This is a genomic window from Haemophilus paraphrohaemolyticus (assembly GCF_002015045.1).
Lineage (GTDB): Bacteria > Pseudomonadota > Gammaproteobacteria > Enterobacterales > Pasteurellaceae > Haemophilus_A > Haemophilus_A paraphrohaemolyticus.
This window is the reverse complement of record NZ_MUXX01000019.1, coordinates 1-93,403: the sequence shown is the minus strand read 5'-3', so window position 1 is coordinate 93,403 and position 93,403 is coordinate 1. Positions and strand designations below refer to the sequence as shown.

General features: G+C 39.6%; 99 protein-coding genes, 2 tRNA genes, 1 other RNA gene, 1 pseudogene and 2 riboswitches. Of the genes and pseudogenes, 61 read left to right on the top strand and 42 right to left on the bottom strand.

What is annotated here, in order from left to right:
* The first annotated feature begins 269 nt into the window (after nt 1-269).
* The 3 genes from B0184_RS09445 (at nt 270) to B0184_RS09435 (ending at nt 2,583) form a co-directional block, all read left to right on the top strand.
* Nucleotides 270-1,130 (top strand): phage antirepressor N-terminal domain-containing protein, encoded by an 861-nt coding sequence (locus B0184_RS09445; RefSeq protein ID WP_078177680.1) that lies wholly within the window; start codon nt 270-272, stop codon nt 1,128-1,130.
* Nucleotides 1,131-1,375: 245 nt separating this feature from the next.
* The gene (locus B0184_RS09440; protein ID WP_078177679.1) at nt 1,376-1,666 is read left to right on the top strand and encodes a helix-turn-helix domain-containing protein; all 291 of its coding nucleotides are present in this window, start codon (nt 1,376-1,378) and stop codon (nt 1,664-1,666) included.
* The gene (locus B0184_RS09435) at nt 1,576-2,583 is read left to right on the top strand and encodes a tyrosine-type recombinase/integrase (RefSeq protein WP_005709268.1); all 1,008 of its coding nucleotides are present in this window, start codon (nt 1,576-1,578) and stop codon (nt 2,581-2,583) included. Before B0184_RS09440 ends, B0184_RS09435 begins: the two co-directional genes overlap by 91 nt.
* Before the next feature lie 74 nt (nt 2,584-2,657).
* Here the strand turns inward: B0184_RS09435 and B0184_RS09430 are convergent.
* Nucleotides 2,658-2,734 (bottom strand) — tRNA-Arg (locus tag B0184_RS09430).
* Between the two features lie 48 nt (nt 2,735-2,782).
* Nucleotides 2,783-2,859: transfer RNA gene (locus tag B0184_RS09425), tRNA-Pro, on the bottom strand.
* A gap of 175 nt (nt 2,860-3,034) precedes the next feature.
* Between B0184_RS09425 and folD the strand changes: the two genes are divergently transcribed.
* The 3 genes from folD (at nt 3,035) to lysS (ending at nt 7,129) form a co-directional block, all read left to right on the top strand.
* Nucleotides 3,035-3,895 (top strand): bifunctional methylenetetrahydrofolate dehydrogenase/methenyltetrahydrofolate cyclohydrolase FolD, encoded by an 861-nt coding sequence (gene folD / locus B0184_RS09420; RefSeq protein WP_005709315.1) that lies wholly within the window; start codon nt 3,035-3,037, stop codon nt 3,893-3,895.
* A gap of 121 nt (nt 3,896-4,016) precedes the next feature.
* Complete coding sequence (gene rng, locus B0184_RS09415) at nt 4,017-5,492, top strand: ribonuclease G (protein WP_005709329.1); 1,476 nt, start codon at nt 4,017-4,019, stop codon at nt 5,490-5,492.
* A gap of 134 nt (nt 5,493-5,626) precedes the next feature.
* Nucleotides 5,627-7,129 carry a lysine--tRNA ligase gene (lysS, locus tag B0184_RS09410; protein ID WP_005709326.1) on the top strand — a complete coding sequence of 501 codons (1,503 nt, stop codon included), beginning with the start codon at nt 5,627-5,629 and terminating at the stop codon, nt 7,127-7,129.
* A gap of 126 nt (nt 7,130-7,255) precedes the next feature.
* On the opposite strand, the gene iscX is transcribed toward lysS, so the two are convergent.
* From iscX to B0184_RS09365, 9 genes are all read right to left on the bottom strand, one after another.
* On the bottom strand, nt 7,256-7,450 hold the full coding sequence (iscX, locus tag B0184_RS09405; RefSeq protein ID WP_005709277.1) for a Fe-S cluster assembly protein IscX: 195 nt from the start codon (nt 7,448-7,450) through the stop codon (nt 7,256-7,258).
* Complete coding sequence (fdx, locus tag B0184_RS09400; protein ID WP_005706571.1) at nt 7,450-7,791, bottom strand: ISC system 2Fe-2S type ferredoxin; 342 nt, start codon at nt 7,789-7,791, stop codon at nt 7,450-7,452. Before fdx ends, iscX begins: the two co-directional genes overlap by 1 nt.
* 11 nt (nt 7,792-7,802) lie before the next feature.
* Nucleotides 7,803-9,656 (bottom strand): Fe-S protein assembly chaperone HscA, encoded by a 1,854-nt coding sequence (gene hscA / locus B0184_RS09395; RefSeq protein WP_005709342.1) that lies wholly within the window; start codon nt 9,654-9,656, stop codon nt 7,803-7,805.
* 35 nt (nt 9,657-9,691) lie between these two features.
* Nucleotides 9,692-10,324, bottom strand: coding sequence for a DUF2625 family protein (locus tag B0184_RS09390; protein WP_039851512.1), 633 nt, complete (start codon nt 10,322-10,324; stop codon nt 9,692-9,694).
* Nucleotides 10,325-10,402: 78 nt separating this feature from the next.
* On the bottom strand, nt 10,403-10,924 hold the full coding sequence (gene hscB / locus B0184_RS09385) for a Fe-S protein assembly co-chaperone HscB (protein ID WP_005709298.1): 522 nt from the start codon (nt 10,922-10,924) through the stop codon (nt 10,403-10,405).
* 11 nt (nt 10,925-10,935) lie between these two features.
* Complete coding sequence (gene iscA / locus B0184_RS09380) at nt 10,936-11,259, bottom strand: iron-sulfur cluster assembly protein IscA (RefSeq protein ID WP_005706573.1); 324 nt, start codon at nt 11,257-11,259, stop codon at nt 10,936-10,938.
* A 167-nt stretch (nt 11,260-11,426) separates the two neighbouring features.
* Complete coding sequence (iscU, locus tag B0184_RS09375) at nt 11,427-11,810, bottom strand: Fe-S cluster assembly scaffold IscU (RefSeq protein ID WP_005709337.1); 384 nt, start codon at nt 11,808-11,810, stop codon at nt 11,427-11,429.
* A gap of 55 nt (nt 11,811-11,865) precedes the next feature.
* On the bottom strand, nt 11,866-13,092 hold the full coding sequence (locus B0184_RS09370) for an IscS subfamily cysteine desulfurase (protein ID WP_005706550.1): 1,227 nt from the start codon (nt 13,090-13,092) through the stop codon (nt 11,866-11,868).
* 55 nt (nt 13,093-13,147) lie between these two features.
* The gene (locus B0184_RS09365; protein ID WP_005709261.1) at nt 13,148-13,600 is read right to left on the bottom strand and encodes an Rrf2 family transcriptional regulator; all 453 of its coding nucleotides are present in this window, start codon (nt 13,598-13,600) and stop codon (nt 13,148-13,150) included.
* Between the two features lie 339 nt (nt 13,601-13,939).
* Between B0184_RS09365 and B0184_RS09360 the strand changes: the two genes are divergently transcribed.
* Both B0184_RS09360 and B0184_RS09355 read left to right on the top strand, forming a co-directional pair.
* Nucleotides 13,940-15,388: an outer membrane protein transport protein gene (locus tag B0184_RS09360; RefSeq protein WP_005709333.1), complete on the top strand. Its 1,449-nt coding sequence runs from the start codon at nt 13,940-13,942 to the stop codon at nt 15,386-15,388.
* A gap of 71 nt (nt 15,389-15,459) precedes the next feature.
* A complete protein-coding gene (locus B0184_RS09355; protein WP_005709321.1) occupies nt 15,460-16,014 on the top strand; it encodes a methylated-DNA--[protein]-cysteine S-methyltransferase in 555 nt (184 codons plus the stop codon).
* A 293-nt stretch (nt 16,015-16,307) separates the two neighbouring features.
* Here the strand turns inward: B0184_RS09355 and B0184_RS09350 are convergent, their stop codons facing one another.
* Nucleotides 16,308-16,703 carry an H-NS family histone-like protein gene (locus tag B0184_RS09350; RefSeq protein WP_005709367.1) on the bottom strand — a complete coding sequence of 132 codons (396 nt, stop codon included), beginning with the start codon at nt 16,701-16,703 and terminating at the stop codon, nt 16,308-16,310.
* A 168-nt stretch (nt 16,704-16,871) separates the two neighbouring features.
* Nucleotides 16,872-17,055, top strand: a riboswitch (Lysine riboswitch).
* Between the two features lie 108 nt (nt 17,056-17,163).
* Between B0184_RS09350 and B0184_RS09345 the strand changes: the two genes are divergently transcribed.
* The 3 genes from B0184_RS09345 to ispC all read left to right on the top strand — a co-directional run bounded on the left by B0184_RS09345 (nt 17,164) and on the right by ispC (nt 20,424).
* A complete protein-coding gene (locus tag B0184_RS09345; protein WP_005709270.1) occupies nt 17,164-18,702 on the top strand; it encodes a Na+/H+ antiporter NhaC family protein in 1,539 nt (512 codons plus the stop codon).
* Between the two features lie 223 nt (nt 18,703-18,925).
* The gene (locus tag B0184_RS09340; RefSeq protein ID WP_005709347.1) at nt 18,926-19,186 is read left to right on the top strand and encodes a hypothetical protein; all 261 of its coding nucleotides are present in this window, start codon (nt 18,926-18,928) and stop codon (nt 19,184-19,186) included.
* Between the two features lie 47 nt (nt 19,187-19,233).
* Entirely contained in the window at nt 19,234-20,424 is a 1,191-nt protein-coding gene (ispC, locus tag B0184_RS09335; RefSeq protein WP_005709311.1) for a 1-deoxy-D-xylulose-5-phosphate reductoisomerase, read from the top strand.
* A 40-nt stretch (nt 20,425-20,464) separates the two neighbouring features.
* Here the strand turns inward: ispC and B0184_RS09330 are convergent, their stop codons facing one another.
* The 3 genes from B0184_RS09330 to rhlB are packed head-to-tail and all read right to left on the bottom strand — an operon-like array spanning nt 20,465 to nt 23,619.
* A complete protein-coding gene (locus B0184_RS09330; protein WP_005709254.1) occupies nt 20,465-21,955 on the bottom strand; it encodes a helicase HerA-like domain-containing protein in 1,491 nt (496 codons plus the stop codon).
* Nucleotides 21,956-21,973: 18 nt separating this feature from the next.
* Nucleotides 21,974-22,396, bottom strand: a complete 423-nt coding sequence (locus B0184_RS09325; protein ID WP_005709365.1) for a hypothetical protein — start codon at nt 22,394-22,396, stop codon at nt 21,974-21,976.
* Between the two features lie 2 nt (nt 22,397-22,398).
* Nucleotides 22,399-23,619, bottom strand: coding sequence for an ATP-dependent RNA helicase RhlB (gene rhlB, locus B0184_RS09320; protein WP_005709303.1), 1,221 nt, complete (start codon nt 23,617-23,619; stop codon nt 22,399-22,401).
* Nucleotides 23,620-23,718: 99 nt separating this feature from the next.
* Between rhlB and rnpB the strand changes: the two genes are divergently transcribed.
* The 7 genes from rnpB (at nt 23,719) to B0184_RS09285 (ending at nt 28,150) form a co-directional block, all read left to right on the top strand.
* An RNA gene (rnpB, locus tag B0184_RS09315) (RNase P RNA component class A) lies at nt 23,719-24,125 on the top strand.
* Between the two features lie 183 nt (nt 24,126-24,308).
* Nucleotides 24,309-24,935, top strand: coding sequence for a DUF1007 family protein (locus B0184_RS09310; protein ID WP_005709291.1), 627 nt, complete (start codon nt 24,309-24,311; stop codon nt 24,933-24,935).
* A complete protein-coding gene (locus B0184_RS09305; RefSeq protein WP_005709288.1) occupies nt 24,917-25,894 on the top strand; it encodes a nickel/cobalt transporter in 978 nt (325 codons plus the stop codon). Before B0184_RS09310 ends, B0184_RS09305 begins: the two co-directional genes overlap by 19 nt.
* Nucleotides 25,895-25,984: 90 nt before the next feature.
* Nucleotides 25,985-26,029: riboswitch (PreQ1 riboswitch) on the top strand.
* 3 nt (nt 26,030-26,032) lie between these two features.
* Complete coding sequence (gene queC / locus B0184_RS09300; RefSeq protein WP_005709284.1) at nt 26,033-26,707, top strand: 7-cyano-7-deazaguanine synthase QueC; 675 nt, start codon at nt 26,033-26,035, stop codon at nt 26,705-26,707.
* Nucleotides 26,700-27,155 (top strand): 6-carboxytetrahydropterin synthase QueD, encoded by a 456-nt coding sequence (queD, locus tag B0184_RS09295; protein WP_005709331.1) that lies wholly within the window; start codon nt 26,700-26,702, stop codon nt 27,153-27,155. The genes queC and queD overlap by 8 nt, the downstream gene beginning before the upstream one ends.
* A 1-nt stretch (nt 27,156) precedes the next feature.
* On the top strand, nt 27,157-27,786 hold the full coding sequence (locus B0184_RS09290; protein ID WP_039851532.1) for a 7-carboxy-7-deazaguanine synthase QueE: 630 nt from the start codon (nt 27,157-27,159) through the stop codon (nt 27,784-27,786).
* Between the two features lie 103 nt (nt 27,787-27,889).
* A complete protein-coding gene (locus tag B0184_RS09285) occupies nt 27,890-28,150 on the top strand; it encodes a hypothetical protein (RefSeq protein ID WP_005709346.1) in 261 nt (86 codons plus the stop codon).
* A gap of 63 nt (nt 28,151-28,213) precedes the next feature.
* On the opposite strand, the gene yacG is transcribed toward B0184_RS09285, so the two are convergent.
* The 6 genes from yacG to B0184_RS09255 form a co-directional block, all read right to left on the bottom strand.
* A complete protein-coding gene (yacG, locus tag B0184_RS09280; RefSeq protein WP_005709263.1) occupies nt 28,214-28,402 on the bottom strand; it encodes a DNA gyrase inhibitor YacG in 189 nt (62 codons plus the stop codon).
* A complete protein-coding gene (coaE, locus tag B0184_RS09275; RefSeq protein ID WP_005709362.1) occupies nt 28,390-29,016 on the bottom strand; it encodes a dephospho-CoA kinase in 627 nt (208 codons plus the stop codon). Before coaE ends, yacG begins: the two co-directional genes overlap by 13 nt.
* Nucleotides 29,017-29,036: 20 nt before the next feature.
* Complete coding sequence (locus tag B0184_RS09270) at nt 29,037-29,681, bottom strand: A24 family peptidase (protein ID WP_005709252.1); 645 nt, start codon at nt 29,679-29,681, stop codon at nt 29,037-29,039.
* Nucleotide 29,682: 1 nt separating this feature from the next.
* Complete coding sequence (locus tag B0184_RS09265; protein ID WP_005709246.1) at nt 29,683-30,879, bottom strand: type II secretion system F family protein; 1,197 nt, start codon at nt 30,877-30,879, stop codon at nt 29,683-29,685.
* The gene (locus B0184_RS09260) at nt 30,872-32,257 is read right to left on the bottom strand and encodes a GspE/PulE family protein (RefSeq protein ID WP_005709345.1); all 1,386 of its coding nucleotides are present in this window, start codon (nt 32,255-32,257) and stop codon (nt 30,872-30,874) included. Before B0184_RS09260 ends, B0184_RS09265 begins: the two co-directional genes overlap by 8 nt.
* 68 nt (nt 32,258-32,325) lie before the next feature.
* Nucleotides 32,326-32,793: a prepilin-type N-terminal cleavage/methylation domain-containing protein gene (locus B0184_RS09255; RefSeq protein WP_005709272.1), complete on the bottom strand. Its 468-nt coding sequence runs from the start codon at nt 32,791-32,793 to the stop codon at nt 32,326-32,328.
* Between the two features lie 191 nt (nt 32,794-32,984).
* On the opposite strand from B0184_RS09255, the gene radA reads away from it, so the two are divergent.
* Together radA and B0184_RS09245 are read left to right on the top strand one after the other, a co-directional pair.
* A complete protein-coding gene (radA, locus tag B0184_RS09250) occupies nt 32,985-34,364 on the top strand; it encodes a DNA repair protein RadA (protein WP_005709323.1) in 1,380 nt (459 codons plus the stop codon).
* A gap of 14 nt (nt 34,365-34,378) precedes the next feature.
* Nucleotides 34,379-35,272 (top strand): ATP-grasp domain-containing protein, encoded by an 894-nt coding sequence (locus B0184_RS09245; protein ID WP_039851533.1) that lies wholly within the window; start codon nt 34,379-34,381, stop codon nt 35,270-35,272.
* Between the two features lie 39 nt (nt 35,273-35,311).
* Here the strand turns inward: B0184_RS09245 and B0184_RS09240 are convergent, their stop codons facing one another.
* Nucleotides 35,312-36,391 (bottom strand): extracellular solute-binding protein, encoded by a 1,080-nt coding sequence (locus tag B0184_RS09240; protein WP_005709334.1) that lies wholly within the window; start codon nt 36,389-36,391, stop codon nt 35,312-35,314.
* A 232-nt stretch (nt 36,392-36,623) separates the two neighbouring features.
* Between B0184_RS09240 and grpE the strand changes: the two genes are divergently transcribed.
* Both grpE and B0184_RS09230 read left to right on the top strand, forming a co-directional pair.
* Nucleotides 36,624-37,235 carry a nucleotide exchange factor GrpE gene (grpE, locus tag B0184_RS09235; RefSeq protein ID WP_005709258.1) on the top strand — a complete coding sequence of 204 codons (612 nt, stop codon included), beginning with the start codon at nt 36,624-36,626 and terminating at the stop codon, nt 37,233-37,235.
* 247 nt (nt 37,236-37,482) lie between these two features.
* Entirely contained in the window at nt 37,483-38,307 is an 825-nt protein-coding gene (locus tag B0184_RS09230) for a 5'-nucleotidase, lipoprotein e(P4) family (protein WP_005709348.1), read from the top strand.
* A 74-nt stretch (nt 38,308-38,381) separates the two neighbouring features.
* Here the strand turns inward: B0184_RS09230 and B0184_RS09225 are convergent, their stop codons facing one another.
* Nucleotides 38,382-38,711: a DUF5339 domain-containing protein gene (locus B0184_RS09225; RefSeq protein WP_005709340.1), complete on the bottom strand. Its 330-nt coding sequence runs from the start codon at nt 38,709-38,711 to the stop codon at nt 38,382-38,384.
* A gap of 419 nt (nt 38,712-39,130) precedes the next feature.
* Between B0184_RS09225 and B0184_RS09220 the strand changes: the two genes are divergently transcribed.
* The 17 genes from B0184_RS09220 (at nt 39,131) to prfB (ending at nt 54,912) form a co-directional block, all read left to right on the top strand.
* A complete protein-coding gene (locus B0184_RS09220) occupies nt 39,131-40,684 on the top strand; it encodes a cytochrome ubiquinol oxidase subunit I (RefSeq protein ID WP_005709316.1) in 1,554 nt (517 codons plus the stop codon).
* A 10-nt stretch (nt 40,685-40,694) separates the two neighbouring features.
* A complete protein-coding gene (gene cydB, locus B0184_RS09215) occupies nt 40,695-41,831 on the top strand; it encodes a cytochrome d ubiquinol oxidase subunit II (protein WP_005709324.1) in 1,137 nt (378 codons plus the stop codon).
* 9 nt (nt 41,832-41,840) lie between these two features.
* Nucleotides 41,841-41,939 carry a cytochrome bd oxidase small subunit, CydX/CbdX family gene (locus B0184_RS09210; RefSeq protein WP_078177678.1) on the top strand — a complete coding sequence of 33 codons (99 nt, stop codon included), beginning with the start codon at nt 41,841-41,843 and terminating at the stop codon, nt 41,937-41,939.
* Between the two features lie 3 nt (nt 41,940-41,942).
* Nucleotides 41,943-42,224, top strand: a complete 282-nt coding sequence (locus B0184_RS09205; RefSeq protein WP_005709296.1) for a cyd operon YbgE family protein — start codon at nt 41,943-41,945, stop codon at nt 42,222-42,224.
* Between the two features lie 150 nt (nt 42,225-42,374).
* Complete coding sequence (gene ybgC / locus B0184_RS09200) at nt 42,375-42,767, top strand: tol-pal system-associated acyl-CoA thioesterase (RefSeq protein ID WP_005709312.1); 393 nt, start codon at nt 42,375-42,377, stop codon at nt 42,765-42,767.
* Between the two features lie 25 nt (nt 42,768-42,792).
* A complete protein-coding gene (tolQ, locus tag B0184_RS09195) occupies nt 42,793-43,476 on the top strand; it encodes a protein TolQ (RefSeq protein WP_005709287.1) in 684 nt (227 codons plus the stop codon).
* 108 nt (nt 43,477-43,584) lie between these two features.
* Nucleotides 43,585-44,022, top strand: coding sequence for a colicin uptake protein TolR (gene tolR / locus B0184_RS09190; protein ID WP_005709295.1), 438 nt, complete (start codon nt 43,585-43,587; stop codon nt 44,020-44,022).
* A gap of 16 nt (nt 44,023-44,038) precedes the next feature.
* Nucleotides 44,039-45,337 (top strand): cell envelope integrity protein TolA, encoded by a 1,299-nt coding sequence (gene tolA / locus B0184_RS09185; RefSeq protein WP_039851523.1) that lies wholly within the window; start codon nt 44,039-44,041, stop codon nt 45,335-45,337.
* An 18-nt stretch (nt 45,338-45,355) separates the two neighbouring features.
* Nucleotides 45,356-46,636, top strand: a complete 1,281-nt coding sequence (tolB, locus tag B0184_RS09180; protein ID WP_005709305.1) for a Tol-Pal system beta propeller repeat protein TolB — start codon at nt 45,356-45,358, stop codon at nt 46,634-46,636.
* Between the two features lie 20 nt (nt 46,637-46,656).
* On the top strand, nt 46,657-47,118 hold the full coding sequence (gene pal, locus B0184_RS09175; protein ID WP_005709282.1) for a peptidoglycan-associated lipoprotein Pal: 462 nt from the start codon (nt 46,657-46,659) through the stop codon (nt 47,116-47,118).
* Nucleotides 47,119-47,303: 185 nt separating this feature from the next.
* Complete coding sequence (locus B0184_RS09170; protein ID WP_005709285.1) at nt 47,304-48,698, top strand: basic amino acid/polyamine antiporter; 1,395 nt, start codon at nt 47,304-47,306, stop codon at nt 48,696-48,698.
* 14 nt (nt 48,699-48,712) lie between these two features.
* Nucleotides 48,713-49,510, top strand: coding sequence for a hypothetical protein (locus tag B0184_RS09165; protein ID WP_005709304.1), 798 nt, complete (start codon nt 48,713-48,715; stop codon nt 49,508-49,510).
* Nucleotides 49,497-50,630, top strand: a complete 1,134-nt coding sequence (gene argE / locus B0184_RS09160; protein WP_005709313.1) for an acetylornithine deacetylase — start codon at nt 49,497-49,499, stop codon at nt 50,628-50,630. Before B0184_RS09165 ends, argE begins: the two co-directional genes overlap by 14 nt.
* A 3-nt stretch (nt 50,631-50,633) precedes the next feature.
* Nucleotides 50,634-51,335, top strand: a complete 702-nt coding sequence (locus B0184_RS09155; RefSeq protein WP_005709366.1) for a thermonuclease family protein — start codon at nt 50,634-50,636, stop codon at nt 51,333-51,335.
* A gap of 11 nt (nt 51,336-51,346) precedes the next feature.
* Nucleotides 51,347-52,543 carry an aminotransferase class V-fold PLP-dependent enzyme gene (locus tag B0184_RS09150; RefSeq protein WP_005709360.1) on the top strand — a complete coding sequence of 399 codons (1,197 nt, stop codon included), beginning with the start codon at nt 51,347-51,349 and terminating at the stop codon, nt 52,541-52,543.
* Nucleotides 52,544-52,638: 95 nt separating this feature from the next.
* A complete protein-coding gene (pfkA, locus tag B0184_RS09145) occupies nt 52,639-53,613 on the top strand; it encodes a 6-phosphofructokinase (RefSeq protein ID WP_005709301.1) in 975 nt (324 codons plus the stop codon).
* Nucleotides 53,614-53,813: 200 nt separating this feature from the next.
* Nucleotides 53,814-54,912 (top strand): peptide chain release factor 2 gene (gene prfB, locus B0184_RS09140; protein ID WP_100208343.1). Its coding sequence is split into 2 segments (ribosomal slippage): nt 53,814-53,888 and nt 53,890-54,912, totalling 1,098 coding nucleotides; the frame shifts between segments, so codons are not numbered across the junction.
* Nucleotides 54,913-54,984: 72 nt separating this feature from the next.
* On the opposite strand, the gene B0184_RS09135 is transcribed toward prfB, so the two are convergent.
* Nucleotides 54,985-55,827 (bottom strand): CYTH domain-containing protein, encoded by an 843-nt coding sequence (locus B0184_RS09135; protein WP_005709264.1) that lies wholly within the window; start codon nt 55,825-55,827, stop codon nt 54,985-54,987.
* A gap of 57 nt (nt 55,828-55,884) precedes the next feature.
* Between B0184_RS09135 and B0184_RS09130 the strand changes: the two genes are divergently transcribed.
* The 3 genes from B0184_RS09130 to serS are packed head-to-tail and all read left to right on the top strand — an operon-like array spanning nt 55,885 to nt 59,136.
* On the top strand, nt 55,885-57,288 hold the full coding sequence (locus B0184_RS09130) for a YcjX family GTP-binding protein (RefSeq protein WP_005709250.1): 1,404 nt from the start codon (nt 55,885-55,887) through the stop codon (nt 57,286-57,288).
* 33 nt (nt 57,289-57,321) lie between these two features.
* A complete protein-coding gene (gene smpB / locus B0184_RS09125) occupies nt 57,322-57,804 on the top strand; it encodes an SsrA-binding protein SmpB (RefSeq protein ID WP_172461635.1) in 483 nt (160 codons plus the stop codon).
* 24 nt (nt 57,805-57,828) lie between these two features.
* Nucleotides 57,829-59,136: a serine--tRNA ligase gene (serS, locus tag B0184_RS09120; protein WP_005709330.1), complete on the top strand. Its 1,308-nt coding sequence runs from the start codon at nt 57,829-57,831 to the stop codon at nt 59,134-59,136.
* Nucleotides 59,137-59,266: 130 nt separating this feature from the next.
* Here serS and can read toward each other — a convergent pair whose 3' ends face one another.
* Both can and B0184_RS09110 read right to left on the bottom strand, forming a co-directional pair.
* Nucleotides 59,267-60,013 (bottom strand): carbonate dehydratase, encoded by a 747-nt coding sequence (gene can, locus B0184_RS09115; protein ID WP_005709271.1) that lies wholly within the window; start codon nt 60,011-60,013, stop codon nt 59,267-59,269.
* A 21-nt stretch (nt 60,014-60,034) separates the two neighbouring features.
* Nucleotides 60,035-60,610: a YceB family lipoprotein gene (locus B0184_RS09110; RefSeq protein WP_005709290.1), complete on the bottom strand. Its 576-nt coding sequence runs from the start codon at nt 60,608-60,610 to the stop codon at nt 60,035-60,037.
* Nucleotides 60,611-60,713: 103 nt separating this feature from the next.
* On the opposite strand from B0184_RS09110, the gene B0184_RS10795 reads away from it, so the two are divergent.
* The 9 genes from B0184_RS10795 to B0184_RS09070 all read left to right on the top strand — a co-directional run bounded on the left by B0184_RS10795 (nt 60,714) and on the right by B0184_RS09070 (nt 66,559).
* A complete protein-coding gene (locus tag B0184_RS10795; RefSeq protein WP_005709297.1) occupies nt 60,714-60,848 on the top strand; it encodes a hypothetical protein in 135 nt (44 codons plus the stop codon).
* Between the two features lie 78 nt (nt 60,849-60,926).
* A complete protein-coding gene (gene tgt, locus B0184_RS09105; RefSeq protein WP_005709339.1) occupies nt 60,927-62,066 on the top strand; it encodes a tRNA guanosine(34) transglycosylase Tgt in 1,140 nt (379 codons plus the stop codon).
* 98 nt (nt 62,067-62,164) lie between these two features.
* The gene (locus B0184_RS09100) at nt 62,165-62,677 is read left to right on the top strand and encodes a hemerythrin domain-containing protein (protein WP_005709353.1); all 513 of its coding nucleotides are present in this window, start codon (nt 62,165-62,167) and stop codon (nt 62,675-62,677) included.
* A gap of 11 nt (nt 62,678-62,688) precedes the next feature.
* Nucleotides 62,689-63,195, top strand: coding sequence for a hypothetical protein (locus B0184_RS09095; protein ID WP_005709344.1), 507 nt, complete (start codon nt 62,689-62,691; stop codon nt 63,193-63,195).
* Between the two features lie 49 nt (nt 63,196-63,244).
* Nucleotides 63,245-63,469, top strand: coding sequence for a sulfurtransferase TusA family protein (locus tag B0184_RS10890; RefSeq protein ID WP_078177677.1), 225 nt, complete (start codon nt 63,245-63,247; stop codon nt 63,467-63,469).
* A gap of 161 nt (nt 63,470-63,630) precedes the next feature.
* Nucleotides 63,631-64,290 carry an amino acid ABC transporter permease gene (locus B0184_RS09085; RefSeq protein ID WP_005709336.1) on the top strand — a complete coding sequence of 220 codons (660 nt, stop codon included), beginning with the start codon at nt 63,631-63,633 and terminating at the stop codon, nt 64,288-64,290.
* A complete protein-coding gene (locus B0184_RS09080; RefSeq protein ID WP_005709266.1) occupies nt 64,280-64,945 on the top strand; it encodes an amino acid ABC transporter permease in 666 nt (221 codons plus the stop codon). The genes B0184_RS09085 and B0184_RS09080 overlap by 11 nt, the downstream gene beginning before the upstream one ends.
* 2 nt (nt 64,946-64,947) lie before the next feature.
* Nucleotides 64,948-65,712, top strand: a complete 765-nt coding sequence (locus B0184_RS09075) for an amino acid ABC transporter ATP-binding protein (RefSeq protein WP_005709358.1) — start codon at nt 64,948-64,950, stop codon at nt 65,710-65,712.
* A complete protein-coding gene (locus tag B0184_RS09070; RefSeq protein ID WP_005709320.1) occupies nt 65,696-66,559 on the top strand; it encodes a cysteine ABC transporter substrate-binding protein in 864 nt (287 codons plus the stop codon). The genes B0184_RS09075 and B0184_RS09070 overlap by 17 nt, the downstream gene beginning before the upstream one ends.
* Nucleotides 66,560-66,611: 52 nt before the next feature.
* On the opposite strand, the gene kdsA is transcribed toward B0184_RS09070, so the two are convergent.
* The 5 genes from kdsA to rph form a co-directional block, all read right to left on the bottom strand.
* Nucleotides 66,612-67,466: a 3-deoxy-8-phosphooctulonate synthase gene (gene kdsA / locus B0184_RS09065; RefSeq protein WP_005709357.1), complete on the bottom strand. Its 855-nt coding sequence runs from the start codon at nt 67,464-67,466 to the stop codon at nt 66,612-66,614.
* Nucleotides 67,467-67,488: 22 nt separating this feature from the next.
* Complete coding sequence (locus B0184_RS09060) at nt 67,489-68,355, bottom strand: SirB1 family protein (protein WP_005709275.1); 867 nt, start codon at nt 68,353-68,355, stop codon at nt 67,489-67,491.
* Nucleotides 68,356-68,383: 28 nt separating this feature from the next.
* Nucleotides 68,384-69,247: a peptide chain release factor N(5)-glutamine methyltransferase gene (gene prmC / locus B0184_RS09055; protein WP_005709262.1), complete on the bottom strand. Its 864-nt coding sequence runs from the start codon at nt 69,245-69,247 to the stop codon at nt 68,384-68,386.
* A 112-nt stretch (nt 69,248-69,359) separates the two neighbouring features.
* Nucleotides 69,360-70,967: a DNA recombination protein RmuC gene (locus tag B0184_RS09050; RefSeq protein WP_005709309.1), complete on the bottom strand. Its 1,608-nt coding sequence runs from the start codon at nt 70,965-70,967 to the stop codon at nt 69,360-69,362.
* A gap of 90 nt (nt 70,968-71,057) precedes the next feature.
* Nucleotides 71,058-71,774, bottom strand: a complete 717-nt coding sequence (gene rph, locus B0184_RS09045) for a ribonuclease PH (protein ID WP_005709280.1) — start codon at nt 71,772-71,774, stop codon at nt 71,058-71,060.
* 82 nt (nt 71,775-71,856) lie between these two features.
* Here rph and B0184_RS09040 point away from each other — a divergent pair, with 82 nt between their 5' ends.
* From B0184_RS09040 to B0184_RS09030, 3 genes are all read left to right on the top strand, one after another.
* Nucleotides 71,857-72,720 (top strand): YicC/YloC family endoribonuclease, encoded by an 864-nt coding sequence (locus B0184_RS09040; protein ID WP_005709350.1) that lies wholly within the window; start codon nt 71,857-71,859, stop codon nt 72,718-72,720.
* A gap of 25 nt (nt 72,721-72,745) precedes the next feature.
* Nucleotides 72,746-73,630 (top strand): CAF17-like 4Fe-4S cluster assembly/insertion protein YgfZ, encoded by an 885-nt coding sequence (gene ygfZ, locus B0184_RS09035; RefSeq protein WP_005709274.1) that lies wholly within the window; start codon nt 72,746-72,748, stop codon nt 73,628-73,630.
* Between the two features lie 177 nt (nt 73,631-73,807).
* Complete coding sequence (locus B0184_RS09030) at nt 73,808-74,359, top strand: TIGR00645 family protein (RefSeq protein WP_005709273.1); 552 nt, start codon at nt 73,808-73,810, stop codon at nt 74,357-74,359.
* 22 nt (nt 74,360-74,381) lie between these two features.
* Here the strand turns inward: B0184_RS09030 and B0184_RS09025 are convergent, their stop codons facing one another.
* Nucleotides 74,382-75,269 (bottom strand): AraC family transcriptional regulator, encoded by an 888-nt coding sequence (locus B0184_RS09025; RefSeq protein WP_005709354.1) that lies wholly within the window; start codon nt 75,267-75,269, stop codon nt 74,382-74,384.
* Between the two features lie 126 nt (nt 75,270-75,395).
* Here B0184_RS09025 and B0184_RS09020 point away from each other — a divergent pair, with 126 nt between their 5' ends.
* The 3 genes from B0184_RS09020 (at nt 75,396) to fbp (ending at nt 78,698) form a co-directional block, all read left to right on the top strand.
* Nucleotides 75,396-75,737, top strand: a complete 342-nt coding sequence (locus B0184_RS09020) for a carboxymuconolactone decarboxylase family protein (RefSeq protein ID WP_005709289.1) — start codon at nt 75,396-75,398, stop codon at nt 75,735-75,737.
* A 295-nt stretch (nt 75,738-76,032) separates the two neighbouring features.
* Nucleotides 76,033-77,301, top strand: coding sequence for an NRAMP family divalent metal transporter (locus B0184_RS09015; RefSeq protein WP_005709364.1), 1,269 nt, complete (start codon nt 76,033-76,035; stop codon nt 77,299-77,301).
* 392 nt (nt 77,302-77,693) lie between these two features.
* On the top strand, nt 77,694-78,698 hold the full coding sequence (fbp, locus tag B0184_RS09005) for a class 1 fructose-bisphosphatase (protein WP_005709281.1): 1,005 nt from the start codon (nt 77,694-77,696) through the stop codon (nt 78,696-78,698).
* A 188-nt stretch (nt 78,699-78,886) separates the two neighbouring features.
* Here the strand turns inward: fbp and mtgA are convergent, their stop codons facing one another.
* From mtgA to B0184_RS08965, 8 genes are all read right to left on the bottom strand, one after another.
* Nucleotides 78,887-79,693 (bottom strand): monofunctional biosynthetic peptidoglycan transglycosylase, encoded by an 807-nt coding sequence (mtgA, locus tag B0184_RS09000; RefSeq protein ID WP_050855474.1) that lies wholly within the window; start codon nt 79,691-79,693, stop codon nt 78,887-78,889.
* Complete coding sequence (gene trpR / locus B0184_RS08995) at nt 79,680-79,988, bottom strand: trp operon repressor (protein WP_039851531.1); 309 nt, start codon at nt 79,986-79,988, stop codon at nt 79,680-79,682. Before trpR ends, mtgA begins: the two co-directional genes overlap by 14 nt.
* A 68-nt stretch (nt 79,989-80,056) precedes the next feature.
* A complete protein-coding gene (gene lolA / locus B0184_RS08990) occupies nt 80,057-80,683 on the bottom strand; it encodes an outer membrane lipoprotein periplasmic chaperone LolA (RefSeq protein WP_005709307.1) in 627 nt (208 codons plus the stop codon).
* Between the two features lie 79 nt (nt 80,684-80,762).
* A complete protein-coding gene (gene polA, locus B0184_RS08985) occupies nt 80,763-83,615 on the bottom strand; it encodes a DNA polymerase I (protein ID WP_005709355.1) in 2,853 nt (950 codons plus the stop codon).
* 136 nt (nt 83,616-83,751) lie between these two features.
* Nucleotides 83,752-84,561: a tryptophan synthase subunit alpha gene (trpA, locus tag B0184_RS08980; protein ID WP_005709265.1), complete on the bottom strand. Its 810-nt coding sequence runs from the start codon at nt 84,559-84,561 to the stop codon at nt 83,752-83,754.
* Complete coding sequence (gene trpB, locus B0184_RS08975; protein ID WP_005709341.1) at nt 84,561-85,754, bottom strand: tryptophan synthase subunit beta; 1,194 nt, start codon at nt 85,752-85,754, stop codon at nt 84,561-84,563. The genes trpA and trpB overlap by 1 nt, the downstream gene beginning before the upstream one ends.
* Nucleotides 85,755-85,771: 17 nt before the next feature.
* Nucleotides 85,772-86,209: a hypothetical protein gene (locus B0184_RS08970; protein ID WP_005709278.1), complete on the bottom strand. Its 438-nt coding sequence runs from the start codon at nt 86,207-86,209 to the stop codon at nt 85,772-85,774.
* Nucleotides 86,202-86,963, bottom strand: coding sequence for an SDR family oxidoreductase (locus B0184_RS08965; protein WP_005709318.1), 762 nt, complete (start codon nt 86,961-86,963; stop codon nt 86,202-86,204). Before B0184_RS08965 ends, B0184_RS08970 begins: the two co-directional genes overlap by 8 nt.
* Nucleotides 86,964-87,142: 179 nt before the next feature.
* Here B0184_RS08965 and purM point away from each other — a divergent pair, with 179 nt between their 5' ends.
* Nucleotides 87,143-88,177 (top strand): phosphoribosylformylglycinamidine cyclo-ligase, encoded by a 1,035-nt coding sequence (gene purM, locus B0184_RS08960; protein ID WP_005709293.1) that lies wholly within the window; start codon nt 87,143-87,145, stop codon nt 88,175-88,177.
* A 146-nt stretch (nt 88,178-88,323) separates the two neighbouring features.
* Complete coding sequence (purN, locus tag B0184_RS08955) at nt 88,324-88,977, top strand: phosphoribosylglycinamide formyltransferase (protein WP_005709256.1); 654 nt, start codon at nt 88,324-88,326, stop codon at nt 88,975-88,977.
* 163 nt (nt 88,978-89,140) lie between these two features.
* On the opposite strand, the gene sstT is transcribed toward purN, so the two are convergent.
* On the bottom strand, nt 89,141-90,358 hold the full coding sequence (gene sstT / locus B0184_RS08950; protein ID WP_005709283.1) for a serine/threonine transporter SstT: 1,218 nt from the start codon (nt 90,356-90,358) through the stop codon (nt 89,141-89,143).
* A 230-nt stretch (nt 90,359-90,588) separates the two neighbouring features.
* Between sstT and B0184_RS08945 the strand changes: the two genes are divergently transcribed.
* Both B0184_RS08945 and B0184_RS08940 read left to right on the top strand, forming a co-directional pair.
* The gene (locus B0184_RS08945; RefSeq protein WP_005709306.1) at nt 90,589-90,951 is read left to right on the top strand and encodes a diacylglycerol kinase; all 363 of its coding nucleotides are present in this window, start codon (nt 90,589-90,591) and stop codon (nt 90,949-90,951) included.
* Nucleotides 90,952-90,983: 32 nt separating this feature from the next.
* A pseudogene (locus B0184_RS08940) lies at nt 90,984-92,071 on the top strand (5'-nucleotidase C-terminal domain-containing protein); the annotation flags it as partial.
* A gap of 94 nt (nt 92,072-92,165) precedes the next feature.
* On the opposite strand, the gene B0184_RS08935 reads toward B0184_RS08940, so the two are convergent.
* The gene (locus B0184_RS08935) at nt 92,166-93,353 is read right to left on the bottom strand and encodes an aspartate aminotransferase family protein (protein WP_005709332.1); all 1,188 of its coding nucleotides are present in this window, start codon (nt 93,351-93,353) and stop codon (nt 92,166-92,168) included.
* Nucleotides 93,354-93,403: the final 50 nt, after the last annotated feature.

Below are 93,403 nucleotides of genomic sequence, written 5' to 3'. Positions count from 1 at the left end.
TCTAATTGACAACACCGCTCACATCGGATTATGATTACCGCACTATCTATTTCAGTCGGTTATTAAACGCTCCGATCAAAAAGCGGTTTTTTTGTACCTAAATTTTGCAAATTCTTATATTTAAGCATTTAGTAAAATCAATGATCGGGTCGAGAGAGCCTAATACAATACCTACGGGAAATAAGTTCCGCCGTCTGAAATCGGTAGTTGAAGCCCGATCAACCATACTAAAGTTGATCAATTACTAACTAAAATTTCAGGTACAAAAAATGTCAAATCAAATCTCTACTCAAACTATCTCATTCAATAATCAATCTCTCGTTACTTTTGAACAAGATGGCGTGCATTACACCGCAATGAAACCGATCTGCGAAAATATTGGGCTATCGTGGCACGCTCAATTTGAGAGAATGAATCGTGATGAAATACTTTCTCAATGTATTCTTATCATACGAATGGTTGCAGAAGACGGTAAAAATCGTGAAATGGTCTGCCTACCCATCGAATACTTAAATGGCTGGTTATTCGGCATTGACGTAAACCGTTGCAAACCCGAAATTCGTAAAACCTTAATCAAATACAAAAAAGAGTGCTACCAAGCATTGCACGACTACTGGTTTAAAGGAAAAGCCGAACGCACGATTAACCCAGAACAACAGCAAGCAATCCAAGAGGCAGTCGTAAAAGCTCATCACCGTACTGGAATGAGTTACGCAGAAATCTATCGCCAACTCAAAAGTCTGTTTAAAGTGGGCAAATACGACCAACTCAAACCCTCACAATTTGAAGATGCCATCAGCTTTCTAGCCACACTCGGCAACAGCTACTCCCCGATTGACCGAATGGATAATCTGGAGCTAACCGAACAAGAATGGCTCGACTGGCAGAACTTCTACTACGCCGTCACAAGATTTTCCGAAAGCGTAGAAACCCTAATGCACACATTACGCCCATTCCGTAGTCATCAGCAAAACAGCGTAGAATTTAACTTGGACGTGGTTCAGCGATATATTCGCACCACCAACCCAGCCGTCAGAAAAATCAACGACCGCATCAACCGTACCAATCGCCGACCGCTTGCAATCGGACACTACAACGAATCCGCAACCTCAGTCGCAGTATTTAAATAATCCTTAAATACTCAACCGACCTCACCTGAAATAACGTGAGGCGGTTTCCCACTCCTTAAATTTAAGGAATGCACCATGACTGAAAAATAACTCCGCCTACAAATCAAATGGTACTGGCACAACTTCTACCAAACAGGCAACATCGAATACTGGTACAAAGGCTACGCTGCCTTTAACCAACTCGCAAAAATGATTCTATAAACCCACGCCCTTAGTTTTAAGGGCGTTTTATTTGGAGAGAAAAAATGGAAACATTAACAATTTCTCAAGCTGCTGAATACTTAAATTGCCACTATCAAACAGTTTACAGGCATAGAAAAAATTGGGGATTTTTTAAAATGGCAGGATCAAAAGTATGGAGAGTAACCAAATCAGAGCTTGATCTTCACAAAGAAAAGGCAAATAATCCAGACCGATTAGCTTTGTCGGTCGAAGAGGTAAACTTATGTCGATCTACAAAAGAGACCAAATCTATTGGGTTGATTTCACAACGCCAAGCGGTAAAAGAGTTAGACGCTCTACTGGCACAGCGATAAAAAGAGAAGCCCAAGAATTCTATAATAAAATCCGAACAGAAATGTGGCGGTTAGATAAACTAGATGAGCAACCTGATTATTTATTTGAACAGGCATTATTAGACTACTTGAAACAATCTGCTGGTTTAGCCGATCAAGCAACCAAGAAAAGGCATGCTATTTATTGGCGTTCTATTTTTGCGGGTCGCGGACTTAGTACGATCACAGGGGCAGAAGCAGTAAATGCCTTACCTCAAGTTAGTCAAAGCACAGGTAAGCCGTTATCTAATGCGACTAAAAATAAATATATCAAATCACTCGCTCGAATTTTTAATCTAGCTTATCAGGCGGGATATATAGATAAAATGCCGCATTTCCCTAAGAAAAAAGAGCCGCCGATACGTGTTCGTTGGATAACCCAAGAACAAGCTAGACGGCTCATTTCGAATATCGGTACAGATTGGATGAAAGCCATCTGTTCTTTTGCTTTAATGACAGGAGCAAGAAGAACCGAAATTCTCACAATGACGTGGGATAAAATTGATTTTAAGCGGAAAATTGCCATTGTAAGTAACGATATTGCTAAATCAGAGAAGGCAAGATCGCTACTGTTAAATGACGAAGCTATCCAATTGTTACACAACCAGAAAGGGAAACATAGTAAATATGTTTTTGTTTCAGCCAAAGGAAATCCCGTCGATGATATTAACAGAAAAACCTTTGACCGAGCAACTAGACTAACAATGTTACAAGATTTCCACTTTCACGATCTCCGCCACACTTGGGCAAGTTGGCACGTACAAGCGGGAACGCCTCTGTTTACATTGAAAGAGCTAGGTGGTTGGGAAACGTTAGAAATGGTTAAGAAATACGCTCACTTAAATGCTGATCACTTAATGGCACACGCAGGTAGCGTAAAATTTACGACACAATTTTGACACAATCCCAAAACGTAACACAAAAAATCAACGTTACCTATAAGGCTAAGTGATTGATTTTAAAAGGTTTTAAATGGCACGCCCTAAAGGATTCGAACCTTTGACCCACGCCTTAGAAGGGCGTTGCTCTATCCAGCTGAGCTAAGGGCGCATTGTTAAGATAATTATTTTAAGAAAGGATTTCTGAAATAAAAAAGAATGGTCGGCGAGATAGGATTTGAACCTACGACCCACTGGTCCCAAACCAGTTGCGCTACCAAGCTGCGCTACTCGCCGATAAGTGCCGTTTATTATAGAGAGATGGTTTTTCTTGTCAAATAAAAATCACTATATTTCTACTAAATGATTGAGTTTTATCCGTTTATTAAAATTTACTTATCAAAAAGTCTTTTTTTTGAGAAAATGGAAAACATTTTCGTATCATCATTGCTATCTCATTTAAGGAGAGTTTATGACAGCCCGAATCATTTCAGGTACTGAATTATCTAAAAATATCAAAGCTAATATTGCGACCAAAATTGCAGGACATATTGCTCAAGGAAAGCGTGCACCAGGTTTAGCCGTGATCTTAGTGGGGGCTGATCCTGCTTCACAAGTTTATGTTGGCAGCAAACGCCGTAGTTGTGAAGAAATTGGCATCTTTTCTAAATCTTACGATCTACCTGAAACGACATCTGAATCTGAATTACTCTCTTTAATTGATGAACTTAATCACGATGAGGCTATTGATGGTATCTTAGTTCAGCTACCTTTACCAAAACAGATTGATTCCACCAAAGTTATTGAAGCAATTGCACCACATAAAGATGTAGATGGTTTTCATCCTTATAACGTAGGTCGTTTATGCCAACGTATTCCAACTTTACGCTCTTGCACTCCATATGGCGTGATGAAATTGCTTGAGACCACAGGTGTAAATTTATATGGCAAACATGCAGTGATCATAGGTGCTTCGAATATCGTAGGGCGCCCAATGGCATTAGAATTATTGCTAGGTGGTTGTACCGTTACTGTAACTCATCGCTTTACCCAAGATTTAGAAAGCCACGTTCGCCAAGCAGATATTTTAGTTGTTGCAGTGGGTAAATCTGAATTTATCCCAGGTAAATGGATAAAAGAAGGTGCGATTGTGATTGATGTAGGGATTAACCGTGGAGCAGACGGCAAATTAAAAGGTGATGTTGCTTTTGCAGCAGCTGCTGAACGAGCTGATTTCATTACTCCAGTGCCAGGTGGCGTTGGTCCAATGACGGTTGCGATGTTGATGCAAAATACTTTGCAAGCGTACGAAGAACATATAGTGAATTCGTAATTTTTGAGAGCCTAATATTGAATAGTATTAGGCTTTTTTATTTTCATCTCAAGTGGTTAATTTTTACAGCACTTTTACAAAGTGTTAAACTTACTACAATCAATTTTTAAGGAATAACAAAATGAGTGGTGCTGAATTATTGGTGAATGTGACCCCAAGTGAAACACGGGTAGCATTGGTTGAAAACGGGATTTTGAAAGAGCTTCATATTGAGCGTGAGGCAAAACGTGGGATTGTGGGCAATATTTACAAAGGGCGAGTTACCCGAGTGTTACCGGGGATGCAATCTGCTTTTGTGGATATTGGTTTAGAAAAAGCTGCGTTTTTGCACGCCTCTGATATTGTTTCGCACACCGAATGCGTAGATGAAAATGAGAAAAAACAATTTGTGGTGAAAAACATCAGCGAATTGGTGCGTGAAGGACAAGATATTGTTGTGCAAGTGGTGAAAGATCCGCTTGGCACAAAGGGGGCGCGCTTAACCACCGATATTACCCTGCCTTCTCGCTATTTGGTTTTTATGCCTGAAAATAGTTATGTAGGCGTTTCACAACGTATCGAAAGCGAAGCAGAACGCTGTCGTTTAAAAGCCCTTGTAGATCCCTATTGCGATGAGCTTGGCGGTTTTATTGTCCGCACTGCTGCAGAGGAAGTAAACGAAGAGTGCCTCGAGCAAGATGCGGCTTTTTTAAAACGTTTATGGCGAAAAGTATTAGAACGTAAAGGAAAATACCCGACCAAATCAATGCTTTACGGTGAACTAGCATTAGCACAACGTGTATTGCGTGATTTTGTCGGCACGCACATTTGCTCAGTTAAAATTGATTCTAAAATCACTTACGAGCAAGTCAAAGAGTTCTTATCAGAATTCATGCCAGAGCTTACCGACAGTGTTACTCTTTATAGCGGCACACAAACCTTATTTGATGCTTACGGTGTGGAAGAGGCGATTCAGCGTGCTTTAGATAAACGTGTAAACCTTAAATCGGGCGGTTATTTAATCATCGAGCAAACCGAAGCGATGACTACAATTGACATCAACACGGGCGCTTTTGTCGGTTCACGCAATTTAGCACACACCATTTTCAATACCAATATTGAAGCCACGCAAGCTATTGCACATCAACTGCAATTGCGAAATTTAGGTGGGATTATCATTATTGATTTTATTGATATGCAAGATGAAGAGCACCGCAAATTAGTACTTGAAGCACTTGAAATTGCTTTGAAAAATGATCGTGTCAAAACTAATGTGAATGGTTTTACCCAACTTGGCTTGGTAGAAATGACTCGCAAACGTACGCGCGAAAGCCTTGAACACATTCTCTGCTGCGACTGCTCCGCTTGTAAAGGTCGTGGCAAAATCAAAACGGTGGAAACTGTGTGCTATGAAATACTGCGTGAAGTAGTCCGTGTGCATCACTTATTTAACACCGAAAAAGTGCGAATTTATGCCTCTAAAGAAGTGGCGGAATATTTAATTAACGAAGAAAGCCACGCCTCCCTTGCCGAACTTGAAGCCTTTATTGGCAAAAAAGTCGAGGTAAAATTAGAACCTTATTACCACCAAGATCAGTTTGATGTGGTGGTGATGTAACTTTTCTCTTATTGCAAGCGGTTGAATTTTGCCAATCTTTTGCGAATTTCGATCGCTTGTTTCCTACCAAAAGCCTGCAAAATCCGCTATAATTCGAGCGTTTTTTTCCAAAATTTAACCCAAAAGGTAACAAAATGTCTGAAGTAGAAAATACAGAATTAGATCTGAATGGTGAAATGATCGCTCGCCGTGAAAAATTAGCCCAATTGCGTGAACGTGGTAATCCGTTCCCGAATACGTTCCGTCGCGAAGATAAGGCGGAGGATTTACACGCAAAATACAACGATGTAGATGGCGAAGAGTTAAAAGAAAAAGCGATTCCAGCGGTGGTGGCGGGGCGTGTAATGTTGCGCCGTGTAATGGGTAAGGCAACTTTTATTACCATTCAAGATGTGAGTGGTCAGATCCAACTTTATGTAGCACGCGATAACTTGCCTGAAGGTGAATACCAAAACACAGTAGGTTTATTGGATTTAGGCGATATCATCGGCGTAAAAGGTACACTGTTCAAAACTAAAACAGGTGAATTAACCGTGCGTGCCAGAGAATTACAGCTTTTAACCAAATCCCTTCGTCCACTGCCAAACAAACACAAAGGCTTAACTGACCAAGAAATTCGTTACCGCCAACGTTATTTAGATTTAATCGCGAACGAAGAGTCTCGTCGTGCGTTTATTATTCGTTCAAAAGTGGTTTCTGGCATTCGCCAATTCTTTTTAGATAAAGACTTTATCGAAGTGGAAACCCCAATGTTGCAAGTGATTCCAGGCGGTGCGGCAGCAAAACCATTTATCACGCACCACAACGCATTAGACGTGGATATGTATTTACGTATTGCCCCTGAGCTTTACTTAAAACGTCTTGTCGTAGGCGGCTTTGAGCGTGTGTTTGAGTTAAACCGTAACTTCCGTAACGAGGGCGTTTCAGTTCGTCATAACCCAGAATTCACAATGATTGAATACTACCAAGCTTATGCGGACTACCACGATTTAATGGACAACACCGAAGAATTATTACGCAAATTAGCGATTGATATTCTTGGCACAACTACCGTGCCTTACGGCGAATATACCTTCGATTTCGGCAAACCATTCGAGCGTATCACTATGCACGATGCGATTGTAAAATACGGCAACGGCATTAAACGCGAAGATTTAGACAATTTCGAAAAATCAGTGGAAATTGCGAAAGGCTTAGGCATTGAAATCCAAAAATCTTGGGGCTTAGGTTCTGTGGTAAATGCGATTTTTGAAGAAGTGGCAGAACATCAATTGATTCAACCAACCTTCTTAATGGCACACCCTGCGGAAATTTCACCGCTTGCACGCCGTAATGATGAGAACCCAGAAGTGACCGACCGCTTCGAATTATTCATCGGTGGACGCGAAATCGGTAACGGCTTCTCAGAGTTAAACGATGCGGAAGACCAAGCAGAACGTTTCCACGCACAAGTGGCTGCGAAAGAAGCAGGTGACGATGAAGCAATGTTCTTCGACGATGACTTCGTGGTAGCACTCGAACACGGCTTACCACCAACAGCGGGCGAAGGCTTAGGAATTGACCGCTTAGCGATGATTTTCGCCAATGCACCATCTATCCGTGATGTGATCTTATTCCCTGCAATGCGTCAGAAATAAGATAGGTTAAAAAGTGAAAAAGGCATAATCTGTTGGGATTATGCTTTTGGGGCCTATATGCCAAGGCCTTCTATTCCATATGCCATAAAAAATGCTTTTACCATTCAGTAAAAGCATTTTTCTTATCTACTCGTACTCTTCAATCCACTTTAACAAAATTGCTTCAAGGATTGATTCATTTGAGCCTTCAGGATCGTCATCAAACTCTTCTAATTCGCAGATCCATTGGTGCATATCAGTAAAACGCACGGTTACAGGGTTTAAATCAGGATCGCGATCGTACAACGCCCACGCAATATCTTGTATATCAGTCCATTTCATTAGTGTGCAGCCTCGTTTGCGTGGTTAAGGTTATATTTTGGAATTTCAACTACTAAGTCTTCATCACCAATCACACATTGGCAGCTTAGACGGCTTTCCATTTCTAAGCCCCAAGCTTTGTCCAACATATCTTCTTCTTGATCTGAACTTTCGTTTAAAGAATCGAACCCTTCACGAATCACAACGTGGCAAGTCGTGCAAGCACAAGAACCATCACACGCATGGTGAATTTCCACGCCCGCATTGTGTGCTACTTCTAATAAATTATCGCCTTCATTGGCTTCAACAACCATACCCTCTGGGCAAAATTCTTCATGGGGAAGAAAAACTACTTTTGGCATATTATCCTCTTTTAAATAATCTCATCAACGGCTTTACCCGCTAATGCTTTTTGAATTGATAAATTCATTCGTTTTGCTGCAAATGCTTGGGTAGCATGGTCAAGCTCTTTAATCCCTTGGGCAATCGCTGCTCTATCTGAACCTTGTTTTAAATCAATCAACTTTTGAATTTCCGCTTCAATGGTTTTAAATTCCTCAACGGAAAGTACTTCTGCCCCATCTTCTTGGAGAGCTGAAATCACAGTATCAATCACACGATCAGCTTCTACACGTTGCTCTGCAAGCTGGCGAGCTTCCATATCTTCTTTGGCATTTTCCATTGAAGACTTGATCATCTGGGTTACTTCTTCATCGGTTAAGCCATAAGATGGCTTGATCTGAATCGAAGCCTGCACTTTAGTGGATTTTTCCATTGCTGTTACACTCAACAAACCATCAGCATCGACTTGATAAGTCACGCGAATGGTTGCTGCCCCTGCCACCATCGGCGGAATGCCACGCAGAGTAAAACGGCCAAGTGAACGACAATCTTCCACCAATTCACGCTCACCTTGTAGAACGTGAACAGACATCGCGGTTTGGCCATCTTTCGCAGTGGTAAACTCTTGTGCACGTGCTACAGGAATGGTGGTGTTGCGTGGAATGATTTTCTCCACCAAACCGCCCATGGTTTCAATACCAAGCGAAAGTGGTACCACATCGAGTAATAACATATCCGCATCGGGCTTATTGCCGACCAGAATATCCGCCTGAATGGCTGCGCCAAGAGCAACCACTTTATCTGGGTCAATCGACGTTAATGGCGTTTTACCGAAGAACTCACCCACTTGTTCACGCACAAATGGTACACGGGTTGAACCGCCAACCATCACAACTTCTTGGATCTCTTCACCTTCCACGCCCGCATCTTTCAATGCTCGGCGGCAAGTCATTAACGAACGTTTAACAAGCGGTTTAATTAACTCGTTAAATTGCGAACGGCTGACCGTACCTGTCCAATTTGCAAATTTCACTTCAATTTCGACCGCTTGTGAAAGGGCAATTTTGGTTTGAGTGGCAAGAGTTAATAGTTCACGTTGTTCATTCGCATTTTGGGGTTGCACGCCTGCTTGTTCAGTAATCCAGTTTGCTAATAAGAGGTCGAAGTCATCGCCACCTAATGCGGTGTCACCACCTGTTGCCAATACTTCAAACACGCCTCGACTTAAACGCAAAATTGAAATATCGAATGTGCCGCCACCTAAATCGTAAACCGCAATAATGCCTTCTTGTCCACTATCTAAGCCATAAGCAATCGCTGCTGCAGTTGGCTCATTTAATAAACGCAATACATTCAAACCTGCTAAACGTGCCGCATCTTTAGTACTTTGACGTTGAGCATCATCAAAATAAGCAGGCACAGTAATGACCACGCCCGACAATTCGCCCGCTAGGCGTTGTTCAGCAAAGCGGTTTAAGTGTGCCAAAATATCTGCTGATACTTCCACAGGGCTTTTATTGCCTTGTTTAGTTTGGATTAACGGTAAGCCGTTATAGCTCGCCATAAATTGATAAGGTAAATCAGGGTAGCGTTTTTGCACATCGGCAAGCGAACGCCCAATTAAGCGTTTGGCTGAAATCACGGTGTTTTGCGGATCAACAGCTGCAAATGCAAAACCTTCTACACCCACGGTTTTCTCGTTTTCCGTGTAATGCACCACCGACGGCACTAACGCCCGCTCTTTTTCATCTAATAACACGGTTGCCGTGCCACTTCGCACAGTTGCAACCAATGAATTCGTTGTCCCAAGATCAATCCCCACCGCCAAGCGTGCTTGGTGCGGTGCAGCAGTTTGCCCTGGTTCAGCGATTTGAAGTAATGCCATTATTATCTCTTCTCTATTTCTTGTTTTAATTTATTTTAGGCTACTGAATAACCCATATTTTCAGGAGCAAACACACCTTGATAGTGGCGTTCCACAGGCACAGCGATTTTGCTTTCAAGCTCTAACACTTGATGACCTTGCAGTTCTTTAATATCATTTTGCCAATTATCCCAACGTAAATCTTGGTAGAAATCGTTTAAATCGCCTGATAATGCCCAGCCCAAAAATTCAGAATAGCCTAAGTTCAAAGGTTCCCACGTTTTCTTTTTCGGGTGATGATAATACACTTGCCCAATTTTATCGCCTAAACTGCCAGCGTTAATCGCAAAGTAACCACCAATTGCATCATCTGCTACTAATAAGTAACTGGGCTGCTCGCCCGATTGTTTGAAAGTTTTACCGAAGTTCCAATCAAATAAACCACGCGGTAATTTTTCGTTGCCTGAACCTAAAATGCGCAACCAACCGTGATCGATTAACACACCACCTGTTTCATACACAATCGCACCAAGCGGTGAACGGGTTGGTAGTTGCATTCCAACTAACGCAGCAGCTGCATCTTCAGAGTAGCTAGCTAAAATTTCGTAGTGATTTTTTGCTTGAGTAAACCAATCACGCAAAATCAACCACGCTGAATTTTTATCTAATAATTCTTCTAGGGTTTTCATCGGTAAAATATCTCTAAAAATCGACCGCTTGATGAGGTTAAGCGTAGGAGTGGAAATAAATCCCACCTCTACTCAAGATTACATTTCGAAAAACGTCTCTTCAACCTTCTCAATCTGAATAATCAGCTTTTTAAAATAACGCAAACGATCTGTTAATGCGTTTGCCTGCTGCCAATTTTTTTGATTTAGCGTTTCTTCTAATTCGATTAAAACTTTTTTCTGCTCGGCTTTGATCTGTTTTAGAAAGTGGGTTAAAGCCTCTTCATCTTTTTTATGTTCAATGCTTTCAAGGGTTTCATGCCATTCCATCTGTTGCATTAGGAATTCAACATCTCGCATACTTTTTTCTTCGAGGTTTTTCTCTACACCCGTTTCAATCTTAATAATCTCTTCGGCACGCAAAATCGGATCTTTCAGCACATTTAATGCTTGGTTTACATCAGCTGATTTTTCAATTGCAAGACGTTGCTCGGCTGTAGAACTGTTTGCGTAATTATCTGGATGAAGCTCTTTTTGTAGCTCTAAATAACGGGCAGAAAGTGCTGCTTGGTCAATTTGAAACTGCACGGGCAAACCAAAAAGTAAAAAAGCGTTAGTCATTTTCTTACTCCTTACACATTAAAACTCTCACCACAACCGCATTCATTTTTTACATTTGGGTTGCTGTATTTAAAGCCTTCATTTAAGCCTTCTTTCACAAAATCTAACTCCGTGCCATCAAGGTAAGTGAGGCTTTTTTCGTCCACAATCACTTTTACGCCGTGTTGCTCGAATATTTGATCGTCTTCATTTAATACATCAACGAATTCCAACACATACGCCAATCCTGAACAGCCCGAGGTTTTCACGCCTAAGCGTAAGCCAATGCCTTTTCCTCGGTTCTCAAGGAAAGTGCGCACGCGGTTTGCGGCAGTTTCTGTTAATGTAATTGCCATAATATATTCCTAATATCTTAAATGAAGAAAATCATATTTTACGAAACATTGTAGGGTATGTGAACGAAGTTCACGCACGAAGAGCCTGAATCAGCAAGCTGATATACCCTATAAAACAGAAGCGGTCGGAATTCGCAAAATTTTTGCAAAATCAACCGCTTGTTAAATTATTTAGCTTGTTTTTCTTTGTAATCTGCGATTGCTGCTTTGATTGCATCTTCTGCAAGAATTGAGCAGTGAACTTTCACAGGCGGTAATTCTAACTCTTCTGCGATGTCGCTATTTTTAATTGCACCCGCTTCTTCTAAAGATTTACCTTTTACCCATTCGGTAATCAGTGAGCTTGAAGCGATTGCAGAACCACAACCGTAGGCTTTAAAGCGTGCATCTTCGATAATGCCAGCATCGTTTACTTTGATTTGTAAGCGTAAGATATCACCACACGCAGGTGCACCCACCATACCAGTACCGATGTCTGATGCTTCTTTGTCGAATGTACCTACGTTACGTGGATTTTCGTAGTGGTCGATTACTTTTTCACTGTATGCCATTTTATTGTTCCTTCTATTTTATCTCCCTCTTTAATAAAGAAGGAAGTTAATCTTATTAGTGGTGATTCCACTCAATTTTGCTTAAATCTACACCTTCTTTGAACATTTCCCAAAGTGGAGAAAGATCTCGTAATTTCACAATCGCTTTTTTCACTAATTCGATAGTGTAGTCAATTTCTTCTTCTGTTGTCCAACGACCTAATGTGAAACGAATTGAGCTGTGAGCTAATTCATCATCACGACCGATAGCACGTAACACATAAGAAGGCTCTAAACTTGCAGAAGTACAAGCTGAACCAGATGAAACTGCAATGTCGCGTAATGCCATCATTAATGACTCACCTTCTACGAAGTTGAAACTAATATTTAAGTTTGAGCCTACACGTTTACCTGGTTCCATTGAGCCGTTTACATACACTTCTTCAATATCTTTGAAGCCGTTATATAGGCGGTCACGTAACTTAGTTAAGCGTGCCATTTCTTCGGTCATCTCTTCTTTTGCGATACGATACGCTTCACCCATACCCACGATTTGGTGAACCGGTAATGTACCTGAACGCATACCACGCTCGTGACCACCACCATGAATAATTGCTTCTAAACGCACGCGTGGTTTACGGCAAACATATAAGCCACCGATACCTTTTGGTCCGTATAATTTGTGGCTAGAGAATGACATTAAATCTACTTTTAATTCGTGAACATTTACTGGCACTTTACCCACAGATTGCGTCGCATCAACGTGGAAAATGATTTTGTTAGCACGGCAGATTTCACCGATTGCCGCGATGTCTTGAATCACACCCATTTCGTTATTAACGTGCATGACAGAAACCAAGATAGTATCTGGACGAATAGCTGCTTTGAATTTTTCTAAATCGAGCAAGCCATCTTCTTCTGGGTCTAAGTAAGTCACTTCAAAGCCTTCGCGCTCTAACTGACGGCAAGTATCTAATACCGCCTTGTGTTCGGTTTTCACTGTGATGATGTGTTTACCTTTAGTTTGGTAGAAGTGTGCTGCACCTTTGATTGCAAGGTTATCTGACTCGGTTGCACCTGAAGTGAACACGATTTCACGTGCATCAGCACCGATTAAGTCCGCAATTTGGTTACGTGCAACATCAACCGCTTCTTCTGCTTCCCAACCGAATTTGTGCGAACGTGAAGCAGGGTTACCAAAGATGCCATCTTTGGTCATATATTGCATCATTTTTTGGGCAACGCGTTCGTCCATTGGCGTAGTTGCCGCATAATCTAAGTAAATAGGTAATTTTACTGACATTGTTATGGTTACTCCTAACTCGCCTACAAGCGGTTATTTTTAATGAAATCTTTGTTTAATGGTGGTGATGATGTTCATGGCAATGCGATTCTTCGCAATCGTGGTCTGCATTTTCCTGAACAAGATCTTCAAGTGATACCGTATTAAGGAACATTCCGATTTGATCTTCTAGGCGTTCCCAAAGCGTGTGAGTTAAACATTGCGAATCTTTGCGACAGTTGCCGTTACCTTTACATTTGGTCACATCCACATTCTCATTTACTGCCGAAATAATCATACCCACCGTAATCTCTTTCGGATCTTTTTCTAATTTATAACCACCGCCAGGTCCTCGTACGCTATGTACAATCCCCTCACGGCGTAATTGTGCGAAAAGCTGCTCTAAATAAGAAAGTGAAATTGCTTGACGATCTGCAATATCCGCAAGACTGACAGGCTCTTTTTTACCGTGAATCGCAATATCTAAAATTGCGGTTACCGCATAACGCCCTCTTGACGTTAATCTCATAAATTCGCCCTCATTTAATTAAAAATCCAATCAAAGATTGGATATGCTTGAATTTTGATGGAGTTGACTATTTTAGTCAAGTATATTGAACTGATTTACACTTATCATTTTAAAAGGTTTCACCAAATGATAAGAAATTTCCCTACTATTATAGAGGTTTTGGAGGCGAATTTAAACTTAAAATGAAATAGAAAAGGAGGTAAAAGTTCCCTTGCAACTGGTCGGAACACTTGCTTGATTTCCCTTTTTGAGTTGCAATCAAACATTTCACTTCGTAGAATTCCCGCCAATTTTTTCCCTCTATAATATTTTTATTTCAAGATTTTAAAAGGACAATTAATGGCTAAATTTACTAAAACATTGCTTGCATCAGCATTAACACTTGCAGCAGGCGGTGCAAATGCGGCGGCATTCCAATTAGCAGAAGTTTCAACATCAGGCTTAGGTATGGCATATGCGGGTAACGCAGCCGTTGCTGACAATGCTTCTGTCGTCGCAACGAACCCGGCATTAATGATGAAATTCCAAGGGGCTGAAATGTCTGTGGGCGGCATTTTGGTTGATACCGATTTACACATTCAAGGCAAAACTAAATTAGGCAACTCTGCAAACCAAAACAATGTTGTTCCAACCAAAGTGATTCCAAATACTTATTTTGTTGCACCAATTAACGATAAATTCGCTGTAGGTTTAGGCTATAACGTCAATTTTGGTTTAAGTACAGAATATAGTAATAGCTACAATGCAGGCACATTAGGCGGTCAAACCGAACTTCAAGCACATAACTTTAATTTAAGCGGTGCTTATAACATTGGTAACGGTTTTAGCTTTGGTGCGGGTGTAAACGCAATTTATTCTAAAGCAGAAGTTCGCCGTACATTAGGTGATCAAGTAGCTGTCACTAAAGCAGGTGCTGTACGAGCTCGAGCAGGTGCAACTGCATTACAACACCTTCCAGCCGCATACCAATCATTATCCTTAACTACTTTAGCTGCTGCTCAACCTGCTAACAAGCAATTACAAGCGATTGCTGCACAATTTCCTGTTGGAACAACAGCCGCACAAGCAGCAAACAGCTTAAACGCTCTTGCAACATCGCTATCTTCATACACAAAAGAAACTGAACTTACCCGTATCACTGGTAATAAATGGTCATTCGGTTGGAATGCTGGTCTTGCTTACGAGCTAAATGAAAACAACCGTTGGGGTTTAGCTTACCATTCTGCGGTAGATGTGAAATTTAAAGGTAAATATCGCAATGAGCTTTCAACCAACTTAGGTTCTGTGATTGCGACAAATAGTGAAGAACGTGATGGGAAATTAACACTTAACCTCCCTGCTTACTGGGAACTTTCAGGTTACCATAAATTAACGGATCGTTTTGCCGTACAATATAGCTGGAAGCGTACTGAATGGTCACGTTTAAAAACCCTAGACGCATACAGCATGAATGGCAGTGCTCACTACATGCACAAAGATGAAGCATTCCGCGATACAAACCGTTATGCAGTAGGTGTATCTTATGATGCAACACAAGATTTAACATTACGTGCAGGTTTAGCTTACGACCGTAGTGCGAGCGTAAATCATCCATCAATTTCAATCCCAGATACTAACCGCATGTGGTATTCTGCAGGTGCAACCTATAAATTCACGCCGAATTTATCAACAGATGTTGGCTTCGCTTACTTACATGGCACCAAATTTGGCTTTGGTGAAGATGGAGCAACATTTAAAGTACGTGCAAGTGGTTACTTATACGGCTTAAATCTTAACTACAAATTCTAACCAGAATTTAGCATAGTATTTCAAAACAGGGGCGTGTAAACTGATTACACGCCTTTTCTCTTGGAATTTTTATGACAATTTTCTATCAATATTACCCCTCTCCCGTTGGCAATCTGCTCTTACTCGCGAAAGAAACGGGGCTAATTGCTATTGAGTTTAACGAAGAACAGCCTACCACTCAGCTTGAAAATTTCATTCCCGTTAGCAATACAAGCGGTGCAATTTATGAAATCTTTTGCAAAACACGCGAAATTTTAGACCGCTATTTTCAAGGCGAAAAAATCGATTTTCAGCATTTGGATTTTCTTGCTCCACAAGGCACAGCATTTCAGCAATCGGTTTGGCAAATTCTCCGACAAATTCCTTACGGTAAAATCACAAGCTACGGCGAAATTGCCCAGCAACTTGGTAAACCTAATGCCATGCGTGCGGTGGGGGGGGCAGTAGGGCGTAATCCCATTTCAATTCTTATTCCTTGCCACAGAGTTCTCGGCAAAAATCAAAGTCTGACAGGATTCGGCGGCGGGCTTCCGAATAAACGCTACTTATTGCAGCTAGAAGGAGTTGATTATAAAGATCATGGCGTGGAATATGTAAATCCCAAAACTAAACATTGGGAACGTTAAAAATATAATAGACAAAGAGGTTTGAAATCCATATTTGAAATATGAACCAAAAAATTATTGTCAAAATAAAATAATCAAGTGTATCGTAACAAAAGAATCTTCAACTATAGCGTCAATTAAATAATCATAATGGATTAACGAAAAAAACGTAAAATGATGTTTATAAAGGTTTTTTTAAATAAAAAGAGTTGCTAATATTATTGAAGAATAAATATTAGCAACTATTTTGTCTACTATGCTATTTACTTTGTAAACATACAAAAAAGCATGAGTTATTTCATGACTAAATCATATTAGATTTCAAAATTTGCTAAATTTTTACCAACTAACTCACGTGGTGTACGACCTTGACCTGTCCAAGTTTTTTCATTACCGTTTGCATCAATAAATCTATATTTAGCAGGACGAGGAGCAATTGGTTTACGTGCTTTTTTCTCGGTAGGCATTTTTCCTAAAAGTGAGGCTAATTCGTCTGCAGAAATACCATCATTTGCTAACATTTCTTCATATTTTTTTAATTGCTCTAAGAATTTAGTTTGTTCAGCTTCTTGGGCCTTAATCTCTTCGCGTTTTTCTTCAACAACAATTGTCAATTTTTCTAATAAACCTTCTAATTGTTCTAATGAAGTTTCACGAGCAAGAACACGTAAGCTACGGATGTTTGACAAAGTTCTTAATGTATTAGACATTATAATCTCCTATTTAAAAAATTATTTATTAAGTCAAATTAAGGCGTATATTACCCGAATATATTTTTAAGGTAAATAATCTAGATTTAAAATAAGTAAAAATGGTATTTAAAATGTTGAAAAATCTACTTGTTTAATGCCTTTGTTTCAGGTAATCTTAGTCAATCCTACAATTGTAGAGGTGCAAATACGATAAGTACTTTTTCTGAGTGGAAAACGATGAGGAAAAATGAAAGGCGTATTTGCCGAAATCAATCAAGCGTCATCTTGGTTGGTTGGGGTCGTTGCCGAAAGGGACGACACTGTCGCAGTTTCGATATTCCTTGTATCACTGCGGAGTGCTACTGTAAGTTAGGTGAGGATGCTTCCTTTTATCCTTCCTTTATTTGCCTTCCTGCGTAAATACATTCAGTAGATTCAATGACGTTATAAAAATATCTTTTAATAAATTAGAGGTTTTATGAATCTTGTTGATTATTCATCATCGCTTTGGTCAGTTGTACCAGCGTTAATTGCACTTCTGCTTGCGATTGCAACCAGACGTGTTTTAATTTCATTAAGTTTGGGTATTATTGTTGGTGCATTAATGTTAGCTGGCGGTAATGTGCTTGATGCTGTTTTATATTTAAAAAATAGCGTAGTTTCTTTACTTTATAAAGGTGGCGAAGAGGGCTTTAATAGTAACAATATCAATATTATTTTATTTTTAGTGCTATTAGGCATTTTAACTTCTTTATTAAGTGTTTCAGGGGCAAACCAAGCCTTTGCAAATTGGGCCCAAGAGAAGGTTAAAGGCAGACGTGGTGCAAAATTAATGGCGGCTTGCTTGGTTTTTGTTACTTTTATTGATGACTATTTCCACAGTCTTGCTGTAGGTGCGATTGCTCGTCCAGTGACTGATAAATTCAAAGTATCACGTGCAAAACTTGCTTATATTTTAGACTCAACGGCAGCACCAATGTGTGTGTTAATGCCAATTTCAAGTTGGGGGGCTTATATCATCACGCTTATCGCAGGATTATTAGCGACACACTCTATTGCGGGTTACACTCCATTAGGCGCGTTTGTAACGATGAGTGCGATGAACTTCTATGCGATTTTCTCAATTCTAATGGTGTTCTTCGTAGCCTATTTCTCTTTTGATATAGGTTCTATGGCACGTTTTGAACATAATGCAATGAGCCAAGAAGAGAAATCATCTGAGCAGCAAGGTTCTTCAGAAGCGGGCGTACGTGATTTGGTTCTTCCAATCTTAGCATTAATTATCGGTACGGTAACGATGATGCTAAAAACAGGTGGCGATGCACTTGCTGAAGCGGGCAATCCATTTACTATTTTAGGTGCATTTGAAAATACTACTGTTGGTATTTCATTAGTAACAGGTGGTGTGGCAAGTATTATCGTACTCACGCTTTGTCTATTAATGCGTCGCCATATTTCTGTAAGCGATTACACAAAAGCTTATGGGGCGGGTGTAAAAATGATGTCTGGTGCGATTTTAATTCTTTTCTTCGCGTGGACAATCAACGGTGTTGTAAGTGATATGCAAACGGGCAAATATCTCTCAAGTTTAGTGGCAGGTAACATTTCACCAGCGTTCTTGCCAGCGATTTTATTCGTGCTTGCTTCTGCAATGGCATTCTCAACAGGCACAAGTTGGGGTACGTTCGGTATTATGCTACCAATTGGTGCAGCGATGGCGATGCATTCTGAACCAAACTTAATTATCCCTTGCTTATCAGCTGTAATGGCAGGTGCTGTATGCGGTGACCACTGTTCGCCAGTGTCGGATACGACAATTCTTTCTTCAACAGGGGCGCAATGTAACCATATGGATCATGTACTTTCACAATTGCCTTATGCACTATTAGTCGCGGTAGCATCAGTAGTTGGTTACTTAGTTGTCGGTTTTACAGAATCAGGTTTACTTGGTTTTATTACGGCAGGTATCACGATGTTAGTGTTAATTATACTGTTTAAAGCAAAAAATGTAGAATAAGAAAATAACCCAGCTTAAGCTGGGTTTTTTATAGTGATTAGTTCGTATTTAATAGGATTTAGATAATCCATCAAATGTTTTGCAAAAAAAAGACATATTTATTCTTAAAACGGGTACAGTATACATTGTGCCTAAAATAGGTACAATGGAAAACCTACGATTGTTCATTTAAATAAAGGATATTATTCCTTAATTGCGAAATGAATACTAAAAGGAACATAAAATGAAAAAAATAATGTTATTTGGTACTATTTTGGCACTTTCTGCTTGTTCATTACCTCAACAACAAAGCTCTGTGCCAATGGATATGCAAGCTGTTCAAGCATATCAACAACGTATTAATACTAAAAATACTGTTGATAAAAACCACCCTGTACAGAAAGAATCGCTAAATCAAAGCGATACACGTAAAAGAGAAGTAAATTATTATCCTGCTGTTCCTGCGATTTACCCTTCGGTACATTATGGTCATTGGTATTACTAATCTTATCTGTGCTAAAATGCCCTGTCTTTTCTTGAAGGTCACTTACTATGAAAAAAATCGTTATTCTAGGATCGACAGGGTCCATTGGCAAAAGCACCCTTTCGGTCATTCAAAACAACTCGTCTGATTATCAAATTTTCGCTTTAGTAGGCGGAAAAAACGTGGAATTAATGGCAGCGCAATGCGTCTTATTCCAACCTCAATTCGTGGCATTAGATGATGAAAATGCAGCCACACAACTCAAAGTACACCTCTCAACACTTAACATCAAAACGGAAGTTTTAGCTGGGCAAAAAGCAATTTGCGAACTTGCTTCACACCCTGAAGTGGATATGGTGATGGCAGCAATTGTTGGTGCTGCAGGGCTTTTACCTACACTTTCTGCGGTTAAAGCCGGGAAACGTGTATTACTTGCTAATAAAGAATCGCTAGTCACTTGCGGGCAGATTTTTATTGATGAAGCGAAAAAGTCAGATGCAAAACTCTTGCCTGTTGATAGCGAACATAATGCTATTTTCCAGTCTTTGCCTGTGGAAGCGCAAAATAAGATCGGTTTTTGTCCGCTTGCAGAGCTTGGTGTGAGCAAAATTATCTTAACCGGCTCAGGTGGTCCGTTCCGTACTAAACTATTAAATGAATTTGATGCGATTACGCCTGCTCAAGCGGTGGCTCATCCAAATTGGTCGATGGGTAAAAAAATCTCAGTGGATAGTGCAACGATGATGAACAAAGGCTTGGAATATATTGAAGCACGTTGGTTGTTTAATGCAACTGCAGAAGAGATGGAAATTATTATTCATCCGCAATCCATAATCCATTCTATGGTCCGTTATATTGATGGCTCAGTAATTGCTCAAATGGGGAATCCAGATATGTGTACGCCAATTGCACATAGTATGGCATATCCAGATCGTATCAACGCGGGTGTACCGCCACTTGATTTCTTCAAGCTTAAAGAATTAACCTTTATTGAGCCTGATTTTGAACGTTATCCAAACCTTAAATTAGCAATTGATGCTTTTGCCGCAGGGCAATACGCAACTACTGCAATGAACGCCGCAAACGAAATTACTGTTGATGCGTTTTTAAATGAACAGATCCGCTTTACGGATATTGTGAATGTAAATAGAAGTGTTGTTGAAAATATTGCACCAATTGATATTCAAGAAATTGATGATGTCTTGCATATCGATAAATTGGCAAGAGAATTGGCAAAACAAACAATACTTCAAATTTAGGGCGTTATAAGGGGCTATAAAGCCCCTTTAACATAGATACCTATTTTTTAATAATTGCTCCAAGTAAACCACGCATAATTTGCTTTGTTACTTGATTGCGTAAATTTCGCCCAACTTGTTGAGCTACTTGGCTCACCACTTGTTCGGCAAGTGATTGGTCTTTTTTCTTTTTCGAACCAAAGATCGAGGCAAGCATTCCTCCTAAAAATCCTTCTTCCTCTTCAGCATTTGCAGTTTGCCCTCGATTTTGCACCGCTTGTGATTGAGCGTTTAATACTTCAAAGGCAGATTCATTATCGACATAAGCACTATAATGGCTGTAAAGATCATCCTGTTTCACTAAACGGCTACGCTCGGTTTCAGTTAATGGCGTGAGTTGGCTTTTCGGTGGGTAAACTAACGCAATTTCCACTGGTGTTGGCATTCCTTTTTCATCCAAGACGGAAATTAAGGCTTCGCCTACACCTAGCGAGGTAATCGCTTCGACTACATTTACAGCTTTATTCGCTCGGAAGGTTTCAGCCGCTGATTTCACTGCTTTTTGATCACGAGGCGTGAAGGCTCGCAAAGCGTGTTGTACACGATTGCCTAGTTGCCCTAACACTGAATCAGGTAAATCAAGTGGATTTTGGGTTACAAAATAAACGCCAACACCTTTTGAACGGATTAAACGTACCACTTGCTCAATTTTATCTACTAAAATTTTCGGTGCACCATCAAACAATAAATGCGCTTCGTCAAAGAAAAGGACAAATTTCGGTTTTTCTGGATCGCCTACTTCTGGCAGAATTTCGAAAAGTTCTGCCATAAACCAAAGTAAGAATGCACCATATAGGCGTGGAGAGTTAATTAATTTCTCTGAGTTTAAGACGTTAATCACACCTTTACCATCGCGAGTTTGTAGCCAATCTTCAAGATTTAATGCGGGCTCGCCAAAGAGTTTCTCTGCCCCTTCATTTTCCAGTGCAAGCAATGCACGTTGAATCGCTCCAACGCTTGCAGTTGAAACGTTACCATATTCCACTTGGAATGTTTTGGCGTTTTCGGCAACATATTTGAGCATTGCACGCAAATCTTTTAGGTCAATTAACAATAAACCTTGGTCGTCTGCCACGCGGAATACGAGGTTTAATAAGCCTTCTTGCGTATCGTTTAAGTTAAGTAAACGTGCAAGTAACATCGGTCCCATTTCTGAAATGGTGGTGCGAAGCGGAATGCCTGTTTCACCGAAGACATCCCAATAAGACACAGGGTAGCCACTCAAATAGCTTTCGCCCCCTAGTTGGAATTGTTCGATTCGTTCTGCAATTTTGCCTGAAAAACTGCCCGCTTGTGAAACTCCAGAAAGGTCGCCTTTCACATCGGCAAGGAAAACGGGCACGCCTTCATCACTGAATGCTTCAGCTAATTTACGTAATGTAACAGTTTTCCCTGTACCTGTTGCACCAGCAATTAAACCGTGGCGGTTTGCCATTTGGGCGACCAATGAAATAGTTTTCCCTGAATAGGTTTGTGCGATTGCAAGCGTCATAATGTGTTCTTTCTCCTTTTAAGATTTTACGCCTATTTCGTAGCCATTTTCCCAGTAAGTTCGATGAGCATTTGGCAATTTTCCTTGGCAATATTGGGTACGTTTTTGGAACATTTCTGTTTTTTGACTACGGAACGATTTTCCTACACGGAAACCGTCTAAATACCAGTCATCAAGATCGTTACACACAGTGGTATTAATACGTTGATGTCCGATTACGGCTGTTTTCGAAGCAGGAAATTTAGAAATCTTTGCTGTTTTAGCCGTTCCTTTGTTGAAATTTGCTTGGGCCTCGCCTGAATAACCTTTAACCACTTTAACGGGTTCTCGTTTAGGATCGTGATTAAAACCTTCGGTAAAGTCTTCCCATAGCACCTGAGTTTCTTGTGTACAAGCGGTTAAAAAAAATAGGCAGGGTAGTAAAAGAAGTAATTTTTTCATATTTAATATTTTTTTAATGAATAATGTCTGTTAAAGCGAGGACGACTCACTTTAGGTAAAGGTAATAAAGCATTAGCGTCATATTGGCTGACAGGAATTGCATGTCCGATATATTCCTCAATTGCAGGTAGATTCACCGCATAGTGTTCGCACGCAAAGCTAATTGAATGTCCGCTTTGCCCTGCTCTACCTGTTCGTCCGATTCTGTGCACGTAATCTTCGCGATCATCCGGCAAATCGTAATTGAACACATGCGTAACTTCAGGAATATGCAAGCCTCGTGCGGCAACATCGGTTGCCACTAAAATATCCAACTCGCCTTTAGTGAAACTGTCTAACAAGCTTAAGCGTTTTTTCTGTGGAATATCGCCAGTAAGCAAGCCCACTCGATGCCCATCTGCCTGTAAATATCGCCAAATTTCTTCACAACCGTGTTTGGTATTCGAGAAAATCATACAGCGCTCTGGCCACTCTTCCTCTAAAAGCGTGAGCAATAATGCCATTTTGTCTTCGTTTGAAGGGTAGAAAAGCTCTTCTTTGATTCGATGCCCTGTACGTTGAAGCGGTTCAATTTCGACATATTTTGCATTATTCATATCCTCATACGCCAACTCACGCACACGTGGAGAAAGCGTTGCTGAAAAAAGCATGGTAAGGCGTTCGGTTGGCTTTGGACATTTGCGCATCAAATAGCGAATATCTTTAATAAAACCAAGGTCAAACATTCGATCTGCTTCGTCTAACACAATCACCTGCACGTAATCAAGGTTGATAATGCCTTGCTTCACATAATCAATCACACGCCCTGTGGTGCCGACTAAAATATCAACGCCTTTTTCAATCTCTTGCACTTGTTTCTCATAGCCATCGCCACCATAGGCTAGCGCAAGTTTCAAGCGAGTCTGTTTAACTAGCAACTCAGCATCAGAAGCGATCTGTACCGCCAGCTCTCTGGTAGGGGCAAGAATCATTGCCCTCGGTTGATTTTTATGTGTTTGCAGATCGTGTGTGAGTAGATGATGGAAGGTCGCAATTAGAAAAGCCATCGTTTTGCCCGTGCCTGTTTGGGCTTGACCCGCAATATCATTATTGTTGAGAGTGATTGGGAGAGTTTGAGCTTGAATTGGTGTGCAAAATTCAAAGCCTTTACTATCAAGAGCAGAAAGTACTTTTTCGTGAATCGGGAAATCGCTAAAGCGTTGTTCGGTAAGATGTGTTGACATCAGAATTCCTTGTTTAATAGAGCCTAAAGTCTAGGCAAAAATTGGTGCGATTTTACCGCAACTTATTGCAAAATGCTATCAATACGCTATACTACGTACCGAGTTAGTTAGACAATCGCTGGTTTATTGAAGCCCTAAACTGTGTCGCACGGCTGTGCAATACAAAATAGTGGGACAAGTAAACGAGAGGAAAGTCCGAGCTACACAGGGCAGAGTGCCAGATAACGTCTGGGCGGCGCGAGCCGACGACCAGTGCAACAGAGAGCAGACCGCCATACTCTGTGTATATTTTTTAGAGATGGTAAGGGTGAAAGGGTGCGGTAAGAGCGCACCGCGTGGGTGGCAACACTTCACGGCAGGGTAAACTCCACTCGTAGCAAGACCAAATAGGAACTCAATGGATGGCCCGTCCAGAGTTCGGGTAGGTTGCTTGAGCATAACAGCGATGTTATGCCTAGAGGAATGATTGTCCACGACAGAACTCGGCTTATCGACCAACTCATTTTATTCCAGCGAATCGTTTTATATTTTATATAGACGATTCGCTTTTTTTCTATTTATACAATGTACACTGCATTTTAGATATTTTATGTAGAGGTCTATGTAGGGTCGTGTTGAACACGCCCCTACATATATTCTTCTAATAAAATGTACATTTAGCCTTTAAAAATTTTGTGCAAGTAAGAGTTATGAAATCCCTTTTTACGCTCCTTTTTTCGCTTTTCTCTCTCAATGTTCTCGCCCATCCACACGCTTTTGTCGATCTTAAAACCCAAGCCTTGACAGAAAACCAAACGCTAAAAGGGTTTCGTATGTCTTGGACGTTGGATGAAATCGCCTCCAGCACGTTAATTTATGAAATGCAATCAAGTGTAGATCCTGATAAAACCAAGCAAGATTTAACCCAAGAGATGATTGATACGGCAAAGAAAGATCATTACTTTAGCTATCTTTACAACCAAAAAAGCAATTTGATTCCGTTTACCGAAACGCCTTCGGATTACGGTTTTGTGGTGGAAAATAACCGCATTATTTTTTCGATGAATGTTTATTTAAGCGAACCGCAAAAGCTGAGCGCGGTGCCCATTACTCTGATGAGCTACGAGCCAACCTACTATATGGCGATGGAGTATAATTATCAAAGTGATGTCTCGATTGATGATAAAAAATGTGAAATCAAAGTGGTGCAACCGAAAGTGGACGATACTTTGAAACTTTATGCCTCAAGTTTGGACAAAGATCAGACACCAGAAGATCAATCACTTGGGCGTGCTTTTGCCCAAAAGGTAGAGATGAAATGCAAAAATCAAAATTAACCGCTGCCTCTTTGCTCGTGTTAGCCTTGTTGGTGGTCGCTGTTTATTGGGTTTATCCGCTCTTGCTGCATAAAGTGATGTTGTGGCAAAAAGCTTTTAACTTACAGCTTTCTAGTTCGCTTAATCAGCTTAATCAACAACATCAAGAAGCAGGCATTACCCTTATTTTAATCAGCTTTTTCTACGGCATCTTTCACGCTGTTGGTCCTGGACACGGTAAGTTTATCCTCACGAGCTACTTGGCTTTAGAACAGTCGAAACTCAAACAAGCGGTCAAAATTAGCTTGGTCTCTTCCATTGTGCAAGGTTTGGTGGCTATTTTGTTGGTGTCGATTATTGTTGTTGCCTTTACGCTTTCTCGCACATATTTCAATTTAACGCTTAAATGGGTAGAGCGGAGCAGCTTTATGTTGATGATTTTGCTAGGGTTTTATTGGATTTATCAAGCGTTGCAAGGTATTCGATTGCCTAAATTGCAGATTAGAAAAATCATCCCAATGCAAATGTCCCAAGAAAAAACACCGCTTGTTGCATATCACGTTCACGATGAACATTGCGGTTGTGGGCATAAACATCTGCCTTCATCAGTGCAAATGGATCAATCAACAGGTTGGAAAAGCCGACTTTTCTTGATTTTGAGCATTGGATCGCGCCCGTGTTCAGGGGCAATTTTAGTGTTGTTCCTTTCTTATACGCTCAATATTTACCTTTGGGGCGTATTGGCGACATTAATGATGGCGGTCGGTACAGGTATTACACTGACATTCTTTGCGTTGATTGTGGTCTTTGCCCGTCATAAAGCTGTGCAGTTAAAAGTGTGGTATTTGCCTGCTAAATTTAGCTTTCCGATAGCAAGTAGTTTGAAATTCTTGACTGCTTGCGTGCTGATTGGAATGGGCATTTTGTTATTACACGGCAGTTTCATTGAGGTTGTAACGGCCACAATTTTTAGGCGGTAATACATTTTTTATTCTACTTTTTTCAGCTATAATAGACCCTCACAAGCGGTAAGATTTTGCAAGAGATTGTCGAAATTTTACCGCTTACTTTTTCCTGTGGTTCGAGAACCTCCCACATAAAAAAACTAAGGATACAAAATGAACTTATCTGAACAACCCCAAAAAGCCCTCGTGATTTTCTCAGGCGGGCAAGACTCTACTACTTGTCTTTTCCAAGCGATTAAAGAATTTGGCAAGGAAAATGTTGAAGTGGTGACTTTCCAATATGGACAACGCCACGCGATTGAGCTTGAAAAAGCCGAATGGATCGCCAAAGACGTAGGCGTAAAACAGACATTAATTGATACTTCGGTGATCAAAGCCATTACCACTAACGCCTTAATGCAAGAGGGCGCAGAAATTCAGCAAGAGGGCAATAAGCCAAATACCTTTGTGGATGGTCGCAACGCACTATTTTTACTTTATGCGTGCATTTATGCCAAAGGACAGGATATTTCTACCATTTACACGGGCGTGTGTGAGACCGATTTCAGTGGTTATCCAGACTGTCGCGATGTGTTCGTGAAATCAATGAACGTGACGATGAATTTGGCGATGGATTATAACTTTAACATTCGCACGCCGTTGATGTACCTTACCAAAAAAGAGACGTGGAAATTAGCAGATGAGCTGGGTGTGTTTGACTATATTCGCGAACATACCCATACCTGCTATTTAGGCGTAGAAGGAGGCTGCCATACTTGCCCAAGCTGTGTGTTGCGTGAAAAAGGCTTGAATGAATACCTTGCAGAAAGAGAGAAAAAAGATGTTTAAAATCGCGAAAGAATTTAGTTTTGATATGGCTCATATGCTCGATGGTCATGATGGCAAATGTAAAAACCTGCATGGGCACACATACAAATTGCAAGTTGAAGTAGCAGGCGAGTTAGTCGCAGATGGGGCAAAACGTGGGATGGTGATGGATTATGCTGATCTGAAAGCTATCGTGAAAACACATATTTTAAACCCGATGGATCACGCGTTTATTTACGATCTTAACAGCCCAAAAGAGAGCAAAGTAGCGAATTTGTTGATCGATTTAGATTCAAAAGTGTATGGTATTCCAAGCCGTTCCACTGCGGAAGAGATGGCAAAATATATGTTTGATAAGCTTAGAAAAGTTGGCTTGCCTGTGACACTTATTCGCCTGTGGGAAACTCCAACGTCTTACTGTGAATATTCGCAAGCCCCACATTTACAAGCGGTAAAAAATGGCAAATAAAATGCAAAATACCATTTTTAGCACCATCAGTTACCCGATTGTTGAGATTTTTGAGAGCTTGCAAGGCGAAGGTTTTAACACGGGAATGCCGAGCATTTTTGTCCGTTTTGGAAAATGTAACCTTACTTGTCCGTGGTGCGATACCGATTATATGACGTTTGAAAGTTGGACGCTGGACCAGATTTTAGCCAAAGTGAAATCCTATTCAGCAAGGAATATTATCATCACAGGTGGAGAGCCAACTATTCAACCTAATCTAGACGTGTTATTGGATGCATTTAAACTAGAGGGCTATTTTTTAGCGATTGAAACTAATGGCTTGAAAGAAGTACCGAAACAGATTGATTATATTGCAACTAGCCCGAAACGGTTGTATCAAGAGAAATATCAACGCCGTTGTATTCCTTTTGCACATGAGGTACGTATTGTGGCGGATGAAGATGTGTTAGCATTTTGCGAGCAGATTGAGCAACAAATTCAAGCAGAGCATTATTATCTCTCGCCGTGCGAAATTGATGGCAAAATGAATTTGCTCGAAACAATTACCCAGTTAGGGCAACTTAATCAGCGTGAAAACGAGCCGAAATGGCAGCTGAGTTTGCAAACGCATAAGATTGTAGGGATTGAGTAAATCATTTTATAGAAAAACCACTGTTTTTATTGACAGTTTAAAATACCTTGTTATACTGTATTTAAATTCACTTATATTAAATCCAGTTAATGAGGTATTTTTTATGCAAGCAACTATTGATATCCGTATCGCCAACACGCAAAAAATGAAAGATCACAAATTCGACCGCTTACTTGAAATTGTGGAAGAAGAGCTGGCAAAAGAGTTTCCAAAAGCGATTATAAGAGCCAGAAAATCGGCATCAATGAGTGATGTTTCGGTTTTTGGCTTAGGTAAAGAAGGAAAGAAAGAGGTTTCTGAATTTTTAGAAACGCTTTTTAATGATGGCTCAGCGTTTGATGAATTAAATGATCAGTATTATTAAAAGCTTTTATATAAAAAGCGTTGCTAATATTATAAAAATAAATATTAGCAACAAATTTGTCTACTATGCTTGCATTTCTAAAATTTCAGAAAAAATTTCAGCTTCTACCGCTGGAATCCGTTTTTCTTCATTTGCCCATTCACCGAGATCGATTAAGTGGCAGCGATCGCTACAAAATGGGCGATATTTATTTTCTGTTTTCCATTCTACTTTCTTCTGACAAGTTGGACATTCTACGACTAATTCTGACATTGCTTTTCCTCTGCTTTTTTCAAATAAATTTTGTGAAGTCCATTTATTTGTTTTTTTATTTTTCCTAAATTTTTTTCAAGCGGCTGATTATTATCAATAATATCATCAGCATAACTTAATCTTTTTTCTCTTGAAACTTGTGATGCCATAATATTTTGAATTATCTCTAACTTATTATTATCACGTTTTATCGCTCTTTCTATTTGTGTTTCAGGCTGCACATCTACCACTAAAATACGATCACATAAATGGAGCAGATTATTTTCAATCAGTAATGGTACCATTAAAATCACATAAAGCTGCTGGCATTGTTCCACTTGAGCAAGCATTTCATTTCTAATGGCAGGATGAAGCAATTGATTCAGCCACGTTTTCTCATTAGGATGAGAGAAAATGATTTCGCGTAATTTAGCTCGATTTAATTCACCTTGTTCTGTGAGAACATCAGTACCAAAATGAGAGCACAATTCTGCTAATAATGGCGAGCCTTTTTCAACGACTTGACGGGCAATAATATCGGCATCAATCACAGGCACTCCAAGTGCTGAAAATAGACCACCAATGGTGCTTTTTCCACTTCCAATACCGCCCGTTAATCCAACAATATAAGGCATTCTTTATCCTCAATTTATGATTAGTTGAGGTAAATTATAATAAAAGTCGCCACACTAATAAACGGAATAAAAGGCAATTTTTGCCGTTTTTGCGAAGTCATGCATCGTTCTGTTAGGTAATATGTAATCCCTAATAAAGAAGCAATGAGTACAAGATGTAACATCTGCTCTAACGTAAAAAGAGGCGATAAAGCGATTAATAATAAACTGTCTCCCAGCCCAAAGCTTTCTTTCTTTAAAAGGAAAATAGAGAAAAAGTGAATAAAAATAAAGAAAATGACCGTAAAATAGAATGTCTCTAAATCTCCTTTATATAGTGTGAGTAAAAATAAAATAGTTAAATATCGAATATCAGTCAGGTAATAAAGTATATCTAATACAGTTAGAAAGCATAGGATAATAATTATTGCTGAGATAAGGTAATTTTGATTTAATAAAGTAACCAAAGGAAAAATAAAGAAAAAAAGAATTGATAACTTACTCTTTTTTATTTTTAATTTGGATTGTTTTTCAAAATCGCTATAATTTAGCTGAAAATTTACTAGAGAATAAAATTCGTCATAAGTTTGCCGATTGATTCGCTTGGCAAAAAGAGGTATTTCTCTTTTAAACCAGAAAGCGAATAATATGGCAGTTAAAAATTCCAAAAATTTTACTAAATCCATTTTATTCAACTAAAGATCCCATATCAAAAATTGGTAAATAAAGCCCAACAATAATTGTGCCAACAATCCCGCCCAATACCACCATTAGCACAGGCTCAAGCAATTGCGACAAAATATCTAGCTGATCATCTAATTTCTTTTTATAGATTTGGCTAACATATTCGCTCATTTCAGCTAATTTTCCGCTCTTTTCACCCACGGATAACATCTGAACCGTTTGGCTTTCAAATACCTCTGTATTTAAACATTCAGAAAAAGCGTAACCCTGTTTAATCAGCGTTAATACCGATAGACACTCTTTTTGTAAAATAGGATCGGCTTGTTTATTCGATAAAAAAGTTTCTAAAATAAGATCTAACCGAAGGCTAGCATTTAGCATTAAGGCTACATTTTGGGTAAAATAAATAATACGTGATTGGCTAAGAATAGCCTTAAATACGGGCATATTACTTAAAATAGAGTATTTTAGCTTTGTGATTATTGTTGTTTTTTTCGCTAAAAAAGAGAGTAAAACACTACTTAAAATAAGTAAAACTAGTAGAAATATATAATTATCCACTAATAAATTAGAGAGAAAAAAGAGTATTTCCGTAATAAATGGAAGAGTTTTATCTTTAGCACTATATAATTCTGCAAATTTAGGCACAATTAGCACTAACATTCCAATTGAAAGTGTTAACGCAATTGTTAAGACCATCACAGGATAAAACATGATCTTTTTTACTTTAGAAAATAATTTCTCACTTTCAGACCTAGATTGTGCAATATTTTCAAGCATCACACCTAATTTTCCACTCATTTCTCCCATTTTGATAAGCTGAATTTCTTGGCTATTTAAATAGCGATTTAAATTTTCTAATGATTTTGAAAAAGAATAACCTAACTCAACTGAACGTATTATTTCTTCAAGCCATAAATAGATTTTTATATTTTGTGTATTTTCTAAAATGATTGATAACGCTTGTTTTAAGGGAAGTCTTGCGTTAATTAGTAAAGCAAGTTGAGAAATAAGTTGAGTCACCTCTTCAGATTTTGGATTTTTAGGTAAAATAAAATTCCGACTAATTTTAATTTGCTGAAAGCCTTTTTTAATTAACCTTTGTTCTAATTCATCTTGATTTCGAGCTAATAATTTCCCTTTCTGTTTCTGCTGAAAACGATTAATAGCTTTCCAATGAAATTCATATACCTTAAACATAGCCTAATACCCTCTGGATTTCTGGTAAATTGGTTTTATTTTCTTGGCATTTTTGTATTGCACTTTCTGCCAAATTAGAAAAATCTAAACAAGCGGTTGATTTTTCAAATTCTTTACCATTTTTTGACAGTAATTGATACACACCAATTCGCCCTTTGTAGCCCTGATAACAATGCTCACAGCTATTGCCTTGGCAATGCGTGCAGATTTTCCTAACTAGGCGTTGAGCAATGACCAATTGCAAGCTATTTCTTAATTCAAATTCTTTAATTCCAAGTTGCAACAGGCGTTCTACTGCTGATGGAGCATCGTTAGTATGAAGTGTGGAAAGCACCAAATGCCCTGTTTGAGAGGCTCGCAATGCCATTTGTGCACTCTCTTCATCACGAATTTCACCAAACATAATAATGTCGGGATCTTGGCGTAAAAAAGTGCGTAATAATTGGCTAAAGTCTAATCCAATGCCACGATCTACTTGGGTTTGAATAATGCCATCAATTTCGATTTCAATTGGATCTTCTGCAGTTAAAATATGTTTTTCACTTTGATTCAAATAACTTAATGCACTATATAAAGTAATACTTTTACCGCTTCCTGTAGGGCCAGTTACTAAAATTAAACCTTGTGGTTGATTTAGCGCATTTAATAAAGTTTCTTTCTGTTGAGGATTAAATCCAAGCTCTAAAAAATCTAAATCAATAGGTTTATTCTTTTGTAAACGCAGTACTATTTTCTCACCAAAATTAGTTGGCAATGTGGAAACACGAAAATCTAAAGTATCAGAGATTTTTGTTTTAAAGTGAAATTGTCCATCTTGCGGTAAGCGAGTTTCGCTAATATCTAATTTAGAAAGAATTTTTAATCGAGAAATAATACGGCTAGCTAAATTTAGCGATAGCATTTTATAAATGTGTAAAACACCATCAATCCGCAAGCGGATCATAAGTCGATTTTTCTGAGGCTCTAAATGAATATCGGAAACATTTTTCTGTAAGCAGTAATTAAATAACTCATCTAATAGATGAATAACAGGATCATTATGATCTAAATCTACTTGCTGATTATTATCTGAATAAATAATCTCAGTGGCTTCATAAACAATATCTTTTTTAGGTGAAAGCTCATTTAATAGATATTTTAATTCTTCAGTAGAAATTAAAATGGGCTCAATCTCTTTATGGGCAATAAAGGAAAAAATCTCATAAGCGGTCAGATTATTTAAATCATCAATTGCAAGCCATAATTTCTCTTTATCCTCTTTAACGGGAATAGCCAAATAACGTAAAAGAATGGTTTTATCTTCACAATTTTTCTGCCATTGAGGTTCAGAGATTTCAAAAATATTTTGAGTGTTTAAATCGCAAACAGTATAGGTCATAGTTTTTTTGTTATAAGTGATTTATTAGCAAAAGAGCGGTCAAAATTGACCGCTTGGAATTGATGCTATTAGTTTGTTGAGCCTGTAGAACAGAAATTTGCAGGGAATAAACTCGTATCAGAACCTGTACAAGTTGTTTTCCAGCTAATCGTATTTGAGCTAAAGGTTGGCGTCATTGTGTAACCAAAGCCATCAATATTGCCTTTACCTGCTACCGTAATTACCCCGCTTGCGACAGAAACAGATTTCAAGTATTTAGTTTCGTCGCTTGAGGTTTTATTTGCCTGCACACCATTTGAGCCGCCTGAACAATTTGCCACATTGCCAGTGTTGTAAATACAAACTTCCACATCTGATTTATATGAAGCAGATGCTCGTAAAAGTTCAGAGAGTGCCGCTTTTTGTGTATAAGTGGTGTAGGAAGGGATCGCAATGGTCGCCAGAATGGCAATAATAGCAATAACAATCATCAATTCAATGAGAGTAAATGCCTTTGAAGGCTTAAGAAAAAGTGACTTTTTTATTAAAGATTTCATTTGTTAAATTTCCTTTTAAATCAATACGCGTGTTATTCACGCCCTTAAAGTTTGCGGATTTTTTCTGTTTTAGCGAGTACCAATGTTTAAATTTTCGAGCCTGCTCGAAAAAATAAAAATTTCAGTGTTTATTCATTCAGTATTTTTTGATAGTATTTCGTCAATTTTTCAGTTTAGGGTTGAGGTTTAATATGGCAAAAGCACCAAAAACAGCTTATGTGTGTAGCGATTGTGGCGCAGAATATTCCAAGTGGATGGGACAGTGTAAAGAGTGCTATGCGTGGAACACCATCAGCGAAATTCGTTTGGTTTCTGCCAAAGAAAGTAAAAAAAACGACCGCTTTAGTGGCTATGCGGGCGAAACTTCAGGCAAAGTACAAGCACTTTCTGAAATTAGTTTGCAAGAAGTACCTCGTTTTAGTAGCGGATTTAACGAACTCGATCGTGTGTTGGGGGGCGGTGTCGTGCCTGGTTCAGCCATTCTGATTGGTGGCCACCCTGGTGCGGGGAAAAGTACGTTGCTGCTACAAGTGATGTGCGGATTATCTAAAGAAATTCCTACACTATATGTCACAGGTGAGGAGTCGCTCCAACAAGTGGCAATGCGCGCGAACCGTTTAGGCTTGCCAACTGAACATCTCAAAATGCTTTCTGAAACCTCGGTTGAGCATATTTGTAATATTGCCGATCAAGAAAAGCCGAAAATTATGGTAATTGACTCTATTCAAGTGATGCACCTTTCCGATATCCAATCCTCGCCAGGTTCGGTCTCACAAGTACGTGAATGCGCCTCATTCCTCACTCGTTATGCGAAAACCCGTCAAGTGGCAATTATTATGGTTGGACACGTAACCAAAGATGGCACGCTTGCAGGTCCGAAAGTTTTAGAACACGCGATTGATGCTTCACTTTTGTTAGAGGGTGAATCAGACTCTCGCTACCGCACCTTGCGCAGCCAAAAAAACCGTTTTGGAGCGGTAAATGAATTGGGTGTATTTGCAATGACAGAACAAGGTCTTCGCGAAGTCAAAAATCCATCCGCGATCTTCTTGAGCCGTAGCGAAGAGCAAGTTTCAGGCAGTTCGGTGGTCGTACTTTGGGAAGGCACACGTCCGCTTTTGGTGGAAATTCAAGCCTTGGTCGATCACTCTATGCTCGCTAATCCTCGCCGTGTGGCTGTGGGTTTAGATCATAACCGTCTATCGTTACTGCTTGCTGTTTTACACCGCCACGGCGGTTTGCAAATGTCAGACCAAGATGTGTTTGTCAATGTAGTAGGTGGGGTAAAAGTGACTGAAACCAGTGCGGACTTAACCTTAATTCTCTCCTTAATTTCGAGCTTTAGAAATCGACCGCTTCCGCAAGATCTTGTGATATTTGGCGAAGTTGGATTAGCGGGCGAAATTCGCCCTGTTCCAAGCGGTCAAGAGCGTATTTCCGAAGCGGCAAAACACGGCTTCAAGCGTGCCATTGTGCCTTTTGGCAATATGCCTAAAAAATCAATTAAGGGAATGGAAGTTTTTGGTGTGAAAAAACTCAGTGATGCGTTAGATATTTTAGGCAATTTGTAATGGCGAATTCCTCTATTAAATGGTTAATGCTTTGCCGAGAACCACGTTTATATAGCTGCCAACGGATTAAAACTGCGTGCGAACAGCGTGGCATTTCCCTCGATATACTCGATCCCAATCGAATGCTGCTTAAACTTGCAAATGTTGAAGGAAAATCGACCGCTAGATTGTTCTATCAAACGCCTGAACAAGAATTAGAACTCGATAAATATCAAGCGGTACTTCCTCGGTTTGGCGCAACCAGCACAGAGATGGGCTGTTATGTGTTGCAGCATTTTGAAATTAAAAAAACGAAAGTGCTAAATAATGCCCACGCTTTTCGATTGGCTCGAAACAAATGGCAAAGTTTGCAATTGCTTGCCGCTTACGGCTTGCCTATTCCCTCAACAAGCTACATTGGCGAATTAGTTGAAAGCTCTTCACAATTGGTTTTGCATTCTCCTTCTGTCGTACTTAAGACATTAGTTGGTATGCAAGGTACTGGCGTGGAGTTATGTGAAGGAAAAGCCATAGCCTTAAATAAGCTAGAAACGTTAAAACAAGCAGGAGAAAAAGCGTTAGTACAAGATTTTATCGCAGAAACCCGAGGGCAGGATATTCGTGCTTTTGTGATTGGTAAGCAAGTCGTTGCAGGTATGCAGCGCACTGCAGGCAATGGCAATTTTCGTGCCAATTTGCACCAAGGTGGTAAAGCTGAAAGCATTGACCTAACAGAAGAAGAAAAGATGATTGCGATTCAAGCGACCAAAGCTATTGGACTAGATGTTGCAGGGGTTGATCTGATTCGCACAAACCAAGGCCCGATGATTTTAGAAGTGAATGCGAGCCCTGGTTTAGAAGGAATTGAAAAGATTTCAGGTAAAGATATTGCTGGAATGATGGTAGATTATGTTTTGCTCTGTATGTAAAAAAGAGCTGGTAAATCCAGCTCTTCTTACACATCTAAATTATTTAGACGCTTTTAACTCTTGGTAATATTTCTCGTAAAGTTCAATTGCATCACCCACATCATCTTGCCATTGTGATTCTTGTAACACTTTTTGTGTTGGATAAATCGCAGGGTCTTGCGTGATCTCTTTCGGTAATACTTCTAATGCTTTCATATTTGAAGTTGGATAACCGATTGCAAGGGTAAGTTGCTCAGAAACTTTAGCACTTAATAAGTAGTTGATTAACTTATGTGCGTTCTCTTTGTTTTTTGAGTTCGCTGGAATAGCTAAAGTATCAACCCAAAGTACCGGGCCCTCTTTTGGGAACACCATATCAATAGGTGCTTGTTCTTTCTTCGCAATACGCACAGAACCGTTCCATAATTGACCTACAGATACTTCACCTGAGATGAATGAGTTTGCAGGGTTGTCAGAGCTGAATGAAAGTACGTTTGGACGTAATTTTTTCAATTCTTCATAAGCCGCTTTGATCTCTTCAGGATCAGTTGTGTTCGGGTTTTTGCCTAATTTCAATAATGCAATATTGAACACTTCACGTGCATCATCTAATAATTGGATTTTGTTCGCAAATTCAGGTTTCCATAAATCCCCCCAAGAGGTGAATTGGTCGCCTTTGTAGTTGTTAGTATTAAATGCAATGCCTGGGGCACCTAAAAGTTGAGGTAATGAATATTTGTTACCTTTATCGTAAGGTTTGTCTAACCAGTCAGGGTTTAATTCTGCGATAACGGGTAATTTGCTGTGATCAAGCTCCGCTAACATTCCTTCTTTTGCCATTTTAGACACAAAGTAATTGGAAGGTGCGATTACATCATAACCGCCATCTTTACCTTGAAGTTTTAACTTCGCATACATTGTTTCGTTAGATTCAAGGCTAGATACCTCAACTTTAATACCAGTCTCTTTTTGAAATTGATCTAACAAACCTTCAGGTACATACTCAGTCCAAGTATATAAGTGAACAGTGCCAGCATCAGCTGGGGCAGCAGCCTCAGTTGTTTTTGCCTTTTCTTCATTACAAGCTGTTAATGCCAATGAAGCCACACCTGCAGCGAATAAACCTGCGAATTTTTTCATTTAGTTTTCTCCGTTAAGAAAAAAGATAAAAGCGGTCGGATTTCTCCGAAGTTTGACGAATCTTCCACACCAATCAATGGCAATGAAATCGAAAGGATTTTAAGCTACCCCCCACATTTTGCAAGCCTTTTTTGCCCTGAAGAAGGATTTATTTTCCTATTCTTCTTGAATTTCGCTAATTTGCTATTATATTAAATCCGATTTTATTTCACTGAATTTAAGAGGATTTTGTATGACTACTCAACAAGAAAAAGCACAAGAGCAAAGCACAGAACAAGAAAATGTAGAACTCCAACAACCTGAAGCGGTTGAAGAGCAAGTACAATCAGAAAATAGAGAAGAGCAACCTGTAGAAGCAGAATTAGCTGCAGCTTACGCTCGTATCAATGAATTAGAAATTTACGTTTCAGAAATTGATGCCCGTGAAAAAGATATTCAATTACGTGCCCAAGCAGAAATTCAAAATATTCGCCGTCGTGCTGAGCAAGATGTCGAAAAAGCTCATAAATTTGCATTAGAAAAATTTTCAAAAGAGCTACTAACTGTTGTTGATAATCTTGAACGTGGTTTAGCCGCATTAGATAATGCTGTTACTGATGAAACAACACAAGTGTTAGTTGATGGCGTAGAAATGACCCACAAAGAATTTATTTCGACCTTAGCTAAATTTGGAGTGGAAGCAGTTGGCGTTGTTGGAGAAGCATTTAATCCTGAGCTTCACCAAGCGATTTCAATGCAGCCAGCTGAAGGTATTGAGCCAAACCACATCTGCGCAGTGTTACAAAAAGGCTATACATTGCAAGGCCGTGTATTACGCCCAGCGATGGTAATGGTTGCGGCTTAATTTACCGAACTGAACTATTTTTAAAAATAAATGCTAGCAACAATTTTTTATTAGGTGTGTAGCTTTAGCGGTTTAACAACAATTTTTTCTAGCGTGTCTTTAAAAAATTTTTTAGCTAAAACACTATAAAATGTGATCTAAATCACAAATCTAAATATTTCTACTTGGAACATTTGCAAATTCCCGTAAAAATATGACCGCTCTCTATTTATTTAATTTGTCTATTTAATTTCAGAAGGAAAAAAATATGAAAATGACTTTAAAAGTAAGTGTATTAGCGACGTTATCTGCATTAGTCTTAACAGGTTGTGCACATAATCAAATGGATGCAAAAGCACACGCGGAAGCTCAATTGCAACAACAAGCAGTAATGGGCATTAACTGGATGCAAGATTCGGGCGAATATAAAGCGCTTGCCTACCAAGCTTATAACACGGCTAAAACTGCCTTTGATCACGCGAAAGTGACTAAAGGTAAGAAAAAAGCGGTGGTAGTAGATTTAGACGAAACGATGCTAGACAACAGCCCATACGCTGGTTGGCAAGTTCAAAATAATAAAGGTTTTGATGGTAAAGATTGGACACGCTGGGTTGATGCTCGACAATCTCGTGCAGTTCCTGGTGCGGTAGAATTTAACAACTATGTTAATTCACACAAAGGTAAAATGTTCTATGTAACTAACCGTAAAGATAGCTCCGAAAAAGCGGGTACAATTGACGATATGAAACGTTTAGGCTTTGAAGGTGTGGACGAGTCAGTATTTTACTTGAAAAAAGATAAATCAGCGAAAGCTGCTCGTTTTGCTGAAATTGAAAAACAAGGCTATGAAATCGTACTTTATGTCGGCGATAACTTAGATGACTTTGGTGATGCAGTATACGGTAAATTAAATGCAGAACGCAGTGCATTTGTAAAAGAAAACCAAGCAAAATTTGGTAAAACTTACATCGTATTACCTAACCCGAACTATGGTGGCTGGGAAGGCGGTTTAGCTAAAGATTACTTTAAAGGCGATGCACAAAGCAAAATTAAAGCTCGTTTAGATGCTATTCAAGCATGGAATGGTAAGTAATTTATAGGAATTTTATGGTACGGTAAAATCAAATACTAAAAATATGATTTTACCGTATTTTTTATATCTGAAATTTAATGTTTTTGCTTCAACGTATTTAATGCATTTAATCCTTTCTCACAACTTTTCTGCTGTAAGCTTTCTTCCATTGCGAGCAATTGTTTTTGGGTTTCTGTTAGCTTATTTTTTAAACGCTTTACTTGAGTGTGTGTACCTGGTTGTCTTTCTGCATCTTTAATAAGCGTATTTGCAACGTTAAACATATTTTCACATTGTGGAATAAGTTTAATAACCTCTGGTTTTTCAATAGTAAGAGACGAGGTTTTTACTTGGGCTTGTACGCTTGTGGAAAATAATGCACTGGTACAAATTGGAAAACAGAGAAGAAAATATTTTTTTAGCATAGTTTTACCTTTTTCTATTATAGCTAAAAGCTTTCAATCTAAATAAAAATGACTTAAATCGCTAAGAGATTAGCACGCTTAAATGAAAAAGTCAGCAAGAGCAGATGGCTAAAAATCAGATTTTTTTTGATCTTTCTCAAAAGAATAACTTAATTTTACCTCTTGAGAGGTAACATATTTTGATCTTTTTTCTTAATTTATTAAAAAATTTTGCTAAAAGTTGAATTATTTCAATACAAAGGTTAAGTTCCTGTTAATAGGGGCGGTTTTTTATTTTTTCAATAACAGGTAGAATAGTCGCCTGAAACTCTGATTACCTATGTGGGGTAGATCTTTGCTTTGGGTCAAAGTTTTGTGGGGCATTATTCGGTATCGAATAATTAATCGTATTTCATATTATCAAGATGAAGAGGTTTGAGATGTTAGACTTTGTTGAACTCTCGCGTTTGCAGTTTGCTTTAACTGCTCTCTATCACTTCTTATTTGTGCCGCTTACATTAGGTCTTTCTTTTGTGCTTGTAGTGATGGAAACACTTTATGTAACGACAGGAAAAGAAGTTTATAAAGATATGACTAAATTCTGGGGTAAGTTATTCGGTATTAACTTTGCTCTTGGGGTAACGACTGGTATTACCATGGAATTCCAGTTTGGTACAAACTGGTCATACTACTCTCACTATGTAGGCGATATCTTCGGTGCACCTTTAGCATTAGAAGGTTTAATGGCGTTCTTCTTAGAATCAACTTTCGTGGGTTTATTCTTCTTTGGTTGGGAGCGTCTGTCTAAGAAAAAACATTTATTAGCAACATACTGTGTGGCATTTGGTTCTAATTTCTCTGCAATGTGGATCTTAGTAGCGAACGGCTGGATGCAAAACCCAGTAGGTTCAGAATTTAACTTTGAAACAATGCGTATGGAAATGACCAGTTTTACTGATCTTCTTTTAAACCCAGTGACTCAAAGTAAATTCTTACATACTGTAACTGCAGGCTATACCTGTGGTGCGATCTTTGTATTAAGCATCAGTGCTTACTATATCTTAAAAGGTCGTGATTTAGGCTTTGCAAAACGTTCATTCTCAGTGGGGGCAAGTTTTGGTTTGTTCGCTATTTTATCTGTATTAATTATGGGTGATGAATCTGGTTATGAAATCGGTAAAGCACAACCTGTTAAATTAGCAGCCATGGAAGCTGAATGGGAAACTCACCCAGCACCTGCGGCATTTAATGCAATTGCAATTCCAAACTCTAAAGCTCGTCAAAACGACTTTGCAATTCAAATCCCATACCTTGGCGGTTTAGTGGCAACTCGTTCTTTAGATACTGAAATCAAAGGCTTAAATGATATTCGTAAAGAAAATATTGAGCGTGTACGTAACGGTGCTACAGCAGTTGTTTTATTAGAAAAACTTCGTTCTGGTAACTATACAGAAGAAGAAAAAGCAGCATTCCAAGCAGTTCAAAAAGATCTTGGCTTTGGTTTATTGTTAAAACAATACGTAGGCGATAATATTACAGCGGCAACAGAAGAACAAATTATTAAAGCAGCAGATGCAACTATTCCAAATGTAGGTCCTAACTTCTGGGCGTTCCGTATGATGGTTGGCTCTGGTATGCTAATGTCTTTAATCATTGGCTTAGCATTCTTCTTTAACTTCCGTGGTACAGTAGGTAAAAACAAATTGTTACTTAAAGTGGTATTATGGTCTATGCCATTACCATGGATTGCCATTGAAGCTGGTTGGTTCTTAGCTGAGTTCGCACGTCAGCCTTGGGCAGTTTATGAAGTGTTACCAACAGGTATTTCGGCTTCTCACTTAACTGTGGCTGAATTATGGACTGCAATTGGTTTATTATGTGGTTTATATACAATCTTCTTAGTAGTAGAAATGTATTTAATGTTCAAATATGGTCGTTTAGGTCCAAGTGCATTAAAAACAGGTAAATACTACTTTGAGCAATCTGCGAAATAAGGAGTAGACAATGTTAGATTATGAAGTTCTCCGCTTTATTTGGTGGATCTTAATTGCTGTATTGTTAATCGGTTTTGCAATTACCGATGGCTTTGATATGGGCGTATTAACGCTTTTACCTGTGGTGGGTAAAAGCAATACAGAACGTCGTGTGATGATCAACTCAATTGCACCTCACTGGGATGGTAACCAAGTTTGGTTATTAACAGGTGGTGGTGCGATCTTCGCAGCGTGGCCAACTGTATATGCAACCTCATTCTCAAGTTTTTTCTTGGCAATGATATTAGTGCTTGCAGCATTATTCTTCCGTCCAGTGGGCTTTGAGTACCGTGCGAAAATCGACTCACCAAAATGGCGTAATGCTTGGGATTGGGCATTATTCATCGGTGGTTTCGTGCCGTCACTTATTTTCGGTGTGGCGTTCGGTAACTTATTACAAGGCTTACCATTTGAGTTTAATAACATCAATCAAGTAACTTATACGGGTACATTCTTAGGCTTATTAAATCCATTCGCATTATTATGCGGCGTGGTGAGTTTATTTATGCTAACTACTCAAGGTGCGACTTGGTTGCAAATGAAAACCACGGCTGAATTACGCAACCGCGTACGTGGCGTATCACAATTAGCGGCAACCGTAACATTAGTTGCATTTGTATTAGCGGGTGTTTGGTTATACTTCAAAGAAGGTTTTGTGATCACAAGCCAATTAGATCACAACGCAGTTTCTGCATTAACCAACAAAACTGTAGCTGTTGAAACATCTGCTTGGTTTAAAAACTATGCTGAAATGCCTGTGCTTTGGATTGTACCTGCAATTGCAGTCATCGGTGCATTATTAACCATCGTTGCATCTAAAGCAAACCGCTCAGGTACTGCGTTCTTTGCATCATCTTTAATGCAAATTGGTGTTATCTTAACCGCAGCAGTTTCTATGTTCCCATTCATTATGCCTTCAATTTCTCATCCAGAAATGAGCTTAACTGTTTGGGATTCAACTGCAAGCCTTAACACCTTAACCGTTATGTTCTATGCAGCGTGTTTCTTTGTACCAATCGTATTGTGCTATACTATTTGGTCTTACATCAAAATGTTTGGTCGTCTTGATGCAAAATTCATTGAAGAAAACCACGCAACAGCATACTAAGGAGCAATTATGTTTTATTTAACTTGGTTTTTTGGTATGTTTCTCGCAATTTACTTTGCCGTATTTGTTACGACAAAGATTGAGAAAACAGGTAAATTTGACGAATAATCTATGATTCATTTGTTATATAACTTAACTTTAAAGGGCTTGCTAAAAGCCCTTTCTTTTCTTCTTGCAAGCGGTCTGTTTGCAATGATTTTATTAAAATCGACCACTTTCGGGCTCTATTTTGGCGGTAAAATTCCTTACTTTGCTTTATTGGCTTTTTATGGCATGGGGATTTTATGGATTCACGGTATCGGCTTTGAAATCCGTAGTAAAATTTGGCAATTGGTTTTCCTACCTTTAATCGGTTATGCAATTGTTATCCCTTCGCTTTGTATCCTTTTTTGAGTTAAATTATAAAAAGAAAGTGTACTTTTATTTTTAAATAAAAAATAAATTGCAAAAGCTATTGCGCTGGCATTTTTAACTGAATAAAATAGACAGCCGTGATCGTCTAAAAAGTGGACGTTTACGAAAGAGAATAAAATAGGATAGAATATGCATTTTCCTATTCGAGTTTATTATGAAGATACAGACGCGGGCGGTGTGGTTTATCATGCAAGCTATGTCTGTTTTTTTGAACGAGCAAGAACGGAATTTTTACGCAACAAAGGCTTTTCCCAACAATCATTGTTATCGGAAAATATTGCTTTTGTTGTGAAGAAGTTAGAAATAGACTACAAAACGCCTGCTCGTTTAGATGATTTTCTTTCTGTTGAAACAGAAATTAAAGAAATAAAGAAAGCGACGATTATTTTTGAACAGAAACTTTTGCGTGATCAAGTTTGTATAAGCTACGCAATAGTTAGTGTGGCAAGTGTCGATTTACTTAAAATGAAACCGATTGCAATACCGAAAAATATTCGTGATGCAATGGATTCATCTCACTAATTCATTATCATTATTGGAGTTTTCAATGCAAGAAACTAGCTTTGACTTAATTTCGTTATTTGCACAAGCAAGTATCGTTGTTAAGATCGTCATGCTTATTCTTATCACTTTCTCGGTATTATCTTGGGCAGTGATTATTCAACGTAGTCGTTATTTGACTAATGCAGCAAAAGGGTCACTCGCTTTTGAAAATAAATTTTGGTCAGGCGAAGATTTAAATCGTTTACACGAAGGATTAGAAAATCGTCGTGATAAATTAAGCGGTTCAGAACAAATTTTCTATGTTGGGTTCAAAGAGTTTACTCGTTTGCAACAAGTAAGCCCAGATGCACCCTCTGCAAATATTCAAGGCACGAGTCGTGCAATGAACCTCGCGCTAAACCGTGAAGTGGAAACGCTCGAAAGCTATATTCCTTTCTTAGGTACTGTTGGTTCTATTAGCCCATACATCGGTTTATTTGGTACTGTTTGGGGAATTATGCACTCATTTATGGGATTAAGTGCAGTGAAACAAGCAAGCCTCCAATCGGTAGCACCAGGTATTGCAGAAGCGTTGATTGCAACAGCTATCGGTTTGTTTGCGGCTATTCCTGCAGTAATGGCTTATAACCGTTTAAGCTTACGTGCGAATAAGTTAGAACAAAATTACGCAAACTTTATTGATGAGTTTACGACAATTTTACACCGTCAAGCATTTTCTAAAAAATAAATGAGAACAAGAGGTCATTTTTATTTAATTTTTTGCAAAAAGAGATACAAATCTGACCGCTTGTCGTGAAATGTTAGTGATAACCTGAATTTAGTAAAAGAGGAAAATATGTCTTACCGTCGCAAACGTAAGGACATTAAATCTGAAATTAACATTGTACCATTCTTGGACGTATTACTTGTGCTTTTGCTTATTTTTATGGCAACAGCGCCCATTATCAGCCAAAGTGTAGAAGTTAATTTACCAGAAGATAAGCATAGTCAATCAGTAACCAATGAAGATAAGACCCCCGTGATTTTACAAGTGGCGGGTGTGGGTTTATATAAATTAAAAGTTGGTGGCAACTTTGTTACTGGTAGTAATGGCGAAGAACTAAGCGATCAAGAAGTGATTTTGTTTGCTGGTGAAGAATTTAAAAAAGATGAAAACACGCTTTTTTTAGTTGCAGGTGATGCAACCGTGCCTTATGAAGAAGTGATCAAAGGTATTGTGTTATTAAAAGAAGCGGGTATTGAAAAAGCAGGCTTAATGACTCAAGGTCAATAATCATCAAGGATAACGTGTGAGATCTCAAAACGATAGACTTGAATTTGCAATAATTCTCTCCCTACTATTGCACGCCCTTTTAATTGGGTTGCTTCTACTAGGCTCTCTGTTTACCAATATCACATTACCTCCTGCTGCTGGCGGTAATGGTGGAGATGGTGAAGAGTTTGAAGCGGTGATGGTTGATACAGGGCAAGTGGCAGCAGAATATGGTCGATTACAATCAGATAGAAAAGGGAATGCTCAACCTAAACCTGTGGAAGAGACAAAACCTGTTGAAGATGTAAAAGAAGAGGCTGCTGAAGAAGTTGAACAAGCTAAAGCCGAACTTGCTGAAAAACAGGAGCGAGAAAAGGCTTTAGAAGAACAACGTCAGGCTCAATTGTTAGCTCAGCAAAAACAAGAAGAGGAAAAACGACAAGAGCAAATCAAGCAAGAACAGTTGAAAAAAGAGCAGCAGCGTCAAGAGCAGTTAAAACAAGAGCAGCTTGAGAAACAGAAAGAAGAAGCAACACGTAAAAAAGCAGCCGAAGCAGCTCGTCTAAAAGCGGAAGCTGAAGCAAAACGTTTAGAGGCAGCAGCAAAACAAGCTGAAGAAGAGCGTAAAGCGAAAGAAGCCCTTCAAAAAGCAGAGCAGAAGAAATTGGAAGAGCAGAAAAAAGCACAAGAAGCTAAGGAAAAAGCAGCTCAAGAAGCGAAACTAAAAGCCGAAAAAGAAGCTAAAGAAAAAGCCGCAGCAGAAGCGAAGGCAAAAGCTGAGAAAGATGCCAAAGAGAAGGCTGAAAAAGAAGCAAAAGCGGCAGCAGAGGCAAAAGCGAAAGCTGCTGCGGAAGCGAAGGCCAAAGCGGTAGCTGATGCTAAGGCTAAAGCAGATGCAGAAGCAAAAGCAGCCGCAGCAAGAGCCCAAAATAATAAGGCACTAGATGATTTCTTATCAGGTGGCGATATTGGTGGTGGCTCAGCCACGAAAGGTGGAAACAAAAATTCAGCTGGCCTTGCGGGTAATGGTAACGGTAAAGGACTGGGCGATGGACAAGGTACGGCAGACCGTGGTTATGAGCGTTTAATTAAACAAAAATTATCACGTGAGTATCAAGTGGATCCGAGTTTTAGTGGTCGTGAATGTCGTGTAAAAATCAACATTGAACGAGATGGACGCATTTCAAGTCACGAAGTGATTTCTGGCCCACCAGATATTTGTCGTGCTGCGGTGGCGGCTATTACTCGTGCACAAAGTGTACCAAGGGCAAAAGATGATCCGACTTATAATACTTATAAATCGCCAATCATCAAATTTGGATTAAAAGTTTTATAATAACCTAGAGGTTAAAAAATGAAGTTTAAATCGCATTTAGCGAGTATAATGGGTGTGTTCGCATTATTGTGTAGTGCTAATATTGCTAAAGCCGAGTCAGATGTAGTGATTTCGGTAGACGAAGGTGTGAGTATGGCTCAGCCAATTGCAGTTATTCCTTTTAAAGGTAGTGCTAACGAAGATGTAGGTCAAATTATTGCTGATGATTTACGTAACAGTGGTAAATTCTCTCCTATTGATAGAACTAAACTGCCGGCTCAACCAGGTTCTGCAAGTGAAGTAGTTTCACAACAATGGACTGATATTGGTGTAGATATGGTAGTGGTCGGACAAGTAACGCCAGCTGGCGGTGGTTATAATGTCGCATACCAATTAGTTGATACTTTAAGTTCACCTGCTGCTGTATTAGATCAAGGCGCATTTAATGTGCCAGCGGCACAAATGCGTCAAGGTGCTCACACTGTGAGTGATTTGGTCTTTGAAAAAATCACGCAAATTCGAGGTGCATTTAGAACAAAAATTGCATATGTAGTACAACGTGGTGTATCATCATATGAGTTACGAGTTTCTGATTATGATGGATTCAATGCTTTTACCGTAGTTAGAAGTAAAGAGCCGTTAATGTCGCCAGAGTGGGCGCCAGATGGCAGTAAATTAGCGTATGTGACTTTTGAAAATAAAAAAGCACAAGTTGTTGTTCATGATCTTCGCTCGGGTAGCCGTCGTGTTGTAGCTGCATTAAAAGGGCATAATGGTGCACCAGCGTTCTCACCAGATGGTTCAAAAATTGCTTTTGCGTCTAATCAAGATGGTGAATTGAATATTTATGTTGTTGGTGCTGGCGGTGGTACGCCAAGCAAATTAACTGCAAATGCAGGAAATAATACTGAACCAAGCTGGTCACCAGATGGTGGTTTCATTTACTTTACCTCAGACCGCTCAGGTTCACCACAAGTTTATCGAATGAGTGCATCAGGTGGTGGTGTAAGTAATGTAGGAGGCGGTGTTTCCTATGCAGCTAAGTCATCTGCTGATGGCAAGAATTTAATCATGATTGCTGGAGATAAAGTGGTAAAACGTGATCTCACTTCGGGTGGCACGGAAGTCTTAAGTTCAACGTTTTTAGATGAAAGCCCAAGTATTTCACCAAACGGCATTATGGTTATTTATAGCTCTACCAAAGGTACGAGTAAAGTGCTACAATTGGTGTCCGCAGACGGTCGTTTTAAAGCAAATCTGCCTGGTGCAGGAGGGCAATATAAGTTCCCTGCTTGGTCACCGTATTTAACTAAACAATAATCTTCTCTTAGGAGTATAAAATGAAAAAACTAGCTAAAGTTTTAATGGTAGCGGCGCCAGCTTTCGTATTAGCGGCATGTAGCTCATCTTCAGACAACGCAGCAGCAAATGCAAACACAAATGCAGGGGCTCAATACGGCGGTATGTCTGCACAAGATTTACAAACTCGTTACAACACTGTGTACTTCGGTTTCGATAAATACAATGTTGAAGGCGAATACCGTACATTATTAGATGCTCACGCAGAATTATTAAAAGCAACTAAAGCAAACGTAACTGTTGCAGGTCACGCTGATGAACGTGGTACTCCAGAGTACAACATCGCATTAGGCCAACGTCGTGCAAACGCAGTACAAAACTACTTAGCACAACAAGGTGCATCAAATGTTGCAACTGTATCTTACGGTGAAGAAAAACCAGCAGTTTTAGGTCATACTGAAGCTGACTACGCGAAAAACCGTCGTGCAGTATTAGAATACTAATTTCTACTTCTTTTATAGAAACTTAGTTTATTAAAAATGAAGCCCTGTTTATCAGGGCTTTATTTTTATCTGTAATTGGCTATCTTTTCACCCACAATCTGTCCTTTTAATTAGATGCTCTCCGCTTTTTATGATAAATTATGCAAATTTTTTGAATAATTAACGAAATAAATAAAGGACATTTTATGTCAAAAGACAAAATCGGATTGGTATCACTTACTGCACTAGTACTGAGTTCGATGATTGGTTCGGGTATCTTTAGCCTGCCACAAAATATGGCAGCGGTTGCAAGTGCAGAAGCTTTGCTCGCGGGTTGGGCAATCACAGGTTTTGGGATTATTTTCCTTGGGCTTTCTTTTTTCTTCCTCTCTCGATTGCGTCCTGATTTAGATGGTGGCATTTATACCTATGCACGAGAAGGTTTTGGCGATTTTATCGGTGGTCTTGCAGCTTGGGGCTATTGGCTTTGTACCTCTATTGGTAGCGTAAGTTATCTTGTTGTCGCATTCAGTGGGTTTGGGCTCTTTTTTGATAGCGAACAGTTTACTATTTTTGGCGATGGCACGTCGCTAGTTTCGATTTTATCTGCTTCTTTGGTGGTGTGGTTGATCCATATTTTGATCGCAAAGGGTATAAAAGAGGCTGCCTATGTGAATTTGATTGCAACGATCGTTAAAGTACTTCCGTTAATTATTTTTATTGTATTAGCCATAATCTTTTTCTCGTCTACTCAATTTATGCAAGATTTCCACGGCGAAAGTTTGCAAATGCCATTATTGGATCAAATCAAAAGCACGATGCTGATTACGCTTTGGGTTTTTGTTGGCGTGGAAGGTGCAACGGTTCTTTCCGCTCACGCGAAAAAGAAAAACGATGTGGGCATTGCGACAATCCTAGGCATTTTAATCGCCCTGATTCTTTATGTAGCGATTACTGCGCTTTCGCTAGGTATTTTGCCGCGTGAAGTGATTGCTGCTATGCCGAATCCTTCAATGACAGGCATTATGGAACATATGATCGGCACAAGCGGTAAAATTTTGATTACTTTTTGCTTAATTGTATCTGTACTTGCATCTTATATGAGCTGGACAATGTTTTCGGCAGAAGTGATGTATCAAGCTTCCCAAACGCAAGTGTTTCCCCGTTTTCTGAATAAAAAGAATGAGAACGATACACCTATTAGCTCACTCTGGTTTACTAACATCGTTATTCAAATTATCTTGGTACTCGTTTTTTTCACTAGCAAAGGGTATGATGTGCTTATTCAGTTGGCGACCACGATGATTTTAGTGCCTTATTTCTTAGTTGGTACTTATTTACTTCGACTCGCATTTAACATTGGTGCCGCTTGGTATATCAAACTGGCTGGCATTATTGCAACCCTTTATGGTTTCTGGTTGGTTTACGCAGCGGGAATAGAATACCTACTCTTTTCAGTAATTTTATATACACCTGGGGCAATCCTCTTTTTTTACACGCGTTACCAGAAATCGGGCAAATTTGATTTTTCACGTAATGAAACGGTCGCACTTGGCTGTACCTTTATTTTATCCATCGGCTCTATTTATGCCTTTTTGTAGTACGAGTTTGTAAGATGAAATATCTCACTTCAATCTTAAATTTCTTGGTTTCGCTTTCGCAAAACGTTCGCCACTATTTCAAAAGTGGCTCTTTTGCGATAGCGGTTTATCCTTATTTAATGCATCCTTGCTTTAAAAAAATGGCGATGATTTTAACCGTTATTTTCGGTGGGTTAATGGCTTATGCAGGTGTCTTTTATCTTTTCGGCGAACACGTTACCATTTTATTTAGTGGGCGTTCCATCACCGCTTATTTTCATCATTCAACACTAGAACTTTTTTTCCCCATTGGGAGCGTGATTGATGGTAAAGAAAGTACGCTTTCCAACTTACCGCATATTATGCGAATCCTATTTAGCTACCAAAGTTACATCGTTGTGCCGTTCTATTTAATTTGCCTTTATCCGATTTCACATAAACGTCTCTGGCTAGTTGAGCTCCTGCTCGCACTGCTTTTTGCTATCGGTACGGCATTAGTTTCTGAGATTACAAGCGGTCGATATTCAGAAGGTGGTTTGCAAAATTTCGGCTTAAGTCTCTCTATTATTATTGGTAACTTAATGCTACTTTTTATTGGGCTAGATTTAGACAAAACCCTTACACCACGCCTTAAAAAATCGAGTCTCTGGCTTGGTTTTATTGGATTGATTTGCGTAAGTATTACAATGGTTTATCCAACGTTACTTTCGCCAATATTAGAGCGTATCAGCCTTTATACAATAATGATTTGGGAAATAATTGCGGGTTTTGCCGTTATGAGAAATATCATAAGACATCGCCAACAAGAGGAAGATGAAGATGAAATTTATTGATCGCTATTCACAACTGATTGCCATCCCGACTATTTCGAGCCTTGAAGCATTTGAGGATCAATCGAACAAACCGCTGATTGAATTATTGGCAAACTGGCTCAATGATTTGGGCTTTCATAGCGAGATTTTAGCGGTTGAAAATAGCCGAGATAAATACAATTTATTGGCAACTTATGGCGAAGGCGAAGGCGGTTTATTGCTGGCGGGGCACACCGACACTGTCCCTTTTGATGACGGAAAATGGACGTTCAATCCGTTTAATCTTACCGAAAAAGAAGGAAGATTTTACGGTTTAGGCACGGCGGATATGAAAGGATTTTTTGCGTTCGTAGTCGATGTAGTCAGTCAGCTTGACTTAAGCCAAGTGAAAAAGCCAATTCGTATTCTTGCCACCGCTGACGAAGAAACCACGATGCTAGGAGCGAGCACTTTTGCACAGCACAGCCATATTCGCCCTGATTGTGCCATTATTGGCGAACCAACCTCGCTTAAACCAATTCGTGCACACAAAGGACATATGGGCGAAGCGATCCGCATTACGGGAAAAAGTGGACATTCAAGCGATCCAGAGCGTGGCATTAACGCGATCGAATTGATGCACGAAGCAACGGCTCACTTGATTACAATGCGTAATGAGCTGAAAACCAAATTCCGCAACGATTTCTTCAAAGTGCCTTATCCAACAATGAATTTTGGTAACATTCACGGGGGCGATGCGATTAACCGCATTTGTGCTTGCTGTGAGTTGCAATTGGATATGCGCCCGTTGCCAGGTTTAGCTGTGGAAGATTTACATCATTTAATGCTTGAACACCTTGCTCCAATGCTTGAAAAATATGGCGATTTAATTGAAATCCGCCAATTGCACAGTGGTATTCCAGGCTATGAGTGCGAACATTCCGCTCAAATCGTGCAAGTGGTTGAAAAACTGTTAGGCGAAAAATGCGAATCAGCAAACTACTGCACCGAAGCACCTTATATCCAACAACTTTGCCCAACTCTTGTACTTGGGCCTGGTTCGATTGAGCAAGCTCATCAACCTGATGAATTTTTAGAAACGAAGTTTATTGAGCCAACAAGGGAATTATTAACCAAGTTAATTCAGCATTTTTGTTTTTAAATTATGAAAAAACTTTCTTTTCTACTATCTTTGTTCTTTTTCTGGCAAATTTCACCGCTTGCACTGGCGAAAATAGAGCGAACCATTGACTGTAAAGTGGTTGGAATTAGCGATGGTGATACGCTTACGTGCTTGAAGGAGCGAACTCAAATAAAAGTTCGGTTACTGCATATTGATGCCCCTGAATCCTCTCAACCCTTTGGTAATAAAGCGAAGCAAGCTTTGTCTAACTTAGCATTTAAAAAGCAAGTTACCCTGCAAAGCACGGGGTATGATAAATATGGTCGAGTGCTTGCTGTGGTGTATGACCGAAATGTAAACATCAACCTTAAATTAGTTGAGCAAGGAATGGCGTGGGCGTATCGCCAAACTCAGCCGATTTATGAACAAACTCAAGAGCAAGCGAGAAGTCGCCGAATTGGATTATGGAATGATGCTCGCCCGATTGAGCCAACCGAATGGCGCAAAACTAAAGGTATTGGTTATCAGCGCTCAAATGATAGCAATGTTGTGCAAACCCACAAACCTGAATATTTTGGCGTGATGAGCGGTGTTGATTGCTCGCAAAAATTAACTTGCAAGGATTTCAGACATTACACAGAAGCGGAGCGCTATTTTCGCCAATGCAATGCCAAAAGATTAGACGGTGATGGCGACAACATTCCATGCAATAGCCTCTATAACAAAATGAGAAAACATCAATAAGGAAAATTCCGATGAGCCAAATTAACTGTCAATTTCGCCAACATTTTCCGTTTTTTAGCCAATCTCCTGATTGGGTGTATTTAGACAGTGCTGCGACGACATTAAAACCGCAAAGCTTGATTGACGCAACGCAGCATTTTTACAGTTCAGCTGGCTCGGTGCATCGCAGTCAATATGATTTGCCTCAAACTCAAAAATATGAACAAGCTCGTAGTTTAGTCTCTGAACGATTTAATGCGAAACGCGAAGAGGTCATTTGGACCAGTGGCACAACTCACAGTCTGAATTTAGTCGCTTATGGAATAGAAGAGCAAATCCAAGCGGGCGATGAGATTGTGATTTCTGTTGCCGAGCACCACGCCAATTTTATTCCGTGGCAGCAACTTGCCGAACGTAAACAGGCAAAATTGATTGTGTTGCCTTTGGATAAAGGTTATCAGATCGATCAGCAGGTTTTAACACAAGTCTTATCAGTAAAAACCAAAATTGTGGCATTTAATTTAGTCTCAAACGTAACAGGCGTTCGCCAACCAGCGGAACAGATTGTCTCCATTATTCGTGAACATTCTTCTGCTCAAATTGTGGTAGATATGGCACAAGCAGTCTGTTCTGAGCAAGTGGATGTAAAAAAAATCGGAGCAGATTTCTATGCCTTCTCTGCACATAAAATGTATGGGCCAAATGGCGTTGGCATTTTGATTGGGAAATTTGACCGCTTGCAAGCCTTAAAGCCGTTCTTTTATGGTGGAAAGATGTTACAGAATGTGACCAAAACCACACTTACGTTGGCAGAGCTGCCTTATCGTTTAGAAGCGGGTACGCCGAATATGGCAGGCATTATTGGTTTTGGCGAAGTGTTACAATGGCTAAAAGAATGGGATTTTGATGCATTAAATCAATCGCTCTATCAGCTTGCGGAAAATACTCGCAAGCGGTTAAAAAGCTATAAAAATTTGCATATTCTAGGCAGTCAAAATAGCCCGACAATGAGCTTTGTAATTGAAGGTATTCACCACGCTGATTTGGCGTCTTTCTTCACAGAGAGCAAAGTAGCAATTCGTAGTGGAGAGCATTGTGCGAAGCCTTATCTTCGCTACTTAAATCGAGTGGGAACGGTGCGGCTTTCGTTGGCTCATTACAATACTGATGCGGATGTGGAGCAATTTTTCACAGCCCTTGACAAGTCATTAGCAATTTTATTGGATTAGATCAAAAAATAACGATTTTATGGTAGAATTCGCCTGCAAAAAAGCGTAATCTTCCGCCCAATTGAATTTTTTTAATTTTTAAATAAGGTGTCAAAATGGCTAAAGAAATCAAACGTATTGCCGTATTAACAAGCGGTGGCGACGCACCAGGTATGAACGCTGCAATTCGTAGCGTGGTACGTGCAGCATTAAGCTATGGACTAGAAATTTATGGCGTTCGCGATGGTTATTATGGTTTATATCACGATAAATTAGTGAAATTAGAGCGTCACTCTGTATCAGATGTAATTAACCGCGGTGGTACATTCTTAGGTTCTGCACGTTTCCCTGAATTTAAAGATCCAGCGGTTCGTGCAAAATGTGTTGAAGTGCTGAAAAAATATGATATTGATGGCTTAGTAGTTATCGGCGGTGACGGTTCTTATATGGGAGCGAAACTGTTAACGGAAGAATTCGGCATTAACTGTATCGGCTTACCTGGTACCATTGATAACGACGTAGCGGGTACGGATTACACTATCGGTTACCAAACGGCACTTGAAACGGCATTAGAAGCAATCGACCGCTTACGTGATACTTCAAGCTCACACCAACGTATTTCTATCGTAGAAATTATGGGCCGTCACTGTGGCGATTTAACCATCAGTGCCGCATTAGCTGGCGGTTGTGAATATATTGTCGTACCCGAAAAAGGCTTAGATAAAGAATCGTTAATGCGTAACATCGAAAATGGCTTGAAAAAAGGCAAACGCCACGCCATCATTGCGATTACTGAGTTAATGACAGATGTGCACCAATTAGCTCGTGAAATTGAAGATCGCTTTGGTCACGAAACCCGTGCAACCGTATTAGGTCACACTCAACGTGGCGGCGTGCCTTGTGCCTTCGACCGTATTTTAGGCTCACGTATGGGGGTTTATGCGGTAGAATTATTACTTCAAGGCTTTGGTGGACGTTGTGTGGGTATTCAAAACGAAAAATTAGTTCACCACGACATCATCGATGCAATCAACAATATGCGTCGTCCATTCAAAGAAGAATTGTTTGAAACATCAAGAAAATTATTTTAATTTTTAAGCAATTTTCCAAAAGGTTGGCAAGGTGAAAATCAAGCCAGCCTTTTTGTTTTGCAAAATTTTTCAAAAAATAACCGCTTGAGATATAATTTACTAACTTTTTATTAATGTATTGCTCTTATGTAGAGGCGTGTTGCACACGCCCCTACAATTTCTTTCATAGAGAGCATTTATTCTCCATAAAAGGAAAAATAATGTTTGAATTAAATCCAATCAAAAACCAACTTGCCGATCTCGCTGAACGCACCAATGTGCTTCGGGGGTATCTTTGACTTTGATGCCAAAGTTGAACGCTTAGAAGAAGTGAATGCTGAATTAGAGCAACCTGAAATCTGGAACACGCCAGAAAAAGCTCAAGCTTTAGGTAAAGAGCGTTCTGCTCTTGAAATGGTGGTCAATACTATTAAAGTACTCGATCAAGGCATTGAAGATGTGGAAGGCTTAATCGAACTTGCTGTTGAAGCAGAAGATGAAGAAACTTTCAACGAAGCCCAAGCAGAAGCGGGCGAATTAGAAGCTAAACTTGCCAAACTTGAATTCCAACGTATGTTTAGCGGTCAGCATGATGCAGCAGATTGCTATGTGGATTTACAGGCTGGTTCGGGCGGTACGGAAGCACAAGACTGGACGGAAATGCTCCTACGTATGTATTTACGCTGGGCAGAAAGCAAAGGATTCAAGGCAGAGTTGATCGAGGTTTCAGACGGTGATGTGGCTGGCTTGAAATCGGCGACTATTCGCATTTCAGGCGAATACGCTTTTGGTTGGTTGCGTACCGAAACTGGGATTCATCGCTTGGTGCGTAAAAGCCCGTTTGATTCTAATAACCGCCGCCATACTTCGTTCGCAGCGGCGTTCGTCTATCCTGAAATTGATGATGATATTGATATCGAAATCAACCCTGCGGATTTACGTATCGATGTTTATCGTGCTTCAGGAGCGGGTGGTCAGCACGTGAATAAAACCGAATCTGCGGTGCGAATTACCCATATGCCATCGGGGATTGTGGTGCAATGTCAGAACGGTCGTTCACAACATCAAAATAAAGATCAGGCAATGAAACAGCTAAAAGCGAAATTGTTTGAGATGGAAATGATGAAGAAAAATGCCGAAAAACAAGCGATGGAAGAGAGTAAATCTGACATCGGTTGGGGCAGCCAAATTCGCTCATATGTGTTAGATGACAGCCGTATCAAAGACCTACGCACAGGTGTGGAAAACCGTAACACCCAAGCTGTGCTTGATGGAGATTTAGATAAGTTCATTGAAGCTAGTCTTAAGGCGGGGTTGTAAAAATAGGATAAATCGCTAAAAAAGTGTCTAAAGCCTTACAGTAAAAAGGCTTTAGGCATATATCTGAAAAAACTATAAGCAACTACCAATAGTATTATTTAGGATTTCAATATTTTTACATAGATATATTTTACTTTTTAAATACTTCTGTAATTCCTCCATTTTATATTGATTAACCCCATAAAATTCTCTCACAAAAATTTGATAAATTTCTTCATCTGGATAAAGACGTAAATAATCCGCTAATTGCTGTTCAAGTGTATAATTTTTTTCTTTTTTTACCGCTTGTAAAATTTCTTGTTTAAAACGCTCAGGATTGCCAACAATATAACCGCGTTGTGCTTTGCTTAAACTACTTAACCACATTCCATCTAATTTGGGCATTTGCTCAATAAGCTGAAAAATATCCGCTAATGCTCCTGTTTTTAATTCAAATTCAAGCTCACAAATTTTTTCTGAACCGAATGGATTTTTTACTTCGCCTTGGTCGAGCACCACTTCAATTTGTGATTGGTTTATCTCAATTAGCCATTGATGGCGTAGAAAATCGGTGCTGAACATTGGTTGAAGATTTGCTGAAATCTGTTCTGCTTGGTCAATTTGCAAATTAAAATGAGAAATCAACCGCTTAAAATCAGGCTTTTCATTCTCCAACGGCAGATTATATTCAGGGCGAATATGCAGGCCGCCAACAATCTCGCCTTTAGTTTTGAGCGTCATTTCATAATGCTGATTTTTCGATCGCACACGAAAGCCCATTTGATGCTCGGCAAAATATTGCTCTGGTGTGTCGAAATAGGTGTTGCCCAATGAGGTTTCGCTCTCGTCTAAAATATGTTGCTTGACAAGCCATTCGCTAATGGGGGCAATATTTTGCTCATCAAGCATAATCTTTAATTCAATCTCATTTTCCATTTTTTGTTCTGCCTATTTTTGATATGATCGGAAGATTATTTTATCAGAAAACCTATTATGTTTAATCGAATTAAAAATGAACTCCAAACCTTAGTTCAACGTGGCTTAGATAACCACTTACGCTTGGCAGTAACAGGGTTAAGCCGAAGCGGAAAAACGGCGTTTATTACTAGCCTTGTTGATCAACTTTTACATTATCAAACAGCAAACTTACCTCTGTTTCAGGCAGTAAAAGCGGAACAAATTGTCTCGGTCAAACGTATTGAACAAGGTAATTTAACCATTCCACGCTTTGAATATGATAAAAATCGTCAATGTTTAGAAGAAACGCCTGCACGTTGGTGCGATTCTACGCGTGGAATTAGTGAAATTCGCTTAGCTATTCGCTACAAACGCAAAGGGCTTTCTCGCCATTTGGCTGAAGAAAATACACTCTATCTGGATATTTTTGACTACCCAGGTGAATGGTTGCTAGATTTACCAATTTTAAATCAATCTTTTGAAGAATGGTGCGAAGCTCAGAAATTAGTACACACTGGAAAACGTGCTGAGTTAGCGAAAGAATGGTTACAAGCAGTCGAAAATTTAGATCTTTTTACAAAAGCCGATGAAAACCAACTTGCAAATTTAAGTGAAAAATACACCGCTTATTTATTAGAATGCAAAGCAAACGGAATGCAGTATATTCAACCTGGACGATTTGTACTGCCTGATCAAAATATGCAGGGTGCACCTGTTCTACAATTCTTTCCATTATTAAATTTAACGGAAATGGATTGGCAAAAATTAGAAAAAGCAGATAAACATAGCACCTATAAAATGTTGGAAAAACGCTATTACCATTACCAGCAAAAAATAGTAAAACCGTTTTATGATCATTATTTTTCTCGTTTTGATCGTCAAGTAATTTTAGCGGATTGCTTAACGCCCTTAAATCACGGTTATCATGAATTTATGGAGATGAAAATTGGCTTACAGCAACTGTTTAGGCATTTCCATTACGGCACGCGAAACCTGTTTTCACGCCTGTTTTCTGCCCATATCGATAAGCTGTTATTTCTTGCTACCAAAGCGGATCATATTACGCCCGAGCAAATTCCAAACTTGGAAAGCTTAATGCGACAATTGGTTTTAGAGGGTGGAAATCACACCGCTTTTGAGGGTATTAAAGAGCTAGGCTATTATGCGATTTCAAGCATCAAAGCAACAGATGTAGTCAATGTGACCAAAGATGGACAATCTTTCAAAGCGGTAAAAGGTGTGCGTTCCAATAATCCATCGCAAGTGTCGGTCACTTACCCAGGTAGCGTACCGAGCCGTTTGCCGAATGCAAGTTATTGGCAATATAATCAGTTCGATTTTGACCAATTCGAACCGAAACATATTGAATACGATGAGCCTATTCCACATTTACGGATGGATGCAGTGCTACAGTTTTTATTGGCTGATATGTTAGATTAGGGTAAAATCAGTTTTATTTTTAACAAGAATTAAATTATGGCAAAGAAACCCAAAGTGGCTTCGAATACCATCGCATTAAATAAACGTGCTCGTCACGAATATTTTATCGAAGAGGAAATCGAAGCTGGCTTAGAATTACAAGGCTGGGAAGTGAAATCCTTACGTGCAGGAAAGGCAAATATTGGCGATAGCTATGTGACTTTCCGCAATGGCGAAGCCTTTCTATTTGGGGCTACCATCACCCCATTAAACGTGGCGTCTACCCATATCGTGGCAGATCCAACACGCACCCGTAAATTGTTGCTCAACAAACGTGAACTAGACTCTCTCTTTGGTAAAGTAAACCGTGATGGGATGACCGTTGTAGCACTTTCTGTTTACTGGAAAGCAGCCTGGGCAAAAGTGAAAATTGGCGTGGCGAAAGGTAAAAAACTGCACGATAAACGTGAAGATATTAAAGATCGCGAGTGGCAAGTAGCGAAACAACGCATTATGAAAAACGCAGCTCGTAGCTAACATTTTAAACAAAAGGAACACATAATGATCGACCAAAACCTTCTGCGTACCAACTTAGATGAAGTGGCAAACGCATTAAAAATAAAACGTAATTTTATTTTAGACGTTGAACAAGTAAAAGCGTTAGAAGAACAACGTAAAGTATTGCAAGTGAAAACGGAAACTTTACAGGCAGAACGCAATGCTCGTTCTAAAAATATCGGTGCAGCAAAAGCGCGTGGCGAAGATATTTCTGTTTTATTGGCAGAAGTGGATAATATGGGTAATGAGCTTAATGAAGCGAAAAAAGCCCTTGATGAAGTGCAAGTGCAAATTAAAGAGTTGCTTTTAAACGTACCAAATTTACCTGCGGAAGAGGTGCCGTTAGGTAAAGATGATAGCGAAAACTTAGAAGTCGCTCGTTGGGGCGAACCACGTCAATTTGATTTTGAAATTAAAGATCACGTAACCCTAGGCGAAAACTTAGGCGGATTAGATTTTGGTGCTGGTGCAAAATTAACCGCAAGCCGTTTTGTGGTAATGAAAGGTAAATTAGCCCGCTTACACCGTGCGTTATCGCAATTTATGCTGGATTTACACACCGAACAACACGGTTATGTGGAAACAAACGTACCATTCTTAGTAAACCACGACAGCTTATTCGGCACAGGTCAATTGCCAAAATTTGGTGAAGATTTGTTCCACACTCAACCATTAACAGGTCAAGATCCTAACGAAGTTCAACGCTCATTTAGCTTAATTCCAACCGCTGAAGTACCAGTGACAAACTTAGTACGCGATGAAATTATTGAAGAAGAAAAACTTCCGTTAAAATTGACCGCTCACACCCCTTGTTTCCGTTCAGAAGCAGGCTCTTACGGTCGCGATACTCGTGGTTTAATCCGTATGCACCAATTCGAAAAAGTGGAAATGGTACAAATCGTTGCACCTGAAAAATCAATGGAAGCGTTAGAAGAATTAACGGGACATGCTGAAAAAGTATTACAACTTTTAGGCTTACCGTACCGCAAAGTATTACTCTGCACGGGCGATATGGGTTTCGGTTCTTGTAAAACTTACGATTTAGAAGTGTGGTTACCTGCTCAAGATACTTACCGTGAAATTTCTTCTTGCTCAAATATGTGGGATTTCCAAGCGCGCCGTATGGCAGCTCGTTGTAAAGCGAAAAACGACAAGAAAACCCGTTTGGTTCACACCTTAAACGGTTCTGGTTTAGCGGTTGGTCGTACCCTTGTTGCGGTGTTAGAAAACTACCAAAACGCCGACGGTTCAATTACCGTACCAGAAGTGTTGCGTCCATATATGGGTGGAACAGACGTGATTACGGCTTAATGTTGCTTTGAATAAACAAAAACGCAGAAATTATTGAAATTTCTGTGTTTTTTTGTCTACTATGCCCGCCTACTATTCCTTTAAAATAAAAGTAACTAGCAATCTTTCCTATAAATTATATAGAAAAATGTTACTCTGATACTGTTTTTTCTGCAATCTCTTCAAGTTGTTTCTCAATTTCTTGCTCAACTTCTTTTTTGTAATCTGTTTTCTCTGCAAGCTCATCCGCTTCTGCAATCAATTTGGCAATAGCATTACGGTAGGTAATTTCAAGCGTTTCACGGCTAGTAGCCATTACGCCTTGGTCGATTAAAAATCCATCATTCACGTCATATACCCAACCATGGATAGAAAGTTCTTTGCCTTTATCCCAAGCGGTTTGAATAATGGAACTGCAGCCTAAGTTGTAAACCTGTTCGGCAACATTTAACCGCGTCAGCATATTGGCTCGATGTTCGTGGGATAGCTTACCAAGCATATGTCCGTGCTTAAACCAAAGATCACGAATGTGTAGCAACCAGTTACTGATTAAGCCTAAATCTTGCACTGTGCCCATTGCGGCTTTGATGCCCCCGCAATTGGTATGTCCGCAAATAATAATGTGCTTGATGTTTAATACATCAACGGCATATTGCACTACAGAAAGGCAGTTAAGATCGGTGTGGATTACCATATTTGCCACATTACGATGGACAAATAGCTCTCCAGGCCCAAGCCCTGTTAATTTTTCAGCTGGCACACGACTATCTGAACAGCCAATCCAGAGATAAGTTGGATTTTGGTGTTCTGCAAGCTCTTTAAAATAATCAGATTGCTCATCCTTCATCTGCGTTGCCCAAGCGTGATTGTTGGCAAACAGTTGTTCAATTGTTTTCATTTTTTCTCCTTTTATTTATGGTTAGAAAAGGCTAGTTTCTAAACGTAACGTACCTTTTTCCACAATAATCGCTTTACCAAATTTTTTTACTAATGCCTCTTTGGTTTTAGTTTCATCTAACGTATAAACAGGCGAACGATTCAATAAATTCGTTAAACCATCAAAAAGCATAGGTAAGAAAAATTGTACGGTTTCTTGATATTTTTCTGGTGAAACTTCCCAACTAAGTAGACGGACATCTTTTAAGTAAACTGCCCCTTTTTCAGAGTCAAAATAAGGCGTAGTATCTAAATTTAGCTTAATTTTTGCTTCGTGCTTTTTGCCACGAGCAATCAACAAGCCATCCACGATACCTTGAATTTCGACTTTTTTCTCGTTGGTTTGACCAATTTGCGTGACTAAATCATGCAATTGGTAATCCAATTGCATTAAACCTGGTATCCCTACACTATCGGCAAGCGGAACTTTTTCAGCAAGACGCGTGTGTAAATAATCGTTAATCTCTTTCTCTGAAATGCTAAGCAAATTGGCGGAAGCCACTGCCACTACACCAATTGCAACTACGAAAAACGCCACGATTCTGTAAATAAATTTCATACTTTTTCCTTTCTATTGGCTGTTCAGAATAAAAACAGGTAAAATAGTCAGTTTTTAGAATGGCAGAAATATAGCAAGTTCTGCGAAATTAAGGAATTTTTAAATGAAAAAATTTGCGATTAGTGTGCTTTTAACTTGTTTATTGGCAGGCTGTAGCTTTTCTGGCGGTGCAAATGTCGGCGGTGGTTCAAACGGCGTAGGCTTTGGATTAGGGCTTGGCACTGGCATTCGTTTTTAAATTTGCATTTAGCAAAAGTGTGGCGGTTTTTGACCGCTTGAATAAAAATAATAGACTGTTTCTCTATTAAGGATTTTTATGCAGTATGAATTAAAAAAGACCAACGGTAATGCTCGTCGTGGTCGCTTAACTTTTTCTCGCCCGAAAGGGGAGTTCCACGTTGAAACCCCCGCATTTATGCCAGTTGGCACTTATGGCACAGTAAAAGGGATGACCCCTGAAGAAGTCGCTGCTACAGGTGCACAAATTTTGCTCGGCAATACTTTCCATTTATGGTTACGCCCTGGGCAAGAAATTATGAAAATGCACGGTGACCTACACGATTTTATGCAGTGGCACGGCCCGATTTTAACGGATTCGGGTGGCTTCCAAGTGTTCAGCCTCGGCAAATTACGCAAAATTAAAGAAGAGGGGGTCACCTTCCAAAATCCAATCAATGGTGAAAAAATCTTCCTTTCACCTGAAAAATCAATGGAAATTCAGTACGATTTAGGTTCTGATATTGTGATGATTTTCGACGAATGTACGCCATACCCAGCCACTTTTGATTATGCAAAAAAATCAATGGAAATGTCACTTCGTTGGGCAAAACGCAGCCGTGATCGCTTTGATGAATTAGAAAACCCGCGTGCGTTGTTTGGTATCGTACAGGGTGGTACTTATGAAGAGTTACGCAAAATTTCCGCTGAAGGTTTGGTCAATATCGGCTTTGATGGTTATGCAGTAGGTGGTTTAGCCGTGGGCGAACCGAAAGAAGAGATGCACCGCATTTTAGAATTTACCACACCATTATTGCCAGCAGACAAACCGCGCTACTTAATGGGCGTGGGTAAGCCAGAAGATTTGGTAGAAGGGGTTCGCCGTGGGATCGATATGTTCGATTGCGTAATGCCAACTCGTAATGCCCGCAACGGACACTTGTTTGTGAGCGATGGCGTGGTGAAAATTCGCAATGCGAAATACAAAAGCGACACTAGTCCGCTTGATCCAGAGTGTGATTGCTACACCTGCAAAAACTATACCAAAGCCTACCTTTATCACTTAGATAAATGCGGCGAAATTTTGGGCGCACGTTTGAACACCATTCACAACTTGCGTTACTATCAACGCCTGATGGCACACATTCGCCAAGCGATTGATGAAGATCGTTTTGATGATTTTGTGGTGGAATTTTATGCTAAAATCGGCAAAGAAGTACCGCCGATGCAAAAGGCTTAAGATTATCTTTCTCTCTCTGACAAAATGACCAAATGTCATTTTGTCTGTCTCTCTCCCACAAGGGGAGAGGGTAAATTTCTTTTACTTTGGGAATTAATATGCAACAACTCCAACCTCAACACTTTGCCACTTGGGCTGAGCCGATTGAAATGCTTTATGCTTGCCATAGCAAAGTAAAACGCTTTTGCAAACAATTGCAAATTTTACCCGCTTATTTAGCAGAACACGGTGTGAATCAAGCGGTTAAAAATGATGTGCAACAAATTTTAAACTACTTCAACATTTCCGCCCCATTGCATCATGATGACGAAGAAAAAGATTTCTTTCCTGCCTTGGTTGAAGTTTACCCACAAGCACAAGAAAACATTGATCAATTAGAAAGCCAACACGAAACTTTGCATCAAAGTTGGGCAGATTTAGCGGTTCAATTAACCGAATTATTGGAAAACCAACGTACGCAAATTGATGAAGCACTCATCAAGCGGTTTGTTTCTGGTTACGATTTGCATATTCCACTTGAAGAACCGCTGTTCGAATTAGGTAAACAATATATTGCTCAAGAAACATTAACGGAAATGGGAAAAATTATGGCTGAACGCCGTAAGGTTTAAGAGGTGAAATTATGAATTTATTAAAATATGCTACAGCATTCTTTTTAATGATATTAACGCCTTCTGTAATTTCTACACCAAAATCAGATGTACCAGTAAAAAAGGATTCAACAGCGTCCATTCAAAAATCAGTTGAGCAGACGAAAAGTAATCCAACATTAGATGATGTTATTAAAATTAATGTAAAAGAGCGTGAAACAATTATTGATGCAAGCGGGCAGGCTTTATCTCAATTTCCTTATGAGGTAATCAACAAAGGCTCAAAACCGATTAAAAGTATTCAATGGCTTAGTATCTATACACATAATCGTGAAGTGATTTATAGCCAAGATATGCAATTGGAATTAGATAGTCCACTTCCGCCAAATCAAATGATTCCTATCAATTTACAAATACCATTTGGTAAAATTGATGAGAAATTTAGACCTATTTTCTTAAATACAAAAGAAACAATTAAAATTTATAAAATTGCGCGTATTATTGAATATAGTGATAATAAAATCATTTCAGAGGAATAAATAAAATAGCCGCTTATTTTAATGTTAAGCGGTTATTTTTTATATAACAATGCAAACTTATTCATTAGATCTAACAGGCTATCGTTGCCCAATGCCTTTATTGATAGCAAAGCAAACATTTATAAATTGTAGTAGGCCTTCTCAATTTTGCCTATTACTAAACACAGAAAGTTACATTGATATTAAACAACTATGTAAAAATTTAGCAATAGATATTTTAGATGAAAGTCAGAATAATCAGCAGATTAGAATGTTACTAAAAGTAAATAGGTAGCTATTTTTTTTAGTAACAATTTTTGTCTATGATGGCTTTTTTATAATTTTTTAGCATAAAAAATAGTTTTCCATTCTTTCCTTTTCTTATCAATCTCCTCTAACATCTTTTTCATACAAACGATTACTTAACTATTTTTTAAACTATTACGGAAAATTACCATGAACTGGGAATATATTTTGCAAGCCTTGCCACGCTTCGTGGATGCGAGCATTATGACACTTCATCTCGCTTTTTGGGGTATCGTGTTATCGCTTCTTATCGGCTTGTTCTGTGCGGTAATTATGACTTATAAAGTCAATGCACTGAGTTGGCTAGTGAAAGGCTATATCGAGCTTTCACGTAACACGCCTTTGCTCATTCAAGTATTTTTTCTTTATTTTGGTTTATCTAAAATTGGGATCAAGTTAGATGGTTTTACGTGCGGCGTGATTGGCTTAGCATTTTTGGGTGGTAGTTATATGGCAGAAGCAATTCGAGGTGGATTGGAAGCTGTATCTAAAGGGCAAATTGAGTCAGCACTCAGCATTGGGCTTACACCTTTTCAAGCATTTCGCTATGTGATTTTCCCTCAAGCTTTTGCCATTGCTATACCTGCAATTGGGGCAAACATGCTCTTTTTAATGAAAGAGACCTCGGTCATCAGTGCCGTTGCTGTCGCTGAGATAATGTTTATGGCAAAAGAGATTATCGGGATGGACTATAAAACCAATGAAGCTTTATTTTTACTGGTCGCTTTCTATCTCATTATTCTGTTACCAATGTCGATTTTTATCCGTTATTTAGAACGTCGCACACGGAGAGCAAAATATGGGGCTTAGTTTATTGTGGCAAGGTAACAATCTTGAGCGATTATTGAACGGTTTAGCTATTACCGCAGAAATCGCTTTTATTTCGGTCTTTTTTGCCTGCATTTTTGGTGTGATTTTTGGTGTGGTAATGACTAGCAAAAACAAGCTCGTGCAAGCCATCAGCCATTTCTACTTAGAATTTATCCGCATCATTCCATTGCTTGCTTTATTGTTTATTACTTACTTCGGCTTAGCAAAATGGTTCGATGTGCACCTAAGTGGTATTACCGTTTGTATTATCGTTTTTATTTTCTGGGGCACGGCAGAAATGGGCGACTTGGTACGAGGTGCATTAACCTCAATTGAAAAGCATCAAGTGGAATCCGCTTATGCATTGGGGCTTACCAAGCTACAAACTTTCCGCTACATTTTGCTACCGCAAAGTATTAAACGCGTCACCCCTAGTGCAATTAACCTTTTCACTCGTATGGTGAAAACCAGCTCGCTGGCAATGTTGATTGGTGTTTTAGAAGTTATCAAAGTAGGACAACAAATTATTGAAACGTCGCTCTTTACTGATCCAACGGCGGCATTATGGATTTACGGCGTAATTTTCGGGCTTTATTTTGTGATTTGTTACCCGTTGTCGTTGGTATCGAAGTTTTTAGAGAATAAGTGGGAATAAAAATGGCACTTTTAGAAATCAAAGATCTAATCAAAAACTACGGCGAAGTCACCGCCCTTAAAGGTATCAATCTTTCTGTTGAAAAAGGCGAAGTGCTGGTTATCCTTGGCTCCTCTGGCTGTGGCAAAAGTACTTTTTTACGTTGTATTAACGGCTTAGAAGAGATTAAAAGCGGTCAAATTTTGCTAGAAAATTACGGAGAGCTTGGCAAAGATATTTCTTGGACGAAAGCCCGCCAACGCATTGGGATGGTATTCCAAAGTTACGAACTTTTTGCTCATTTATCAGTAATTGACAATATTTTGCTCGGTCCGCTTAAAGTGCAAAATCGTGATCGAGCTGAAGCAGAAAAACAAGCCGATGAGTTGCTTAAACGTGTTGGGTTATACGAACGTAAAAATGCCTTTCCGCGTGAATTATCGGGTGGTCAAAAACAGCGGATTGCCATTGTTCGTACCCTTTGTATGAATCCTGAAGTGATTTTATTTGATGAAGTGACCGCAGCCCTTGATCCTGAAATGGTGCGCGAAGTATTAGATGTCATTTTAGGATTGGCAAAAGAAGGATTAACAATGCTGATCGTCACTCACGAAATGAGTTTTGCTCGTCAAGTTGCGAACCGCATTATTTTTATGGACAAAGGGAAGATCATTGAAGAAGCCAAACCAGAAGATTTCTTTACCAATCCGAGCTCAGATCGGGCGAAAGCATTTCTTAATATTTTAAATTACGAACCGAGAGGAACAAACTATGAAGACAACATCTAAAACTTTCAAAAAAATCGGCGCATTCATCGCGGCTACAATTTTTGCCACAGGATTGACCGCTTGCAACGATAAAGATGAGCCAGTGGCACAAAAACCGACCTCAACCATTGAGCAGCTAAAACAAGCAGGCAAAGTACGTATTGGCGTATTTAGTGACAAACCGCCATTTGGTTATGTTGATGCCAATGGTAAAAGCCAAGGCTTTGATGTAGAAATTGCCAAAGCAATTACTAAAGATTTATTGGGAGATGAGAACAAAGTCGAATTTGTGCTCGTAGAAGCGGCAAACCGTGCGGAATACTTGGTTTCTAACAAAGTGGATATTATCCTTGCTAACTTTACCGTCACACCAGCACGAAAAGAGGTGGTTGATTTTGCTGATCCATACATGAAAGTGGCATTGGGTGTGGTGTCTAAAGATGGTAGCGTAATTACCGATGTAGAACAGCTTAAAGATAAAACCTTGTTATTAAACAAAGGCACAACGGCTGATGCGTATTTCACTAAAAACTATCCCAACATCAAAACCTTAAAATTCGAACAAAATACCGAAACTTTTGAGGCACTGCGTGATGGTAGAGGTGATGCACTTGCACACGATAACACCTTGCTCTTTGCTTGGGCAAAAGAAAACCCAAGTTTTACCGTGGGCATTAAAAATTTAGGTGATCAAGATACCATCGCCCCAGCTGTGAAAAAAGGCGACACTGAATTACTTAATTGGTTAAATGCAGAGATCCAAAAATTAGGTAAAGAAGGGGTGTTAAAACAAGCATACGATAAAACATTATTGCCTGTTTATGGTGATACGATTAGTGAGAAAGATGTGGTAGTTGAATATAAATAATTCCACAGAATATGAAAAAGGTTGTTAGTTTTAGCTAACAACCTTTTTTACATTAGTTAGAAGTATCAATCTCTTCAAACGATTTCACTAAATCATCAATCGCTTTCATTTGAGAAACGAAGGATTCTAATTTAGAAAGTGGAAGCGCAGATGGGCCATCACATTTTGCGTTGTTTGGATCAGGATGCGCTTCTAAGAAAAGCCCTGCTAAACCAATCGCCATACCAGAACGAGCTAATTCTGTTACTTGATCGCGGCGTCCGCCAGAAGCTGCACCAAATGGATCGCGACATTGCAATGAGTGCGTCACATCAAAAATGACTGGGCAGCCTTTTGATACTTTCTTCATAATGTTGAAGCCGAGCATATCTACAACTAAATTATCGTAACCGAAGTTAGTCCCGCGGTCGCAAAGAATCACTTTGTCATTGCCGCACTCTTCGATTTTTTCGACAATATTTCCCATTTGCCCCGGGCTTAAGAATTGTGGTTTTTTCACGTTAATTACTGCACCCGTGCGGGCCATCGCTTCAACTAAGTCAGTTTGGCGAGCTAAGAAAGCGGGTAACTGAATCACATCCACTACTTCCGCAACTGGTTGGCATTGGTAGATTTCGTGCACATCGGTGATGATATTCACACCAAAAGTCTCTTTTAATTCTTGGAAGATTTTTAAGCCCTCTTCCATACCAGGCCCACGGTAAGAGTGGATAGAAGAGCGGTTTGCTTTATCAAATGAGGCTTTAAATACGTAAGGTACGCCCAATTTCTGCGTGATTTCCACATATTTTTCACACACACGTATCGCCATATCGCGGCTTTCTAATACGTTCATTCCACCAAATAGGGTGAATGGTTTGTTGTTAGCAACTTCAACGTTGCCTACTTTTACGATTTTATCGGTCATCTTGATTCCTTAGTTAATAAAATTAGTGTAAAATCATCTCTTTGCTTTTTTGTTCCAGCTGTTTAATGTCCATTTTAATCATGCGTGCTGATGGATCATCTGGGCATTGGTCAATAAAGTAGCTCAAATCTTCATAAGCCGCTTGGAAACATTCCATTGTTGCAAAAATCATCCCACGATCGCGAATTTCATACGGATCATCAGGCGAAAAAATCAGGCGGAAGTTTATCATTTCTAGCACTTCTTGAAATTTTTTTTCTTTAGTTAATGCCATTTTAAACAGTGTTTCCACTCGTTCCAATAGCTCAAATGGCTCAGCACGACGAATAAGCATTGGTGTGACTAAAAGCCCCGCCATCGGCTCACCATCCAACCATTTTTCTAAATCATCCATGCTTAAAAACTTACCATCGGCTGGATTGATAAAAAGCGTTTCTTGACGACCATCATCGTGCGAGATTTCCGCCCGTAAAATAATTTGTGTTGGGAAGTTTACCGCAAACAGTGGAATGCCACATTTTGCCGCCAAATAAAGCAAAATGGCGGCAAAAGAAACCGGCATACCTTGCTTGGTTTGCAACACTTTATGTAGCAGCAAATTATCACTGTTGAAATAGTCGGTGTAGCGGTAAGAAAATTTCATTTGGCGGTAAATCACATCTAGTAGTTGATGTAATCTGTCGAGTTCATTATTAGCTGTAATGAGCGGTCGAACTTTCCGTACCAAAGCTGAAGCTCGTGCACTACGTTGGCGAGGAGTTACGTCTTCATCCACAATTCCGCCAATTCGGTCCATTTCTTCATATAAAAAGGTCTGCAGTTTTTCATCACTTATCGTGATTTTCGGTGACTCCAGCTCTTGTAAAATTTCGTTAATAATATCGTCCATTTTGTCCTTCTTTTTTACTCTTCTAGCTTTATTTCTCAGCCTTTGTAATGCGATCTAAATTGGCATAATCTTTGAAAGTTTCAACCGCTTGCCACTGATTTTGGTGGAAAACATGTTGCACATCGAGTGCTTGTTGCCAACCGTGTTCTAAGAATAACGCCCCATTCGGTTTCAAATAAAGCGGTGCATTTTCGATAATCTTTTGCAAATCGCTCAAACCGTGATTATCTGCTACCAATGCAGTTAAAGGCTCAAACCGCACATCACCAATCTGCAAATTTTCATCTTCCGCATCAATATAAGGTGGGTTACTTACAATCAAATCGAACTGCTGATTTACTAATGTGGAAAACCAATCACTTTGCTGAAAGCGGGCGTTTTCAATCTGCAACGTTTGGCGATTACTTTCCGCAAGTACTACCACTTCGGGCTTAAAATCGACACCTAATACTTGCACTTTCTGCTTTAATTCGGAAGCTAGTGCCAGTGCAATTGCCCCTGTGCCTGTGCCTAAATCTAAAATTTGCAAACTTTCTTGATTTTCCAACCGCTTGTTTGCCCAATCTAACGCTACTTCCACTAATCGTTCCGTATCTGGGCGGGGGATCAAAGTATCAGACGAAACTTTTAATGGCAACGACCAAAATTCTTTTTCGCCTAAAATATATGCCATCGGTTCGCCTTTCGTGCGGCGTTTTAGCATCTGATTTAGCTGATTTTGTTCAGTTTCATTCAGCTCTGTTTCTCCAAATGCAAAAATTGCAGAACGTGATCGTTTTGTCGCCGCTTGTAATAGCAAATTCGCATCTAATTTCGCATTCAGATAAGGATCTTGGCTTAATTTTTCGGTTAATAATTGGGTGGCATAAGTTAGCCAATCGGAATAGGTCATAAAAATTCACTCAATAAAGAATAGCGTTAGGATAGCACACTCACACTCAAATAAAAAACCTAGCACGAGGCTAGGTTATGTTTACTTCAATGTAATTTTTACGAGAATTTATTTATGTTGTCTCTTCTCTCTCCACCAACAATTCTAATCTCGCTATATCCAAATCATTTTGCAGAAATTCCACTTGCGGCACATTCTGACTAGCCTTGGTGGAAAGTTGTTGGAAACGCTCAACTTTACCGAGCAAACCTTGTCGTCCAACGAGTGAAGTAACCGTTTGATTGTACTGATTATTCACAGTGTTGAGTGTGTTACCAAGTTTACTCAAACGCTCTGCAATGGTGCATACTTGATTGTAAATATCACCCGCTTTTTCGCTGATCTCACGAGCTTCGCTGTTACCTCGTTCAATTCGCCAAAGGTTTGCGACTGTGCGTAAAATCGGCATAAGCGTGGTGTACGAAACTAAGATCACATTACGTTCATAACCAAAGTTAAAGAGCTGCGGATCATGCTTCATTGCCTCAATGTAAGCAGGCTCAATCGGCACGAACATCAGCACAAAATCAGGGCTTTTCACGCCTAAAAGTGAGCTATAATTTTTCTTAGAAAGCCCGTCAATATGTGCCCGCAACGAACGGCAATGCTCATCAAAGGCTTGCAATACTTCGGCTTGATTCTCGGCGCGAATGGCTTTGTCATACGCAACGAGCGAGACTTTGCTGTCGATAATTAAATGCTTGTTATCAGGCAGATGCAACACAAAGTCAGGAGCAAAACGCTTGCCCTCTTCATCGCGAAAATTTTCTTGAGCCACATAATGCTCATTTGCCAGTAAGCCCGCTGATTGCAACGCGCTTTCTAATTGCACCTCACCCCAGTTACCTGCGATTTTATTGTTGCCTTTCAAAGCAGTTGCCAAATTTTGTGCTTCTTCTGACATCGACACACCTATTTGTAACACTCGCTTGATCTCTGCTTCCAAGTTTGCTGTGCCTTTAAGCGACTCGCTATGTACTTCATTCACACGTTTTTGGAAGCCTTCGATTTGCTCTTTAAATGGTTTGAGTAATGCATCTAATGAGGATTGATTACTTTGAGCGAAAAGTTGACTTTTTTCTTCTAAAATTTGTTGAGCCAGATGTTGAAATTCCACATTTAGCTGCTGTTTTACCTGCACAAAATTGCTTTGTTGCTCTTCAAAATTTGCCTGTTTTTCATTAAGCGTTGTGCGTAATTCGGTCAGTTCATTTTGCGATTGGGTAAACTGTCCATTCAAACGCTGGTACTCTTGCTCTTTTTGGTTTAAACGTTGATGGCTAAAAGCTAGTTGCTCTTCCAAGCTTTCCGCTTTTGCTTGCGATGCACCAATGCGTTCTTTCAACTCGTTGATGTAGCTTTCTTGTTGATCTTCTAACTGAGCAGCCTGCTCAATTTTTGCTTGCAAGCGGTGGATTTCGCTCTCTTTTTCGCTAACCCGATTTTCGGCATTTTCAGAGCGAACTTTATATTGCACCGCCCATTGTTCTACCTGTGATTTTTCAGTCGCAAGCTGTTCTGCTTTTTGTGAAAGCTGAGTCAGTTGGGCTTTTTGCTCTTCGCTTTGTTGTAGCAATGCTTGAGCTTCGTTGGTTGAACGAGAATGTAAGAAAAAGAGAGTAATGGAGAGAAAGCTGAGTAAAATTAAGCCGATATAGAGCCAGATTGGATCGATTGTCATAGGTGCTAAATGTAGGGCAGACTTCAGTCCGCCAGTTAAAGAAATGAAACGGCGAACGGAAGCCCGCCCTACTAAATAAATGATGGAAAATTATAGATTTAACGCCTCACGCTGTGCTGCAACTAACTGGTTAATCCCTTGTTTTGCAAGGTCCAACAAACGCAATAATTCATCGTGCGAGAACGGTTCACCTTCTGCAGTGCCTTGCACTTCAACCATTCTGCCATCTTCAACCATTACCACGTTCATATCGGTTTCCGCATTTGAATCTTCCACATATTCCAAATCGCAAACCGCTTCGCCATTCACAATGCCAACAGAAACTGCGGCAACTAAGCCTTTAAGTGGGCTGGTTTTAAGCGTACCATTTTCGATTAAGTGAGCAATAGTATCGTGTAGTGCTACACAAGCACCAGTGATAGATGCAGTGCGTGTGCCACCATCGGCTTGAATAACATCGCAATCCACGGTAATAGTGCGTTCGCCAAGGGCTTTTAAATCAACCACTGCACGTAAAGAACGAGCGATTAAACGCTGAATTTCCATCGTTCTGCCTGTCTGTTTGCCTTTTGCAGCTTCACGTTGGGTGCGAGAATGGGTCGCACGTGGAAGCATTCCATATTCTGCAGTTACCCAGCCTTGTTGTTGCCCTTTTAAGAAGCGTGGTACAGTTTCTTCAATGGTTGCATTGCAAAGCACTTTGGTTTCGCCAAATTCAATTAACACAGAACCTTCAGCATATTTGGTGTAGTGACGGGTAATTTTTACAGGGCGGATTTGGTTTAATTCACGATTATTCGGACGCATAGTTTTTCTTTCCTTCTACTAAAATTCTTAGCTATTTTACAGTACAATAAGCTAATTTTCATTATAAAACAGGACAATCAAGATGATTTATAGTATGACCGCCTTTGCCCATTTAGAAATTAAAAAAGAGTGGGGCAATGCAGTATGGGAAATTCGCTCTGTCAATCAACGCTTTTTAGAAACCTATTTCCGTCTGCCTGAGGCTTTCCGCCAGTTAGAAATGGGCTTGCGTGAACGCCTGCGTAGTGCCCTTACTCGCGGTAAAGTGGAATGTAGCTTACGCGTTGAATTGGAGCAAGCTGAAAATAAAACTATCGCATTAAATACCGACTATGCAGAGAAAGTTATCGCTTCGCTTAAAACCTTGCAAGGCATTGCGGGAGATGGGGAGATCAACTTGGTAGATGTGCTACGTTACCCAGGTGTGGTCGATGCACAAAGCCAAGATTTAGACCAAATTTCGCAAGATTTATTGGCAGGGTTTGAGCAAATTTTAACTGATTTTATTGAAATGCGTGGGCGTGAAGGAGCAAACTTGCAAGCAATTATCCAGCAACGTTTAGACAACATAGCTGAGATAGCACAAAGTGTGCAACAACAGATGCCAGAAGTGTTGCAATGGCAAAAAGATCGCCTGCAACAACGCTTTGAGGAGCTTAATCTACAACTTGATCCACAACGCTTAGAGCAAGAAATGGTGCTCACCGCACAGCGTGTCGATGTGGCGGAAGAATTAGACCGCTTGCAATTGCACGTGAAAGAGACTAGCTCAATCCTTAAAAAAGGCGGTGCAGTAGGACGTAAATTAGACTTTATGATGCAAGAGCTCAATCGCGAGTCCAATACACTGGCTTCAAAATCAATCAATGCCGATATTACTAATTCTGCGGTGGAATTGAAAGTGCTTATCGAGCAAATGCGTGAGCAAATCCAAAATTTAGAATAGAAAAAGGATTTTTAAGGACTTAAAAATGAAATGCAAATGTAATCAAATTAGCAAAATCTATCCCGATCTTTGCGTATTACTTGAACAATATCGTTTGATTGAAATTGCAGGAGTGGATGCGGAAAAATATCTGCAAGGACAATTAACGTGCGATGTGGCAAAGCTTGAAGTAGGAAGCCACACGCTAACCTGCCATTGTGATCCTAAAGGAAAAATTAGTGCCTTATTCCGCTTATATCGAGCCAGTCAAGAGCAATTTTTTGTGATTATGCATCAAGATCTATTGCCTGAAGCTTTAACTCAGCTCAAAAAATATGCGGTGTTCTCAAAAGTAACTTTCACTGAATTAGATATCCCGCTTTATGGCGTAACAAGTGGTGAGATTTTAGCAACACTTCACGAAAATTCGACTGCTTTAGTGCTCCCGCAAGGGCAAAAACGAGCGATTGTTTGGGGCGAAAATGTAAAAACAAATGGTTCGGCGAAACTTTGGGATCTGATAGATATTCAAGATGGCTTACCGATTTTGTTTAAAGCAAACCAGTTTGAACTGATTCCTCAAGCAGCAAATTTACAAGCGGTCGAAAATGCGATTTCCTTTACCAAAGGTTGTTACATCGGGCAAGAAACCGTGGCACGAGCGAAATATCGTGGCGCAAATAAACGCGCGATGTTTACGTTGGTTGGTCAAGTTGAAGGAGAAATTACCTTACCAGAAATTGCTTCGAGTATTGAAATGCAACTCGGCGAAAACTGGCGTGCGACGGGGACAATTCTTTCTGCTGTCCATTACCAAGGTAAATTGTGGCTGCAAGTGGTAATGAACAAAGATGTGGAACAAGAGGCAAATTTCCGCGTAAATGGTATTGCGTTGCAGATTTGTGAATTGCCGTATTCGTTAGAAGAATAACGTACAATTTGTTACTTTAACGACCGCTTATGCTCGGATCATTATGCGGTCGTTTTTGTTGCATATAGAAAATAGCGTTATTCAAATTTATTTGAAAAATGATTGAAAATTTTTATAAAACTGCTATTTTCGTGCAACTTTTTTATACAATGTTTATTAAATTTTATCGTGGTAACTATGGAACAGACAAAAACTCAAGATTCTTATGCAAAATATAATGCGCAAACAAATGCAATCAGTAAGCTGATTTTTATGAGCCGTTGGTTGCAATTGCCTATTTATTTAGGGTTGATTGCAGCACAAGGTATTTATGCTTATAAATTTATGAAATTGCTTTGGGAGCTTATTACAAATATCAATGTAATGGATTCCAACACCATTATGTTGGCAGTGCTTAATCTGATTGATGTAGTAATGATTGCTAACTTATTAGTTATGGTAACGATTGGGGGATATGAAATCTTTGTTTCTAAGCTTCGCACTCGAAATCACCCAGATCAACCTGAATGGCTTAGCCATGTTAATGCGACTGTGCTGAAAGTGAAACTTTCTATGTCAATTATTAGCATTTCATCTATTCATATGCTTCAAACTTTTGTAAATGCAAATAATATGCCTGAAAAAACGATGATGTGGCAGTTGTTTTTACACCTCGGCTTTTTAGCATCGGCAATTGCATTGGCTTATACAGATAAAATCCTTTATAGTACCAGTCACAAAACACACTAGTTAGGCTCACTGAATTAAAAAGCTACTTCCGATACTGACTCGGAGTGATGCCATACGCGGTTTTAAACGCTTTACTAAAATGCGCCTCCGATTGATAGCCAATTTCTAATGCCACTTCTAGCACACTTTTTGGGGTTTGTTTGAGCAAATAAGCCCCTTGTTGTAATCGAATTTGATTGAGAAATTTCTTTGGAGGCATCTGCATTTTTTGTTGAAAAACACGGCAGAAATTAGCACGAGACATCAATGCAAGCTCGGCTAATTGTTCAATATTCCACTCTGCTTGCGGCTCATTTAACATCTTAATCAACACATGGCTAAGCCGTTTATCTTCAAAGGCTGCTAGCAAGCCTGATTCAACCCATCCCATCTGCAAGGCGTGGCGTAAAATATAGATAAAAAGCACATTCGCCAATGCATCAATTACTGATTTTGAGCCTTGATTTGTTTCATTTGCCTCTTTAAGAAAAAGCTGAAGCAGTGGCTGAACAGGTGTTTCAGGCAGGTGAAAATGCAAATACTCGGGTAAGGCATCAATTAAAAGCGATTCTTTTTGATATAAAAATAGCCCACAGAACATTTTGAGATCAGGAGATTTTTGCCCGATTTGACGAAGTTCAAATAAACCTTGCGAGGTGGTAATAGCGGTCGATTTTGTGGAAACTTTTGCAGAGCTATGCATTCGGTGTGGGCAGTTTTTGGGTAAGAAAAACAGATCGCCGGCTTGCAAATGAAAGGTTTTATCCGCCAAAGTTAGCCAGCATTCGCCTTGTTCGATAATATGAAAAATGCCTTCATCTTGGATGGTATTCACATTGTGTTCTACTCGCCAATCGCCTTGAAATAAACAACGAATATTAATTTTACCTTGCACTTGTGCAAGCTGAGTGAGCTTATCTAAATAATCCATGAGAAATTTCCATTTTGAGATTTTTACAAAAACAGTTGAGATGATTTGACAATTATCATAGCTCATTTTTCTTATAATGCACACATCAGTTAAACATACATCATCATAAATTTAAGGAGAAATATTATGTTTGCAGATTGGAAAAATGACGTAGCGCATGTGAAAAAATCTTTTGGTGGCTTAGGTAAAAAATATCCAAAAATGTTACAAGCCTATCAAGCATTAGGCTCTGCAGCGGCAGAAGGCAATGTGTTAGATCCGAAAACACGTGAATTAATTGCCTTAGCTGTTGCGGTAACTACTCGTTGTGAAAGCTGTATTGGCGTGCATGCTGAAGAAGCAGTGAAAGCGGGAGCCACAGAAGATGAAGTCGCAGCAGCACTTGCTATGTCTATCGCATTAAATGCGGGTGCAGCTTACACTTATTCACTACGTGCGTTGGAAGCATATAACGTACAAAAAGGCTAATTTAGATTTAAAGTAAACTAAAGCTAGTTTTGAACAGATTTCAAAGCTAGCTTTTTTTATATCATTTGATAAAAATTTTACAAATTTTATTCTTCTGTAACATTTGTTTATTTTAGTTTAACTATCTAATCTTAATTTAAAAACCAGAATTAAATTCTAATCTAACTTCCATTTCACGCATTTTTACTCTCTTTAATAGTTTTAAATCCTAAAAGCTCTATCTAAAAGACTATATTTTATTAAAAATTTAAATTAAAATCGCCAAGACTTTAATTTACATAATGTAGGACTTTTTATGACGCAACAAATCGAAGAATGCTCAACTTGGGTTTCAAAGTTTAAGGCGCTTGGGCCTGGTATCTTAATGGCATCTGCGGCAGTTGGTGGTTCGCATATTGTGGCATCAACTCAAGCAGGTGCAATCTATGGTTGGCAACTTGCAATCATCATTATTTTAGCGAACCTTTTCAAATATCCTTTCTTCCGTTTCGGCGTGCAATATACGCTTAGTTCGAACAAAACCTTGCTTGAAGGTTATCAAGAAAAAGGTGGTATCTACTTAGTTGTTTTCTTTATCTTGAATGTGATCGCCACAATGATTAACACCGCTGCGGTGGGTATTGTGACGGCAGCAATTCTCAAATTTATTATTTCTGCGTTAGGACTGAACTGGGACATCAGCATTCCAACTGCAAGTGTCATTATTATTGCCGGCACACTAGGCATTCTTTTACTCGGTCAATACAAATTTTTAGATCGCTTGTCTAAGCTCATTATGATTGCCTTAACAATTTCAACGGTTTCTGCGGTAGTTATCGCTGCATCAAAAGGTGGTGTACAAGTTGCACCTGATTTTATTGAACCGTCACCGTGGAATTTGGCTTCTCTTGGCTTTATCGTTGCATTGATGGGTTGGATGCCTGCTCCTATTGAGATTTCCGCAATCAACTCAATGTGGGTGGTTGCAAAACGCCGTTTAAGCAAAGTAAGCTACCAAGACGGTATTTTAGACTTCAACATCGGTTTTATCGGTACAGCAATTTTAGCGATTGTTTTCTTAGCACTCGGTGCATTGGTGCAATATGGTTCAGGTGAAGTGGTTGAACAAGCGGGCGTAAAATATATTGCACAGCTTATCAAAATGTATGCCTTTGCTATTGGCGATTGGTCTAAATTACTCATCGCATTGATTGCCTTTATGTGTATGTTCGGCACAACCATTACCGTAATCGATGGCTATTCACGTGCAAACAACGAAGCATTGCGTATTTTATTAGGAAGAAAAGAGAGTTCAGTAGCAAGCTTAAATATTTGGATGACAGCCGCTTCAGCCATCGGCATTATCATCATTCTCTTCTTTATGAGCGATGTAGCAAAATTACTTTCATTTGCGATGATCTGTTCTTTCGTGTCCACACCAATTTTTGGTTGGTTAAACTTCTCACTGGTTTTAAAAGGAGAACATCGCGTGAAAGGCGGCTTGTTCTGGTTGGCCGTTGTTGGTTTAACTTACTTAACAGGCTTTACGCTACTCTTTATTGCGTACGAGTTTGGTTGGATTTAATCTAAATAAATGTATAGGGCGTATGAGAATACGCCCTTTTTTATCTCCAGACGAAATCAAAGCCATTTACGAAAAAGAACAAGTATCGCAAAGTGTTTTTGTACATTATCTGAACGTGAGCAAAAATATGATTTCTGAATGGGAGCGAGGCGTTAAAAAAAACGAGCGGTGCAGCATTGAAATTACTTAGCCTTGTACAACATAAAGGTATTGAAGTTATCGCATAACATAATAGGCAGACGAAAGTCTGCCTATTCTTTTTATAGCCAAAAGTGTGTGATCTAGTTCACATTTTTCAACATTTCTATTACATCTTTTCTAAAGATCCTTTCTATAATTAAAGCTGATAGGCCATACTTGATTAACTGAACAATTCATAAAAAGGAGTGATTATGAAAACATTAGGCGAATTTATTATTGAGAAACAAGCTGAATATCCACAAGCAAAAGGTGAGCTAAGTGGTATTCTCTCTTCTATCCGCTTGGCAGCAAAATTTATCCACCGCGAAATTAACCATGCAGGCTTGAGTAAAGATATTTTAGGTGTTGCAGGGTCAGAAAATATTCAAGGTGAAGCCCAAATGAAATTGGATGTTTTTGCCAACGAAACAATGAAAAAAGCACTTATTGCACGTGAAGAAGTGGCAGGATTTGCTTCTGAAGAAGATGACTCTTTCATTTCATTTGATACTGAACGTTCTCGTAATGCAAAATATATTTTAATGACTGACCCGCTTGATGGTTCATCTAATATTGATGTGAACGTATCTGTGGGAACGATCTTCTCTATCTACAAACGAGTTTCTCCAATTGGCACACCTGTTACGATGGAAGATTTCTTGCAAGAGGGAAGAAAACAGGTTGCCGCGGGTTATGTCACCTATGGCTCATCCACAATGCTGGTTTACACTACAGGCAACGGTGTAAACGGCTTTACTTACGAACCATCGCTTGGCTTGTTTATTCTTTCTCATCCAGATATGCAAATGCCAGAAAAAGGGAAATATTACTCTATTAACGAAGGGCAATATGTCACTTTTTCGCAAGGGGTGAAACGCTTTATTAAATATTGTCAAGAAAGCGACGAAGCAACCAAACGCCCATACTCTTCTCGCTATATCGGCTCATTGGTTTCTGATTTCCACCGTAATTTGCTTAAAGGAGGAATTTACATCTACCCAACTTCAACCGTCTATCCAAACGGTAAATTACGTTTGCTTTATGAAGGTAACCCAATGGCATTCTTAGCCGAACAGGCTGGTGGTTTGGCAACTGATGGCATCAACCCTATTTTAGACATCAAACCAACCACGCTACACCAACGTGTGCCGTTCTTTACAGGTTCAAAAGAGATGGTTGAGAAAGCGGTTGAATTTATGCAGGAATTTGCGGAATAGATTTGCAAATTAATCATAAAAAACAATCGCTTGTTATTTTTAAAATATTGAAATACTTTTAAAGAAATATTCTTTAAAAGTATTTTTTATTTGTTAAAAGATAGTAAAAGAATGTAATAATCTCATAGAGATGGATCATAATAAATTAACTAACTTATTGTATTTTAAGGTGTTTGCTATGAATTAACCTACTCTAATCGATCCAGATACTGCTGCCCACCCAACACTGAAACTTGTCGAATAATCCATGCTTGGCGTTTTTTCATAATGGGCCCTGGACGATCTACGCGGTAAATATTTGGATTTGGTAGCGATGCTGCCAATAAAGCCGCTTCATTTAAGCTCAGATTTTTTGCTGATTTTTTGAAAAAAGTTTGGGCAGCGGATTCCACACCAAAAATACCGTTACCAAATTCAGCAATATTTAAATAGACTTCCAAAATCCGCTCTTTGCCCCAAAACTGTTCAATAGCAAAGGTTAGTGGTAATTCAATGCCTTTACGAATCCAACTTTGCCCATGCCAAAGAAACATATTTTTGACCGTTTGTTGAGAAATTGTCGAACCGCCTCGCACTTTCTTAGATTTCGCATTTTTTTGCAATGCAATTTGAATGGCATTTAAATCAATTCCAAAGTGACTTTCAAATTTTTGATCTTCAGAAGCAATGACTGCCATTTGCATTTGCCAAGAAATCTTATCTAAACTTACCCATTTTTTCTTAATGTCGTAAGATTTTCCTTCTATCAAATGTCCTACTTTTTGTTGCACCATATAAGCGGAATAAGGAATGGGAACCGTACTGAATAACAACATTACGCTTAATAAAGCCACAAAAATTGGTGCAAAAATCCGACTTGAGCCAAACCACGCCCAACCTAATTTAGTCGAAATTTCCTTAGGTATATAAAAACTTAGCAGCAAATTAAAGAGCTTTTTGGCTCTTTTAAATAAACCCGATGAACGACGCTTTCTGCTTTCTCTACACTTTACCATTGAGTTTCTCGTTCGCCCAACCTAAGAAATCAGCATCTAGTGTTTTTAGCATATTCGAACCACGCGTGATCGTTGCCGCACTGGTATTCAGTTTTTGCTGAATTTCACGTTGAGACAGATCATTGCTCAGCAAATGCCTAACGATTTGCGTACGTAAACCTAAAGAACCGCGTTCATCTGACGTTAAGAAAAGAGAAAAGAATTGCTCTAATTTTTCTTCTTTCACCGCTTGCTCAAGCAGTTCAACAAACTGTTGCCATTCTTCTGGATCACGTTGTAAGTACACTGTTTTCATTATCTTTCTAAATCTAGTTTGCAAACAAGCGGTTAAATTTTATGAAAAAATAACCGCTTGTTAGTTCATTATTTTTTACGTTGATCATCAAGCTCAGCGCCTTTTGGCACGCTGAATTTGAATAAATCGTTTGATAAATTTGATGATGCAATATTCCGTAATAAATAGAGATTACTTTGCCCATCGCGTTCAATAGTACTAAAGCCTTTCATTACACCATTTGCATCAATGCGTACATCAAATTGTTTAATGCTACTTTTTTTCGTTTTGGGTTTTAATACGAAAGTATCTGCATTTTGGGTCACATCATATTGATCCCAATGGCTTTTGTTATTGCTGGTTAAGAGCACAAAAGGAGTATTGTTTACAGCATCTTCAACTGTATTGACGGTCACTTGTGAAACAAATGGGTCATAGAACCATAAATTTTTGCCATCAGAGATAATCTGATTTTCTTGAGGTTGTTGAGTATCCATTCTAAACAAGTTCGGGCGTTTTACCATAAACTTGCCTTTACCAGATTGGATTTGTTTACCTTTGCTAGAACGCACGGTTTGATCGAAATCCGCACTATATTGTGTTACTTTTTCTAAACGGCTTTGCAGTTCTGATACCGCATTTTCATCCGCCCAAGCGGTTGAAATTAGTGAAAAAATTGCAAATCCAAACAACGTTTTTCTAAATAAGTTATTCATTGATTTTCCTTTTTATAAATGGAATAAATTTGCTTTTTTGACAACGGGAAAACAAAAAGTTTCCCATTGTACTATTAAACTAGTGAGCTTCGTCCCAATTATCGCCCACACCAACATCTGCAATCAAGGGTACGTGCAATTTTATTGCTTTTTCCATTTCCGCCTTAATCAACTGGCTGTAATGATCAACTTTCTCGGATTTCACTTCAAATACCAATTCATCGTGTACTTGCATAATCATTTTGATGTTCTTATCACCAAAAATCATTTTATCAATACCGATCATCGCAACTTTAATAATATCTGCTGCTGTTCCTTGCATTGGTGCGTTGATTGCCACACGCTCTGCCGCTTTGCGACGCATTGCATTGCTCGATTTAATTTCAGGCAAATATAATCGTCTTCCTAACAGAGTTTCTACATAACCTTGCTCTGCTGCTTTGGCTTTAATGTCGGTCATAAATTGCAGCACATTCGGATAGCGGTTGAAATAAGCATCCATATAACTTCTTGCTTCTTGGCGAGAAATGCCGAGCTGGTTCGACAAACCAAATTCTGACATGCCATAAATCAAGCCGAAGTTAATCGCTTTCGCATTGCGGCGCTGTTCGTTAGTCACTTCTTCAAGCAACACACCGAAAATCTCTGCTGCTGTTGAGCGGTGAATATCTTTCCCCTCAGCAAAAGCTTTTTGCATACCTGCATCATTTGCCAAATGTGCCATAATGCGAAGTTCAATTTGCGAGTAGTCGGCTGCCACTACTTTGTAGCCCTCACGAGCAATAAAGGCTTGGCGAATGCGACGTCCTTCCTCGTTTCGGATTGGAATATTTTGCAAGTTTGGATCACTTGAAGAGAGTCGCCCTGTTGCCGTCACCGCTTGATGATAAGAGGTATGCACACGCCCTGTTTTTGGGTTAATCATCTGTGGTAGCTTGTCGGTATAAGTTGATTTCAACTTGCTTAATCCACGATGTTCTATCAACAATTTTGGTACAATATGCCCTTCTTGAGCCAATTCCTCCAACACTTCCTCGTTGGTTGAAGGAGCTCCTTTAGGCGTTTTTTTCTTCACAGGCAAACCGAGTTTTTCAAACAAAATTTCTTGTAGCTGTTTCGTAGAAGCCAAGTTAAACTCCTGCCCCGCAACTTGATGCACTTCTGCCTCTACTTCCGCCAAACGCTGTTCAATCTCTTGGGATTGTGCCAACAATTTTTGCGGATCAATCAATACACCATTGCGTTCAATATGCGAAAGCACACGTACAAGCGGCATTTCAATTTCGTTAAATAGTTTCAACAAAGTCGGCGTTTTTTCAAGCTCTGGGAACAAGGTTTGATGCAATTTCATTGTTACATCTGCATCTTCTGCTGCATATTCAGAGGCCACATCTAACACAATTTTATCGAAGGTCAGCTGATTTTTACCCTTGCCCGCAATCTCTTCAAATGCAATGGTTTTATGCCCTAAATAACGTTCTGCCAAGTCGTCCATATTATGACGACCTGTACTGTTTTGGGTGTAAGATTCCAGCATTGTATCAAACTCTACGCCTTGCACCTCAATGCCGTGATTAGCAAACACCGTTAAATCATATTTGATGTTCTGCCCAATTTTTTTGATTTGCTTGTCTTCTAAAATCGGTTTTAATGCTGCCAAGCAAGCGGTTAAATTGATCTGATTTTTTACTAATTCATAGCCTACGTTTGCGGTGTTTTCCGCAAACAAATCGCCCTGCCCAGCTTGTTCGCTCACTTCTTCTTTGTGAGTCAATGGAATATAGCACGCTTCACCAGAAGCTAGTCCAAATGAAATCCCTACAAGCTCTGCCGACATCACATCCAACGCATTCGTTTCAGTATCGACTGCAACCAATTTTTCCGCTTGTATTTTCTCAATCCATTTTTCTAATTGAGCCTCGGTTCTCACTGTTTCATATTTCGAACGGTCAATTTCCACTTTTGCAAAACTTTCTGTTTTTTCCACCGCTTGCGTTGCAGCATAATTGTTCGGCATACGCTCTTTGGTGCTAGTCGTCACAGGATTTGTGCCATTCATTACCTCATTGAGCCATTTTTTAAACTCATATTTGCCGAAAAGCGCCACCAATTTATCGTGATCTTGCGGTGAAGTCGTGAGTTGATCATGAGTAACGTCCAACTCAACATCGGTTTTAATGGTTGCCAATAAATAAGAAAGATCCGCCATTTCTTTTTCGGCTAACAATTTTGTCGCGAATGTTTTTGCACCGCGGAAGCTCAATTCTGCGACTTTATCTAAATTTTCATAGATGGTTTTAATTGAGCCAATTCCTTGCAACAAAGCAAGCGCGGTTTTCTCGCCCACACCTTTCACACCAGGGATGTTATCCGACGAATCACCTTGCAATGCTAACCAGTCAATCACTAACTCAGGTGGAATGCCATATTTTTCAATCACACCTTCACGGTCAAGCAAGGTATTGTTCATCGTGTTGATCAGCATAATATGATTATTCACTAATTGCGCCATATCCTTATCGCCTGTGCTGATTAAAACGTGCTTGCCCTCTTTTGCGGCTTGCACCGCGAGCGTGCCGATTACATCATCAGCTTCTACACCTTCAACCGAAATGAGTGGAATGCCCAACGCCTTAATAATGGCATGCAGCGGCTGAATTTGTGAACGTAATTCATCAGGCATTGGTGGACGATGCGATTTATATTGTTCAAATAGCTCATCACGAAAAGTCTTACCCTTCGCATCAAACACCACCGCAATATGGCTCGGCTCAACTTGTGAAATCAAGCTTTTTAACATATTCACCACGCCATACATTGCCCCTGTTGGCTCGCCCTCTTGGTTAGTCAACGGTGGAAATGCGTGAAACGCACGATACAAATAGGAAGAACCATCCACCAACACCAGCGGATTTTGTGCAATAGTCGCCATTCAAAACTCTCTTGATAAACTTTTGATAAAATTGTGGACATTATAACGAAAATAAGCGGTTAAATCTTTAGAGAGTTTTGCAAAGAGAAGTTTTGCAAAAAAAACGTAAGATTCAACCGCTTGCTCGCTTGTCAAATTAAGCTCGTGTCGCTTCTTTCATCTCCCTCACAAACTCCCCTAATTCCTTAAGCAAGTTTGCTTGGTTATCTAAATTGCGTTCGATAATTTTCACAATCGCTGAGCCTGAAATCGCGCCATTGCAACCTAATGCTAAGGCTTCTTTAACCTGCTCAGGTTTGGCGATGCCGAAGCCTTGCAAAATAGGGGTAGAATTTGACCGCTTGAGAGCTTCAACAAGGTTGTCTAGGTTGGTAGCATGAGATTGGTTCTCTGCACTGGTAACACCTGCACGAGAGACTAGGTAAGTGTAACCTTCAGTCAGTTCAGCTACACGTTTTACTGTCTCTTCGTCCGCATTCGGGGGGCAGATAAATACAGGTTGAATGCCATGTTTTTTCGCTGCTGGGACGAATTCTTCCGCGGCTAAAACGGGAAGATCGGCAATTAACACTGCGTCAACGCCCGCTTCGACACAACGTTTGAAGAATACCTCTTGGGTTGGGACGAACACTAAATTGGCACAAAGCAATAAGCCAATCGGCATTTCTGGGTATTTTGCACAGACTTTAGTAATCAGTTCGAAGCACGCATCGGTGCTGAAACCACCATCTAAAGCACGTTTGTTGGCGGCTTGGATAACAGGTCCATCGAGCAAGGGATCTGAAAATGGGAAGCCAAGCTCTAAGGCATCCGCACCATTTTCAACGAGGGTGTCGATAATTTCTAACGAGCGGTCAAAATCAGGATCGCAAAGCGTGACAAACGGCACAAAAGCCCCTTCGTTTTTGGCTTTTAATTTCGCAAAAAGGGTATCAAAACGGCTCATTATGCGGCTCCTCCATTTAAAATTTTATCGACCGTGAAAATGTCTTTATCGCCTCGTCCTGAAAGATTAACGACTAAGAGTTGCTCTTTTTCAGGGTTTTGTTTGATTAGTTTCAACGCATAAGCTAAGGCGTGTGAAGATTCAAGGGCTGGGATAATGCCCTCGTGTTTGGCTAATTCTTGGAACGCATTTAAGGCTTCATCATCAGTAATAGAAACATAATCGGCTCTGCCTGTGGCGTTCAAGTAAGCGTGTTGTGGTCCGACAGACGGGAAATCTAAGCCTGCAGAAATAGAGTAGGATTCCTCAATTTGCCCATCTTTATCCTGCATAATTGGTGATTTCATTCCGAAATAGATGCCTGTGGTGCCGTGTTTCAGTGGTGCACCGTGTTCACCCGTTTCAATGCCTTTGCCCGCAGGCTCTACGCCGATGAGTTTCACAGCGGTTTCTTCAATGAAATCTGCAAACATACCAATCGCATTTGAGCCACCGCCCACAGCAGCAATCACCGCATCAGGCAAGCGGTCTTCTTTTTCCAGAATTTGGCGTTTGGTCTCTTCGCCGATCATTTTTTGGAACTCTCGCACAATGGTTGGGAAGGGGTGTGGACCTGCTGCCGTACCGATTAAATAGTGAGTAGTGTCATAGTTTGCCGCCCAATCACGCATCGCTTCGCAGCAGGCATCTTTCAGTGAACAAGAGCCTTTTTGTACGGGAATCACTTCTGCCCCCATCAAACGCATACGGAATACGTTTGGCGATTGGCGTTCTACGTCTTTTGCACCCATATAAACCACGCACGGTATACCAAGCATCGCACATGCCAGTGCGGTTGCCACGCCGTGTTGCCCTGCACCTGTTTCGGCAATAATACGCGTTTTGCCCATACGTTTAGCCAGTAAAATTTGCCCTAACACTTGGTTGGTTTTGTGGGCACCACCGTGCAATAAATCTTCACGTTTTAAGTAAAGTTTGGTGTTGGTGCCTTTGGTTAAGTTACGGCAAAGGGTGAGAGCGGTGGGTCTGCCTGCGTAGTCTTTGAGTAAATCGGTAAATTCTGTTTGGAATGCAGGATCATTTTGTGCCTCTACAAATGCTTGTTCTAACTGTTTTAAAACAGGCACTAAAATTTCGGGTACATACATTCCTCCGAATTCGCCGAAATAAGGGTTTAAGAGTGTGTCTGACATATTTTTCCTTATATTTCTTACATTAAAAAGAGATTATCGTAAACTTTATAAAAGTTCACCCAAGCAAATAATAAAACAAAAATTCCAGAGATAATTTGAATTAACCAGAAAGTAATCCACAAGGTTAATTTAATAAAGAAATTAAACCCGACCTCTTCTAAAATTTTTTGCTGTTTTAAATAAAAACTCCGCAAACTCAATAAATAAGCAGAGAGCATAATAAATAACGGAATCACCACTAAGAAACGAATAAAATAATAAGTAATACTTAATAATTTAGGATCGTCAACATAAAAGAATAGCTCTTTGGCAAAAGCGGGATCTTTAATATATTGCGTCATCACCATATAAAGTACAAAAAATAGTAATGCTGGGGTTAAACCACGCAAAAAAGCTAAATAGGGTTCGGTAATTTCCGTTAAATAATGAGAAAGTTTATTAGGTTGATTATTCATTTTCTTTGGTGACTTTTAAAGGGTTAAAACTTTGCGCCGTTGGCATCACTTCAATACGGTTAATGTTAACGTGTTCAGGTTGTTGGTTCAGCCATAACACAATGTTGGCAATATCTTCAGGCTGAACCGATTGCACATTTTCATACACTTTTGCGGCTTTTTCATCATCACCGTGGAAGCGTACGTTGGAGAATTCCGTGCCACCACAAAGTCCAGGTTCAACATTACTCACACGAATTTTTGTGCCTGCTAAATCGGCACGTAAGTTCAAGCTAAATTGAGTGACGAATGCTTTCGTACCACCATACACATTGCCGCCAGGGTAAGGGTAATTACCGGCAATTGAACTTAAATTAATAATATGCCCATGATTACGATCCACCATTTCAGGTAACACAAGGCGTGTAATGTTCACTAAGCCTTTCACATTAGTATCGATCATTTGCGCCCAGTCGTTTAAATCAGCTTGGTGGGCAGGTTCTAAGCCTAATGCCAAACCTGCATTATTCACCAATAAATCGACCGCTTGCCAGCCTTCTGGGCGTTGGTTTAATGCCTGTTTGGTGGCTTCTAAATCGGTAATATCAAATGTAAGCGGTAGAAAATCGTTGCCCAATTGCGAATGCAACTCTGCCAAACGGGCTGCACGTCTGCCCGTACCAATCACTTTATAGCCTGCTTCGATCAATTTTTTACAGATTGCCAAGCCAAAGCCTGCGGTTGCACCTGTTACTAATGCGGTTGTAGTTCTCATTTTTTCTCCTAGAGTCTGAGCTTATTTGTACTATTAAAGTAGTACAAATGAATTTTGATTGCAAGCAATTTCATTTTAATTTTAAAAATGTCATCAAATGAATTAATTTAACAATACCGCAAACGTTTGCTTAATGGTATAATCTGCCCGATTTTTATTTTAACTGATCGAGGTTAATCGTGAGCAACACACAACTTAGCTACAAAGATGCTGGCGTAGATATTCACGCTGGGAATGAATTAGTCGAACGTATCAAAGGCGATGTAAAACGTACTCGCCGCCCTGAGGTGATGGGGGGATTGGGTGGTTTCGGTGCATTATGTGCTTTACCAACCAAATATAAAGAGCCGATTTTAGTATCGGGCACAGATGGTGTGGGCACAAAATTACGTCTTGCGATTGACTTGAAAAAACACGATACCATCGGTCAAGATTTAGTGGCGATGTGTGTGAACGATTTAATCGTGCAAGGGGCAGAACCGCTTTTCTTCTTAGATTACTATGCAACAGGTAAATTAGAAGTAGATGTGGCAGCAGATGTAATCAAAGGCATTGCAGATGGTTGTGAAATGTCTGGCTGTGCATTAGTGGGTGGCGAAACCGCCGAAATGCCAGGAATGTATCACGAAGGCGATTACGACTTAGCAGGTTTCTGCGTGGGCGTGGTAGAAAAATCAGAAATCATTGACGGCACAGCCGTGAAAACAGGCGACACACTTATTGCTCTTGGTTCAAGCGGTCCACACTCAAACGGTTATTCGTTAATTCGTAAAGTGCTTGAAGTGAGCGGTGCAAATTCAGCGGACTTATTAGAAGGCAAACCACTTAGTGAACACCTTTTAGCACCCACCAAAATCTATGTGAAGTCTATTTTACAACTTATCAAACAGACTGAAGTTCACGCCATTGCTCACTTAACAGGTGGTGGCTTCTGGGAAAATATTCCTCGCGTATTGCCAGACAACACCAAAGCGGTGATCGACGAATCAAGCTGGCAATGGCCTGCAATCTTCAACTGGTTGCAAGAAAAGGGTAATATCAGCCGTTATGAAATGTACCGCACCTTCAACTGTGGTGTAGGTATGGTGATTGCATTACCAGAAAAAGATGTTGAAACGGCTCTTGCATTGCTTGAACAAGCGGATGAAAAAGCGTGGGTAATTGGTAAAATTGCTCATCTTGGCGAAGGCGAAACACAAGTTGAGATTGAATAGTTCTTCATCATATTGAAATAACTGCGTCAATTAAAAAAATAATTCAGCCCCTTTGGGGCTGATTCTTTATATACCCCAAAGGGGTATGATTATGCCTAACTGTGGGTAATTTATTACCCACGGATTATCACTAATGGGTCTATAAAATGAAAAAAATCGCTGTTCTGATTTCTGGTCAAGGAAATAATCTTCAAGCCATTATAGATGCTTGCTATTCAGATTATATCCCTGCCCAAATTGCTTGTGTGGTAAGCAATAAATCCGATGCTTATGGCTTAACTCGAGCTAAAAAATCCCTCATTCCACAATCGGTATTTCTTCGCAAAAATTTTGCAAATAACCTCGCGATGGATGAGGCGATTGGTAATTATTTGGAAAAGCAATCTGTCGATTTGATCGTGCTTGCAGGCTATATGAAAATCCTCACGCCTGAATTTACCCAACGTTTTGCAGGAAGAATTCTCAACATCCATCCTTCTCTTCTGCCAAAATATGCGGGATTAAACAGCTACCAACGAGCGATTGAAGCGGGCGATACTGAACACGGCACAACCGTCCACTTTGTTAATGAAGAAGTCGATGGCGGTACGATTGTGCTGCAGGCAAAAGTACCAATTTTCCCTGAAGATAACGTAGAAGATGTAGAAGCTAGAACACGAGAGCAAGAATATCAAATCTACCCGCTTGTGATTAAATGGTTTACCGAAGGGCGATTGGTGCTTAAAGATAATGTTGCGTATTTAGATGGAAAAGCATTGCCAGAGCATGGTTATGCGAGTGAAGATGACGAAGAAAAATAAGAAATAAAGACATAAAATAAAACCTGCATAATTTTGATATGCAGGTTTTTCTTTATTTAAATGAGAGCAATTAGAAAATACTAAATGCTAAAAAACAGATCATAGCAAGTGATGCAACAACAGTCATCATTGCGTAACCAAAAGTACCCATTCTATTTTCTCCTTATGAATTTGCTTTGTTATCTTCAGCCATACTTACCGCTGCGGTAAATAATACGTCTGTTGAAGAGTTCAACGCAGTTTCAGCTGAATCTTGGATAACACCAATAATAAAGCCTACACCGATTACTTGTGCGGCAATATCGTTCGGGATGTTAAATAAGCTACATGCTAATGGAATTAATAAGAGTGAACCACCCGCAACACCAGATGCACCACAAGCACAGATTGAAGCCACGATGCTTAATAACAATGCAGACCAGAAATCAGGTACGATGCCTTGTGTGTAAGCTGCTGCAAGTGTTAATACAGTAACGGTAATTGCTGCACCCGCCATATTGATGTTTGCACCAAGCGGGATAGAAAGAGAATAGATTTCTTCACGTAAACCTAAACGTTTTGATAAGCCCATATTCACTGGAATGTTCGCCGCTGAGCTACGGGTGAAGAATGCCATCACGCCACTTTCACGTAAGCAAAGGAAAGTTAGAGGATATGGATTGCGACGGATTTTCCACCATACGATAAGTGGGTTTAAGATGAATGCAACAATCGCCATTGCACCTAGTAATACTAATAATAAACGACCGTAACCGATGAAAGCATCTAAACCGTTGGTTGCAAAAGTATCTGCAACTAAACCGAAAATACCGATTGGTGCTAATGCGATAACAACTTTAACCACTGCTGAAACCGCATCTGCAAAGTCGCTTAAGAATGTTTTAGTGCTTGGTGAAGAGTGACGTAATGCGATACCTAAACCGATAGACCACGCTAAAATACCGATGAAGTTTGCGTTTGCAAGGGCTTGAAGTGGGTTATCCACGAGGTTGAAAACCACGGTTTTAATAATTTGACCGATGCCATCTGGTGGTGCTAAACCATCAGGGCTTGCTACTAATTCTAAAGTGGTTGGGAAGATAAAGCTCAATACCACAGCAGTTAATGCTGCAACGAATGTGCCTAGTGCATAAAGCACAAGAATTGGTTTGATTTTACTATCTGAACCGACTTCTTTATTGGCAATGGTTGACATAACCAATACGAAAATTAAGATAGGTGCGATAGCACGTAAGGATTTCACAAAGAATTGACCTAAAACGCCAACATCTTTTGCCCATTCAGGATTCACAAGGGCTAAACCTACCCCTAAGATTAGACCTACTGCGATGCGTAATACAAGATTACCGCCGAGTAGTTTTGAAGATAAAGAATTACTCATAATGTTTCACTTCTGAAAAAATAAAAGACCAATTATTCATCGAAAAATGATGAGCTGTCAGATTAGCCGAAAATGCCTTTTAATGGAATAGGGAAAAGTTCAATTCAGATAAAAAATTAAGCTTATTTGCGTTATAACTGGTTATTTTTTGTATAAACGGTGATTTTGTCTTTGTTGCAAACAATTTCTTTAGGTAAAATACTGCCCGTTTTTCTCTTTTGGATTAAGTTATGAAACCTGAAAATAAAGCAAATTTTGCACGTGTTATTCGTGCTGCAGGCTATTCAATGAAAGGCTTGAAATCGGCTTATCTCAATGAGGCTGCTTTTCGCCAAGAAGTTTGGTTGGCAATTATTTTAATTCCGCTGGCGTTTTGGTTCGGCAATGGTGCTATCGAGAAAATTTTACTTCTTGGTAGCATTTTTATTGTCTTGATTGCAGAATTGCTCAATAGTGCGGTGGAATCTGTGGTCGATCGCATTGGCTCGGAATATCACGAGCTTTCAGGTAGAGCTAAAGATATTGGTTCGGCCGCTGTATTTATGGCAATGGTATTTTTTGCCATTACTTGGGGCTTAATCCTCTTCTTTTAATTTGCAAAATCTAGTTTAAATTTGACCGCTTCCCAATTCAAACGGCTGAAAAAACGTTAAAACAGATCAACAAAAAAGAAAAACCAGATGTACGCATTGCTTTAACTCATATGGGCTGGTATTTAGAGGGGAAACACGGCACTAATGCACCAGGTGATGTGTCAATGGCACGTCAATTGCCTAAAGGCTCGTTTGATATGATTATTGGTGGTCATACTCACGACACTGTTTGTTTCGATGAGAAAGGTCAATTTATCGAAAAATACAAACCAACCATGGCCTGTAAACCAGACTACCAAAACGGTACTTGGATTATGCAAGCGGGCGAATAGGGTAAATATTTAGGTCGTGCTGATTTCGAATTTAAAAATGGTAAAACCACTTTAGTAGATTACAAGTTAATTCCAATTAACTTAAAAGAAACCATCAAAAAAGAAGATGGCACGCGTGAATACAAACTTTATGCCGAAGAGATTCAACCTGATGCAGTATTACACGCTAAATTGAAAAAATACCAAGATGAAGGCGATAAAACGTTAGGCGTTATTGTCGGTAAACAGATGGTTTCTTCAATGGTAAACGTGAAGCAGTACGTTTTGAACAAACCAACTTAGGTCGTTTAATTGCACAATCACAAATGGAACGTGTGAAAGCGGATATTGGTATTATGAATAGCGGCGGTGTTCGAGCTTCATTACCTGAAGGCGATGTAAGCTATAAAGATATTTTAACCGTTCAACCATTCGGTAATATGATTTCTACGCTTGATTTGAAAGGTCAAGAATTAGTGGATTTCTTAACCATAGTTGCATTAAAACAGACAGACACCGGTGGCTATCCACAACTTGCTGGTATTTCAATGGTCGTTGATCGTAGTACAAAAAACATCTCAGATGTAAAAATTGGTGGTCAGCCGTTAGATATGAATAAAACCTACAAAGTATCTATCCCTGATTATTTAACAGGTGGTGGGGATGGCTATCCAGTGATGAAAAATCATCCGACTTATGTAAACACTGGCTTTATTGATGCAGAAATGTTGAAAAAATACTTTGAAGAAAATAAAGTATTGAAATCAACAGATTACGATCCGAGAGAAGATGTGATTTTCAAAAACTAAGAATTGATGTTATTCAATACTTAAGAGAAAAAACGCAGAAATTTCAATAATTTCTGCGTTTTTGTTTTACTATGCTATCTAATTAACCTGATTGTTAGGCTTCTAGCACCTCTTTCAACACGGCTATTCCTTTCTCAATTTGCTCATCGTTGATAATCAATGGCGGTAACAAGCGCAATTTAGTTTTCGCGGTTAAGAAAAGCACGCCTTTTTCGATGCATTTTGCCACAATATCCGCGGCTTTTGTGCCTTCTTCAAATTCTACGCCAATCATTAAGCCTAAGCCAGAGACTGATTTTACTTTAGGTAATGCTGCCAATGCTTTTTGCAATTTTTCGCCTTTACGTTTTACTTCAGCTAAAAATGTATCATCAATTTTCGCAAGCACGGCGTTTGCTCCTGCACAACTTACAGGGTTTGCCCCGAAAGTGGAGCCGTGATCGCTCTTGCCAAGTGTATCTTGTACTTTCTCGCCCAATACAAACGCCCCGATAGGTAAGCCACCGCCCAAGCCTTTGGCAAGCGTAATGATATCTGGTGTTAAGCCAAATTGTTGGTAGGCAAACATTGTGCCCGTACGACCAATCCCCGTTTGCACTTCGTCAATGATCAATAACACATCATATTGATGACAGAGAGCTTGTACGCCTTGTAAATATTCGTGATCTAACGAGCAAACCCCGCCTTCACCTTGCACGACTTCCAAAATAATGGCACATACATCTTTTTGACCTAAACGAGTTTCAAGTGCTCGTAGTTCATTGGCTGGCGTATGATCGAAACCTTTGGTGAATGGGAAAAAATGTTGGTGGAATATCTCTTGTCCTGTAGCAGAAAGGGTTGAAATAGTGCGTCCGTGGAAAGAATTGACTAGCGTTAAAACGGTTGCACGATCTTTTCCATATTTATCGTGGCTATATTTGCGTGCAGTTTTGATCGCCCCTTCATTCGCTTCTGCCCCCGAATTGGCAAAAAAGACACGTTTTAGACCGCTTGCTTCTGCCAATTTTTTAGCTAAACGAGAAGAGGGTTCGGTGAAGAATAAATTTGAAGTGTGGGCAAGCGAGCTGGCTTGATGCACAACTGCGTTTAACCAATCTTCATCTGCCCAACCAAGGCTGTTTACGCCGATGCCACTGGTAAAGTCTAAATATTCGTTGCCTTCAAAATCCCACACTTGGCAGCCTTTGCCGTGTGAGAGTGCAAGGTTAAATCTGCCGTAAGTTTGGGCGATGTAATCGCTGTCTAATTGTTTTATTTCGTTGCTGGTTGTGTTTGTCATTGTGTTTTTTCCTTTAAAATTTCACCGCTTGTTTGTACAACCCAAACATC

Coding starts and splice junctions, on each gene's coding strand:
- B0184_RS09445 (WP_078177680.1), top strand. CDS start 270: ATGTCAAATCAAATCTCTACTCAAACTATCTCATTCAATAATCAATCT.
- B0184_RS09440 (WP_078177679.1), top strand. CDS start 1,376: ATGGAAACATTAACAATTTCTCAAGCTGCTGAATACTTAAATTGCCAC.
- B0184_RS09435 (WP_005709268.1), top strand. CDS start 1,576: ATGTCGATCTACAAAAGAGACCAAATCTATTGGGTTGATTTCACAACG.
- folD (WP_005709315.1), top strand. CDS start 3,035: ATGACAGCCCGAATCATTTCAGGTACTGAATTATCTAAAAATATCAAA.
- rng (WP_005709329.1), top strand. CDS start 4,017: ATGAGTGGTGCTGAATTATTGGTGAATGTGACCCCAAGTGAAACACGG.
- lysS (WP_005709326.1), top strand. CDS start 5,627: ATGTCTGAAGTAGAAAATACAGAATTAGATCTGAATGGTGAAATGATC.
- iscX (WP_005709277.1), bottom strand. CDS start 7,450: ATGAAATGGACTGATATACAAGATATTGCGTGGGCGTTGTACGATCGC.
- fdx (WP_005706571.1), bottom strand. CDS start 7,791: ATGCCAAAAGTAGTTTTTCTTCCCCATGAAGAATTTTGCCCAGAGGGT.
- hscA (WP_005709342.1), bottom strand. CDS start 9,656: ATGGCATTACTTCAAATCGCTGAACCAGGGCAAACTGCTGCACCGCAC.
- B0184_RS09390 (WP_039851512.1), bottom strand. CDS start 10,324: ATGAAAACCCTAGAAGAATTATTAGATAAAAATTCAGCGTGGTTGATT.
- hscB (WP_005709298.1), bottom strand. CDS start 10,924: ATGACTAACGCTTTTTTACTTTTTGGTTTGCCCGTGCAGTTTCAAATT.
- iscA (WP_005706573.1), bottom strand. CDS start 11,259: ATGGCAATTACATTAACAGAAACTGCCGCAAACCGCGTGCGCACTTTC.
- iscU (WP_005709337.1), bottom strand. CDS start 11,810: ATGGCATACAGTGAAAAAGTAATCGACCACTACGAAAATCCACGTAAC.
- B0184_RS09370 (WP_005706550.1), bottom strand. CDS start 13,092: ATGTCAGTAAAATTACCTATTTACTTAGATTATGCGGCAACTACGCCA.
- B0184_RS09365 (WP_005709261.1), bottom strand. CDS start 13,600: ATGAGATTAACGTCAAGAGGGCGTTATGCGGTAACCGCAATTTTAGAT.
- B0184_RS09360 (WP_005709333.1), top strand. CDS start 13,940: ATGGCTAAATTTACTAAAACATTGCTTGCATCAGCATTAACACTTGCA.
- B0184_RS09355 (WP_005709321.1), top strand. CDS start 15,460: ATGACAATTTTCTATCAATATTACCCCTCTCCCGTTGGCAATCTGCTC.
- B0184_RS09350 (WP_005709367.1), bottom strand. CDS start 16,703: ATGTCTAATACATTAAGAACTTTGTCAAACATCCGTAGCTTACGTGTT.
- B0184_RS09345 (WP_005709270.1), top strand. CDS start 17,164: ATGAATCTTGTTGATTATTCATCATCGCTTTGGTCAGTTGTACCAGCG.
- B0184_RS09340 (WP_005709347.1), top strand. CDS start 18,926: ATGAAAAAAATAATGTTATTTGGTACTATTTTGGCACTTTCTGCTTGT.
- ispC (WP_005709311.1), top strand. CDS start 19,234: ATGAAAAAAATCGTTATTCTAGGATCGACAGGGTCCATTGGCAAAAGC.
- B0184_RS09330 (WP_005709254.1), bottom strand. CDS start 21,955: ATGACGCTTGCAATCGCACAAACCTATTCAGGGAAAACTATTTCATTG.
- B0184_RS09325 (WP_005709365.1), bottom strand. CDS start 22,396: ATGAAAAAATTACTTCTTTTACTACCCTGCCTATTTTTTTTAACCGCT.
- rhlB (WP_005709303.1), bottom strand. CDS start 23,619: ATGTCAACACATCTTACCGAACAACGCTTTAGCGATTTCCCGATTCAC.
- B0184_RS09310 (WP_005709291.1), top strand. CDS start 24,309: ATGAAATCCCTTTTTACGCTCCTTTTTTCGCTTTTCTCTCTCAATGTT.
- B0184_RS09305 (WP_005709288.1), top strand. CDS start 24,917: ATGCAAAAATCAAAATTAACCGCTGCCTCTTTGCTCGTGTTAGCCTTG.
- queC (WP_005709284.1), top strand. CDS start 26,033: ATGAACTTATCTGAACAACCCCAAAAAGCCCTCGTGATTTTCTCAGGC.
- queD (WP_005709331.1), top strand. CDS start 26,700: ATGTTTAAAATCGCGAAAGAATTTAGTTTTGATATGGCTCATATGCTC.
- B0184_RS09290 (WP_039851532.1), top strand. CDS start 27,157: ATGCAAAATACCATTTTTAGCACCATCAGTTACCCGATTGTTGAGATT.
- B0184_RS09285 (WP_005709346.1), top strand. CDS start 27,890: ATGCAAGCAACTATTGATATCCGTATCGCCAACACGCAAAAAATGAAA.
- yacG (WP_005709263.1), bottom strand. CDS start 28,402: ATGTCAGAATTAGTCGTAGAATGTCCAACTTGTCAGAAGAAAGTAGAA.
- coaE (WP_005709362.1), bottom strand. CDS start 29,016: ATGCCTTATATTGTTGGATTAACGGGCGGTATTGGAAGTGGAAAAAGC.
- B0184_RS09270 (WP_005709252.1), bottom strand. CDS start 29,681: ATGGATTTAGTAAAATTTTTGGAATTTTTAACTGCCATATTATTCGCT.
- B0184_RS09265 (WP_005709246.1), bottom strand. CDS start 30,879: ATGTTTAAGGTATATGAATTTCATTGGAAAGCTATTAATCGTTTTCAG.
- B0184_RS09260 (WP_005709345.1), bottom strand. CDS start 32,257: ATGACCTATACTGTTTGCGATTTAAACACTCAAAATATTTTTGAAATC.
- B0184_RS09255 (WP_005709272.1), bottom strand. CDS start 32,793: ATGAAATCTTTAATAAAAAAGTCACTTTTTCTTAAGCCTTCAAAGGCA.
- radA (WP_005709323.1), top strand. CDS start 32,985: ATGGCAAAAGCACCAAAAACAGCTTATGTGTGTAGCGATTGTGGCGCA.
- B0184_RS09240 (WP_005709334.1), bottom strand. CDS start 36,391: ATGAAAAAATTCGCAGGTTTATTCGCTGCAGGTGTGGCTTCATTGGCA.
- grpE (WP_005709258.1), top strand. CDS start 36,624: ATGACTACTCAACAAGAAAAAGCACAAGAGCAAAGCACAGAACAAGAA.
- B0184_RS09230 (WP_005709348.1), top strand. CDS start 37,483: ATGAAAATGACTTTAAAAGTAAGTGTATTAGCGACGTTATCTGCATTA.
- B0184_RS09225 (WP_005709340.1), bottom strand. CDS start 38,711: ATGCTAAAAAAATATTTTCTTCTCTGTTTTCCAATTTGTACCAGTGCA.
- B0184_RS09220 (WP_005709316.1), top strand. CDS start 39,131: ATGTTAGACTTTGTTGAACTCTCGCGTTTGCAGTTTGCTTTAACTGCT.
- cydB (WP_005709324.1), top strand. CDS start 40,695: ATGTTAGATTATGAAGTTCTCCGCTTTATTTGGTGGATCTTAATTGCT.
- B0184_RS09210 (WP_078177678.1), top strand. CDS start 41,841: ATGTTTTATTTAACTTGGTTTTTTGGTATGTTTCTCGCAATTTACTTT.
- B0184_RS09205 (WP_005709296.1), top strand. CDS start 41,943: ATGATTCATTTGTTATATAACTTAACTTTAAAGGGCTTGCTAAAAGCC.
- ybgC (WP_005709312.1), top strand. CDS start 42,375: ATGCATTTTCCTATTCGAGTTTATTATGAAGATACAGACGCGGGCGGT.
- tolQ (WP_005709287.1), top strand. CDS start 42,793: ATGCAAGAAACTAGCTTTGACTTAATTTCGTTATTTGCACAAGCAAGT.
- tolR (WP_005709295.1), top strand. CDS start 43,585: ATGTCTTACCGTCGCAAACGTAAGGACATTAAATCTGAAATTAACATT.
- tolB (WP_005709305.1), top strand. CDS start 45,356: ATGAAGTTTAAATCGCATTTAGCGAGTATAATGGGTGTGTTCGCATTA.
- pal (WP_005709282.1), top strand. CDS start 46,657: ATGAAAAAACTAGCTAAAGTTTTAATGGTAGCGGCGCCAGCTTTCGTA.
- B0184_RS09170 (WP_005709285.1), top strand. CDS start 47,304: ATGTCAAAAGACAAAATCGGATTGGTATCACTTACTGCACTAGTACTG.
- B0184_RS09165 (WP_005709304.1), top strand. CDS start 48,713: ATGAAATATCTCACTTCAATCTTAAATTTCTTGGTTTCGCTTTCGCAA.
- argE (WP_005709313.1), top strand. CDS start 49,497: ATGAAATTTATTGATCGCTATTCACAACTGATTGCCATCCCGACTATT.
- B0184_RS09155 (WP_005709366.1), top strand. CDS start 50,634: ATGAAAAAACTTTCTTTTCTACTATCTTTGTTCTTTTTCTGGCAAATT.
- B0184_RS09150 (WP_005709360.1), top strand. CDS start 51,347: ATGAGCCAAATTAACTGTCAATTTCGCCAACATTTTCCGTTTTTTAGC.
- pfkA (WP_005709301.1), top strand. CDS start 52,639: ATGGCTAAAGAAATCAAACGTATTGCCGTATTAACAAGCGGTGGCGAC.
- B0184_RS09135 (WP_005709264.1), bottom strand. CDS start 55,827: ATGGAAAATGAGATTGAATTAAAGATTATGCTTGATGAGCAAAATATT.
- B0184_RS09130 (WP_005709250.1), top strand. CDS start 55,885: ATGTTTAATCGAATTAAAAATGAACTCCAAACCTTAGTTCAACGTGGC.
- serS (WP_005709330.1), top strand. CDS start 57,829: ATGATCGACCAAAACCTTCTGCGTACCAACTTAGATGAAGTGGCAAAC.
- can (WP_005709271.1), bottom strand. CDS start 60,013: ATGAAAACAATTGAACAACTGTTTGCCAACAATCACGCTTGGGCAACG.
- B0184_RS09110 (WP_005709290.1), bottom strand. CDS start 60,610: ATGAAATTTATTTACAGAATCGTGGCGTTTTTCGTAGTTGCAATTGGT.
- B0184_RS10795 (WP_005709297.1), top strand. CDS start 60,714: ATGAAAAAATTTGCGATTAGTGTGCTTTTAACTTGTTTATTGGCAGGC.
- tgt (WP_005709339.1), top strand. CDS start 60,927: ATGCAGTATGAATTAAAAAAGACCAACGGTAATGCTCGTCGTGGTCGC.
- B0184_RS09100 (WP_005709353.1), top strand. CDS start 62,165: ATGCAACAACTCCAACCTCAACACTTTGCCACTTGGGCTGAGCCGATT.
- B0184_RS09095 (WP_005709344.1), top strand. CDS start 62,689: ATGAATTTATTAAAATATGCTACAGCATTCTTTTTAATGATATTAACG.
- B0184_RS10890 (WP_078177677.1), top strand. CDS start 63,245: ATGCAAACTTATTCATTAGATCTAACAGGCTATCGTTGCCCAATGCCT.
- B0184_RS09085 (WP_005709336.1), top strand. CDS start 63,631: ATGAACTGGGAATATATTTTGCAAGCCTTGCCACGCTTCGTGGATGCG.
- B0184_RS09080 (WP_005709266.1), top strand. CDS start 64,280: ATGGGGCTTAGTTTATTGTGGCAAGGTAACAATCTTGAGCGATTATTG.
- B0184_RS09075 (WP_005709358.1), top strand. CDS start 64,948: ATGGCACTTTTAGAAATCAAAGATCTAATCAAAAACTACGGCGAAGTC.
- B0184_RS09070 (WP_005709320.1), top strand. CDS start 65,696: ATGAAGACAACATCTAAAACTTTCAAAAAAATCGGCGCATTCATCGCG.
- kdsA (WP_005709357.1), bottom strand. CDS start 67,466: ATGACCGATAAAATCGTAAAAGTAGGCAACGTTGAAGTTGCTAACAAC.
- B0184_RS09060 (WP_005709275.1), bottom strand. CDS start 68,355: ATGGACGATATTATTAACGAAATTTTACAAGAGCTGGAGTCACCGAAA.
- prmC (WP_005709262.1), bottom strand. CDS start 69,247: ATGACCTATTCCGATTGGCTAACTTATGCCACCCAATTATTAACCGAA.
- B0184_RS09050 (WP_005709309.1), bottom strand. CDS start 70,967: ATGACAATCGATCCAATCTGGCTCTATATCGGCTTAATTTTACTCAGC.
- rph (WP_005709280.1), bottom strand. CDS start 71,774: ATGCGTCCGAATAATCGTGAATTAAACCAAATCCGCCCTGTAAAAATT.
- B0184_RS09040 (WP_005709350.1), top strand. CDS start 71,857: ATGATTTATAGTATGACCGCCTTTGCCCATTTAGAAATTAAAAAAGAG.
- ygfZ (WP_005709274.1), top strand. CDS start 72,746: ATGAAATGCAAATGTAATCAAATTAGCAAAATCTATCCCGATCTTTGC.
- B0184_RS09030 (WP_005709273.1), top strand. CDS start 73,808: ATGGAACAGACAAAAACTCAAGATTCTTATGCAAAATATAATGCGCAA.
- B0184_RS09025 (WP_005709354.1), bottom strand. CDS start 75,269: ATGGATTATTTAGATAAGCTCACTCAGCTTGCACAAGTGCAAGGTAAA.
- B0184_RS09020 (WP_005709289.1), top strand. CDS start 75,396: ATGTTTGCAGATTGGAAAAATGACGTAGCGCATGTGAAAAAATCTTTT.
- B0184_RS09015 (WP_005709364.1), top strand. CDS start 76,033: ATGACGCAACAAATCGAAGAATGCTCAACTTGGGTTTCAAAGTTTAAG.
- fbp (WP_005709281.1), top strand. CDS start 77,694: ATGAAAACATTAGGCGAATTTATTATTGAGAAACAAGCTGAATATCCA.
- mtgA (WP_050855474.1), bottom strand. CDS start 79,693: ATGGTAAAGTGTAGAGAAAGCAGAAAGCGTCGTTCATCGGGTTTATTT.
- trpR (WP_039851531.1), bottom strand. CDS start 79,988: ATGAAAACAGTGTACTTACAACGTGATCCAGAAGAATGGCAACAGTTT.
- lolA (WP_005709307.1), bottom strand. CDS start 80,683: ATGAATAACTTATTTAGAAAAACGTTGTTTGGATTTGCAATTTTTTCA.
- polA (WP_005709355.1), bottom strand. CDS start 83,615: ATGGCGACTATTGCACAAAATCCGCTGGTGTTGGTGGATGGTTCTTCC.
- trpA (WP_005709265.1), bottom strand. CDS start 84,561: ATGAGCCGTTTTGATACCCTTTTTGCGAAATTAAAAGCCAAAAACGAA.
- trpB (WP_005709341.1), bottom strand. CDS start 85,754: ATGTCAGACACACTCTTAAACCCTTATTTCGGCGAATTCGGAGGAATG.
- B0184_RS08970 (WP_005709278.1), bottom strand. CDS start 86,209: ATGAATAATCAACCTAATAAACTTTCTCATTATTTAACGGAAATTACC.
- B0184_RS08965 (WP_005709318.1), bottom strand. CDS start 86,963: ATGAGAACTACAACCGCATTAGTAACAGGTGCAACCGCAGGCTTTGGC.
- purN (WP_005709256.1), top strand. CDS start 88,324: ATGAAAAAAATCGCTGTTCTGATTTCTGGTCAAGGAAATAATCTTCAA.
- sstT (WP_005709283.1), bottom strand. CDS start 90,358: ATGAGTAATTCTTTATCTTCAAAACTACTCGGCGGTAATCTTGTATTA.
- B0184_RS08945 (WP_005709306.1), top strand. CDS start 90,589: ATGAAACCTGAAAATAAAGCAAATTTTGCACGTGTTATTCGTGCTGCA.
- B0184_RS08935 (WP_005709332.1), bottom strand. CDS start 93,353: ATGACAAACACAACCAGCAACGAAATAAAACAATTAGACAGCGATTAC.